Raw genomic sequence first — 115,343 nt, forward strand, 5'->3', positions numbered from 1 at the left:
TCTCTTCGACCATGCTCCACTCTTCCTCGTCTTCGATCGTATACAGCTTAAGATCGTCGCCTTCTTCCTCATAGCGGAACGCGTATACCTCGTCTTCCTCTTCGTCCGCGCCAATGAGCGGAACAACCATCATATATTTCTGATCCGAACCATCTACCTCGAATTTCATGATGACCTCGAATTCTTCTTCGTTGCCCTCTTCATCCGGAATGTATATGATTTCCGGCTCTTCGTACTGCATGTCGTCCTTTGTCATCGTTACCCTCACCTTTTCGTATTAGAATCGAGATAATTTTGCAAAATGAGCGCTGCGGCCATTTTGTCTATGACTTGCTTTCGCTTCTTGCGGCTGACGTCCGCTTCCAGGAGCGTTCGCTCGGCTGCTACCGTTGTCAGCCTTTCATCCCAAAGGTGAACTGGTATTTCTAGCTTCTGCCCAATCTGCTCGGCAAATGCGATGCAAATTTCGCCACGCGGGCCGACGGATCCATTCATATTTTTCGGTAAGCCTACTACAATCTCGGAAACCTCGTGCTCCTTGACAAGCTCCGCAAGCCGGTCCAGCTCGCCGCCGTCTCGCCGCTTCTCCACAACGGTCAGGCCTTGCGCCGTCCATCTGAACGCGTCGCTTACCGCCACGCCGATATTGCGGTCTCCATAGTCAATCCCCATTACTCTCATTCGCCGTCCGGCTCCTTACGTTACTGATTCTTGTGCTGCAAGTAAAACCGGACCAACTCTTCAATCAATTCGTCGCGTTCCTTCTTGCGGATCAAACTTCTGGCGTTGTTGTGCCGCGGTATATACGCGGGGTCTCCGGACAGCAAATACCCAACGATCTGGTTAATGGGGTTATATTCCTTCTCCAGGAGCGCTTCGTGCACCTTGAGCAGAATGTCCCCAGAAGAAGTCTCCACCCCCTCCGCCTTCACGTTAAACTTCATTGTTTGGTCCATAGAACTCATCAACAGCACCTCGCTTTCCAAAAACCATCCAAATAATTGTTGCCTAGATTTACTATATCACATTCGCCTTGCTGACAGCCAGTTCTTCCGCAACTTTGAGCGCTTCATCAAGCTTGGACACATCCTTGCCGCCTGCTTGGGCCATATCCGGACGTCCGCCGCCGTTGCCGCCGCACACGATTGCCGCTTCCTTCACGATATTCCCTGCATGGAAGCCCTTCTTCACGAGATCCGCCGATACCGCAGCAGCCAGGTTCACCTTGTCCTCGCCGGCCGCGCCCAGCACGATAACGCTGGAGCTCAGCTTCACCTTAAGCTCGTCCACGATGCCGCGAAGCGCCTCCATCGATGGCGCATTGACTCTAGCGCTGAGAATGGTGATATCGCCGACCTTAACCGACTTGGACTCCAGCGAGCTCGCCTCGATCCGGCTCAGCTTCGCTTGCAGCGATTCATTCTCGCGGGACAGCTCCTTGAGTTGGGCGTTCAAGCTGTCAATCCGCTTCGGCACGTCCGCCACATTGGATTTCAGGGAGCTTGCCGCCAGCTTCAGAAGCTCCATCTGTTCCTCATAATAAGCGTAAGCGTGCTTGCCTGTCACAGCCTCGATGCGGCGAACGCCGGAGCCGATGCCGCTCTCGCCCAACAGCTTGAACATGCCAATCTGCGAGGTATTGCGCACATGACAGCCGCCGCACAGCTCAAGGCTGTATTCGCCAACCCGCACAACGCGAACGACGTCGCCGTATTTCTCGCCGAATAGTGCCATCGCACCCATCGCTTTGGCTTCCGCCAGCGATTTGTTCGAGATGTCGACATCCGTTCCGTACCAGATTTGCTCGTTCACGCGGCGCTCGATATCCGCAAGCTCCTCCGGCGTAACGCTGCCGAAATGCGAGAAGTCGAAGCGAAGACGCTCGCTCTCCACGAGGGAGCCCGCTTGATTAACGTGATCGCCCAACACTTCTTTGAGCGCTTTATGCAGCAAGTGAGTCGCCGTATGGTTCTTAATAATCGCTTCGCGCGACGCCTTGTCGACCGATGCCTGCGCTTTCGCGCCGACAGCCGGTGTACCGGCTTCCACAACCGCATGATGGACGGTTTGTCCGTGCGGAGCTTTGGTCACATTTTTGACGCGTACAGCGAAGGTGTCGCCTGTTATAAGGCCAATATCCGCAACCTGCCCGCCGCTTTCCGCGTAGAATGGCGTCCGGTCCAGAAGCAGCATAATTTCGTCGCCTTCGTTCGCTTCCTGGGCCAGCTCGTCGCCCAGCACGATAGCGGTAATATGGGACTCTGTTATCAGATCATTATAGCCAACAAATTCGCTTTTAACCGTCAGATCAGCCAGCGGACCGCCCTGTACCTTCATGCTGGCTGTGTCGCGGCGTCCGCCGCGTCCGCGCTCGCGCTGCAGCTCCATCTCCCCGTCGAAGCCCTCGCGGTCCACAGTCAGGCCGTGTTCTGCGGCAAAGTCCTCCGTCAAGTCGAACGGGAAGCCATACGTATCGTAGAGACGGAAAGCGTCCGCGCCGGCAATCACCTTGCTGCCCGCGCCTGTTGCCGAAGCCACCACATCGGCCAGAAGCGCCAGACCCTCTGTCAGCGTCTCATGGAACCGCTCTTCTTCCGTGCGGATCACGCGCTCGATGAACTCGCGCTTCTCGACCACTTCCGGATAGTAGACGCCCATAATGTCGCCTACATCAGCTGTGAGCTCATGCAGGAACGGCCGGTCGACGCCGAGCTTCTTCCCGTAGCGCACCGCGCGGCGCAGCAGCCTGCGGATAATGTAGCCTCTGCCTTCGTTGGAAGGCATGACGCCGTCTCCTACCGAGAATACCACGGTACGAATATGGTCCGCGATCACCTTGAGCGCAACGTCATGGTCGGCGTTAACATGATACTTCACACCCGCAATCTCGCAGGTCCGATCGATGATGGGGCGGAACAGGTCGGTATCGAAGTTGGAGTCTACATCCTGCAGAATGGAAGCAAAGCGCTCCAGCCCCGCGCCGGTATCAATATTTTTGTTCGGAAGCGGCGTGTAGCTGCCGTCCTTGTTATGATTAAATTGCGAGAACACAAGATTCCATACTTCCAGGAAGCGCTCATTCTCTCCGCCCGGCCAGCATTCCGGATCGGACAGGTCGCCGTATTTGTCGCCGCGGTCATAGAAAATTTCCGTACAAGGTCCGCATGGACCTTCGCCAATATCCCAGAAATTTTCTTCCAGCTTGTAGATCCGCTCAGCCGGCAGGCCGATCTTCTCGTTCCAGAAGCGGAAAGCCTCCTCGTCCTCCGGATAGACGGTAACGGACAGACGGTTCGGGTCGAAGCCGATCCATTTCTTGTCGGTCAGGAACTCCCACGCCCAAGTAATAACTTCTTCCTTGAAATAGTCGCCAATGGAGAAGTTGCCCAGCATCTCGAAGAACGTGTGATGCCTGCGCGTCTTCCCTACGTTCTCGATATCATTGGTCCGAATGCACTTCTGGGAGTTCGCGATGCGCGGATTGTCAGGAACGACTCGTCCGTCGAAATACGGCTTGAGCGGCGCCATGCCGGCATTAATCCACAAGAGCGATGGATCGTTATGCGGGACGAGCGACGCGCTTGGCTCGATGGCATGTCCCTTCTCCTCGAAAAACTGCAGCCATTTGGATCTGATTTCACTTGCTTTCATCTTTGCGATTCCTCCTGATTGACGACGATTAGGTCCTGTAAAATTTAAAAAAGCCCCTGTCAATGACAGGGACGAAGCAATTCGCGGTACCACCCTGGTTATCGCTCGCCTGCGCGGGCAATCTCCTTGAAGGACTATAACGGGTCCAGCCGGTGAAGTTCATTCACACTCGGAATAGAGCTTTCGGCCACTCTTCGCATAAACGCTCTCTCAGCCATCGAATGCCAAGCCTGTAGCTAAGCAGCGAAGGAGCGTTCTCTCTGGATGGCGGGCAATGGCTTACTTCAATCCCTCAACGTGTTCACGCATATAGTTCAAATTATATCCATAGAGTGAAAACCTGTCAAATGATCTTCCTTCTCACGTAATAAGCGAACATATGCTGAATAATGACCTTGCACGCCGCGAATATCGGAACGGCCAGAATCATCCCGACAATGCCCGCCACTTCACCCCCAACCAGCAGCGCAAATATAATGAGCAGCGGATGCATATGCAGCGTCCTTCCCACCACCTGCGGCGAAATCACATTGCCCTCGAGTATTTGGCAGGCGGTATTGACGATAGCGACCATGACCATCATTTTGAGAGATACGGTAGAGGCAATAAGCAGAGCGGGCGCAGCCCCGAAGAACGGCCCCATATACGGGATGACGTTCGTGATGGCCACAATCCCGGCAAGCAGCAGCGCATAAGGCATCCCGATCAGCAGGTAGCCGCAATACGCCAGTATGCCCACAATAAGACAGACGAGAAATTGACCGCGAATGTAGCTTCCCAGGGCGTGATCGATATCCTTCATGAGCCGGACTGTGTTTTTGCGATGGGATTTAGGCACATAGGTGATGACGGTCCGCTCGAACACGTCGAAATCCTTCAATATATAGAAAGCCAGGAATGGAATGATGAACGTGACGAACACCGCATTCAGCACATTGCCGATATTATTGACGAAGGCGAACAGCGTTTCGGACACTCGCTTCTCCATGCCAAGCAGCGCCCTCTCTACACCGTCACGGAAGCTGTCAGGGAGAAACGATGTGTTGTTGATATCCGTCATCAGACTTTGCGCCCGAAGGCTCAGCTCCGGAATATGACGATTGAATTCCTGCAGCTGCTCGATGAACATCGGAATCATATTGACGAGCAGCACAGTAAGCGCCGCGCAGAATACGGCATAGATCAGCAGCACCGCAACCGTCCGCGGCACCTTTCTCTCATGAAGCAGCGTGACAATGGGATTGAGCACGTAAGAGATGATCATCGCGACGAGGAACGGACCAAGAACAGCTTTGATGAAATCATATATAGTAACAAGCAGCGGCTTCAGCAGCATCAGGAAATAAATTGCAATCAGTCCAAGAATCAAATAAATCAGCCATACAAAAAATCGGTTGCCCGTAAACCGCTCCATCCCTGCACCCCCACAAATGCCTAACCGAAACACCAGTTGTAATAGTATATGTACAACCTTGGGCAATCATCCTTCTCCTCCAAAAAACTTCAAGTTCAACCGGGCTAGCCCTTTGCAAAATCTAGTAGATTTTAATTAACTTCTCCTGCTATACTAATTCTAGTCTGGAGGGAAAATAAGGATGAACCGCCTGCGCACGAAGAGAAGACTATTATTCATACGTACAGGGATTTGGATGTCTATCTTATTTCTTGCCATCCAAATGGCAATAAGCCAGTACGTCAAGCTTGACACCGTTTATCATTATAGGCTTAACTACAACATGTTTTTGGACAACCAGCGTTCTATCGAGGTCGTCATTGACGAGATAGCGGACGCCATCAAGGGGAACAGCTTGCAGGACTACATCATTCTGATTGGCAACTCCGTCGCTTGGGGGACGAATGAAAGCTCTGATCATTCATTAGGAAGATACATTAACGAGCTGTCCGGAAAGCAGACCGTGTTCAATCTGTCCGCCCCTTCCATGCAGCCCGGCGATATCTATACCTTGCTGCTCATGCTGGAGCGCGCAGGCATAGCAACAGACAATCTGATCATCGGTCTCTCCTATTCCGCGTTTAACGAACGCTCCAATGGTCCTCGCGCCGTGTTTTGGCTGGGGGATTATTTGCGCGAGCTGGATAGTGAAGCCTTCCATAAGGTACGTCCGCAGCTTGTCCGTAACGGATATGAATATGTCACGGGATGGCGGTACGTTGAAACCAAATATTTGCACCAAGCACTCAGCGCGCTGCCGCTTTATCAATACCGGGATGCCATCGTAAGCCATTTGGAGCAGCAGAAGGAAGGCACCGATCTGCTAGGCGATCCGCGGCCTTGGTTCAAGAAGGCATACTCCGCCAAGCAGCTGGAGAATCCGCAATATTTGAATTTCTTCAACCCAACGCCATTCGATATGACAGAGGAGAACTGGGGCGTTTATTTTATGAATCGGATCCTGGAGCATCAGCAGGGAAAGCAAACGCTTGTATTTATGAACAGCTCCAACGGGGAGCTGTCCAAAAAAGAAATTGCACATCCCGGCTATCAGAGCAATCTGGAGCTGCTCGAAGGCTACTTCGGCCAATCCGGCGCGAATTACCTGAATTTGCAGGGTGACATTCCGTCTGAGATGTTCACGGATCATGTTCATCTAACCAAGGAAGGCAACCAGAAGCTTGCGCAGCTATTATGGCAGGCATGGATCAGCGAGGAGAACTAGTCGATGCTTTTTAATTCCATAACGTTTTTTATTTTTTTGGCCATTGTCGTAGTCCTTTATTACTCATTCCCTCGATTGCGGATGTACATTCTGGCCCTTGCGAATATAGCTTTTTATGCTTATGCCGGCGTTGGCTATTTCCTGCTGTTTGCAGCCGTTGTAACCGTCGTTTACGGGATATCCAAGGGACTTGGCGGCTCGAGAGGCAAGCTTGCGCTTGCGGGCGGACTTACGGTTGTATTGGGCAATTTATTTTTCTTCAAGTATTCCATCTTTTTATTGGAAAATATCGAGCGGTCGCTGGGAATCCAGTTCGATCTGGGCGGCACCTTTCTGGAGGACAGAATGATACTGCTGCCGATCGGCATATCCTTCTATTCCTTCCAGCTGATCGCCTACTTGGTTGACGTATACCGCAAGAAGCTTCAGCCAAGCCGTACACTTCTGGAGTTTTGGGTGTTCATCTCGCTGTTCGCACACTCGGCGGCGGGTCCGATCCTACGAGGCAACGACTTTCTGCCGCAGCTAAGACGGATCGAGCGTATCTCCTTTATCGACAGGCGCTTTAAGCTGGGCATCGCGTTTTTGCTGCTTGGCTTAACGAAGAAGCTCATTGTTGTGGAGTCTATAGCACCGTTCGTCAATGCATATTTTGGGCGCGCGGGCGAACTAACCGGCGCCGAGGCATGGACAGCCGCCTATTTGTTCGCCTTCCAAATCTACTTTGACTTCTCAGCCTACAGCGAGATGGCAGTTGGTATCGGGCTTCTGCTAGGCCTTAAGCTGGATCTGAACTTTAAGACGCCGTACTTGAGCGCCAACCCCAATGAGTTCTGGAGAAGATGGCACATTACCCTCTCCCAGTGGATTCGAGACTACATCTTCATTCCGCTTGGCGGATCCAGAGTGGCGAATTGGCGTATTTACGCCAATCTCATTGCGGCAATGACAATCTCAGGCTTATGGCACGGAGCGGCGTGGACATTTATTATTTGGGGTGTGTTTCATGGTGTATTATCTGCAATACATCGGTTGTACCGCAGACTGATTGATGGCACCAAGTTTGAACAGCTTACGAAGTTTCGCTTATACCATGTCATTGCAGTTATCGTCTTCTTCCACCTGACAGTTATCGGATGGGTATTCTTCCGCGCGGAAGGCATTCACGAGGCCATGTATATGCTTGCTCAAATGACAGCGATCCATGAGCTTCAACTGACGGAAGAAACGGAGAAGCTCTTGCTCGTCGCAGCCGCTTTGTACGGCTTGCATTTGGCAGAGTCGGTTATTGTATCCCGCTTCGGCAGGTTCATTCGGGTGTGGCGCATTCGAGTGCCGTTCGTGCTGCGAGGAGCCGTCTATACCCTTATTGCGACCGTACTGCTGGCCTACCTGTTCAGAGGAGAAAGCAGCAGCTTTATTTACTTTCAGTTCTAGCCTTGAGCGTATGCTCATGCCAAAAAGACGGCCTCTCGGCCGTCTTTCTTGTTCACGCATTTTATATGGTGTTGCGTTGTGTACCATTAATTCAAATGCACCTGCGTTGGCACTTCGTCCTCGAAGAACAGGTCGTCGAGCGAGCTCAGCGTACCGTCCTCCTCCACTTGATAAACCGACATTTTGTCACCGTTCACCGTCAGCTCAATAAAGCAGCCCCAGCAATAAAACTGATGGGAACCAATCTTCCCGATATCTTTCGAATTGCAATTCGGACATCTCATCATACTCATATCATCCATTCTCCCTATCCTCTGAAATTGGAAGCAGCGACAGGCTCCAATTCCGCTTCACTGACAGCAGGAACGATAATCGCGTCTTCCCCGAGCAATACCAAATCCGGATCACTCGGCGCCTTCAGCCATTTACGCCCTTCCATCAGATCCGAAACAAATCCGTCAGTAAGCTCATAGCCTACTATCTGTGTACCCTGTAATGGGTAAAAATAAACATCCGACAACAAACCTAATTGCTCGCCAGTTACCGTAACGACCGGCATTTCCTTCAGCCTGACGATACCGGTGTAGAATGCTCGCCTTACTTTCCTTCGGTTCATGGCGACTACGGCATCCTCTCCCGAGATCAACACGGCATCCTCGCCGCAGCTTAACACCTCGTTCCAGGACACCACCCTTGTCCGGGCAGCAAACCATTTGGCGAACTCGACGATCAGGCCCTGGAGCTTCCAATGCTCATCGAACCAGGCATCCTTGACTGTGCCGACCCGTTTTCCGGAATGGATGACGATAATAGGCAGCCCAATTAGCTGTTGCAGTTTTACCACCTGGAAGAAGCCTCCTAACCTTTGTCCCGAAGCCGATTCACAATACCGGCCACGATGGGAGCAGCGCTCTCAAGCTCTTCCAAAGTATTCCCCAAACCAAAGCTAAATCTTACAGCGGAGTTCAGGCGAGCCTTCGACAAGCCCATCGCCCGCAGCACATGCGATTTCTCAAGCGAGCCCGAGGTGCACGCCGAGCCGCTCGCCGCTGCGATCCCCGCCATATCAAGCTTCATAAGCATGGTCTCCGTATGAATGCCGATAAAGCTGAGATTCACGATATGCGGCAACGTGTTCTCGCTGTTGCCGTTCAAGATCACGCCATCGTCGGAAATCAGCTCCTTCAGCCGATCTATCCATGTTGTACGAAGCTCGTCCATAAAAAGTTGCCTTTTTTTTCGTTCGTTCACACAAATGTCAACAGCTTTGGCGAAACCGGCGATTCCGGCGACATTTTCCGTGCCGGCGCGGCGCTTGCGCTCCTGTGAGCCGCCGTGCAGCAGAGGCTCGAAGGGCGTCCCGGAGGAGATATACAAGGCGCCAACACCTTGGGGCCCATTGATCTTATGAGCGGAGAAGCTCATCAGATTCACCGGAAGCTGGGACAGCTTGTACGACATCGCTCCCAGCGTCTGTACGGCATCGACATGAAAGACGGCTCCGCTTGCTTGTACAAGCTCTCCTATAGCTTCAATGGGCTGAATCGTTCCGACTTCATTGTTGCCGTGCATAATGCTGACGACTGCAGTCTGGGGGCGAAGGACCTCGAGCACCCCTTCGGGGTGCACGAGGCCTTGTTCATCTACAGGAAGCACGGTCAGCTCGAAGCCCTCCTGCTCGGCCAGCCACTGGCAGGTGTGCAGGACGGCATGATGCTCCGCAGCCGAAGTCACGATATGGTTCCTGCCCCTCAGACGCTGCGCCCTGGCAGCTCCGATCAATGCGGCATTGTCACTCTCTGTGCCGCCTGATGTGAAGAGGAGCTCGCCCGGCTTGCAGCCAATTGCCTCTGCAATCCCATCGCGGGAGCGGCTGATATGGCCCTTGGCGGAGCGGCCAAGCGCGTGCATGCTGGAGCCGTTGCCGCCGGGCCCCTGCATCAGCTCGACCATCGTGCGAACGACCTCCGGATGCATGGGGGTTGTTGCTGCATGGTCAAAGTAATAATTCATCGCCATCATCTCTCATCTCACATCTTAAATATAGAACATATAGCTGTCCTTGGTTTCCTCTTCCTTGTAGGTAATCAAGTTCTCCAGCGTCGTGGAGTCCAGCACCTCAGCGATGCTGTCGCGAATGCGCAGCCACAGATTGCGCTTGGCCGGATCGTCCTCCTCCGTGAAATCAACCGGCGAGATCGGGCCTTCCAATATGCGAATGATGTCTCCCGATGTAATTTCCGCAGGGTTTTTGGACAATATGTAACCGCCGTAAGCACCGCGTATGCTCTTCACAAGCCCTGCGTTGCGCAGCGGCGCGACTAGCTGCTCCAAGTAATGCTCGGATAATTGGTTTCGCTCGGCAATGCTTTTTAATGAAATCGGACCGTCTCCGAATTTGACAGCTAGCTCCATCATAATCGTAAGGCCGTAGCGGCCTTTCGTCGAAATTTTCAAGAGGGCACCTCACTTATAAATCACTGTATTCCCAACATCCTTATATGTTAACATATACGCCGCTGACCGTGTGCAAAAAGGTTGACATCTTCATGAAAAAGTTTTGCGCGTATGGTACAATGAGTTCAGTTTCAAATGGAAGGGAAGATGATTGGGATGAGCAAACCGATCTCCGAAACGAGAGTCGTCGTCGGAATGTCGGGCGGCGTCGATTCTTCCGTCACCGCGCTGCTGCTGAAGCAGCAAGGCTATGACGTGATCGGCATATTTATGAAGAACTGGGACGATACCGATGAGTTCGGGCACTGCACCGCGGAAGAGGATTCCGAGGATGTGCGCCGCGTCTGCGATCAAATCGGCATCCCTTATTATACCGTCAATTTCGAGAAGCAATATTTCGATAAAGTATTTACTTATTTCCTCGACGAATACAAACGCGGCCGCACGCCGAATCCGGATGTGATGTGCAACCGTGAAATTAAGTTTGGCGACTTCCTGAACAAAGCGCTGGAGCTTGACGCCGATTTCCTGGCAACCGGCCATTACGCGAGAGTCGAACGGGATGAGAGCGGAACCACCAAGCTGCTGCGAGGCGTGGACGGTGGCAAGGATCAGACGTATTTCCTCAGCGCGCTTAATGGGGAGCAGCTAGCCAAAGCAATGTTCCCGATCGGCCATCTGCCGAAGCCTGAGGTTCGCCGCATCGCGGAGCAAGCCGGTCTTCATACCGCCAAGAAGAAGGACAGCACGGGCGTATGCTTTATCGGCGAACGCAACTTCAAGGAGTTTCTAAGCGGCTATTTGCCCGCTCGTCCAGGCGATATGGTCGATATTCGAACTGGGGAGAAGAAAGGCCGCCACGACGGCCTGATGTATTATACGCTTGGGCAGCGCCAGGGGCTTGGCATCGGCGGCTCCGGAACAGGCTCCGGCGAACCGTGGTTTGTGGCGGACAAGGATCTGGAGCGGAACATTCTGTATGTCGTGCAGGGCGAAGGCCATCCAAGCCTCTATTCGGAAAGCCTGGTAGCGACTGGCCTGAACTGGATCGTGCCCGTGCCAGGAACGGTCAAATGCACCGCCAAATTCCGTTACCGTCAGCCGGATCAAGGTGTGACGGTTACGATGAACGATGACGGCGGGGCTCTTGTTGTGTTCGATCAGCCTCAGAAGGCCGTAACGCCGGGACAAGCCGTCGTATTCTACGATGGCGACGTCTGCCTTGGCGGCGGCACAATTGATGTTGTCAACAAAGTGCCAGCCGAAGCCGCATTGTAACGCTGGCAGCAAGCAGCAGAGAAGGGCTCAATCGGAGAGTGTCACTCTTCCGTCGAGCCCTTTTTCATGCTTGTGTACACCCTCCCTCCGACCTTCCTCTGGGATCGAGCGCACAATCCTTATGCGGGTAATACGAAGATGCTGCATCTCCTCAATATGAAATTCATATTCCCCGTCATAATAAACGGATTGCCCGATGGCTGGAGGGAATTCAATCCGGGAATAGATCCACCCGCCAATCGTATCGTAGTCGTCGGTATCTATCGCTATGCCAAAAAAACCGTTCACCTCTTCAATCAGCATAAGTCCGTTGATGGAATAGGAATCATCCTCGTTCCTCACGATAGACGCGATATCGGGATCAAATTCATCCTTGATGTCGCCGACAATCTCCTCCATGATGTCCTCCAGCGTAACAAGGCCGGAGGTTCCACCGTATTCATCTATAAGTATGGCAAGCTGCGACTTTTTTTTCTGCATAAGCTTCAGCAGCGTGCTGATCGGAATGGAGTCTGGAACCGAGGTGACGGGGCGAGTTAGCTCGACGATGCTTTCCGCCGTACGGGCCGAAGCCTTGAGCAAATCCTTGATATGGACAAATCCGATGATGTTGTCCTTGTCGGGCTCACATACAGGGTACCTCGTCCGCATATATTCGATCGCTATCGTTTTGTTGTCCTGCAACGACAGACCGGCGTGCAGGCAGATCATCTCGGTGCGCGGGATCATAATTTCTTTGGCGGTTGTGTCCGAGAACTCAAAAATGTTATCAACCAGCGTCAGCTCCGTCTGATTAATATGGCCGGTCCTATGGCTTTCCTTCAGCAGGTCCCTCAGATCCTCCTCCGTATGGGCGGCCTCCTGGGCTGTGGCAGGCCATATTCCAAGCAGCCGCAGCAGCCGGGCAGCCACTCGGTCAACCAACCATACAATGGGCAACGTCAGCGTATACAGCAGTTGAAGGGGCTTTGCGGCTGCAATGGCGGTACGCTCCGCCCTGCGTCTGGCTACCGATCTTGGCACCAGCTCGCCGAGGAACAAATGAAGAAGGACGATAAAGGCAAAGACGAGCAAGAAGGCGAGCCATGCGGAGAGCCCGGCAGGCAGTCTCCCTGCAGAGGACAGCCATGGCGTCAGCTGGCGTGCAGACATAAGGGCTCCAATCCAGCCGAGGCCAATGGACGCCGCGGTTATGCCCAGCTGGCATAACGTCATATAGAGGTTCAGCCGGTCCAAAATAATGGTTGCCCGCCTGGCCTTCGTGCCACCGGCCTTCGCCAATTGCTCCAGCCGATGTATTCTTGCCATAGACAGCGCATGCTGGGCCGCTACAAAAAATCCGTTCAATCCGACAAGAAGCGCAATACATGCTAGCGATAAGCCGATCGGCATAAGTTCACCCAACGCCTCCCATGGGTTATTAGAACCATTATATTCGCGAGAGCTTACCCGTTATGCAGGATCAAGTCGATTGCAGGCGATTGTCATGAAACGTTCCCAGTTGGCGGAGCGGCTGCTTTCAATTATTTGTTATAATGCAGGCATCACTATATCCATTGGAGGCATAACCCATATGAAACGATTTATTATGATTTTGGCTGCAGCGCTGATGCTGCTGCTTCCATCCACAGCCATGGCCCACTCCAAGCTCACAAGCGCAATCCCGGCCGTTGATTCCACCATTGATGTATCGCCAGCAAGCATTGACATGGTATTTGATACGCGAATTGAGAAAATAAGCAGCTTCAAGCTGTATAACGAAGGGGGCGAGCAGCTGGAGACAGGAGACTCTGTCGTCAGCAATGATAAGATGACCGGCTCGATCCCTTCACCCCTCACCAATGGCTTGTACACCGTGAAGTGGACGATTATCGGTGCTGACGGACATGCGGTCGAAGGGGAATATTCGTTTACTGTTGACGCGCCGGCACAAGCGCCAGCACCGTCTCCTTCCCCGGTGGAATCGCCAGCCTCGACGCCTTCAGCCCAAGCACCGGCAGCCGTTTCTCCCGAGCCGACCGCTTCGGTTGAACAGGACGAGGATGCGGAGAAGGAGGATCCGCTCCAAAGCCTGGCATCCTCCCCGGCAGCGGCGCTGGGAGGAATCATCGTGGTGGCGACTGTACTCGTGCTGATGTTCCGGAGACGCAAGCCATGACCTACATCAGCGAAGCCCTGCTCTATGTTTGCTTCGCCATCCTTACTGGCTCGCTGCTGCTCCGGCTTGTGCCGGAGCGCAGCAGACCGCCTATACACGTGCCGGGCGGCTTGCTGATCGCATGCGCAGCTGCGATACCTGTATTGTCCTTCATGCCGATTCATCAGCTGGCTAGTCTATACGCGGATGAATTCGAACTAACCTATATCGAGATGCTAAGGAGCATCCTGCTTGATGTTAACGCCGGCAAGGCATGGATCTGGACCGCGCTGGGCTCCGCCGGGTTATTGGTGCTTCTGGGCGTTCGGGCGTTCCGCAGTGATAAGCATATGCCCAAGGTGGCGTTATTTGTCACGATGCTTCTTGTGATATGGCTGGGATACGCCAGCCACGCTTCCTCCTTGAGCTCCATCAAAGGGCTCGTCGTGCATAGCGCGCATTTTCTGGCATTTACCGTGTGGATCGGCATCCTGTTTGCAGCTGGCTGGTTTGGCCGCAGCGGGGACAACTGGCCGGCCTTTCTACGCTGGTTTTCGCCATTAGCTATTGTATGTGTTGTGGTGACGCTTCTGGCCGGCTTGACGCTGATGTCGATGACAACGCCCCAGTATGTAAATTCGTGGATGCTGCCATACGGCCAGGCGCTGCTGATCAAGCATCTGCTCATTGTGCCGCTGCTGCTTTTTGCCTATACGAATGGATTTCTGTATAAGGCTGTTGCGATCAAAAATCCAGATTTCAATCCATTGAAGTGGCTGCGTGTCGAAGGCTCCTTCGCCTTGCTCGTGCTAGCGGCTACCGCGTTTATGGGACAGCAGGCACCTCCGCATACGGTAAAAGAAACGCTGCAGACCACCTCGCCGTCTTCGTTCTTCACTTGGTTGTACAAGGGCGCGTTCAGCCCGGATCTCGCGCTTCGTGCAACCCTTCAGACAGAGAGCGTGCTTATGCTTGCGGCAGCTGCGCTGGTCGCTGCAGGCGCCGTCTGGTCGTACCGTCTGGATCGGCCTTGGATCGCTTGGCTGCTGGGGCTGCTTGTAACGGTGTTCGCTTATATGGGCCTCATGTTTATGATTGCTTAAAAATTCCAAGTATGGTGTAACGAATAAGCAAATTCAGAAGAGGGAGATGTTAGGTATGCCAAACGAATTTAAAGCTCTTGTTGTGAACAAGTCGGGGGATGAGTTTTCAGTCCAAATCCAATCGTTATCGCTTAACGAACTGCCCGATGGGGATGTCACGATCAAGGTGCATTACTCAAGCGTTAATTATAAGGATGGATTAGCCAGTATCCCGAACGGAAACGTGGTATCCAGCTACCCTTTTATCCCGGGCATTGACCTTGCGGGAATCGTGATGGCATCCAATGATGCCCGCTATAAAGCGGGGGATCCGGTCATTGTGACAAGCTATGAGCTAGGCGTCGCTCATTACGGGGGATTCAGCCAGTATGCCAGAGTACCCGGTGACTGGGTAATCCCGTTGCCTGATGGCTTGACCCTGCAAGAGGCCATGGTCTTGGGCACTGCTGGATTAACAGCCGCATTGTCCATTCATCAATTGGAGAAAAACGGAGTCGCACCGGATCAAGGCCCCATTGTCGTGACAGGAGCGTCTGGCGGCGTAGGAAGTATGGCTGTCTCCATGCTGGCCAAACGAAATTATGTCGTAACCGCTAGTACAGGCAAAGCGTCGGAATATGATTACTTGAGGAAGCTCGGGGCGAGCGAAGTCGTCTCGCGTGAGGAGGTTGCGCCTGAAACCATACGATCTATCGGGAAGCAGCGCTGGGCAGGCGCTGTGGACCCCGTGGGCGGCAAGACATTAGCTGCAATATTAAGCAATATGAAGTATGGAGGCTCCGTTGCTGTCAGCGGACTAACCGGGGGTGCAGAAGTGCCTACCACCGTATACCCGTTTATTCTTAGAGGCGTCAATCTGCTGGGAATCGATTCCGCTTATTGTGCTAGAGATTTAAGAATTAAGCTGTGGAACCGGATGGCGACCGACCTGAAGCCGGATGGATTAGAAGACATTCAAAATATAATTACATTGCAAGAGCTGCCCAAAGCGTTATCCGACATCCTGCAAGGAAAAGCAAAAGGAAGGACTATTGTGGACCTTTCATGACATAGAAGCCCCGAGCCCCTTCCATCATGAAGGAGCTCGGGGCTTCTATCATGCCGATACGTAGATGAACAATAGCTCTTACCTGGTCCGGCGCTGCTGGTTTTGTTTAATTTTGTCCTCCATCCCCTGCTCCGTCGCCTTATAAAACACGGCATGGGCAAGCGATTCCGGCAAATACTGCTGCTTCACATAATGGTTGGGGTAATCGTGGGGATATTTGTAGCCCTCATGCCCCAGCTGTGCGGCCCCCTTGTAGTGAGTATCCCGCAGATGAAGCGGAACCTCCAGGTTCCCGCTGCGGTCGATGGCTGCCATCGCTTGGCCAATGGCGACTGCCGTAGCATTTGATTTGGGACTCTCCACAGCGAATAATATAGCCTGGGAAATATTATATTTGGCCTCTGGCCAGCCGATTTTGTGGTAGGCGTCCATAGCGGTAACGGCTTGGACCATCGCCTGAGGGTTGGCCAGTCCAATATCCTCGCTGCAAGCAACAATAAGTCTGCGCAAGAAGGTCATAGGGTCCATACCCAGCCTCTCGACAGCGTACAGGAACCAGAACAATGCAGCGTCGCTGGAGCCTCGCACACTCTTGTGGAAGGCGGACAGCACATCATATTGCGTCGAGAGATCCGCTCGGATGGACGGCTTGCGCACGGACTCCTGGGCCACCTCAAGCGTAATGCGAACACTCCCGTCCGGCTCCGAGGGCGTAGTTACCGCTGCCAGCTCCAGCGCATTAAGGGACCGTCGTATATCTCCGCCAGACATCGCCGCGATATGGGCCAGCGCCTCTTCCTCCACTTGCAGCTTCATAAAGCCCAGACCACGTCCGGCATCCGTAATAGCCCGTCGCATCGCTTCCAGCGAATGCTTCTCCTCCAGCGCTTCCAGCTGGAACAAGGTCGATCTCGATAACAGGGCTCCATTCACATGATGGAACGGATTTTCGGTAGTGGCCCCGATAAAAATAATGATCCCCTGCTCCACAGCGGGCAGCAGCGCGTCTTGCCGGGACGTATTGAAGCGATGCACCTCGTCCAGGAACAGGATCGTTTTTTTGCCGTACAGCGTCTTGTTCGTCCGGGCCCGATCAATAACCTCCCGCACGTCCTTCACGGACGCATCCACTGCGTTCAGCTTGACGAAGTCGCCTTCCGTTCTTAGCGATATAATATGAGCAAGAGTAGTCTTGCCGCAGCCGGGAGGACCGTACAGCAAAATCGACGATACCTGATCCGCCTCAATCGCTCGCCTCAGCAGCTTGCCCTTCCCTACAATATGCTCCTGGCCAATATATTCATCCAGCGTCTGCGGCCTCATACGATCCGCCAGCAGGCGGGCGCGCGGCGCCTCCGCTTCCTCGTAGCTAAATAAGTCCATGCCGTGATTCAATCCTTTATGATGGGATGCCTTCATGATAGCACACAAGCACAGACGTTCGCCAGAATGTCTCATACGCAAGCAGCAACAAGCCGCAGAAGACATCGTCCTCTGCGGCTCGTTGCGCATACCTTTATTACAGCTTAACGCCGCCGGATTCCAGCAAATCCTTCACCACGACGCTGACCATGATCAGCCCCGCGACTGGCGGAACAAACGCGTTGCTGGAGGGCGGCTGCTGCGCCTTGCGAATTTCCGGCGCATTCTCCGGCACGATACGCTGTGTGACGTCCTCGCGCGGCTTCATCGGCTCCTCGTCGGAGAAGACGACCTTGACGCCCTTCTTGATGCCATCCTTGCGAAGCTTCGTACGCACGACGCGCGCAATGGGATCCGTGTGCGTCTTGGAAATATCCGCAACCCGGAACCTGGACGGGTCCATCTTGTTGGCGGCTCCCATGCTGGAGATAACAGGAATACCGCGCTCCAGGCATTGTTTAATGAGATGGACCTTATAAATGATCGTGTCGGACGCGTCTACGACATAATCCAGCGGATATGCGAAGAGCTGCTCATACGTCTCTTCCGTATAGAACATCCGCAGCGAGATCACATCGCATTCCGGATTGATCAGCTTGATCCGGTCTCGCATGAGATCCGCCTTGGGCTGGCCTACCGTCGTCGTCAGCGCATGGATCTGACGGTTAATATTCGTAATGTCTACAACGTCCTTGTCGATCAGAATGATGCGTCCAACGCCGGTCCTAGCCAGCGCCTCCGCCGCGATGGAGCCTACGCCGCCGATGCCGAGCACGGCGACCGTGCTCCCTTTCATCCGCTCCAGCCCTTCGGGCCCGATCGCAAGCTCCGTGCGTGAGAATTGGTGCAGCATGGCATGCCGCCTCCTTTTCGATTATTCTTTGCTTTCGGCGCCAGCTGGCGCCGCGCCTGCCGGTACCGGCTTTGGCTTCAGCACCGTGCGAATATGCAGCTGCTCCAGCTGCGACAGCTCGACCTCTGAAGGCGCGTCGCAGAGCAGGTCGGTCGCATTTGCCGTTTTCGGGAATGCGATAGTCTCCCTCAGGTTCGTGCGGCCAGCCAGCAGCATGACGAGCCGGTCGAAGCCGAACGCAATGCCGCCATGCGGAGGCGTACCGAATTCGAAGGCGTCCAGCAGGAAGCCGAACCGCTCCTGCGCTTCCTCAGGCGAGAAGCCAAGCGCCTTGAACATTTGCATTTGGACATCGCGCTTGTAGATCCGCATCGAGCCGCCGCCCACTTCATAGCCGTTCAATACCAAATCGTAGGCTTGCGCGCGGATTTGGCCTGGATCCGTGTCGAAGAAGTGCAGGTCATCGTCATTCGGACGCGTGAACGGATGATGCAGAGCAACATAACGCTTTGCTTCCTCGTCCCACTCTACCAGCGGGAAGTCAACAACCCATGCGAATTTGAACTTGGACTCGTCGATCAAGTTCAAGTCGCGGCCAAGCTTCAGTCGCAGGTTGCCCAGCACGTCAGCTACAACCTTCGGCTTGTCAGCGGAGAAGGTCAGCAGGTCGCCCTCTTCAACGCCGAGACGAGCCGTCAACGCTTCGATTTCCTCCGGCTTCAGGAACTTCACGATTGGACCGCGCCATTCGCCGTCCTTCACCGTAATCCAAGCAAGGCCTTTGCCGCCGTAGCGCGCCGCGAACGGCTGCAGGTCGTCAAGCTCCTTGCGGCTCCAGCTTGCGCAGCCCTTGGCGTTGAGCGCCTTGACCACGCCGCCGCTCGCGGCAACGCTTGCGAATACCTTCACGTCGCTGGACGATACGATGTCGGTAATATCTTCGATCTCGAGTCCGAAGCGCAGGTCCGGCTTGTCGGAGCCGTATTTGTTCATGGCATCCGCGTAAGTGATACGCTGGAACGGCAGCTCCAGCTCCACGCCTGACGTCTCGCGAAGCAGTCTAGCCGTCAGCTGTTCCATCAAGCCAAGCAGTTGATCCTGCGTCAGGAACGAAGTCTCGATGTCGATCTGTGTGAACTCAGGCTGACGATCAGCGCGAAGATCCTCATCGCGGAAGCAGCGAGCGATCTGGTAATAACGTTCAACGCCGCCCACCATCAGCAGCTGCTTGAAAATTTGCGGAGATTGCGGCAGCGCGTAGAATTCGCCTTCGTGAACGCGGCTTGGCACGAGATAGTCGCGCGCGCCCTCCGGCGTGCTTTTGGTTAGAATCGGCGTCTCTACCTCCAGGAAGCCGTTGTCGTCGAGGAAATCGCGGAAGATCTTCGCCGATTTGGAGCGAAGCAGCAGCGTTTTGTACATTTCCGGACGACGAAGGTCCAGATAACGGTATTTCAGACGAAGCGACTCGTCAACCTCTACGCCGTCCTCGATCGGGAACGGAGGCGTCTTGGCCGCGTTCATCACCTCGATCTCCGTCACGCGAATTTCGATTTCGCCAGTTGCCAGGTTTGCGTTGTACGTTTCGGGATCGCGCTCAACCACCTTGCCTGTTACCGCCAGCACATATTCGCTGCGGGCGCGGTCTGCGATCGCCAGAGCATCGCCGGAGAAGTCCGGGTTGAATACGATTTGCACGATACCGGTACGATCGCGCAGGTCGATGAAGAGTACGCCGCCCAGGTCGCGCCTGCGCTGCACCCATCCGTTAAGCGTAACGGTCTGTCCTACTTCAGCTTTTGTCAATGTTCCGCAGTTATGCGTTTTTTGCATCGTCATTTGTCTGTTCTCCTCATTTCGTGTCTATAGTATAGAAATAGAGTTCAAAGCCCCAAAGCTTACTTCAGCTCTCCTGCAAGGCTTGCGATGGGCACCATGCGCTGCTCGCCCTGAGCCATGTCCTTCAAGGCAATTTCGCCCCGCGCAAGCTCATCGTCGCCCAGAATGGCTGTGAATCTGGCGCCAAGCCGATCTGCCGACTTCAGCTGCGCCTTCATCTTGCGGCCCTGATAGTCGCGCTCCGCTCTTACCCCTTGCTTACGCAGCTCGTACACCAGCCTGGTGGCCTCCCGGTCCGCCGCGTCGCCTAAAGCAACGATATATACGTCGATCTCATGCAGGCTTGGGAGCTCCGTCTTCTGATGCTCCAACAGCAGGATCGTTCGCTCCAGCCCGAGACCGAGGCCAACTCCTGGCTGCTCCGGTCCCCCTATGTCCGACACAAGGCCGTTGTAGCGGCCGCCGCCGCCGACAGTATCAATGGCGCCAATGCCTTCCGCCTTGTATTCGAATGCCGTATGGGTGTAATAATCGAGCCCGCGCACCAGCCTTGGATTGACTTCGAATGGGATGCCCATATCCGTCAAGCTTTGCTTCACCTTGGAGAAGTGAGCTTCACACTCCTCGTCCAGACTGTCCAGAATAGATGGCGCCCCCTCGAAATGCGCCTGATCCGTCTTGCAATCAAGCACGCGAAGCGGATTGCGATCCATGCGAGATTGGCAGTCCTTGCACAGCAGCTCCCGCTTCGGCTCCAGGAATGCCAGCAGCGCCTCGCGGAACGCCGCGCGTACAGCCGGCGTACCGACGGAATTAATCTCTACCCGAACGCCCTTGAGGCCAACCTCCGTATAGAAGGTGTAGCCCAGCGCAATAACCTCCGCGTCCAGCGCAGGATCAACTGAACCAATTGCTTCTACGCCGAACTGATGGAATTGGCGGTAGCGTCCCGCCTGCGCGCGCTCATAGCGAAACATAGGGCCGATGTAATACAGCTTGCTGACATCCGGCTCCCCGAACAGCTTATTCTCGACGTAGGAGCGGACGACTCCCGCCGTGCCTTCCGGACGAAGCGTCAGGCTGCGTTCGCCGCGATCGATGAACGTATACATTTCCTTCTCCACAATATCCGTTGTTTCACCAACGCCGCGCTGGAACAATTCAGTAGCCTCGAATAGGGGAGTACGAATCTCCCTGAAATTAAATCGGCTGCATATATCGCGGGCCTTGCTCTCCACGTATTGCCATCTCTCTACAATACCGGGCAGAATGTCCTGCGTACCCGGCGACTTCTGAAATTTCATCGCTCTGCCTCCTGACACCCTCATCTCAATCTCATACAGCATCAAAAAAACTCCCGTCCGTTCAGCTATCCATAGCCGAAGGGACGAGAGTGCCTGATCTCCCGTGGTACCACCCACATTCCGAACGCTGTCACACAAGCGCTCGCTTCATGGCGGGTAACGTCCGCCAGCCGCTGATGGGCTACTCCCTGCCCTTCCTGCGGAGCGTCTAGACGCTTGCAAGAGGAAGGCCGTTTCGCCAACCGTTCTCGGGGAGGTTCTTCATTCCGCCGTTATAAGGATGCTTGCAGCCATTGGCATCCCTCTCTGCGTATCCCGTTCGGAATTACTTTGTCCCGTCATCGAATCCATATGAAAGTTAATCATAGTCATTTTACTTGGCACAGGGCTGAAAGTCAAGACAAGATGAATACACATGCAGACTTAAGCTGCCCGTATAAGGATAGAAAAAAACCTGCACCAATGTGCAGGTCCAAAGTAAAATATATTTTAAAAAAGGGGGTCGAGATTTATTATAGGCCTAACATGTTAATAGAACGTTAGGGATTGATTACAGCTATGTTACAAATTCGGAAGCGCTTTTACCGATTGGAGCCCATCCGATCCCCTGAAGGGTGCCGCCCCTCCCATTCCTCGGCCGCCTCCATATCCGTGCCCAGCTCCGTGAGCATCCTCGCCTCCCTGCGATCGGGATTCAGTAATATTCTCGAAGCTCGTTCCATTCCTTGTTCCTTCCTTGCTTGACGCATGGTTCGCATTCCTCCAACCGAGATTTCGGCCGGCGAGCAGCTCTGCTCCCCGGCTGTTATCCCTAGTGTTGGCCTTCATGCCCATCTTTAAGCGCCGCTCTCCAAAATTAACGTTACAGGCCCGTCATTGATCAGCTCAACGTCCATCATCGCTCCGAACCGTCCCGTCTCCACGCGCAGGCCATGCTCTCGGAGAGCTGCGTTAAACGCTACGTACAGCGCCTCAGCCTGCTCGGGTCTCGCCGCCGCCATAAAGTTCGGACGTCTTCCCTTGCGGCAATCGCCGTACAGCGTGAATTGGGATACCGACAAGATCGCTCCGCCCACCTCGGTTACGGAATGGTTCATTTTGCCCCATTCATCCTCAAAAATACGAAGTCCGGCCACCTTGTCCGCCATCCATCTGACATCCGCTTCCGTATCCTCATGCGTCATGCCGACGAGCAGGACGAGACCGAATGGGATCTCGCCCGTCACATTGCCGTCCACCGTAACACGGGCCGCCTTGCTTCTCTGCGCCACTACCTTCAATTCTGACTGCTCCTTTAACCGTTTCCTGTTCCAGCTGCCCCGTCTCTATTGCATAATGCGCTGAACGGAATAAATATCCTGCACCCGCTTGATCCTCTCCACAACGGAAGACAGATGATCAATATTGCGGATTAGCACTGTCATATGGATCAGCGCCATCTTGTTTTTGACGGAGCGGCCCGTTACCGCGGAGATGTTCGTCTTGCTCTCCGATACCGCCTGGAGCACCTCATTCAGCAGCCCTCTGCGGTCATGGCCGGTAATCTCGATATCGACGCTGTAGTTCGCTTCGACGGAATCCTCCCACTCCACCTCGATGACGCGCTCTGCTTCCTCCCCGTCTGCTCCGAAGGGAATATTGAGGCAGTCCATCCGATGCACGGAGACCCCTCTGCCGCGTGTAATATAACCGACAATGGAATCGCCAGGCACGGGATTGCAGCAGCGAGCGTAACGAACCAGCAGATTGTCTACGCCCTTCACCTTCACGCCGTGATTCGGCCTGCTCTTCTTGGTCGCTGATTTAATTTCCTTCTTCTCGGCCGTTAGCTCGATTTGGCTCGCTTCTTCCGCTTCCTTGCGCAGCTTCTCCGTCAGCTTTGTGCAAATCTGCGCAGCCGTGATGCCTCCAAAGCCGATAGCGGACATCATGTCCTCAATATCGTTGAACGTGAATTTGGAGGCCGCCTCCTGCAGCTTATCGTCGCTCATCCAAGCGGACGGCTCCAGACCAAGTCGCTTCAGCTCACGCTCAAGCAGCTCGCGCCCTTTGGCAACGTTCTCCTCACGCTTCTCCTTCTTGAACCATTGGCGGATTTTGCTTCGGGCATGGGAAGACTGCGCAATCTTGACCCAATCCTGGCTGGGGCCGTAAGAATGCTTCGACGTCAATATTTCCACAATGTCGCCGGTCTTGAGCTTATGATCAAGCGGAACGATCCGCCCATTCACCTTGGCGCCGATTGTCCGATTGCCAACCTCCGTATGAATCCGGTAAGCGAAATCGAGCGGAACGGAGCCGGCTGGCAGCTCGATGACCTCGCCGCTAGGGGTGAAGACAAATACCAGGTCGGCAAAAAAGTCCATTTTGAGCGATTCCATAAACTCCGCAGCGTCGCGCGTCTCATGCTGAAGCTCCAAAATTTCCCTGAACCACGACATCTTGTCTTCGAAGGTGCCGTCCGGCACAACCATGCCTTCCTTGTACGCCCAATGCGCAGCAATCCCGTATTCCGAGGTGCGGTGCATCTCCCACGTGCGGATCTGCACCTCCGTCGGCTCGCCATTAGGTCCAATCACCGTCGTGTGAAGCGATTGGTACATATTCGCCTTCGGCATGGCGATATAGTCCTTAAAGCGGCCCGGCATCGGCTTCCATAACGTATGAATGATGCCAAGCGTCGCGTAGCAATCCTTAATATTGTCTACAATAATGCGGATGGCGAGCAGATCATAAATTTCGTTGAACTGCTTGTTCCGCGTGGTCATTTTCTTATAAATGCTGTAGAGATGCTTCGGTCGGCCAGAGATGTCGCCCTCTATGCCCATCTCCTCAAGCTTCTCCCGAATGCGGGAGATGACATCGTCAATGAACTGCTCCCGCTCCGCCCGCTTCTTCTTCATCAGATTGGCGATGCGATAATACTGCTGGGGATTCAGATAGCGTAGAGCGATATCCTCCATCTCCCACTTGATGGCGGATATGCCAAGCCGATGCGCGATCGGGCAGAAGATTTCCAGCGTCTCGTAAGCGATCCGGCGCTGGGACTCCTCCGATTGAAACTTCAACGTACGCATATTGTGAAGGCGGTCGGCAAGCTTAATAAGAATGACCCGTATGTCCTGCGCCATAGCGACGAACATTTTGCGATAATTCTCGTTCTGCTGCTCCTCCTTGGATTGAAACTTAATCTTCTCGAGCTTGGTCAGTCCGTCCACCAGCATGGCGCAGGTTTCCCCGAATTTCGCGCGAACTGTCTCCAGATCGACGGTCGTATCCTCCACTACATCGTGAAGCAGAGCCGCAATAATCGACATCACGTCCATACCCATATTAACCAATATATCGGCAACGGTTACGGGATGCAGAATATACGGCTCTCCCGATTTCCGAACTTGTCCGTGATGGGCTTGCTCTGCGAAATCATAGGCTTCTCTGATGTGGATGAGCTCCTGCTCTTTCATATAGACGGATGCCTTCTCAAGTAACTGCTCTATGCCCATGAAACGTCCCTTTCCAAGCGTACGCGTATAACGCCATATTATTTCTCGAATAATCATCCCCGAGAATGATCGAGGTTTTATCATATTATGCCTTTAACTGCGTCATTACGTCAACTTCCGGCAATAGAAATCGTCTATGGATGCGCTCAAAAAAAGAAGCCGCCCTGTCGTTCGTCTACAAGGTAGACCGCGACCCTAGAGCGGCATATCATTTATTCCCTATTATTCATAAGTCATAAGCGAAAAAACATCAACGCCGTCGAGCTTCTCACGACCGCTTAAGTAAGCAAGCTCGATCAGGAACGCGGCGCCCACAACCTCGCCGCCAAGCTGGCGAATCAGGTTCATCGACGTAGCGATTGTGCCGCCGGTGGCGAGCAAATCATCCGCGATGAGCACGCGCTGCCCCGGTGCGATGGCATCCTTGTGCATAGCGAGCTGGTCCTTGCCGTACTCCAGGTCATAGCTGGCTGTAATCGTCTCGCCTGGCAGCTTGCCGCTCTTGCGAATCGGAGCAAAGCCCACGCCCAGCGCAAGGGCCAGCGGAGCGCCAACAACGAAGCCGCGGGCTTCGGGCCCTGCTACCACATCAATCTCCATATGCTGGACAGCCGCCTTCATCTCGTCGATCACCGCACGATAAGCGGGACCGTCCTTCAGCAGCGTTGTAATATCCTTGAAGCGGATGCCCGGCTGCGGGAAATCCGGAATAACGCGAATATAATCCTTGAAATTGTATGATGACTTCGACATTTATGGTCAACCCTTTCTAAAATGGACAATTTAATGAGTTTATGCGAGTGCGTGACGACTCTCATGCCGCTCCTTCGCTTCGCGGTAGCGCTCCGAGCTGGCAAGCTCTCGCCGGACAGGCGACGCCTCCGGCACATAGACTCCGCCCACCCTGCGAATAAAGCGAAGCTCCTCGAATACGTCAAGCATAAGCTGAACGGCATCCGCCGTCAAGCCAATTCCCTCCGCAATGCGCGAGGCTAGGCCTCGCTCCTGCGTCTGGCCCATTCTGCGGAGCAGCTGATACACCTGGCCGAACTGCTCCCGGCTCGGGAATTCAGCCATCCGTGGAGGCTCATAATGCAAGTCATGAAGCTGAAGCTGCGGCTTGCGCTGATTGTTCCATTCATTAATAGACAGCTCGCCTATACATTCAATCCGGCAGCCTGCAGGCATCGCAGCCAGCTTGTCGCCCATGCCGAAGCCTATGCCATCCAGCAGCCGCCGGCCGCTGCCAAGCGACAGCTTCAGATGCTTCGACTCCTTGCCAATCGCTCTTCGGTCGGCAACCTCAACCCCGGACAGCATCATTCTGGGCGACGGGTTTGCCACGCCGAACGGCTCCAGCAGCGCGAGCTGCGAGATCGTCTCCAGCGTGGCGTCCTCCAGACCGCAAACGATATCCACCTGCGACTTCGGAATCCAATCCTCGTCTTCAAGCCAATCCTCGGCCAGCTTGGACAGACGCAGCTCCAGCTGCTCCAGCTGCTTCCGGTGCAGCGTCATTCCCGCCGCGGCTTGATGTCCTCCGTAATGGTCCAGCAGCTCTTCGCATTCCGTTAAAGCGGCATGCAGGTCATAACCTTCGATGGACCGGGCCGAGCCCTTGCACATCCCGGTTTCGCTATCTATGCCTAATATGACCACAGGACGATAGTGCCGCTCCAGCAGCTTGGACGCTACTATGCCGATGACTCCGACATTCCAGCCCTCGCTGCCAAGAACGATGACGGAGGGCGGCTTCACGCCCCCTTGTTCGGCCCTGTGGAGCTTTTGTTGCCATTGCTCCTCGGCTTCCTTCACAATCGCATCGACAATCCGCTGACGCTCCTTGTTTAGCGTATCCAATTGTATCGCCGATAATATCGCTTCATCGTAATCATTTGTCGTCAGGAGAGCAACTGCCTTCTTCGCATGGTCCAGTCGTCCGGCCGCGTTAATGCGGGGTCCCATGCCGAAGGCAATGGATGTCGACACGATCCCTTCCAGCTCAATGCCGGACGCCTCCGCAAGCGCGCGAAAGCCGGTTCCCGCTTCCTTGCGAAGCTTCTCAAGCCCATAGCGCACGAGAATCCGATTCTCATCCAGCAGCGGCATCAAGTCGGCAATGGTGCCCAGACTTACAATGTCGGCATACTCCAGAGGCGGGCGGTCAAGCAGAGCCGTAGCCAGCTTGAAGGCAACTCCGACGCCTGCAAGGCCTTTGAATGGATAAGGACAGTGCTCCTGCTTCGGGTTTACGATGGCAACTGCTTCCGGGAGACGCTCCGGGGGCTCGTGATGGTCCGTTACTACGACATCAATGCCCAGCTCCGAGGCGTACGCAATCTCCTCGTAAGCGCTAATGCCGGTGTCCACGGTTACGATGAGCTTTACGCCTTCGCTTTGCGCCAATGCAATTGCGGCTTTGTTCAACCCATAACCCTCCAAGGCGCGATGAGGGATATAATAATCGAATGAAAGTCCCATGCCTCGGAATACATGAATGAGCAGCGACGTGCTGGATACCCCATCCGCGTCGTAATCGCCGTATATTCGGATTTTCTCGCCCCTGTCAGCCGCTTCCCGAATACGCTGAACGGCGGCGGTCATGCCGCTCAGCAAATAGGGGTCGTGCAGCAAGCTCGCGTCACCGTAAAGAAAGTTGCGGGCGCTGGCCTCGTCTCCATACCCGCGCTGCACAAGCAGCCGGGCAACAAGAGGAGGAAGGCTCAGCCTCTCGCTTAGAAGCTGGGCTGCTCCTTCCTCCGACTCTTTCCACTCCGCTAGAGTCCAGCGTGTCTTCCTATGAATCATCAGGCTATCTCTCCTTCCTGCTGGCCAGCTTGCTACTGCAGCAGTGTTGGCATTTGCTCCTGATTAGGGTCATGATTGGATTTGTAAGGATATCCGGGATCGTAAGGCTCCACATACACCGACACGTCGGTCAGATGGACAAAGCGATGCATAAGCAGCGTCTTGACGCGCTTGGCAATCTCTTGCCCCTCCTGCACTGTAATGCGAGGATTGACGCTGATGATGATGTCCGCCACCACGTAATGGCCTTGCTCTCTCGCCTTCAGCGATTGAACGGTCACCACACCTTCGACGCGCTGCACCACCTGCATCAATTCATGCGCGCATTCCTCACGGCTGGCATCCTTCTCATTTCTTCTTGAGCCCCGAAATAGAATGTCCAGAACGCCCCATAAGCGCGTTCTGCCCTCGGGATCTCTCTTCCCATCTCGCGGTCTGGTTGACATTTGAACCTCCTGAAAGGAATTGCGCATGCAATTCCTTACTTCGTAAGCATAGTCTCAGGTTTTGCGAATGCAAAACCTTCTTCGTAAGCATTTTTACTCCGAACTATGGTGTGGATGGGGCTGCGGCCTGCTTCGGCTTCTTCTTCTCCTTGCGCTTCAACAGGAACCATAGCGGGCTCGCGATGAAGATCGTGGAGTAAGCGCCGCTGATAAGCCCGATTAATAAAGCGAGCGAGAACAGCTTGATGGACGGGCTGCCCAGCAGGAATATACACACGGTTACAATAACAACCGTAAGGACCGTATACAAGTTCCTGGCCATAGTCTGCCAGATACTCGCATTTACGAGCTCCGACAGCTGGCTCTCACTTTTCAGTTGGGCAAAACGCATGTTTTCCCGAATTCGGTCGAAGATAACGATTTTGTCGTTAATGGAATAACCAAGCGTCGTCAGCACGGCCGCGATGAACGGCAAATCCACCTCAAGCCTGAAGATCGAGAACAGCGCGACCACAACAAAGCTGTCATACAGGATCGATATATTCGCGGCAAGGGCGAACCGCCACTCGAATCGAATCATGACGTAGATCATGATACCGAGACTCGCGATCAGAATAGCCCAGATGGTCTTAATACCCAGCTCACGCGCAATATCGGGCGATACTACATTAACCTCAGCCGAAATATCATCCCCGAACTTCGCTTTCAGAGCCTGATTGACCTTCGAGGTTTCCTCTTGCTCCAGCACGTCCGTGAAGCGGACGGATACGCGGTCGTTATTCGCGCCGCCTACTGTGGGGGACAGATCAGGGTAACCCGCCTCCGCCAGCACTTCCGTGACCTCCTGCTTCGTCACCGGCTTGCCCATGGAGATATCCATGTTGGAGCCCGCCTTGAAGTCGACGCCCAGGTTCAGTTGCATAATGATAAGCGACAGAATGCCCGCAAATGTCAAAGCTAGTGAGAATATAAAATATTTATTCCGATTCCCTACTACGTCATAACGGATTTTCGTATTATAGTTCACGAATTTCACTCTCCTTCACGCCATAGAAGCTCGGCTTCATAAACCTGTTGCTGCGCACAAGCAGAGTCATAAGGAACCGCGCGAAGAAAATATTCGTGGCGATACTAACCAGTATGCTGAAAATCATCGTCAGTGCAAAGCCCTTAATCGCGCCGTCACCGATAAAATACAGCACCGCCGCAGCAATAATGCTTGTAATGTTCGCGTCCATAATGGTGCGGAACGAGTTCTTGGAGCCGGATTTGAGCGAGGACAGCATGCTCTTGCCGCTGCGAATCTCCTCTTTGATCCGTTCAGCCGTTATGATGTTGGCGTCAACCGCCATACCGACCCCGAGTACAAAGGCCGCGATGCCAGGCAGCGTCAACGTAGCGTTCATGAGGTTCTGCACAAGCACGAGCAGCCAGGCGTACGTAATGATCGTAATGGACGCCACCAAACCTGGAATGCGGAAGATGGCAATCATAAACGCCAGTACGATAACCGAGCCAATAATGCCTGCCGTTACAGTATCCTTAAGCGACTCCATGCCAAGCTTGGCTCCTACGCTGTTGGTGTACAGCATTTCCAGCCTCAGCGGCAGCGAGCCCATATTAATTTTGTCTCGCAGATCTCTCGCTTCCTCAACAGACGCATTGCCCATCTCAATGATTGCGCTGTCGCTGTTGATAGGCTGATTCACCATAGGGCTGGAGATCAAGGTCTCGTCCAGGTAGATCGACATCGGCTGACCAACAAGCTCTGTTGTCACCTTGCCAAATTTCTCGGCGCTCTTCAGCTTCAGCGTAACAATGGGGCGGTTCAATTCGTCAAATGCGAGCCCCGCGCCGTTCTCCACAAAATCCGTTCCGTTCAGCTTAATCGTACCGTCCGGTGCCCGGAAGGTCAGATTGATCGGCTGAGACAGCAGCTTAATAATTTCATCGTCTTCGCTGTCCACGCCAGGCAGCTTGACCCGAATTCGGTCTTTGCCTTCAGGAGTAATCTCCGGCTCCACCAGACCCTTATCGTCGATACGCTTCAGCAATCCCTTAGCCGTCTCGCTCAAGCTTTCCGGTGTGACCTCCGATCCGCCTTCAAACGGTTTTGCTTGGTACAGCACCTCGAAGCCGCCCTTCAAATCGAGCCCGAGCTTGACGCCTTGCAGCAGCCAAGGGCTTGTCCCGACAATAACGCCGAAGGTCACGATTACGACCGCAAGGAAGGCAAGTATTCTCTTCCCGAACATACGTCTCAAATCCCCCTTATGATCTCAATATTCCCATTATACAGATGCTGCAAAATCGAGTCAAAAAAGAAAGAACCCCATCGTTAGAAAGGGTTCCCCTTATAAGCGCTTAGCGTCATATAGTTCATGAACTGGGTGGCCTTCAGAGATAAAATATCGTTGACCAGCTGATGCAGCTCCGGCTGGCCGGTTTTTGCGTATTTGGCGCTGACGCATTCCCAGATCTCCTTGGCTTCCACATGCTCGTAGCCTAACATTCGGAATTCCTCCGCCTTGCTGTGGCACAGCTCCTCAATCATTACGCTCAAATCTTCGTCCGCCATACCGCACCTCCTAGTGAGCATTCCGCATGATTGCTTATGTATTCTCCTTCCCCATCGCATAATCCTGCATCCTTGCCCCAAGTTTCTTGATTTGCTAGACATGCAACCGGACATGCCAAGCATAAAGTGGTAGTATCTGCATGTCCGATCTCCGGCCTGCGGGGTACCTTGAAGGAGAAGAGGTCTTCGATCATGACGAAGCAAACGTTTATCAAAGGCGCCATGATCCTGCTCGCCGCAGGCATCGTCACTCGCCTGCTTGGCTTTGTGCCGCGAATCGCATTGCCGCGTATTATTGGCGCAGAAGGCGTAGGCATTTATCAGCTTGCTTATCCATTTCTTATCGTGCTGCTGACGATTATTACAGGCGGCATTCCGCTCGCCATTGCCAAGTGGATCGCGGAAGCGGAGTCGCAGGGCGACCATAAGCGGGTGAAGCATATTTTCCGAACGGCTATGCTGCTGACTGTAGCGATTGCTTCCGTCATGACGGCTGTTATGCTGCTGTTCGCGCCGCTCATTATTAAGCATGTGCTGCCGGATTCACGCGTGTATCGCGCATTCCTCATGATGAGCCCGCTTCTGTTGATTATTGGCGTATCATCCGTTTATCGGGGGTATTTTCAAGGCAGACAGAATATGATTCCAAGCGCTGTCTCCCAGCTGGTGGAAACCGTTGTTCGCATCATTGCGTCGCTGTTCTTCTCTTACCTGTTCCTTCCCTATGGCCTGGAATGGGCCGCGGCAGGAGCCATGCTGGGGGTGGTTGTCGGAGAGATTGGCGGCCTGCTTGTCATGCTGTGGAAATACGCTCAGGACAAGTCGCGCAAGGGGCAGAAGAGCAGCGCAGCCCAGTCGGCGGCGGAAGCACAAGGAGCCGAGGAAACTGGCGAGCGCACACCCGTCCTAAGGCGGCTCCTTGGCCTGTCCATTCCCGTAACGGGCAGTAAGCTTGTGGGCTCCTTGTCCTACCTGCTTGAGTCTATATTTACCGCCCGCAGCCTTGCCGCCGCCGGCATCATGACGGGCATAGCGACAGCTCAATACGGAGCGCTGCAGGGGATGATCATTCCCCTTCTGCTCCTGCCCACGGCTTTGACTTACTCCCTTGCGGTGTCGCTTGTCCCCTCTCTGTCGGAGGCCGCCGCGAACAATGACAAGCCGCTCATTCATAAGCGTCTTCATCAATCCATGCGCATTGCGCTTGTATCAGGCGCTCCCTTTGCGGTCGTCATGGGCTTGTTCGCCGAGCCTCTCTGCCGGCTTGTCTATGATCATCCGGAGTATGCCCCCATGCTTCAGATGATGGCGCCGGTGGCACTGTTCATTTATTTGCAGGCACCGCTGCAGGCTGCCCTGCAGGCGCTCGATAAGCCGGGCACGGCGCTGTTGAATACCTTTATCGGAGCAGCGATCAAGCTGGTGCTCATTGTGCAGCTGGCCTCCGATCCGGAGCTTGGCATCTATGGCGCGATTATCGCGATTAACGTCAATATTGTGCTTGTTACCGTCCTGCACGCCATCAGTGTGCTTCGTTTCATCGGCTTCCGTATGAAAGGCCTAGATTTCCTCAAAGTAGCAGCAGCCATGATCATGATGGGAGCCGGCGCGCAATGGATGATGAAGCATTCTCCGCTGCCCGCAGAATGGATGAGCCTAATGCTGGCATGCGGCGGGGGCGTCCTTCTCTATGTGCTGCTCATGATCTGGATGCGCATTATCGACCGGTATGATCTGGCTCGCATTCCTTGGCTCGGCACCTGGTTCAAGTAATTCGCTTCTGATTGACGTCCACGAACAGCTTGCCCTTGTGATCGATGGTGCAAAGGAATACATCCTTGAAATCCATGACCCCATGCGCTTGAAGCACGTTTTTGAGCCAAAATCTTGTTTTTTCAATTTTCATCAAATTATCATCCTGCACCTTGCCATCCATAATGAGCGGAATGGGAAGAATTTCGAACCGGAAGCCCGCAGGAATCAGCTTCTCCTTGCCCTTGGGCGGGGGCGTATGGCTGGACCTCTCCACATCCACATCTGGCGCCTCCTGGTCCGATTGCTCGGACGCGCCTCCCATCGCTCTCTCCTTGGGAATAATGGACAGCTTGCCGCTCGTTTCCAGAATGGCAAACTCCACATCCGCAACGGTTGTCAGCTTATTTTCCCGCAATTGCAGCATAAGATCGTCCAGGTTGTAGCGCTGCTTCCGCATTTCCTCCCGGTTAATTTTGCCCTTGGCGATAATGACGCTTGGCTTGCCGTCCAGCAGAAGCCTCATTTTGCGGTTATACATAGAGAGCAGAGCGGTTCCCACCTGAATCGCCATCAAAATGACCATAGGCACAATGCCTTCAATGAACGGCCGCTCCACATCCTCAATGACAATGACCGCAATCTCCGCCATCATAATGGAAATGACAAAGTCAAGCACGGTAAGCTTGCCGATCTCTCGTTTTCCCATAAAACGCATGATCAGAAACACAACAATATAAATCAATGTCGTACGGATCACTAAGCTGAACATATCCAAGTGATTAGCGCCTCCTCGGGTCAATGCATGCTGGCTGCTTGAGACCGCGTCAAGCTCGTACAGCTATTCTCCCCCTCGCGTACCACAACATACGAATTCGGAAAGCGCGAATAAATGGCAAAATATTTTGAGTCAAAAAACGTAAAAACGCGCCAGGACCTGTACTATTTGTGCCAGCTTGACCATAAGGATTAATCATACGTTAATCGTTATGAAGGAGGAATAGGATGAGTTCCGTCAAACAAGCTCCCAAGCGGCCCGCCATTGCCTCGCCGCTTTTGGCTGGAGTCGCATTTTCCATCATTTGGCTCGCCGCCGGCGCCCTTCTGCTGTCCTTACTGCTGCATTTCTCCAGTATGAAAGAAAGCGAGCTCAGCTCTTATACCCTGCTTGTTCACGCGTTTTCTGCGCTTGCAGGCGGCTTCACCGCAGGCAAACGCTCGGAGCGGAAGGGCTGGTATAACGGAGGACTGCTGGGTCTCGTCTATGGCATCATTGTTATGATTGTCAGCTTTCTCGCCGCCAATGCTGCACCTTCCTGGAATAGCGCAATGATATTGGGCGCGGCTTTGCTGGCTGGAGCCTTCGGTGGCATGATCGGCGTCAATCTTCGCAAATAATGCACAAAAAAAACGACCGGCAGTATGGAGCTGCCGGTCGTTTTATGTATTATTTGTCCACTGCTGCTGCAGGGGCGGAGCTTACGATCGTATTGACCGCGCTGCGCTCGAAGGTCATCTTCGTCGTATCGTTAACGCGGATGACTACCGTGTCGTCCGTCAGCTCCACGACAGTGCCGTGAAGACCGCCGATCGTTGTAATTTTGTCGCCTTTTTTGATTTGATTAAGCATGGCAGTACGCTGTTTGGATTTCTTCTGCTGCGGTCGAATCAGCAGGAAGTAGAACACGGCGAACATAAGAACAAATGGAAGAACGATGCTCCATATGCTTTGTTCCTGGCCTGCACCTGTTGCTTCAAATAATGTCATTGTATTTCCCCCTCTCAGAATCCTTTGTCACTATTATTAAGGCCGTACGACTCGAAGAAGGCATCCCTGAAGTCCAGAAGCCGGTCCTCTCTGATCGCTTGGCGCACGTCCCTCATGAGCTGCAATAAGAAGTGCAGGTTATGATAGGTGGTTAAGCGAATGCCGAACGTCTCGTCCGCCTTCAACAGATGGCGAATGTAGGCGCGCGAATAGTTCTGGCACGTGTAGCAGCTGCAGTTGGGGTCCAGCGGTCCCAAATCCTCGGCATATTTGGCATTGCGCACGACAAGACGACCGCCGCTGGTCATCGTTGTGCCGTTCCTAGCAATTCGCGTCGGCAGCACGCAATCGAACATATCGATGCCTCGAATAGAGCCTTCCACTAATGCGTCCGGTGACCCAACGCCCATCAGATAACGCGGCTTGTCCGCCGGCAGCTCTGGAACGGTGTAATCCAGCACCTCGTACATAAGATGCTTCGGCTCGCCAACGCTCAGTCCACCAATAGCATACCCCGGGAAATCCATGGAAGTCAAATCCCTGGCGCTCTGAATACGCAAATCCTTGTGCATGCCGCCCTGCACGATCGCGAACAATGCTTGATCCTGCGGTCTGGCATGCGCCTTGAGGCAGCGCTCCGCCCAGCGGGAGGTCCGCTCCGTGGACTGCTTAATATATTCATATTCCGCCGGATAAGGCGGGCATTCGTCGAAGGCCATCATAATATCCGGTCCAAGTGCATTCTGAATCTCCATCGCAACCTCGGGAGACAGGAACAGCTTGTCTCCATTCAGATGGGAACAGAAATGAACGCCTTCCTCCGAGATCTTCCTCATCTCGCTCAGACTGAATACTTGAAAGCCGCCGCTGTCAGTCAGAATGGGACGGTCCCAGTTCATAAATTTGTGCAGGCCGCCAGCGCGCTTCACGAGCTCATGTCCCGGACGAAGGAACAGGTGATACGTATTGCTCAGAATAATGTGCGCATCCATTGCCTTCAATTCCTCGGGACTCATCGTTTTGACCGTCGCTTGCGTGCCGACAGGCATAAACGTAGGCGTCTCGATCACGCCATGCGGAGTGTGCACGCGCCCCAGCCTGGCTCCCGATTGCTTGCATTGCTTGATGAATTCATATTTGACTGCCACTGTGTCACGCTTCCAATCCTGTAAGTTTAGTCGAAAATAAACATGGCGTCGCCGAAGCTGAAGAAACGGTATCTTCTTTCGATCGCCTCGCCATAGGCCTTCATAATAAGATCCCTGTCTGCCAGCGCGCTTACAAGCATCACAAGCGTCGATTTGGGCAGATGGAAGTTCGTCAGGAGCGCATTCACAAGCTGGAACTTGTACCCCGGATAGATGAAGATCGATGTCCATCCGCTGCACGCCTCCAGCGGCTTGTCCTGGAATCTTCCCGCCAGCGTCTCCAGCGTTCGCGCCGACGTGGTGCCGACAGCCACAATGCGGCGACCGTTCCGGGAAGCCTCATTCAACAGCTCTGCGTTCCGCTCGTCCAGCTCGTAATATTCGGCATGCATCTCATGCTCCTCTACCTTATCCACAGACATCGGGCGGAAGGTGCCCAGACCAACATGCAGGGTGACATAAGCCAGCACAACACCCTTGTCTTCCAGCTCCTGCAGGAATTGCTCCGTAAAATGCAGACCGGCAGTCGGCGCCGCCGCCGAGCCTTCATGACGGGAATATACCGTCTGGTATCTCTCCCGCTCCTCCAGCCTCTCCTTAATATAAGGAGGCAGGGGCATCTCCCCTAGTCGGTCAAGCAGCTCCTGGAAGATGCCTTCGTAACGGAAGCGAATGATGCGCGAGCCCATATCGCCTTCCTCCAACACCTCGGCCTCCATTAGCGCATTGCCGGTGCCATCGTCGCCAAAGGCTATAATAGAGCCCGTCTTGAGACGTTTTGCAGGCTTCGCCAGCGCTTCCCACCGATCGTCGCCCAGCTGCTTGAGCAGCAGCAGCTCCGCCTTGGCGCCTGTATCCTTCTTCATGCCCATCAATCTTGCGGGAATGACTCTCGTATTATTGAGCACAAGCACATCGCCCGCTCGCAGCTGCTCCGCCAAATCTGTAAACACGCCGTGCTGGATTTGTCCGTTCGCCTTGTTCAGCATAAGCAATCTGGAGGACGTCCTGTCCTGCAGCGGAGTCTGGGCAATAAGCTCCTCCGGCAATTCGAAATCAAACCAATCTACATTCATCTCTTATTCATTCCTTAGCTATCGTTATGCCTTTATAATAGTATTTCAAAATATATTCATAGTCATACCCCTGCTGAGCCAAGCCCAGCGCCCCGTATTGAGACAAGCCGACGCCATGGCCATTGCCTGTCCCGCTGAATGCAAATGCCGCGTCCTTGGTAGCCGCCCGAATCTCGCCTTCGCTGTTCAACGCATACAGATAGTCTCCCGAATAGGCTGCTGATTTGCCATCAGCTCCCATGACATATAATTTGCTGGAGCTATCGCTTTTGGTGGACACTTGGCCCTCAGCCCCCTGCACGACGACCTTGCCGGTCTCCTCCACCTGGAACAACGTGCTTGGCAGCGAGCCGCCTACGCCGAGAGCGGAACGAATGCTGTCTGACGAAGGAAGTCCCAGCTTCGTGCCGTTCACCGTAAGCTCCGTCGCCCGGCCTGATACCCCCTTGGCGCTGATCGCAAGCGACTTAATGGGCGTTGTAAGCTTCGGATTCGCTCTTGCATTAACAGTCGCCAGCAGCTCTTCACCCGTGAACGGTCCGCGAACCCAGCGCATGGGATTGGACTCCATGACACGCTCCAGCTCGATTACTCTTGCTCCCTGCTGGAGCTGCGTAATGACGGGAACCGATTCTTGAATGACGGGATGGCGGCGAAGGTTTGTCCCGCTCGACGTCAACTCCAGAATTCGGCTGCCGGCTGCCGTTGTCATGCCTGTATTTCTGACCAGATCCTCCCTTATATAACCAATCTGGCCTTCTGGCGTTACAATGCGATGCCAATGATACAGGTTTGCCTCCGAAGCTTCATCGGGGCTTGGCACGGATTGGAGATAAGGAATGGCATTCCCCCATATATCCCCCGCGTCAGCCGTTCTTCCTCCCGCACTGGAAGAGAATACGGCTTCAATCACCTTGCCGTTATAAAGCGCAACCTCCCCCTTCGTCGCCTCTACGGCTTCGGTTGTGGAGGGCTTCTCCACTCCCGTTCCATAATAAGCTTGGCTGAGCGTCGTATCCACCACATGAGCGATTCCGAACCCGAAGCCCTTGTTAAGCGCATAAGAACGGGCGGCGACTGCCTGCGCCTTCAGCGCCTCCAGCGGCCATGCCGCATACATCTCCGTCGCAACGACGGAATACAGATATTGCTCGAATGGCAGCTCGTTCACGACGGCCAGCTTGCCGTTATATGCGCTTAGCTCGAAGCTGCCTCTATAGGTTCGATTGAAGCGCTCCTGCAGCTGGATCGGCGCTTCTCCGAGCGGGGACAGCCAGGCCTTCATAGTGCCCGAAGGCAGCATATACAGCTCCTGGCTGGCATTCGCGTTGGCGGTATTGCCATAATCCGGGCGAATAAGCATATAGCTGGAGCTGGTATCCACAGGCTTCAGCGATGCGCCGCTTGGCGCTTTGGCTGCGGAGGCCTGAAGCTTGGCGAGCTCCTCCTGCGTCGCTGCTCCGCCGACCATAACAGAATAAGCTGCTCCGTTCGCAGCGCCTCTTACGGCGACATAGGCGTCAAATCCCGCTGCCCCGTATGAGATAGCCGAAGCCTGCGCCGCCTGCTTGCTTCCCAGCGGCGGAGTTTCAAGGCGCAGAGGACCATGAAGCTCCGGCTTGAAGCCTTGCAGCAGAGCTGACATCGCGGTGTCGGCATGGAGGCGGGCAAGAGCAGCTGTTGCTTCTGCCGAAGATAGGTACGCCCCTTCGAACACCTGATAATGGGGGGCTCCGTTCTTAATGACGGAGGTGACCGAAGCGGTGCCTTTGGCTCCAATGACATATTGATAGACGGCCCAGGCGCTTGCGAAGCTTTTGCTCTCCATGAGCTTCACCTTGTAATCGTCAAGTCCGATTCGAACAGCTTCGCCCCCCGGAATGGACAGCCAGTCTATGACCCCTTCAGGCAGTCTGACCCCAAGCTTCATGCCTTGGGCCGATTGGAAGGTTGCCGCTGGAATCGTCTGATCGTATTTGCCCGGGAGCGACAGATACATCGCTACCCGGATATCCTGAAGCGAAGGCACCGCTGCTTGAATAGGCACAGCCGTTATGGACGTAACCAGCACAAGCAGCGCTATGACGGTAAAGGTTAATTTTCTCCCATAATGCTTCATGATTACTGGTGCACTCCTCTCTAGTTGCGCTTAGGAAGCGGCAGACCAAGATGCTGGTAGGCGCCCTCCGTCGCAATGCGGCCTCTCGGCGTCCGCTGCAGAAAGCCGATCTGCATCAAATACGGCTCGTAAACATCCTCAATGGTCTGGCTCTCTTCCCCGATCGTTGCTGCAATGGTATCCAGACCGACTGGTCTGCCGGAGAACGTGGTCATCATCGCATGGAGCATCTTATGATCAATATGGTCCAGCCCCACAGGATCCACCTGCAGCAGCTCCAGTGCAGAACGAGCAATGTCGTGAGTGATAACACCGTCGCCGCGCACCTGCGCGAAGTCGCGCACTCGCTTGAGCAGCCGGTTGGCAATTCGCGGCGTTCCTCTGGAGCGCATAGCAATTTCAGTCGCTGCCTCTCCCACTATGGACACGTCCAATATTTCGGAGGCGCGGCTTACGATGAAGGCCAGCTCGTCCACTGTATAAAATTCCAGGCGACTGACGACGCCGAACCGGTCTCGCAGCGGCGCGGACAGGAGCCCGGCGCGAGTCGTGGCGCCAATGAGCGTGAAGGGCGGTAAGTCCAGTCGCACGGAACGAGCGCTAGGCCCTTTGCCAATCATAATATCCAGGCAGAAATCCTCCATCGCGGGATAGAGCACTTCCTCCACTGTGCGGTGCAATCTATGAATCTCGTCAATAAACAGTACGTCGCCTTCCTGCAGGTTCGTAAGCAGCGCGGCAAGATCGCCCGGCCGCTCGATAGCTGGACCGGATGTTGTTCTCAGATTAACGCCCAGCTCATTGGCGATAATGTTGGACAGCGTTGTTTTGCCAAGTCCCGGAGGTCCATACAGCAGAACATGATCCAGCGCCTCCTTGCGCATCTTGGCTGCTTCGATATAGATCGTGAGGTTCTCTTTCACCTTCGACTGGCCGATGTATTCGGCAAGATAACGAGGCCGCAGGCTCAGCTCCACGGCTTGCTCGTCCATCATCAGGTTGGCGGAAATGATTCGATCGTCCATTACTAGCTGTCCTCTCCTTTCCGTTACCCTTTGAACAGCTGCTGCAGCGCTCTCTTCATCAGAGTGTCAACCGTTTCATCCGGCTTCACGCTGTCCTGCAGCCCATTCCATGCTTTGTCCAGCTCCGCAGACGTATAGCCGAGCGCCGCAAGGCCTTCGCGCGCTTCCTTCCAAGCAGTGCCAGCGCCCTGCTGGCCCCCCGTGTCTCCCGCTAGCTCCGCTGCGAAGCCCGCTGCAGCCAGCGCGCCGCCATCCGCTACAGCACCGAACAGCTTGTCCTTAAGGTCCAATATCATACGCTGGGCCGTCTTCTTCCCGATGCCTGGCAGCTTCGTCAAGAAGCCGATATTCTCCCCCTGGACGGCAGCCACAATGGCTTCCGGCTTGCCAGCGGACAATACGCCAATCGCCACGCGGGGGCCGATGCCCGACACTTCCAGCAGCTTCCGGAACAGCGTCTGCTGCTCCCGCGATTCGAAGCCGAACAGCAGGATCGCGTCCTCCCTTACATAGTGGTGGATGTAGACGGTAACCGGCCCTTCCTTGGCGGCAAATGCATAAGGGCTCGGTACGAACACACGATACCCTACATCTCTGACGTCCATAACGATATATTCCGCTTCCATATGTACGATGGGACCCTTCAAAAAATCGATCATCGTTTGGACACCTCGTTTATCTTATTGGTCAGCACGGCGGAATGGGCATGGCAGATCGCCACAGCGAGCGCGTCCGCAACGTCGTCCGGCTTCGGAATCGCGGACAGCCTCAGGAACATTTTCACCATCTCCTGCACCTGCTTCTTCTCCGCTTTGCCGTAGCCTACAACCGACTGCTTCACCTGGAGGGGCGTATACTCTGCCACTGGCAGTCCCCTCTGCGCCGCCGCCAAAATAATGACGCCTCGCGCCTGCCCAACCGCAAACGCCGTTGTTACGTTCCGATTGAAGAACAGCTTCTCCACCGCAACGGAATCCGGCTTGTACCGATCCATCAGCGCGCCGGCCGATTCGTAAATTTGCACGAGCCGCTGCTCCTGGGGCGTATGCGCCTCCGTTGTAATGGCGCCATATTGCACGGGCGTTAGCTTATGACCGTTCTTATCTATAAATCCGAAGCCCGCGATCGCAATGCCCGGGTCTATGCCTAACACTCGCAAAACGCCATCTCCCACTCTAAGATTGCCTGCCCTCCATTATAACAAAAGATGATGGATATGAGAACGAATGTTTGATCATTTGGTGAACAGATATTGCAGAGGAGCGACATATGGTGTCGCTGTTGCAGGTGAGGAGGCGGGGTGAGGCGCTATAACGACACGTGGTGTCGTTGTTGCAGCTTTGGAGCAGCTAATTTGCTTTAGAGCGACACGTGGTGTCGTTGTTGCAAGCTAGGAGGCGGGGTGAGGCGCTATAACGACACGTGGGATCGTTGTTGCAGCTTTGGAGCAGCTAATTTGCTCCAGAGCGACACGTGGTGTCTTTGTTGCAGGCGAAGTGGCAGGTTGAGGCTCTATAACGACACGTGGGATCGTTGTTGCAGCTTTGGCGCAGCTAGTTTGTTCTGGAGCGACACGTGGTGGTGTCGTTGTTGCAGGCGAGGTGGCAGGTTGAGGCGCTATAACGACATGTGGAATCGTTGTTGCAGCTTTGGAGCAGCTAATTTGCTTTAGAGCGACACGTGGTGTCGTTGTTGCAAGCTAGGAGGCGGGGTGAGGCGCTATAACGACATGTGGAATCGTTGTTGTAGGCGAGGTGGCAGGTTGAGGCGCTATAACGACACGTGGGATCGTTGTTGCAGCTTTGGAGCAGCTAGTTTGTTCTGGAGCGACACGTGGGATCGTTGTTGCAGCTTTGGAGCAGCTAGTTTGCTCCAGAGCGACACGTGGTGTCGCTTCGCAGCATTCTAACTAATAGGCTTGATTCATAGCTTTTTCGTCGCGCTCCATGGCATAGTCGCTGTAAGTGGACAGGACGCTGTTATATTCATCCATATCGCTTACTCGAATTCCGGCATTCAGCTCGTCCAGCTGCTGCTTGGGCAGGCTGCTCTCCATATACCGTATATCCAGCTGGAAGAAGGTCCGCATAACCTTCTCTTCCTTGGGGATGCCATCGAACAGGGTGAAGTTCCCTTTTCTGTCTACTCCAAAATAAGCATGGGTTTTGCAATGATCCGACAAATCCTCAATACGCTCGGTCAGCATAACGGTCCGCTCGTCCTGATCTAACGCGCTGCTCCATTCGGAATGCTCGCGAAGCAAGCTTATTACCTGATCAGGCTTAAGCGGGCCCAGCGCTTCCGTCTCTTCTCCGCATATATATACGCGGCGCAGCAGAACCGGAACCGTTTCATTTGTACTCTCCAAATAACGACTGATTGCGGAGGATGCATTAGGCTCGGCATGAGCCGTTGCTCCTGTCGCGAACAGGCAGCCGAACAGCCATAACGCAATCCCGCCCAAAGTCCAAAGTGGTTTGCGGTTACGGCGTAATCTGCGTTTTAATTGCTTCCACAAGCTGAATGCCATCATGAGGAAGACCCCTTTTTTTGCGTTTTAAGATAGTCTGCGCCATGATTACATAATTATGCAAAAAAATCGAGCTCCCCCAACACGAGGAGCCCGATTCTTGCATTTAGCTTAACAAGCGTTATACGATTAACGGTTCAGCCAAGGGCGGCTTTCGCCCGATGACTTTTTTTTCGGACGGGGTGCGATTGTACGAATTACTGCTTTTTTAGCTTTTTTACGAGGCTTGGAGGCTGTTGTTTTTGTTTTGCTGCTCCCGACCAGCTCTTCCTCGCGTTTGCCGCCGCAGCCGCAATCCTCACTGCCGCCGGTCGCGGGCGCAGGCTGATTGGACCATACCGGATAGGGATAACCGGTTGGATAGCCGCTAATGTATCCGGAGTAACCTGGTGCCGGGTACATGGCCGAATATTCATGGAAGGAGCCATGCGCCATCGGCGTTACCATGCCCGCGTTCGGGTTCGACGACAGCGGCGATACCATGCTCGCGTTCGGGTTCGACGACAGCGGCGATACCATGCCTGCATTCGGGTTCGATGACAGCGGCGTTACCATACCCGCGTTCGGATTCGACGACAGCGGCGATACCATGCCCGCGTTCGGGTTCGATGACAGCGGTGTTACCATGCCCGCATTCGGGTTCGATGACAGCGGCGATACCATGCCTTTGTGAGGTCCTTCCGACAGCGGCATGACGGAATGGCCGTAGCCCCACACCGGACCTGCTGAATATGGCATCATGCCAGGCGCTGGGTAGCCCGCAGGATACATGCCCGGGGGACAATCGTACGGATACATAGCAGGCGTGTCGCTGAGCGGACCCATGTTGGATGGAGCGCCAGCTTGGTAAGGCATAATATTCGGCGAATCCTGCATGCTCATTGCTTCTGTAGCCGGCACCTGGTACTGCTGGAACAAATCCACGCTTTCCATATAGTTCGAATGCATTGGTGTAACCTTTGTTTCGATTGGCTTCTCGATCGGCAGGGCCTTCTTCCCGGCATATGGCATCACTTTAGTAGCTGGAGCCACATTGGAGAGCGGAGCCATATTGTCCGCCATGGCCCCCATGTTGCCTACGCTAAGAGGCGAGACGTTGCCTGTTGCCATTGGCGATACGTTCGACAGCGGCGATACGTTGCCTGTTGCCATTGGCGATACGTTCGCAAGAGGCGAGACGTTGGCCTCAGATGCCGGTAATGTTTTGCCAGTTGACAGAGGTGCAACATTCGACTTTAGCGGTGAAATATCACCCGTTGCGAGCGGCGCATATTGCGGCGAGTTTGGCGTAATATCTCCTGTTGCCAGCGGAGAAACGTTAGCACCCGACAACGGCATCATTTTACCCGTTGACAGGGGCGCTATATTAGCCGAGTTTGGCGGCGTCTTGCCTGTCGACAACGGCTCGACCTTGGAAGCCAGTGGCTCCACTTTGGACGCCAGTGGCTCGACCTTGGACGCCAATGGCTCCACTTTAGACGCCAGCGGCTCGACCTTGGACGCCAATGGCTCCACTTTGGACGCCAGTGGCTCGACTTTGGACGCCAGCGGCTCCACTTTGGACGCCAGCGGCTCGACCTTGGACGCCAGCGGCTCGACCTTGGACGCCAATGGCTCCACTTTTGGCTCCGATTTTTTTTGCGCGGGCTCTACCTTTGCCGCAGGCGGCTTAGGAGCTGGCGCTGGGGGCACCGGGGACACAATTGGAGCGGTTGGCGTTTTTTCGGAAGCAAAGCCTGTGAACGTCTTGCCGATCACCGGAGCTGTAGACAGCTTGCCGACAACGCCCTGTACGCTTTGCATAAGGGAAGACGGGCTGAGGGGATGAGTTGGCGTTTTGCCTGGCACGCTCTGCGCGCCAAAAGCAGCCGGCACCTGAGCGTCAGCCTTCGGGATGTTAACAATCTCGCCGGTCAGCAGCACGTTGGGGTTTTTAAGATGCGGATTGGCATGAATCATCGTCGCCAGCGGAACGCCCCAAGCTTTGGACAGCTTCCACATCGTATCTCCCTGCTTCACGACATGCTGGTGCATAATGTCCATGCCATGCACGCCCTGATGCCCTCCGCTGCTGGAAGGAACTTTGATCTTCATGCCGATCTCCAGCACATCCGGATTTGTAATGCCCGGGTTCAATGCCAGGATCTCTTCGACTGAAACCTTGTACTTCTGGCCGATGAAGTATAAGGTATCGCCTTTTTTGACCATATGGATTTTCACTTCGCCGACAACCTCCTGTCACGTTCTGAATAACCTGGCACGGCTAATGCCTGTTATCAATCTCTACATCCTATGCAGAACATGGGCAGGTGTCGCCACTTTCCATTGAAAAAATCGCCGATGCTTGTACCTTTTCATCCCAGTTGCCCCTTAGCGATCCCTCTCATGCTGAAAAATCCTCTATCGAGGCCTTTCAGAGATGAGCCATCGTGTCATCATCTCGACCGGGCGTTCTAACGGTCAAAAAAATCCTTTTAGACTAGTCAAATTGGCCATCCAAAGTTGTAACGGACATTTTCGAATGTTAGAACGACAATGGAGGTAAAGTCGGTGCGTTTAGGAGGGCTAAGCGTCCAGTTTGACCGTTACAGGCTGGAAAGCGCTAAGCTCGAGCTCTAAGCGCATTTTTTGAGCGTTAGCGTCATGGCGTTCGAACCGCGAAATCAATTCTATAACTACAAAAAAGACCCCTCGCCATATCGGCAAAGGGCCTCCACTCATCCTAACGATATCAATTAGCCGTAAACCTTCACGCCGTCAACCGTCACCATAGCACGGAATTCCTTGAGCAGATGCGTCGTGATAGGACCGGCTTGTCCGGAGCCAATGGTGCGTCCGTCTACTTCCCGAACGGCAATGACCTCAGCAGCCGTACCGGTGAAAAACACCTCATCCGCGACATATACATCATGCAGCGTAAACGGCTCTTCCTTCAGCTTGTAGCCAAGCTTGCCGCATAGCTCCATAATCGCGCCCCGCGTTATGCCTTCCAGCGCGCCAACGTAGCAAGGCGGCGTGAACACCGTGCCGTTCTTAATAATAAAGATGTTGTCGCTGGATCCCTCCGCCACATAGCCTTGAGAGTTAAGCATAATGGCTTCGCCGACGCCGGCGAGATTCGCTTGGATTTTGACCAATATATTGTTCAAGTAATTAAGCGACTTGATCTTCGGATTAAGAGCGTCTGGAATGTTGCGGCGCTGGGACACAGATACCGACACAAGACCATTCTTGTAGGCTTCCTCCGGATAAATGGCAAGCTGCTCCACAATGATGATGACCCATGCCGAAGGGCAGCGCTTGGGATCCAATCCCAGATTGCCGGGACCGCGGGACACAACAAGACGGATATAGCCGTCACGCAGTCCATTGCGGCGAATCGTCTCCACGAGCGCATCCTGCATCTCGTCAATCGTCAGCGGAATGTCCAGCATAATGGATTTGGCGGAATCGTACAGGCGGTCCAGATGCTCCTTGCACTTAAAGATATTGCCGTCATAAATGCGAATGCCTTCAAATATGCCATCTCCGTACAGGAAGCCGTGGTCATAGACCGAAATTTTGGCGTCTTCCTTCGTCACAAAATCACCATTCAAATATATCCATTGCTGTGCCATGCTAGCTCTTACACCTCCGAAGTGTATGTCTATCTATTAGGATAACTGCTCGTAAGTAAAGCTTGGGTAACAGCCCAGCACCCGAATCTGACAGCCGATAGCTTCAATTTCCTGCAAGGCGGCGGGCAGAAGCACGGACTCCAGAGACATCTCGATTTCGATATAAAAATAATAATTGCCCAGCTTCTTCTTCGTCGGTCTCGACTCAATGCGCGACAGGTTGATGCGCCGCCACGCGAAGGCGGACAGCACCTGATGAAGCGCCCCTGGATAATCCTCCGGCAGCGTGACGAGTATGCTCGTCTTCACCCGCTCCGAGGTTCGGGCGGTATACGGCTTGTTGCCAACCAGCATGAACCGGGTATAGTTGTTGTCATGATCCGTAATTTCCGTCGCCAGCAGGTCCAGATCGTTGTTCGAAGCCGCAATACGTGTGCCGATTGCGGCAATGCCTTCACCGGGATGCTCGCGTACAATACGTACAGCCTCAGCCGTGCTGCTTACCGGCTCTGTCTCGACGCCGGGAAGATGAGCGCGCAGAAACTGCAGGCACTGAGCGATGGCAACGGGATGGCTGAGCACCTTCTTGATACGGGTAAGCTCCAGCCCACCGTCGTTGTTCAATAGCTCGGCCTTGCGTCCGATCAGGTTCTGGATGGAGGGATATACCCATTCCGCCTGCATCGGTAGATCCACCTCATGCACCAGCCAATCCATGTGCAGACTGACGGAGCCTTCAATCGTATTCTCGATGGGAATGACGCTGTAGTCGCTAATGCCATTCACAGTGGATTGGAACACGTCCGCGATCAGGCGATGGTGCTTCCACTCCACCTGATCCTCTACCGCGAACAAATGCTTGGCGGCTTCGTCCGACACAGAGCCAGCCGGCAATAATGCTATCGTCTTCATGCTCTGACTTCTCCTTTGATTCGATCCATCAGCGTGAGCCGCGCGCCGCCAGAAGCGGAGCCGTCCCACTCCTCTACCGTTGCCTCCGCCCCGCTGCTGCAAGGCGACAACCACAACGTCTCGGCTTGGATGCCTTCCTTCGCCAGCGTCGACTTCAGAAACTCCGCAAGCGCGGCTTTCTTCTCGCCGCTTGCGCCGTCCACGAACGCGATCAGCGTCGGCCCAGCTCCGCTGAGCGCCGCTCCAAGCGCGCCGTAATCCGCGGCGCGCTCCAGAATCTCCGCCATGCCAGGAATCAGCGCTGCACGATAAGGCTGGTGCAGCCGATCCTTCATCGCATGGCGGATCAGCTCCAGCTCACCGCTGGCCAGCGCCGCGACGAGCAGCGAGCTCCGGCCGACGTTGAATACCGCGTCGGCCATGGACACCGTAGAAGGCAGCGCATGGCGCGCCTTCTCCGTCGCCAGCTGGAACGCTGGAATGGCGACCAGCGTCTCCAGCCTCTCATGCGGCTCGATCCGCGCGTAATGCGCCTCCGAGCCATCCCAGGCGGATACGACAATGCCGCCGAACAGCGACGCGCCGACATTGTCGGGATGGCCTTCCAGCTCCGTAGCGATCTGGAACAGCTTGTGCTTGCTCAGCGGGCTGCCTATCAGCTCGTTTGCGGCCACCAGCGCGCCCACAATAGCGGAAGCGCTGGAGCCAAGACCTCTTGCAAGCGGAACGTCGCTGTACATGGAGATGGCAAGCTCCGGCACGCTTACTCCCGCTTCCTGGAACACAAGCTGAGCCACCTTGAACAGCAGGTTGGATTTGTCGCGAGGCAGGCTATCCATGCCGTCGCCATAGAATGCAAACGTCGTTTCTCCCGACTCCGGAATGGACATCTCAATCCAGCCGTAGAGCGACAGCGCCATGCCTAGCGTGTCGAAGCCCGGACCCAGATTGGCGGTGCTGGCGGGAACCTTTACAATGACTCTGCGATCCTTCATCCCATTAACCTTCAACACGGTAGACGCTTTTTACTTTGTGAACAACATCCAGCGATTCGAATTCGCCAATAACCTTCTGGATGGCTGCCTTGCTCGCGTCATGCGTAATAATAATAATTTCCGCCTCTGGATTGCTTGGATTCGGCTGCTGCAGCACAGACTCCAGGCTGACCTCGAAGTCCGCGAACACTTGCGTAATGCGGGCAAGCACGCCTGCGCGGTCCGCTACATGCAGCAGAAGGAAATATTTGGACGAGATCTGCTCGTCGGTTTTGAGCTTCTTCTCCTTGTACGCCACGGCGCCTTGCTTGCCATTGACGCCAAGCTTCAGGTTTTTGACGACGGCCACAAGGTCGGCCACAATCGACGTAGCTGTAGGCAGCTCGCCTGCGCCCGCGCCGTAGAACATCGTCTCGCCAACCGCTTCGCCGTACACATATACGGCATTGAAGACTCCGTTAACGGAAGCGATAGGATGCGATTGCTTCACCATCGTCGGTTGGACGCTGATGCTGATCAGATCGTCCTGACGCTCCGCGATGCCAAGCAGCTTCAGCTCGTAGCCAAGACGCTTGGCGTACAGAATATCCTCCTTGCTGACGGAAGAGATTCCCTTCGCCGACACATCCTCCAGCGCAACGTTGGAGCGGAAGCCCAGCGTTGCCAGAATCGTCATTTTGCGCGCTGCATCAAGTCCTTCGACATCGGAGGTCGGATCCGCTTCCGCGTAGCCCAGCTCCTGCGCTTCCTTCAGCACATCGCCGTACGAAGCGCCCTCTTGGCTCATCTTGGTCAGAATGTAGTTGGTTGTGCCGTTTACGATACCCATAATTTTGGTAATGCGGTCGGAGGAGAAGCCCTCCACCAGCGTACGCAGAATCGGAATACCGCCCGCCACGCTTGCCTCATACAAGACATCGCAGCGATGCTCCTGCGCCTTGGCCAAAATTTCCGGTCCGTGCAACGCCATCAGATCCTTGTTCGCCGTTACAACATGCTTGCCGAGCGACAGCGCTTCGAGAATATACTCCTTCGTTCCCGCGATTCCGCCCATCACTTCCACGATCACGTCGATTTCCGGGTGGCGGATAATTTCCCACGGGTCCTCCGTCAGCTTATCCGGCGATACCGAAATGCTGCGGGACTTGCTCTTATTCTGCACCAGTACCTTCTCAATCATGATAGGGGAGCCCACCTGGCTCTGCAAATCCTCCTGATGGCCTTCCACAATGCGCACCACGCCTGTTCCCACTGTGCCTAATCCCAATAAACCAACCTTTACCGGCTTCATATATACCCTCCGCTTACCTTCGATTTTAACCGCGCCCGATGATCGCCGCTTTCCGCACGCCGGACTGGCCCTTCAGCGCTTCAATGAGGTCCGAGGCGTCCCCTGCGACCTGCGACACATCCACTGACAGCACCACGTTGGCGTAGCCCTGCAGCGGAATGCTCTGATTCATCGTGAGCACATTCCCTTCCTTTGCGGCGATTAAGCCCAGAACGCTGGACAAGACCCCTGCCCGATGCTCCAAATCCATGGCAATCGTAACGATTCTCTCCTGCGTCATTTCGTTCAGCTCGTATATGCCATCCTTGTATTTGTAGAAGGCGCTTCGGCTTAGACCTGCCCGGTCGACGGCTTCATGCACGGTCGTCGCCTTGCCGCTCGCCAGCATCTCCTTGGCCTGAATCGTCTTCTGTAACGCTTCCGGCAAAATGTCCTCCCGAACGACATAATAGCGATCAGCCACTTTCGTCCTCCTTAAAAAGACAATTGTACACCTATAGTGGACATTATATCGAAAGCAGCGCTCTACGGCAATAGGCTTTCAAGAAAAAAGACGACTTGCGTCGTCTATTGTCTCTAATCGTAAGGGTTATAATCACTGCCTTCAAAAAATTCAAACGCAAAGTCCGCAACCTGCACCATGTCGCCGTCCTTTGCCCCAGCCTTGCGCAGCGCGTCGTCAACGCCAAGCCTGCGCATTGTGCGCGCGAATCGCATCACCGCATCGTACGAGTTGAGATTCATCCGTTTCATCATACGAGCGATGCCTTCGCTCTCCACGACAAAGATTTCGTCTTCGCGATGGATGGTGAACGTGATATCTTCCTTCTTCTCGTAGCTGTATACCTTACGCTCCTCGATTTCCTTCACTTCCTCGACCTCGGCGTTCACCGCGATCGTATCCAGCAAGTCAGCCGCTTTGTACAGCAGCTCCTGAATGCCCTGCTTGGTCAGCGAAGATATCGGCACGATCTGATGCACCCGCTCCTCGCCCAGCGCCTCCAGCTGCTCCTTGAAGAAAGCGAGCTGCTCCTCCGCCTCCGGCATATCCATCTTGTTCGCCGCAATAATCTGCGGACGCTCCGCAAGCTTCGCGTTGTACAGCCTCAGCTCCGCGTTAATCTTCTGCCAGTCGTCGAACGGATCTCTGCCCTCGGACGCCGCCATGTCGACGACATGAATGATAACCCTCGTCCGCTCCACGTGACGGAGAAACTCGTGTCCGAGCCCAACGCCTTCATGAGCACCTTCGATTAAGCCCGGCAAATCCGCCATGACAAAGCTGCGGCCGTCGCCAACTTCGACCACGCCAAGGTTGGGGGTAATCGTCGTGAAGTGATACGCTCCGATCTTCGGCTTTGCGCCAGATACGACGGACAGAAGCGTCGATTTGCCAACGCTCGGGAACCCGACAAGCCCGATATCCGCCATTACCTTCATCTCCAGCACAACCCAGCGTTCCTGGCCCTCCTCTCCGTTCTCCGAAATATAAGGAGCCGGATTGGTCGCCGTTGCGAACCGGATGTTGCCCCGACCGCCGCGTCCGCCCTTGGCAACAACTACCTGCTGGCCATGCCTGGTCATATCGGCTATAATCTCGCCGGAATCGTCATCTATGATGACTGTACCCGGTGGAATACGTACGATAGTGTCTTCCGCGCTGGCGCCGTGCATGCCCTTGACCTTCCCGCGCTCGCCGCGCTCCGCCTTGAAATGCTTCTGATAGCGGAAATCCATCAGCGTGCGCAAGCCTTCATCCACGCGGAAGATCAGATCGCCGCCGTTGCCGCCGTCTCCACCCGCAGGACCGCCGTTCTCCACATACTTCTCTCGACGGAACGATACGATGCCATCACCGCCGTCTCCGCCTTTTACAAAAATTTTCGCCTTATCGACAAACATGTCTTGCCTCCGTTCAAACCCGCATTTCCGCCTTTAGCAGCACCATAGAGCCATTGGGCTCCGTGCCTTCCAGCCGCAGGGGCGCGCCGTCCAGCTGCTGTTTCAAATTCTGATTCCAATGCTGCTCATTGATGAGCTCGCCTTCATAATAAAATGCCGCGTACAGAGCTTCCCCGTCCCTGCTTAACACCAGGCGCAGCACGGATGCTCCACCCGCCTCCGCCTTGGCGGCCAGGCGGTATGTGTTAATGGTATGTATCAGCGTCTCCGCGACAGCCTCGCTGTCCAAATCCAGCTCATTCAAATGAAGCTCTTCCTGAACCTCTACGTCGAGCTGCAGAGAGCTTGACATCGTGCGGAAGGATTGGATAAAACTGACCAATGACGGCACGCCAAGCTTGGCAACCGCGCTCTCCGCGAGCATTCTTTCTCTTATTCTCTCCACGTAGGCAATGGTCTTATCCAACTTGCCCAGTCTCATATAGCCGAACAATACCTGCAGGTCATTCATCCAATCATGACGATGGTGGTTAAGCGTGCGAATGCCTGAGCTTTGCATGGCTGCAATCGTACGAGTCAGCCTCTCCTGATGCTCTTTGCGTTCTTCACGAATCCAGAATGCGGCAACAGCGGCAATCCATACAAGGAAAATCGCGTTCAGCCACATCGTTCCGGGCCACGCCAGAACCGCGCCGCCAGGCAGCAATGCCGTTGCGGCCGCAAGCTGCTTCGCCGTCATTAAGCGTCCCATGTCCAAGAACCTGCCTTTTTCTGATTTCCTAGCTTATCCAGTATACCATGACGAAGAGCCGAGGTCATCCGCAGGATGAGAAAAACCCCGACCTAGCAATGCCGGCCGGGGCTTGTCGTTGATGGAGAAATTAAGCTTCTACTGCAGCGGCTACAGGAGCCTCAGCAACAGGGTATACGCTCACTTTCTTGCGATCGCGTCCGAGACGCTCGAACTTCACGACGCCGTCTACTTTCGCGTACAGCGTGTCGTCTTTGCCGATGCCTACGTTCGTTCCAGGGTGGATCTTCGTGCCGCGTTGGCGGAACAAGATGCTGCCTCCTGTCACAACTTGACCGTCAGCGCGCTTGGCGCCCAGGCGCTTGGATTGGGAGTCGCGTCCGTTCTTCGTGGAGCCTACGCCCTTCTTCGAAGCGAAAAGCTGAAGATTCAATTTCAACATGGTGTATTCCCTCCTTCTTAAGTTGTTGCCTTGCCTATGGGAGAGCGTTACTGCTGCTCCACATGTATGACTACGTGCTTGCCGTATGATGTAGCGATCGTCTCGAGCATAACCGCCATAGATTCCAGGAGCAGCTGCATCTTGCCGTCCGCTTCCGCGTCGGGCAGCACCGGTATGTCCGATGAGAGCCAGCCATTCTTCATCTTGGCGGGAAGCTCGAACCCCGCTAAAGTCTCAATCGCATTCACCGTGCCGACCGATACCGCCGACACGCCGGCGCAGACAATGTCTTTGCCGGGCTTCGCATATTTAGCATGTCCTACGACCGCAAATGATACGATACGCTGGTCCTCCGACCGCCTGACGAATGTAATGCTAATCATAGGAAAACCCTCTTACGCTTGGATTTTCTCGATTGTTACTTTCGTGTAAGGCTGACGATGACCTTGCTTGCGGCGGTAGTTCTTTTTGGCTTTGTATTTGTAAACAGTGATCTTTTGGCCTTTGCCGTGTTTCTCGACTTTGCCAGTAACGCTTGCGCCGGATACAACCGGAGCGCCAGTTACAAGACCGTCCTTGCCGGAAACGGCCAGAACGCGATCGAACGTTACGTTTTCGCCTTCGCCGCCGTTCAGTTTCTCGATGTAGATTACATCGCCCTCCTGAACTTTGTATTGCTTGCCGCCAGTTTCGATAATTGCGAACATTGTTGGTGCACCTCCTTGTTTTCGAAGACTCGCCTGATGAAGGTGGAAGCCATAGGCCTCGCTTGCAAACCTGATCGGAGCGGTACCATGGATATTGCCGTAAAAAAGCAACTACGGAACATACACCAAAACAGTTTATCACATCGATTGATAGAGTTCAAGTCATTGGTGAGAACTTATTTCCATTCCGCTAGTGGGCTGAGTTAACGGCTTGTCCGATCCGGCGCAGAGCTGCGACCGCATACCTTGCATACCTCGCCAAGCTGTCTGCTGACGTTATCCCGCGCTTTCTTCCGGGTCAGCTCCATCAAGCCAAGCTTCGTCCAGCCGACGATTGTGCATTTGGTGCCGTCGCGCCGGGTTTCCTCCACCATTCTAGCGTATATTTTGGAACGGCTGTCCTCCTGCTGCATGTCGATAAAATCAATAATAATGATGCCTCCGACGTCCCTGACGCGCAGCAGCCTGGAGATCAGCTCCGCTGCCTCCAGATTCGTCCGGAAGACGGTATCCTCCAGGTTATTCGTCCCGGTATATTTCCCTGTATTGACATCAATGACGGTTAACGCCTCGGTCTCCTCCCAGATCAGATACCCTCCGCTGGACATCGGCACCCGTCTGGAGAACGCTTCGTCCATCTGCTCCGACACTCTGAACTCCTGGAACAAGCCGACGGAGCCGCCCTTGTACAGCCGCAGCCGCTCCTTGAGCGCGGGCGCCATGCTCTGGAGCAGCTTCTTGGCTTCGTTGAAGACGGGGCTGCTGTCGATCCAGATCTCATCGATATCTCTTGTCAGCGTATCCCGAACAGCCCGGTGCAGCAGACCCGCCTCGCTGTGAAGCATCGCAGGCGCGCGAACCTCGGAGGCTCTCGCCGATATGGCTTCCCACAGCTCCCGCAGCATATGCACGTCCGACTCCAGCGCTGCCGCATCCTCCCCTTCAGCGGCGGTTCTCATAATAATGCCTTCTTCCTCCCGCCGCAGCCGCTCCCCGATGGATCGAAGCCTCTCCCGCTCCGCATCTCCGTTAATACGCTTGGAGACGCCAACATAATCGGCCCGAGGCATATACACCAGCCACCTGCCCGCCAGATTGAAGTGCGTCGTCACGCGCGCACCCTTGCCGCCAAGCTGATCCTTCACCACCTGCACGATAATATCCTGCCCGCTCCGAGCGAGCTCTGTCACCGAGGGCTTCTGCTTGGGCTGCTTCTCCGCATTGGGATGCAGCATGTCATCTATGTAAAGAAAGGCGTTTTTGCCCAGTCCAATATCAACGAAGGCGGCTTCCATGCCGGGAAGCACATTCATCACTCGTCCCTTGTACACATTGCCGACGAGACTTGCGCCGCCGGAACGCTCCATAAAAAACTCCACAAGCTTGCCGTCTTGCAGCACGGCTGTCTGCAAAGCGTCACCATCCACATGCATCAGCATCTGCTTCATCTTGTACGTTTCCTCCGCTCGTGTGGTTTTTCTCTATTTTAACCCAAAAGCTCGTTCACTGCACGGTGGGGATTTCGTCCAGACAAGCAGCCCTCCACAATAAGCCCCTCCGGGATAACCTGCAAGCCGGACGCGGCAGGAGCGACTATATAGATGAGATGGTAGCAGTCTCTGCTGAACAGCCTTGCTACGGATAAGACGGATTGCTTGCCGCTGACGACAAGCGGCTTGACCTTGCGCGTCATATCGGGATCAGGTGCCGGCAATTGCTCGCGGTGAGTCAGGAAGCGATAGAACAGAAACGGAATATGGCGATGATACGTCCAGTTGGAGGCCAGCAAAAACGACCCTACAATAAGCAAATTAAGCTGAAGGCCTCCGCCCTCCATCAAGAGGGGGAGGAACGCGCTGACTAGCATGGCGATGCTTAACGCGATGCTGATCCGAGCCGTAATGATCAGCATGCGATAATAGTTGAACAGGTAGCTGAGCAGAGCTTGAAGAAGCTTGCCTCCGTCCAGCGGATGAATGGGGAGCAGGTTGAACAACGCAATCATCGCGTTGGCGCCGGCTACGTATTGCCCCCAATCGCGGTCCCAGATGCCGAGCTCGCCGAACGCCCAGGCCAGCAGTCCCATCCACACGTTCTGTAGCGGCCCGGCAATAGCGACAAGCGCTTCTTCCTTGGCGCTGATCCCCCCGGAATCCTCGACCTCCGCAACGCCGCCGAACGGAAGCAGCTTCACCTCGCGAATTCGCCAGCCCAAGCCCCGGGCGACAATCACATGGCCAAGCTCATGGACCAGCACGATCATAAACAAGGTGAGCAGCTCAGCAAAATATCCCGTCATTGCCGAAGCCAGCATCACGACAACGAACAGTGGATGTATGGACCAGCGTATGCCCCGCCATTTAATCAAGCGGTATCACGTCCAGCGGATCTACATATCGATCATTTTGTTTGACGGCGAACAGAAGAAAGCTTTGATCGCCATACACCGCCGTCTGCAGGCTTCCAATCGGCTGACCGGCCTCCACCCAATCATTGACCGATACGCTGGCCGACGCCAGCTTGCCATAAATCGTGATGCGGTCATTCGCGTGCTGAATCAGCACGCTGTCCCCTTGTTCCGTTACCTGAATCACTCGGCCGGTCTCCGCTGCGAACACCGTCGCGCCTGAAGCGCCCGCGAGCTCAATGCCGTTCAACAATTCCGCGAATGTCCTTACTACAGCAGCCTCCTCGATTGGCGCAACAATCGGTGTATTGGGCTGTCCGTCCACGAGAGCCGCTCCCCCGCCCTTCTCCTCAAACAACGGGATGAAGGAGGGAGCGCCCGCGAACACATCCTTGTACCACAGGGCAACCGCATCGAGGTTCATTTCATCCGTCATTGCTTCCGTTATGAGCTGCTGGCCCTGCTTGGCCAGTGGATGGTCCAGCTCGAACAGCATCCATATGCCGCCGAACAGAGCAGCAGACACGATGAGCTTCCATGCCAGCGCCTTGCGAAGGCTGCTCCATCCGCCTCCCCGGGGAGGCTCGAAATCATCCGTATGCTGCGATTGGATATAGCCTCTTGCCCCGGAGGCTGCAAAGCTGCCGGTGTCCCAGCCCTCCCAGGGATTGGGATTGTTTTTCCACACCAGCTCGGGGTCCTGCGCGCTTCTGGGGAAGGATGGAGTAGGCGTGACTATCCGATCCTCCTCTGCCGCCGCCCGCTCGAGAGCATGCTGGCTCTCATCCGGCGGATAACCTTGATAGTGATGCTGTAGATTTCTAATCTTTTGCTGCCTGCGCAGCTTAACATCGTCGCGTATTCCCATAACCGTACCTCCCCGGCTTCGACTCGGTATTCGAAAGCTCGTCTCCTACTACATCAATATGTGGACAAGAAAACAAGTATGTCCCAGGAAGCCGGCGGGATAAGCCACAGAGTGCTCAAGCCATACAAAAAAACCCCCTCCAAGCCGCGCCTGGAGAGGGTGAAGCAACTTCTATTCCGTTTTAGTTGTCCGCCAGCTCATACACTTCCTGATGCGCCTTAATGCTGAATACGAGTCCAATGGAGGCCATATTCAGCAGCAGCGAGGTGCCGCCATAGCTGACGAAGGGCAGCGTTATGCCCGTAATCGGCATTAAGCCGATCATCATGCCGATATTCTGGAACACCTGGAACACGAACATGGAGACTATTCCAATCACCATATAAGCCGCGCGCCTGTCATGGCATTTGAACGCGATAATAATCATCCGGTAGATGAGCAGGAAATACAGCAGCAGCAGGATTGCGGAGCCCTGGAAGCCAAATTCCTCGCCGATGACGACAAAGATGGAATCAGAATAGGTATAGGGCACGAACCCGCCGTTGATCATATCGCCTTGCAAGTAGCCGTCGCCGTTCAAGCCGCCAGAGCCAATCGCGATTTGAGCGTTCTGCGATTGCCGCTTGTCATCCGCGCTCGCCTCCTCCGGATTGACAAAGGTGTTGATTCGATCGAACCAGTGACTCTTTTTTTGTTCCTCCAAGAAACCTTGAATTTCTGTATTAAACAAATTGAACAGGAACATAAAGAGGATCACACAACCAACCGCTGCCGCCAGCCCAATGGCTACATGCATATATTTGACGTTCCCGATCCATAGCATGCCAATAACGATAACCACATAGATAATGGCATTGCCAAGGTCGGGCTGGATCATAACGAGCAGAAATGGCAAAAATGCAAATGCGCCGATAATCAATATATCGTTGGAAAAATTCAGCCGCTCGCCTTGCCTCCTGCCTAGTAGATAAGCAAGTCCGATAATCAATATTATCTTTACCACTTCTGCAGGCTGGAAGGATAGCTGTCCGAAACGGAACCAGCCCTTGGCTCCATTAAGCTCCGCTCCCAGAAAGTAGACCAGGATGAGAAGAATGATACCAATCGCATAGAGCACATGCCAGCTCTTAAGCACAACCCGGTAATCAAACAACACCGCTGCAATCGCCACAAAAAAACCAAGTCCAAAAAACATCAGCTGCTTGAAATGATGATTGTGATAAATGGGATTATGCGCTGTCGCGCTGTGTATCGCAAGAACGCTCACTACCATTAAGCATAACAAAATGATAATGATGCCCCAATCCAGCTTTTTCAGTTTGTTAAGCACAAGGCATTCATCCTATTCCCAGAAACTTGCGGAACCGCTTGAACGCCCCCGCCTTCTCATCGAGCAGCATAAGTGGAACCATGTCGCCAAGAATACGTCTAGCGATGTTCCGATACGCGATTGCGGCCCGCGAAGCCGGATTCATAACGGTTGGCTCGCCATTGTTCGCAGCGGAGATCACCTTCTCGTCATCCGGCACGATGCCTAGCAGATCAATTGCCAGCACCTGGCAAATTTCGTCGATGTCGAGCATCTCGCCGCTCTTCACCATAGCATGGCGAATACGGTTGATGACGAGCTTGGACGGAATCTGTGCGCCCTCCAGCAAGCCAATCACGCGATCGGCGTCACGCACGGCCGCATTCTCTGGCGTCGTCACGACGATCGCCCGGTCCGCGCCGGCGATTGCGTTGCGGAAGCCATGCTCGATGCCTGCCGGGCAATCAATGATGACATAATCATGATCCTGCTTCAGCTCCGCAATGATGCTTTTAATTTGGTCGGGCTTCACGGAATCCTTATCCTTGGTTTGCGCGGCGGGCAGCATGTACAGCTCGTCGAAGCGCTTATCCTTGACAAGCGCCTGGCCCAGCCGGCAGCGCCCTTCCGCTACGTCAACCAGATCATAGATAATCCGGTTTTCGAGTCCCATTACGACGTCCAGGTTGCGAAGCCCGATATCCGTGTCTACCAGACATACTTTTTTGCCTAGCAGCGCCAGCGCCGTCCCAATATTGGCCGAGGTCGTCGTTTTGCCTACCCCGCCTTTGCCAGATGTTACAACGATCGCTTCTCCCATGGTCTACACTCCTTTAAACGTTATAGGATTATGCCTGATGCGGAACAGCTGCGACAGCTTGTCGATTTGCATCTGCCCTTGCTCCAAATAAGCAAATTCCATCGCGGCGTCCCCAGAGATCCATTCCTCAGGAGGCCTGCTGACGACTTCCGCGATCCGAAGCTGGGTGGGACGCATAAGCGAGGTGGCAATAACGGCGTCCTGACGGCCGTTCATACCCGCATGAGCCATACCGCGCAGCGCCCCCATTACATAAATATCGCCGGAGCATAACAATGTGCCGCCAGGATTCACATCGCCAATTAGCAGCAAATCCCCGTCATGCGTTAAGGTCTGGCCGGAACGAACAATGGCTGTAATCACCTGCAGATTCGTTGAAGCCGGATTGCTTTGCTCGGCTGGCGCTTCCGATTCCATCGAGCTGATAATCAGGTTGCCTTGCGACCGGATAATGGCTGCGATCTGCTCCTTCTGCTCATCAGTCACGCTTCTTGTCCCCAGCTTGACGTTGATATGAACAAGCGGCCCCGTAAGCAGCTGCTGATGCGTTTTCTCCAGCTTGTATTGCAGCTCCTCTAGCAGAGCCTCGAATGTACATTGATCGTCGAGAAGGAACAGCAGGCCTTCTTTGACGCCTTTTATCATGATATGTTGTTTTTCGGTCACAACCGTCCCTCCCCAACCTAATAGATTCTTGCTAGCCGCTCCGAATTCCTGCTTTTCCAATCATTTTTCTTCGCTGTCCAGCTTGCCCAGCGATTCGAACATACGTCTGATCGGTATATAGCAGGCTAGGGCGAAAGCAAGCTGGAGGAACAAGCTTGGCAATATATAGTGCAGCAATGCCCAGGCGTAGGAAGCATCGGTAATGCGGAAAACCTTGTACATGTAGAACATCGAAGTGTCGTACAGCAGGCATGCGAACCCAACGACCGTGATCGCCATCATGACGGTTGCCCGCTTGCGCTCCAGCAGCACTCCGGTTAAATAGCCGATCAGACCCATTGTAAAGAAATGGCCTCCCAGCAAATGGCCGTAATACACGATGTCCTGCAGCAGACCGAAGCCCGCTCCCAGCAGAAGCGCTTGGTGGCGGTTGCCGTATAATGCGGAGAATAGCACAAAAACAAATATAAAGTGCGGAACAATGCGATCCCCGAAGCCTGCCGGAATAATCCAGGGCATAAGCGCCCCTTCAAGCACGAATATCGCCAGCATCATAACAACGACACGATTCATAGTCATTTCGACTGCTCCTCGGTTACTGGCGGCTGTACAACGAATACCTCCGTCAAGTGGTCAAAGCTTGTGAACAGCTTGACGCTGGCTGTATAAGTAAGTCCGAAGTCTCCTACCTGCTTGGTCTCCACCGTCCCGACACGCAGACCTCTTGGATAGACGCCGCCAAGCCCCGACGTGATAACAGTGTCGCCAATCTCCATTTTGTCCGTCTCCGCGATGCGGGTCATGACAAGCCTGCCCGTCTCCTTGTTGTAGCTGCTCAGAATGCCGAAGGAATCCTTCTCCCGTCCCTCAATCGTCGCTGCTATGGAGCCGAAGGTTGGAGACTCCTCGCTGAGCTCCGTAATGGGCGTAATGGCCGACGTAAACGGCGTCACAGAGCTGACCAATCCAACAAGACCGTCCACTGTAGTAACCGCCATATTGGGCTTAATTCCGTTATTAGAGCCCAAATTAATGTTCATCGTGCGATTATTGGCGTCATTGCTCACAGATATGACTTGAGCGATTAAGTAATTGTAATTGTACATTTGCTTCTGCTGCTCCGTGAAATTCAACGCTCGCTGGAGCTCTTCGTTTTGTTTCTTCACGAAGTTGTATTCCACTTTATCCCGCGCATAAGAGGCCGCCAGCAGCCGGAGCCGCTCGTTCTCCTCATATACTTCCTTCAGCTTCCCCAAGTCCTCAAAGAAGCCCGCTATTGAACCAGCGGGCTTGTAGAACCATTGCTGCACATATCCGGAGGTGTCCTTCAGAAATTTCTCAGGCCACGTTAATTCCTTGCGATCGCTCAGCGAGAAGCCGATGATCGCGATAAACAGGATGAACCCAATCATAAGCATGAACATCCGCTTATTTCTCATGAGATTAAACAGTCCGATCACCCGCCCGTCGTCGCTTATCCATTCCAATCCATTCCCAGAAGGCCGCCTCTAGCGCTTCGATCTGACCGCGGAGCTTCTATGCTTGAACAGATGAATGTGATCCAGGGAGCGCCCTGTTCCAATAGCTACACAGTCCAGCGGATTGTCCGCCACAATAACAGGCATGCCCGTCTCGCGCTGCAGAAGCTTATCCAGATTGCGCAGCAAAGCTCCTCCTCCAGTAAGGACGATGCCCCGGTCCATAATGTCCGCGGACAGCTCCGGAGGACATTTCTCCAGCGTAACTTTTACCGCGTCTACGATCGCATTCACGGTATCCGTCAGCGCATCGGTAATTTCGTCAGAGGTAATAGGCAAGGTCTTCGGCAAGCCCGTCACCAGGTCTCGCCCGCGAATCTCCAGCGTCTCCGGCTTATCCAGCTGAAGCGCGGAGCCAATCTCCATCTTCAGCTGCTCGGCTGTTCTCTCGCCAATCATGAGATTATATAGCCGCTTAATGTACTGAATAATGGCTTCATCCATCTCATCGCCCGCTACGCGGATCGAGCGGCTTGTCACAATGCCTCCGAGTGAGATGACCGCAACCTCCGTTGTGCCGCCGCCAATGTCCACCACCATGCTGCCGGTCGGCTCCCATACAGGCAGATCCGCGCCGATCGCCGCCGCAAAAGGCTCCTCAATCGTATACGCCTCGCGTGCTCCCGCCTGCTTGGCTGCGTCCTCCACCGCTCTCTGCTCTACCGCCGTAATGCCGGACGGCACGCATACCATCACATTGGGATGGCGCGGGAACAGCGAACGCTGCTTCTGGGCGGATCGCATAAAATATTTGATCATCGTAGCTGTCGTTTCGAAATCGGCGATGACTCCGTCCTTCATCGGTCTAACCGCTCGAATATTGCCTGGCGTTCTGCCGATCATCTTCTTGGCATGCTCGCCTACCGCTTCAATTGTTTTTGTATCCGTACGCAGAGCAACCACAGACGGCTCCCTGACGACAATGCCTTTGCCTTTCACATATACAAGGGTATTCGCGGTACCCAAATCAATTCCCAAATCTTTCGAAAAGCTACCGAACATGCTCTTGCTCCCTTCTATTACGACAATCCCATTTATTATATTACAAGTGGCCTTGCTCCTTCAAACTGACAAAGCGGCCGTCACCGATAATCAGATGGTCCAGCAGCTCGATTCCAACAAGCTGTCCAGCCTCCGCAAGCCTCTTCGTCAGAGAAATGTCCTCTGGACTTGGAGCAGGATCGCCGCTGGGATGATTATGCGCGCAAATAATAGACGCGCTGCTGTATTTGATAGCCGCTCGAAACACCTCGCGCGGATGCACCAGCGATGCGTTCAGCGTCCCCATCGACAACGTTTCCCGGGCAATAATATGATTTTTTGTATTGAGAAATACACAGACGAAATGCTCTTTCTTCAGATAGCGCAGCTCTTCCATGATGTAGTCCGCGGCGTCCTTCGGCCTTCTGACCGTAATCGTATCGCCAAGCCGGCTCTTCGATATGCGCCTGCCCAGCTCGATCCCGGCGCGCAATTGCAGCGCCTTGGCGGGCCCGATTCCGGATATGGCGGTCAGCTCTTCCACGCTCATGTCCATCAGTCCGCGCAGGCTTCCGCATTGCTTCAGAATGGCTCCCGCCAAATGAACCGCCGACTGGCTCTTCGTTCCAGTTCGGAGTAAGATCGCCAGCAGCTCCGCGTGGCTTAATGCTTCTGCCCCATATCTCATCATGCGCTCTCTTGGACGTTCTTCATGGGGGACTTCACGCAATGTGTTCGATTGCATTACCATGTCCCATCCCGCCTTCTATTCATGTGAGCTAGCTTCTATTCACTGCCTTCGGCCGCACTTTTACCGCAGCGCGATCAAAAGGTCTCAACGCCGTATTGCTCCAGAAGCTCCGACAGCAAGGCCAGAGGAAGTCCGACCACGTTAAAATAACAGCCCTCAATACTTTCCACAAGCGTCGAGCCGAGCCCCTGGATGCCATAGGAGCCTGCCTTGTCCATAGGCTCGCCAGTCGCCACATACCGGCGGATGCGATCAGGAGACAGCTCCTTCATCTGCACCTGCGTTCTTCGGTAAGCGACCTTTGTCACTCCCGTATGAGGTGCGAGGCATGCCACACCTGTCAAGACATCATGCTTGCGGCCGGACAGCCTGCTCAGCATATGGCATGCCTCCTCTTCATGGGAGGGCTTGCCCAATATATGCCCGTCAATGGCCACAATCGTATCCGCCGCAATGATCAGGTCCACGTATCCGCTGCCGGCTTGCTGAAGCATCTCCGCCGCTGCCCGAGCCTTGCGCAGGCTCAGCGTTTCGACCGTCTGCTGCGGGCTCCAATCCGGAAGCACGGTTTCATCGGAATCTGTAGACAAAATATAAACCGGCAAGGAAAGGTCCAGAGTTGCGACCAGTTCCTTCCGGCGCGGCGACGATGAAGCCAGCACCAGGCGGCTTATCGGTTCAATAGCGTGTTCATTTGTCATCTGTATTCTCCTTGAATGAAGAATGAGCCTATACGTTTCCCCGTTTCCCGCTTCCTAGAGAGCTTGTCCCGCTAGACACGGCGATAGAGCCAGATCGCGACAGCCGCTCCGATAATGCTGAGCAGGCTGAGCTGGAGGTCGATCGTTAATCGGAAGCTTACTACATATAGATCGAATGCGGGAGACCAGGACGTCACAATCGGATTCGTTAGGAAAGAGATGCCTTGGACCGGCTGCAGCCATCTCGCCACCAGCGCTCCCGCGATCAGTCCAAGCAGGATAAACAAAGCGAGAATCCATCCATTTTTCTTCATGAATCTATTCCTTTCGTCACGAACTGACACCTGGCTTCTATTATACGCAGGTTCCGCTCCCTTTACAATGCGCTCGTCGTCTCAAACCATTCTTTTTGAGCCAGCACATTTTGCAGCATAGCGCTCTGCGCCTCCCATAAGCTTGTTTTGCTGATGGCTTGGTCATAAGCCAGCATGGCTTCCGCGCATGCGTCAATCGCCTCTGTCATACGGGTCAAATACGTACGGCCAGCCTGATCCGTTACGCCTTCATTCATTTGCTCCGCCAGCTTCCCCCATGCTTCATACCTTTGCTTCCAAGTCTCCATGGCCGCTGTGCCGATCTTGGACAGGGACGGCTGCTCCAGCTGGGCAATGACCAGCGTTGACCAAGTCGACACCAGTGCATTGGTTTCCTCAAAAAATAGCACAGCCGTCTCCGCATCCCCCTGGAAGGCCAGCTCTTCGGGCCTCAGGCTTAAGTCCTTTTTATAAACCTGAAGCCCAGGCAGCACCGATGTCAGCGTTGCGGCCTCGGAGGGACTGGCGGCCAGCCCGGCGTACACCAAATATTTGCCGTCAGATGCCATTGCCGCTCCAGGCAGGCCTTGGTCCGCCAGCTGCTGAAGCGCCGCATCCCGTGAGCCTGCGCTGCTGAACACGCCGTACTGCAGCAGCGTATATTGGAACTGGCCGTCCAATGCCACGGTGGATACCGGCTTGCTTTCTGGCGAATTGGCTGTTGTGTCACCTTGACCGCCCCGGTCGTCTCCACTCTCCGCTTCGGTAAGCGGCAGACTTACGATGTCATCCAGGCTAACGCCTTGTCCAGGGCCGCCTTCTACAGCCGCGTTTTCAGAGCTGCCCGGCCAGATGATGCCGCCGGTGAACAGGTTCAAGATCAAATAACCGAACAACGCTCCAGTGACGAGCGCTCCCGCTACGGACAGGAACACATTAAACCACGAAGGACCATTGCCGCTCCTGCGATAAGAGGACTCCGTATTCACCGTTTCGTGTAGTCGGGAATAGTGCTCAGAATCTGCCTGCTCCTCGGTGCTGCGCAAGGAATAGCCCTCCGCTTCCCTTTGCGGCCCCTCATACGCAAGCTCATAATCCATTCGATCCGCGCCGGCGCTTTCCTGTCGGGGGCTCGTCCCCTCCGTGTCGCGAATCAATTTTTCCAGCTCCATCAGATCATCATGGGCCTGATATTCCCAGGGACGAACCTCATCTATACCATTCGCAACGGTTGTCGGATATAAGGGGATAACGTTGCCGCTCCCCGGCTGAAATGGCTTCTTGTCATCAGTCTGAGCCTGCAGCTTGTCCCCCTGCTTGGACTCTGGCTTGGATTCTGGTTTGGGCTCAGAGGCGGGCTCTGGGTTGAACTTTGACTTGGGCTCTATCCTGGACTCTGGCTTATGTCTCAGCTTGTACTCCGGCTTGTATTCCGACTTTTGCTCCAGCTTATGATCAAGCTTGTGATCAAGCTTATGCTCCAGCTTGTCCTCTGGCTTGGATACCTGATTGCCCTTTCCGTCGAAGCGATACGTTAATCGATTGTTAGGGGCCCTGTTCATGAACATCTCTCCTCATCCTGGTCTACTACCATTCTATGAACCGGATGAGAGAGATATGACCGAATTGAGAGAGCGCATGGGCCTCATTCTAAGCACGGACATATTTCGAACGTTAGAGCAGCGATTGAGGCAGAGTATAGAGGCGAAAGCAAGCTAGTTGGTTTCAACAGCGACACGAGGAATCGTTATAGCAGCAGATGTGGCCTGTTGGCAGGCGATAATGACACGTAGAATCGTTATTGAAGCGAAAAACAAGCTAGTTGGTTCTACAGCGATACGAGGGATCGTTATAGCAGCATTTGTGGTCTGATGGCAGGCGATAATGACACGTAGAATCGTTATTGAAGCGAAAAACAAGCTAGTTGGTTCTACAGCGACACGAGGAATCGTTATACCAGCAGATGTGGGCTGTTGGCGGGCGATAACAAATAGAATTTCCGTTTTCGAATGCTCGAAAACTTATTAATTCTATTGTTGTTATTAAAATAGCGGTGCCGGGACTTAACCCCCGGCACCGCTATTCTAGTTTGCTTAACCTTTCGAGTCCCTAAGGCTGCATTTAGCCCTGCTTCAGCGAGGTCGCAAGCGCGTCCGCTACCTTCCAGATGTCGCCGGCGCCCATCGTGATGACGAGCACGCCTGGTGCGACTCTGCTCTTCAGCGCATCCAGCACTTCTTCCTTCGTCGGAATATATTCCGCTTGGGCATGGCTGTTCTTCCGAATCAGCTCGACCAGCTTGCTGGAATTCACGCCTTCGATTTGCTTCTCGCCCGCTGGAGAGTAGATATCGGTAATAATAACCTCATCCGCCTCCGAGAACGCCCGGCTGAATTGCTCGAACAAGAAATAGGTCCGAGTATAGCGCTGCGGCTGAAATACGGCAATAATCCGTTTGCCTGTCGCTTTGGCTGCGCTGATCGTGGCCTGAATCTCCGTTGGATGATGCGCGTAATCATCAATAACAAGAATGTCGTTCACTTCACCCAGCACCTGGAACCGTCGCTTCGCGCCGCGGAACGACTGTATCGCCTGCCTGATATCATCGAAGGCGAGCCCCGCTTCCAGACAAGTAATAACAGTCGCCATCGCGTTGTATACATTGTGCTGGCCTGGAACCGACAGCTCGATGGAGCCCAGCAGCACATCCTTCTTGTACATATCGAACGTCACCTTGCGGTCGCCAAGGACAATATGTTGCGCCGTATACTGGGCATCGGCATGAATGCCGTACGTCACGAGCTGAGCGATTTCCCGCTCGTTGTCATTGTCATAGATTCGGGGAAGCAGCTCCTGCACCGTCTCGTCATCGGCGCATACGATCGCTTTGCCACCATCCTTAACCTGTCTCAGGAACTGGACGTAAGCGGATTTCAGCTTCTCGAAATCGCCATCGTAATTCTCAAGATGATCCGGTTCAATATTCGTCACAATCGCGATAGTAGGATGGTATTGCAGGAACGAGCCGTCGCTCTCATCCGCTTCCGCGACCACGTATTCGCCTTTGCCTGCTTTGGCGTTGGTGCCGACGTTAACGATTTCCCCTCCGATGATATAGGTAGGATCGGCCTTGCAGGCTTCCATCACAAGCGCAATCATCGACGAGGTTGTCGTCTTCCCGTGAGCGCCCGCCACCGCGACGCCCTTGCCCGCATTCATGAGTCTCGCCAGCATCTGAGCGCGGTGAAGCACAGGAATATTCAACGCCTCGGCCGCCTTGCGCTCGACGTTGTCGCTCGTAAGCGCCGTGGAATACACGACCAGATCGGCGCCTTTCACATGCTCCGGCTGGTGACCGATGAAAATATCGGCACCCTTGGCGGCAAGCTTCTCCGTGAGCTCTTGCCGCGCGACATCGGAGCCTGTCACTTTATAACCCATCTCCAGCATGACGCGGGCGATTGCGCTCATCCCGTAACCGCCGATTCCGATGAAATGAACGTGTTCTGCCGTATTCAAAGACGGTTCACCAACCTTTTTCAGAATCCGAGTTGTACAGTAAGCGGGCACGCGCATCCGCAATCAAATAAAGCGTTCCCGTCACGACTCCAAGCTCGTTGGACCCGGTAATCTGTTGTAATGTTTGCAGCGCTTGCTTCCAATCCTTCTCCACTACCAGCTCAAACGGCCTCTCTGCCCCCATGTCTTGACGCAGCTGCTGCACGATATCAGCCAATTGCTGCACGTCCATTGCCATTCGGTAATCGGGCTCCGTTAAGATAAGCGTATCCACTATTGGTAGTATATGCTTAAACGTATCGCGATGATTCTTATTCTCCACCATCCCCATTACAACATGAAGCTTCTCGTATGTATAGGTAGATTTCAGGGTCTTCGCCAGCATCTCCGCGCCCTCCGGATTATGAGCGCCGTCCAGCAGAATACGGGGATCGCGCTGCACAAGCTCCAGCCGTCCCGGCCAGGACGCTTCCTCCATGCCCGCGCGCAGCACTTCGTCGTCCACGACAAGCGCATTGTATTGACGCAGCGTTTCCAGCGCCATAACCGCAACGGCTGCATTCGTCCGCTGATGGGCTCCAGACAGTGTAATACGAATAGGGTCGATAGAACGGAACAAGCCTTGGAAGCGGAACGTCTGCTCCTCCTCCGTCACCTCGCGGGGCTCCTCGCCGAAGTGCTCGCCGATGAGGTAGAGCGAGCTCTTCTTCTCTGCTGCGACACGCTTCAGAACGTCGATAACTTCCGGCTGCGTAGCCGCGCTGACGACAGGAACGCCCGGCTTAATGATGCCCGCTTTCTCCTCCGCTACCTTCTCCAGGGTATCGCCTAGTCGATCCATATGATCGTGTCCTATATTCGTAATAATCGACAGCACCGGGAATACGATATTCGTCACGTCGAGCCTGCCGCCCAGCCCCGTCTCCCAGACCACATAATCCGGATAGGTAACCTTGGCGTAATAGAGAATGGCCAGGGCGGTCGACACCTCGAACATCGTCGGCGAGCCCAGCTCCGTCTCAGCAATCGCCTCAACATGCGGCTGAAGCTCATTGGCCAGCGCAAGCAGCGTCTCCTCTTCGATATCCTGGCCGTTGTATTGGAAACGGTTCGTAAACTTCGTAATATATGGCGATGTAAAGGTGCCTACATCGTAGCCTGCTTTGACAAGCACGCTGGTCAAAAAGGCGCAGGTCGAGCCTTTGCCGTTGGTTCCGGCAACATGAATGAACTTCAATCTGCGATGCGGGTTGCCCAGCCGCTCCATAAGCGCCTCAATCCGGTGAAGTCCCGGTCTGATGCCGAACGGTATAAGACCGTTAATCCAGTCTACCGCGGCCTGATAGGTAGGGAGAGAACCCGTCTCTCCCGCATAAGCTTTATTTGTATCTGTCATATCCGATTACCTTTCCGCCCTTTGATGGGCTAGCCGCGAAGCTCTGCGATTCTAGCCAGCACTTTGTCCCGTTTGTCCGCATAATCGTTCATCTTCGCGCGTTCTTCCTCGATAACCTTGGCCGGAGCTTTGGCCACAAAGCCTTCGTTGGCGAGCTTCTTCTCGACACGCTCCACCTCGGACACCAGCGTCTTCAGCTCCTTCTCCAGCCTTGCGATCTCCTGCGAAATATCGATCAGGCCCGCAAGCGGCAAATACAGCTCTGCTCCCGTAATGATGGCGGTCATCGCCTTCTCCGGCGCGTTTACGTGCAGGCCGCTCTCCAGCAAGGAGGTGCCGCAGAAGCGCTTGATAAACTCCTCGTTGCGCGCTAGAATCGCTGCCTCCGCTTCTCCGGCCGGCTTGATCAAGAGCTCAACCTTCTTGCTCATGGGCACATTCACCTCGGCGCGGATGTTGCGCACGGCGCGGATCATCTCCATCAGCAGCTCCATTTCCTTGACTGCATCCGGCGCCTCCAACGACGCCTCATATACCGGCCACTCGGCAAGCGTAATCGTCTCGCCGACATGGGGCAGATGCTGCCAGATCTCTTCACTGATGAACGGCATGAAGGGATGAATGAGACGCTGCGTGCGGTCCAGCACATACGCCAACACAGATTGCGTCGCTTTCTTCGCGGCTTCGTCAGCTCCATTCAGACTGAGCTTCGAGAACTCGATATACCAGTCGCACAGATCATCCCAAATGAAGTTGTACAGCAGGCGGCCCGTTTCGCCGAATTCATAGCTGTCGATCAGACGCGTCACATCGCGCACCGTCTCGTTCAGTCGATGCAGAATCCAGCGGTCAGCGGTGCCCAGCTTCCCTGTAATATCGATATCCGCCGCGTTGAAGCCTTCCAGATTCATAAGCGCGAAGCGAGAGGCATTCCATATTTTGTTGGCAAAATTACGCGCCTGCTCCACCTTCTCGTAGCGGAAGCGAAGGTCCTGGCCCGGCGTGCTGCCCGTCGAAATCATAAAGCGCATAGCGTCCGCGCCGTATTGCTCGATGACGTCGAGCGGATCCACGCCGTTGCCGAGCGACTTGGACATCTTCTGGCCGTCCTTATCGCGCACGAGACCATGCAGGAGAACGTCCTTGAACGGCATCTCGTCTGTAAACTCCAGCGCGGTAAAGATCATGCGGGCTACCCAGAAATAAATAATATCGTAGCCCGTAACGAGCACGTCGGTTGGGTAATAACGCTTCAGATCGTCGGTCTGATCCGGCCAGCCCAGCGTTGAGAAGGGCCACAGCGCCGAGCTGAACCAGGTATCCAGCACGTCGTTGTCCTGGCGCAGATGCTCGCCTTGCATATCCTCCCGAGAGACGTGCATCTCGCCCGTCGCGTCGTCATACCAGGCCGGGATACGATGTCCCCACCATAGCTGGCGGGAGATGCACCAGTCGCGCACGTTCTCGATCCAGTTGAGATAAATTTTTTCGAAGCGATCCGGCACAAAACGAACGCCCTTGCCTGACTTCTGCGCTGCGATGGCCGCTTCCGCCAGAGGCTTCATCGCGACGAACCATTGCGTCGAAAGGTAAGGCTCCACAACGGCGCCGCTGCGCTCGCTGTGGCCAACCTGATGCACATGATCCTCGATGCGGACGCAAACGCCCTGCTCCTGCAGATCCTTCACCAGCTGCTTGCGGCACTCGAACCGGTCCATGCCTTGGTAAGGGCCGGCTTCCGCATTCATAACGCCGGATTCGTCCATGACGATGATTTGCGGCAGGCTGTGACGCTCGCCCACCTCAAAATCGTTGGGATCATGAGCGGGCGTAATCTTGACCGCACCGGAGCCGAACTCCTTCTCCACATACTCGTCGGCGATAATGGGAATTTCCCGTCCGACGACCGGAAGCACAAGCATCGAGCCAATCAGATGCTTGTAGCGCTCATCCTCCGGATGAACGGCGACTGCCGTATCGCCCAGCATCGTCTCCGGACGCGTCGTCGCAACCGTGATGTGGCCGGAGCCGTCCTTGAGCGGGTACTGGAGGTGGTACAGATGGCCGTTCAGCTCCTTGTACTCCACCTCAATATCCGACAGCGCCGTGCGCGCGGCCGGGTCCCAGTTGATAATCTTTTTGCCGCGATAGATGAGACCCTTCTCATAGAGGCGCACGAACACTTCGCGAACGGCTTTGGACAGCCCTTCGTCCAGCGTAAAGCGCTCCTTGGAATAATCCAGGGACAAGCCCATCTTCGCCCATTGATCGCGAATCGTATTGGCGTATTGGTCCTTCCATTCCCACACCTTCTCCAGGAACGCCTCTCGCCCAAGATCGTGGCGGCTGACGCCTTGCTCGCGCAGCTTCTGCTCTACCTTCGTCTGCGTCGCGATGCCAGCGTGGTCCGTTCCCGGCAGCCACAGGGCGTCATAGCCTTGCATCCGCTTGGTCCGGGTCAAAATATCCTGCAGCGTAAAATCGAGCGCGTGCCCGATATGCAGCATCCCCGTCACATTCGGCGGCGGGATTACAATCGTATAAGGCTTCGCGTCGGGACGTTTGCCCGACTCGAAGAAGCGGCCCTTCATCCAGTAGTCGTACCACTTCTGCTCCGCGGATTTGGGATCGTAGGTCGTTGGCATTGCCGTCTTCAATTGGTCATCTGACATTGGTCTCATACCTCCACAATTTCTATATGCAAGCCGGGCGGCGGCGCCGTCCCAGCGGCAAAAAGCGTCGTCAAGCCCTTCCGGGACCTGCTTGGGAGCCTGTCCCCCAACCACAAGCAGCACCATGAAAAAAAGCCTCTCGTCCTGTCATAAAGGACGAAAGGCTATGCTTCCGTGGTACCACCTTCGTTCCGCGCATGATGCTGGCGCGCGGCGCTCGAACAGATAACGGCTGCTGCCGGCTGAGTCTATCGCGCGAGGCATGCCTCCGCGGTTCAACCCAGCAACTCCGGGGCGACATGTAGGCAATAAGATCCTGCAGAACCTCTCAGCAATCCGGCTCCGCTCTCTGAAGGCTTGCTGCTTACAATTCCCCATCAAGGTTGTTGAATCACATTTACGTATAATCATACCGTTGTTGCAGGGCGGAGTCAACTCTCCTATGGGTATATAGGCGATATCTATAAGTGCGTCGAGCATGAAAGAAGGCGAAGCAGCTGAGGCCGCTTCGCCTTCTTCCTATTTAACGAGGGATATAGAGGAGCTGTCCTTCCGCGACAGCCGATTCGTGAAGGCCGTTATGCGTCAAAATCTCACGCGGGTTCATGCTGTAACGAAGCGCGATCTGCTCCAGCGTCTCTTCCCTTTGCACGATGCACATTCTGATCCTGCGGAACTCATTCTCCTCGGATTGCTTGCTGAGGAACAATCTCTTCCACTCGATCTCTTCCTCGGCCGCCTGATCGCGAATTTGCTCCTCCACTAATCTGGATTCGCTTTCCTCGGCAGCCTGCCTGGCCGCCTGCTCTCTGCGGCTGGACTGAAGAAGCGTCCTGAAGCCCAGACCCGCCTGGCCTTCCTCCTGGCCGCTCGGCCGTTTGCCGGAGAACGCAATCTGCAGCTCCTGCGGCTTGCGGATCTCTGCTTCGGGCTCATTCGGCTGCTCCTGGGACGAGATCGCCTGAGACAGCTCCCATTCGCCGGCCGGCTCCTCCGCCTGCTCCTGGGGAGCCTGCGGCTCCGCCTCAGCAGCAATGCGGGCATACGGCTCGGCGTCTGGTTCGTTCGACTCCAGGATCGACGCTTCTTGCATAGACGCCTCCTGGAAGATCTCCTCTTCCCGTTGAACCTCTACCGCCTGCGCAGCAGGAGGCTGCGCATGGGAATACAGCGAGGACAGCTGGGAGACGCCCTGCTGCGCGTTAGGCTGCGCCTGCTGCGGCGCAGCCTCCTGAGCTGTCGAGTCGCTTATATCTTCTCTCCGATTAAGCGCCGCCCAGCCGTCCTCTGCCTGCTCGCGGGAGGAGGCTGTAATCTCCCTGTCTTCTTCCTCCTCCGCAACTACTTCAGCCTCAGCCTCAGCTTCGGAATCGGCTTCAGCTTCCTCACGCTGATGACTCGCGGTGAACGACTCCTCCTGCCATTCCGCCGCCTCCTCGCGGGATGGCTCTACGCTAATGCCTCTAAGCGACAATACCCCGGTAATGTTAAGCGTTCGGGCAGACAGCAAATCCACATCGAAATTATCAATTTCGATCGAAATATCGTCGAGCCTGGAAACCCTGTTCATTGGCAGCGAAATTTCTACCGGTATCCAGTGCTCCAGCGCATATGGCCCCGCAGCCCCTTCCTGCCCTCGATAAATGCCACTGAGCAGCAGCTGTCCCTTCAATACCGCTTGATCCCCCTGATCGATGACTTGTATGCGGGGTACCAGCTCAATTTCCTCCAGCTCGTCGATCCCCGCCACATCCTCGGGCAGATGTACCCGCTCGTATACGTCAAAGCGCAATCCGTTCGTCCCATTCGACACGCCCGTTTCCTCCCTTCTCGTACTGAATGCTTGGTCTAGCTATACATTCACTACTTATCTATATGGCGGAAGGGAGGGGAGCATGACTGTCTTTTTCGCTACAGCCGTCTCATCTCGTACATGTCCTTAAGCCAGGCCGGCCAAGGAGCCTCTACAGCTGTCGTCCTGCCAGAGAGTGGATGAGGGAATACCAGTCGCTCCCCGTGCAGGGCTTGATGCTTCACCTGGCTAGGCGGTCCCCCATACAGGGCGTCTCCAAGCAGAGGATGTCCCAAATAGCTCATATGCACCCGAATTTGATGGGTTCTGCCTGTCTCAAGCTGCAACCGGACAAGAGTTGCGTTCGGCAGCTCCTGCAGCACTTCATACCGTGTCAATGCCGCTTCTCCTCCTGCCGCGACACGGCGTCTAGACCGATGATGCCGGTCTTTGGCGATCGGCGCGTCGATGACGCCCTTACGCTGCTTCAGCTTCCCCTGCACAGCGGCGACGTAACGCCGGTCTATTCTTTTCTCCCGCATCGCTTCGTCTAGAAGGAGCTGCGCCAGGTCGTTTTTGGCATAGAGCACGGGTCCTGTCGTATCATCGTCCAGACGGTGGATATGTCTGACGGGCAGTAGGTCGGACTGCTCCAGCATATGCCTGCAGGCGGCATGATCCAGCGTACCGGTCTCCCCGTCGAAGGATGGATGCACCGGCATGCCTGCCGGCTTGTTCAAGACAAGGCAATAATCATCCTCATACAGCACACCCACACCAGCAACCCTATTGTCATGCGAGAACATAGCGGCCTGCCGATACAGCTTGTCGGCCTTCGCATCAACGGGCGCAAAGGCACGCAAGCCGATCTGTTCACCGCGCCACTGGATGCCTCCCACAGAAAACAGCCTGTTGATCCACTTGCCCGGCAAGAAGGAAGAGGCCAGCAGCCACTGCCGCACGTTATGCGGGTGACTGCCGGCCTGCGGGCATTCCGGGATGGAGTCGGCTTCTGCGGCCACGGCAATACCGGGAATACCGGGATCGGCAGACAGACGATGTCCGTCAAGCAGAAGCCATTCGCCGCTTCGCGTCATATAATTCTCAAGCATCCTGTGAAGCCTCCCTTATTGTGATGCCATCACCGATATTACAGACGGCTAAGCGCCGCGTCATGCGCCGCGATGGTCTCTTCAATATCCGCTTCGCTGTGAACGGCCGATACGAACATGCCCTCGAATTGAGAAGGCGCAATGCTCACGCCAAGATCCAGCATAGCTGCGAAGTAGCTCCGGAAACGATTCAAGTCAGATGTTTTGGCCGACTCGTAATGGATAACCGTCTGCTCAGTGAAGAATGGGCATACCATCGAGCCGACCCGATTGATGGTGGACGGAATGCCATGCTTCTCCGCATTCGCCTCGAAGCCAAGCTGCAGCTTGACCGCCAGGCGCTCCAGCAGCTCATACGTATCCGGCGTCAGCAGCTTCAGCGTGGTATAGCCTGCAGCCATCGCAAGCGGATTGCCTGACAAGGTGCCTGCCTGATAGATAGGACCCACCGGGGCAATCATCTCCATAATCTCTCGCTTGCCGCCATAAGCACCCACAGGCAGGCCGCCGCCGATCACTTTGCCGAAGCAGGTCAGATCCGGCGTCACGCCGTACAGCCCTTGCGCGCAGTGGTAGCCAACACGGAAGCCCGTCATCACCTCATCGAAGATGAGCAGGCTGCCGTATTGATTCGTCAACTCGCGCAGGCCTTCCAGAAAGCCCGGCAGCGGGGGAACAACGCCCATGTTGCCAGCGACAGGCTCCACGATCACGCATGCCAGCTCTTCGCCAAACTTCTCGAATGCCAGCTTGGCGGATTCGATATCATTATAGGGCACAGTAATGGTATGGGACGCGACATGCTCGGGCACGCCCGGACTGTCCGGCAGACCCAGCGTAGCCACGCCGGAGCCCGCTTTGATCAGCAGACTGTCCGCATGGCCGTGATAGGAGCCCTCAAACTTCATGATTTTGCTTCTCTTCGTATATCCGCGAGCCAGACGCAGGGCGCTCATGGTCGCTTCCGTGCCGGAGTTGACCATGCGAACGACATCCACAGACGGCACACGCTCGCAGACAAGCTCCGCCATCAGCGTCTCCAGCTCCGTTGGCGCTCCGAAGCTCGTGCCTCTCTCCGCTGTTTTCCGGATTGCTTCTACCACCTCAGGATGAGCATGTCCCATAATAAGCGGTCCCCAAGACGCGACATAATCGATATAGACGTTGCCATCGATATCATAGACGCGGCTGCCAGCTCCTCTCTCCATATAGACGGGCGTCAATCCTACCGACTTGAACGCTCGGACAGGAGAGTTGACGCCGCCGGGGATCACCTTCTTCGCTCGGGCGAACGCTTCCGCGGAGCGGCTGTCGATTCTTTTTTTACCCTCGGCTTCCATTCGTTTCATTCTCCTCTCAGCCACTTGACCACGTCTTTGGCATGATATGTAATGATCAAATCTGCGCCTGCCCGCTTCATGCTGACCAGTGTCTCCATCACAACCGAGCGCTCGTTGATCCACCCGTTCGCAGCGGCTGCCTTCACCATTGAATACTCTGCGCTTACGTTATAAGCGACGACAGGGAGGTCGAATTGCTCCTTCAGCGTCTTCACGATATCCAAATAAGCAAGGGCCGGCTTCACCATCAGCATATCGGCTCCCTCAGCTACGTCGGACTCCGCTTCTCTGAGCGCCTCGCGCGCGTTCGCCGGATCCATCTGATACGTCTTGCGATCGCCGAATTGCGGTGCGGAATGCGCAGCGTCGCGGAACGGACCATAGAATGCAGACGCGTATTTGACCGAATAGGACATAATCGCAATATCGCTGAAGCCCGCCTGGTCCAGACCGGCCCTGATGGCATGGACGAAACCGTCCATCATATTCGACGGCGCGATAATATCCGCCCCCGCCTCGGCTTGCGACACTGCCGTGCGCACAAGCAGCTCCAGCGATTTGTCATTATCGACCACGGCAATACCGCTTGCCTCATCCTGATGCACGACGCCGCAATGTCCATGCTCGGTGAATTGGCACAGGCACGTGTCTGCAATAACAACGAGCTGAGGCGCCCAGCCCTTCACCGCGCGAATGGCCTCCTGGACAATGCCATTGGCATCATAAGCGGAGGTGCCCTGCGCATCCTTATGATCCGGCACCCCGAACAACAGAACGGCCTTAATGCCGAGCGCTTCGATTTCTCGAATTTCCGACTCCAATAAATCCATGGACAGATGGTAGACCCCAGGCATCGATGGGATTTCGCTCCGAATGCTGGTGCCATGGGTAACGAAGATTGGATATATCATATCCTCGGCAGTCAGGACCGTCTCCCGCACCATGCTGCGGAGACCTCCCGATCTGCGAAGTCGGCGATGTCTGGCAATAGGGTAGCTCATTATGTCATTCTCCTCTCTATATTGAACGCCTGGATCGCTTCCAGCAAGCTGTCGATCGTAGAAGCTTCCGCTTCAACCGCAACCTTCAATCCGGCGTCCCGTACCGTCTTGCTTGTGATCGGTCCAATGCTGGCGATTGGGATATTGGCCAGCAGCTTCACAGGATCTTCTATACCGCTTCGCTTCAATTGCTCCAGCAAGTTGATGACGGTCGAGGAGCTTGTGAAGGTCACCATATGGATACCGCCGCTCTCTAGAAACTCCAGAGCGCTCTGATCAACGGAATTGGCGAGAACAGTCTCGTATACATCAATCTCCACGGCTTCAACGCCGCGCTTCGCAAGCTCCGCCGGCAGCACCTCTCTGGCCAGGTCGCCTCGCGGCAGCAGAGCCTTCTCCCCTGCCTGAAGCTTGTCCTGGATTCGCTCCAGCAGCGAATCCGCATGGAATTTAACCGGCAGCTCCTCCACAAGCAGTCCTCGCTGCTGAAGAGCCTCCGCCGTCTTCGGTCCCACGGCCACGATACGGGCGGAATGAAACCGACGAATATCGATACCGAATTGAGCCAAGAAGCGGAAGAAATATTCAACACCGTTCACGCTCGTGAACATCAGCCATTGATAGCCCTCCGCTTCCTCCAGCCGAGCGCGGATCGCCTCCAGCGCCTCCGCCTTCACCGGCTCCTTCACCTCAATCACGGGGTACTCACAGGGCTCGCCGCCCAACGCTTCAATAGCGTCTGCAAGCTCGCTGGCCTGTGCGCGAGCTCGTGTCACCAGCACTCGCATGCCGAACAACGGCTTTTTTTCGTACCAGCGGAGCTTCTCCCGCTGCAGCACGACCTCGCCTACAATAATTACGGCGGGCGGCTGGAAATTCGCTTCCTTCACAATCGTTTCGATCGTAGCCAGCGTGCCGACAATCGTCTCCTGCTCCACTCTAGTGCCCCAGCGCACCAACGCCACCGGTGTCTCCGGCGGCTTGCCGTGCTTGATCAGCTGCTCCGCAATATAACCGATTTTGGCGACGCCCATCAGGAACAGCAGCGTCCCTGTCGCGTTCGTCACCTTGTCCCAATGTATGGAGCGGTCCAGCTTATCCGGACTTTCATGTCCCGTAATAATCGACAACGAAGAAGCGATGTCCCTATGGGTGACCGGAATGCCCGCATAAGCGGGCACAGCGATTGCGGAGGTGATGCCGGGCACAATCTCGAACTCCACCCCGTTGTCGTACAGCAGCCCTGCCTCTTCGCCAACTCTGCCGAAGATCGTAGGATCTCCGCCCTTCAGCCTTGTAACGGTTTTGCCCGCCAACGCCAAATCGACAAGCAGCTCATTAATCTCCTCCTGCTTCATCGTATGGCGGTCCGGCAGCTTGCCGACATATACCAGCTCGGCGCCTGGCTTCACATGCCGAAGCAGCCTTGGGCTTGCCAGTCGATCGTAGACGACGACGTCGGCAGCTTGCAGACATTCAAGGCCTCTTACCGTAATCAGCCCAGGATCGCCGGGTCCGGCGCCAACCAAATAAACCTTCCCCTTGTTCATGGTCAGCCTCCGATCTCCGCCAATATGCGAGCTGCTCCGCCAGCCAGCAGCGTTTCAGCCACCTGACGCCCTAATGCCTCCGGATCGCGTCCCCGCTTCGTATCCTTAAGCAGCGTGCTGCCGTCAGGCGAACCGACAATACCCGTCAGCTCCAGCAGCATGCCCTCCTCATCCTTCGACACAATCCTCGCATGCGCTCCAATCGGCACCTGACAGTCCCCGTGCAGCGTACCGAGGAAGCTGCGCTCCGCCCGTACGGCAGCCGCAGTATCCGAATCGTTGATCAGGTCGAGCAGCACTCTCATCTCTTCATCGTTTTCCCTGCATTCAATGCCCAGCGCGCCTTGCCCCACGGCAGGCACGCAAATATCCTCCGGCACCAGAGCGGATATGCGATCCTCCCAGCCCATACGGGTCAGCCCCGCTGCCGCCAGCACGACAGCATCGAAGCGTTCCGTCTCAAGCTTCCGAATGCGGGAATCGATATTGCCTCGAATTGACTCCAGCTGGAGGTCTGGCCTTACGTTCTTGAGCTGGCACGCTCTTCTTAAGCTGCTTGTGCCGACTCGCGCTCCCTCGGGCAACGACTCCAGACCGCCGCCTGTTCTCGTAATCAGACAATCCAGAGGCGTTTCCCTCTTCGGCGTCGCGCCGTTCATAAGCCCTTCCTGCAGCTCGTAAGGCATATCCTTCATGCTATGTACCGCAAGATCGATTTCGCCATCCAGCATCGCCTGCTCGATTTCTTTGACAAACAACCCTTTGCCGCCCACCTTCGACAAGGTGACGTCCAGAATGCGATCGCCCTTCGTCACAATTTTGCGAATTTCGAAAGTATAATCCCAGCCCTGGCTTTCGCTGATTCGCTTCAGCTCCTCGATCACATGACCCGTCTGCGTAAGCGCCAGAGCGCTCTGGCGCGTGCCCACCACAATGACTCGTTTTTTATTCGTTATATTGCTCATTATGTAGTCCTCCCTTTACCCGTTCCACCAAATATTCCAGCCACTTCTCCACGCTTGGCATGCTGTCGTGCCCCTCCTGTGAGCATACAGCCTGCTGGGCTGCCAAGCGGAGCACCTGCTCTCTCACATCCCGATCCAATAGCTCGGCCTGCGCCAGCCCTCTGAGCTCCTCCAGCCTCTCAAGCGCCGCTTCATACCCTTGCGCGAGCTTCTCCTCCAAATCTTGCTTCAACGCTTTGGCGAATGCCGGACTTGCTCCAGACGCCGTGACGGATACCAGCAGCCTGCCCCTGCGAATAACCGCCGGCGTAATGAAGCTGCCGCGCTCATAATCATCCGCGACATTCGCCAGCATGCCAAGCCGCTCCGCCGCCTCCGCGATTGCCGCATTAAGCGTTCGATCGCTTGTCGCCGCCACAACAAGCCATGCCCCTGTCAGATCCTCTACTGCGAATGACCTCTGAAGCCAACGGACAGATCCCCTGGCCGCAAGCTCCCGAATAGACTCCGTTGCATCGGGACTAATCAATACCACATCATCCGCCCCTGCCTCAAGCAGGCCCGCCAGCTTCCGCTGCGCCACCTTCCCGCCGCCCGCTATTACACAGCGACGGCCAGGCAATCTCAGCGCCACTGGATAATAGCCGTTCGAAGCCCTTGTTCCCATGGCTGTCATAGCCTCCTCAACCGTTGTCGTTAATGAAAGGATGACACCGAATTCGCCAGCACGCTCAGGATGAGCATCCCGAAGGCGAACATATACAGCTTGGCCAGTTGCTGGCCCGGCCTGTTGTTGATCGCTCTCTGATAGATATAGACGATATACGCGAGCAGCGACGCAAAGGAGGTAAGCACCTTCCAGTCAAGCAGGAGCATGGCTTGTCCCCCTACGATCAGCATCGTTGCAGCTACTGCAAGCGACATGGCAAGCAGCGGCACCCCGATAATGACAGCCCTGTCCGCATATCGCTCAATCATATCCAGACTGGGATACCGGCGAATGCTCTGGGTCCAGCGTTTGCTCTTGAGGCGGTGATGAAGGAACAGATACATCGCCGAGAGCAAGGCACCGATCGTCAGCGCCGCATAGGCACATAAGATTAAGCTGATATGGATAAAAAGCAATTCCCTGGTCGTCTGCCACAGCGCATAATCCCGATCCTGAGCGGGACTCGCATACAAATTAAGCGCAACGACGGCAAAGCTGATGACATTCACAAAAAACACCATATACTCTACTTTGAAAAAGCGGCTGATGATCAGCGACAACGTAACCAACAGCCAGGAAAACGCCAGCCAATACACAAATGAAGTCAGCTCAGGAAGCTCAAAATAAAAAATAAACCGGCTGATCAGAAATCCAGTCTGCAGCAGCCATACAAAAATAAGCAGCCCTGTACCGATCCGTTTCGCTCTCCGGCTTGCGCTCATAAAGTCGGAGAAATAAAACAGAAGGCTCAGGGCGTACAAATATAATATTGCGTCGTAAGTCCAATTCGCGTATCCCATAGCTCCTCCACTTCATCCGTCAGGAGATTGCCGAGCCGATCAAGGACGGGCAAATACAGGGGCTGCCGCGTTATGATGCACAAGCTCGGCAGGCTTGGGCGCTTCGGGTACCGCTTCAGATGCTGCCGCGAGCTCTTCCTTCCGCGACTGCTCCAGCTGCTCCTCCAGAGCGAACAGCTTCACGAACATGTCCATCGCTTCATCGGCGCGCTTCTCTCCGGCCATCTCTTTGATGCGAAGGATAGGATCCTGCATCATTTGGTTCACGATGCTTTTGGTCAGCTTGCGAATAACCTTCATCTGATGCTCATCCAGCTCAGGCAGCTTATTGGCCAGACTGGTCATCGTCTCTTCATGAATGTCTGCGGACTTGGTCTGCAGAGCGCGAATCAACGGCACGACGCCCAGCGTCTTGTACCATTGCTCGAATTGCTGCATTTCCCATTCGATCATCAGCTCGATCTTGGCCGCTTCTTGCTTCCTATGCTCCAGATTGCTTTGCACGATGCCCTCCAAGTCGTCGATATCGTACAGAAATACATTGTCGACCGCAGCGATCGAAGGATCCAGATCCCTAGGCACTGCAATATCAATCATGAACAGCGGCTTGGCTTTGCGCTTCTTCATCGCTTCTTTCACTTGCTCTCTGTTCAGCACATAGTTCTCCGAGCCCGTTGAGCTGATAATGATATCCGCCTCATGAAGCTTGTTGGCCGCCTCTTCCATGGAATAAGGAACGCCGTTGAACTTGTCAGCCAGCTGCGCTGCTCTTTCGAACGTCCGATTAACAACGATAACGCGCTCTGCACCGTTGGCGTACAGATGCTTGGCTGTCAGCTCGCCCGTCTCCCCAGCTCCGATAACCATAACGGTCTTCTTGTGGAATTGGCCGAAAATTTGTTTACCCAGCTCGACCGCCGCATAGCTGACGGATACTGCCGCTTCCCCGATCATCGTCTCGGAATGGGCGCGTTTGGCTAGCGTAACCGCCTGCTTGAACAGCATATTAAAGACAGTGCCTGTCGTTTTTTCACCTTGGGCAAGCAAAAATGCGTTTTTCACCTGGCCCAATATTTGCGTCTCTCCAATAACCATGGAGTCCAGTCCGCTTGTTACGCGGAACAAATGCCGAATCGCGTCAGCATCCTCGTACATATACAGATGGTTCGTAAACTGCGCGCGCGGCAGGTTGAACCACTTCTCCATAAAGCTCCGGATGTAATGGCCGCATAGATGATGACGGTCTACGACCGCGTAGAGCTCTGTTCGGTTGCAAGTGGCGACAATGACACATTCCATAATGCTCTTCGTATCCATGAGGCCTTTCAGAGCGGCCGGCAGGTCCCTGTCGGCGAACGTAAACTTCTCCCTCACTTCTACAGGAGCTGTCTTGTAGTTAAGACCAACTGCGATAATGTGCATGCGCGATCACCTGCCTCCCTCTTGTGCTAGTCCATTCCCATTGATGTTAACGACTATTATAGCATAGTTCGACATTCATATTGGGTTCATTTATGAATAATATTTGAAAATACTTTCTTCATTATGCCCTTATCATGGCAAAGAAATAACCATGGAATAAGCTCCATGGTTATCTCCGTATCATACGTTGATGAGCGGTTAGACCAGCTCGATTTGTTTCATCTTTGGTTCTTCCACTTGCAGCTCGCCCATGCCGCGCACAAGCTTCTTCGCGTGTGTCGTCTTCGGCTTCAGTACAGCCAGCATGTAGTCGATCGCGAGCTGAGGATCAACAGTTTCACCGCAGGTATAGCAGTCCAGCGCGGCAAAGCCTCTCTCAGGATACGTGTGAATCGAGAGGTGACTCTCCGACAGCAGCACGAGCACCGTTGCGCCTTGAGGTTCAAATTGTTGGGCTTGCACCGATAGTACAGTTGCGCCGCATGCCTCTGCAGCCTCCACCATGTGAGATTGCAAAAATTCAGCGCTGTTCAGCAATTCAAAATCTACACCCCAAGCATCAACAGCAACGTGTCTTCCGAAAGTTGAGTATTCCATCTTCCGGTTCCCCCTTCCTAGGAATAAAATGTTTAAAAAATTTCATCCGCTAGGACCTACGTCATTCACTTCCCGAGGGATTAATCTCTCGCAACATAACTATGTCCTGAGTGAATCCTGGTTCCTAATTTTCCGAGCAGCAACAATGTTTTCAACGAAAATAAAAATAACATCTATCCGCCATAATTGCAATAGTTTTTTTTGAAAAGCCGCGGCATCGCCGCGAACGACATTCCGTAACACTTTATGTAGCAGGGCCCTGTCCCGCAACCGAGCGTGAGAAAAAAGAGAGAAGCCGCAGCCCGCGGCTTCTCTCCTGCCTGTTATAAGCGCACTCCCGTTAAGCCTCCAGCATAAACAATCTGCGCGTAAGCTCCGCGAGCTTCTCGTCGATTGCAGCGATTTCGGCACGGTCGGACGTCTGATTGCGAAGGTCTAGAAGACCGTTCACCTCGCCCTGCACAAGGCCAATTTCCCTCTCGACCAGACGGCTGCGGAACAATCTCTCCAGCCCTCCAAGAGTGTCCTTGTGCTCGAACACAACACGTTCGGAGGAAGCCGTACTCTCCACGATCTTCTGAACGGTGCCGTTCTTATAGTGATAGATCATCGTATAATGGCTGTAAATACGGTTGACGATCGCGCTGCCCCGGTAAGCGGAGACCGCTTTGCGAAGCGCGTTCGCAAGCCTAGGTTCGACAAGACGGCATGAGAGCTCGCAAACGTAATAATCCTGCCTTCTCTCGAAGGTAAGGCGGACTTCTTCCTTCCCTGCTATGTCGTGAAGCAGAAGCTCCTGATTGCCGTTATCGAGCACCAGCACCTGCGAGCGCAGCTGCCCATCCTCCATAAGGGCAATAAAACGGGACATCTCATCGACTTTGAACTGCAGTTTGGCATTTACATACTCTGTGGCTAGCCGCTTAGCCATAAAAATCTCCTCAATTCTTTGAGACCCCATCGACTGAAATGCGATGACAGCCTTTTCAGCATTGCTTATTAATATTATACGTGATCCGCCAAACGCTGTCCTGTCGGCTAACCTTCATATTCGATCATATTTCAAGAAAAAACGGAGGAATTCACAAGGAACCCCCATCATTGCCCTGTATTCTCTGCTTTATCGAACTACTTCAGGGGCTTTCTTGGGTTTGTGCGATTGCGTTCGTGATGACGTCCCACAATTGCTCGCGTCCAAGTCCCGTCTCCGATGAAAACAAGACTACGGAATCCCGGGGATCCGCTTCAAGCGTCGTCTTGATGACTTTAATATGCTTGTCCCACTTCGACCTTGGAATTTTGTCCGCTTTGGTCGCAACGATGCATGTGGGAATGTTGTAATGCTTCAGCCAGTGATACATCAGCACATCATCCTTGGACGGCTCGTGCCGAATATCGATCACAAGCAGCTGCAGCTTGAGCGGCTCTCGCTGCTGCAGGTAGGTCTCGATCATCTCGCCGAACTTCTCCCGCTGCGTCTTGGACACCTTAGCGTAGCCGTAGCCCGGGAAATCCACCAGATACACCATGTCATTGACCCGATAATAGTTCAGTTGCTGGGTCTTGCCTGGCTGCGAGCTTGTTCTTGCCAGATTCTTGCGAAGGATCAGCTTATTAATCAAGGATGATTTCCCCACGTTGGAGCGCCCGGCCAGAGCAATCTCTGGCAAGGCGTCCTCCGGGTATTGCTGCGGACTGACCGCGCTGATAATAAATTGTGCTTCTAATATTTTCATGAAATTGTTGTACCTGCCCTCTCCTCTGTCGCAACCGGCAGCAGCGCGTGCTGCAGCACCTCGTCCATATGGCTCACCGGCACAAACGCCATCGCTTCCCGAATGCTGTCCGGAATATCGCGAAGGTCCCGCTCATTGTCCTTCGGCAGCAGCACCTTCTTAATGCCCGCACGATGGGCCGCAAGCGACTTCTCCTTCAGTCCGCCAATTGGCAGCACTCTGCCTCTGAGCGTAATCTCGCCAGTCATCGCCACTTCCCTGTTCACGAGTCGATTGGTAAGCGCCGATATGAGCGCTGTCGCCATCGTAATGCCCGCGGAAGGTCCGTCCTTCGGAATCGCGCCTTCGGGAATGTGAATATGAATATCGTTTTTCTCATGGAAGCTGGGGTCAATCGCCAGCTCCGCCGCCTTCGCGCGCGTGAAGCTGAATGCGGCCTGCGCGGACTCCTTCATGACGTCGCCCAGCTTGCCCGTCAGCGTCAGCTTGCCGCTGCCCGGCATAACGCTCACTTCTATAACCAGTGTATCCCCGCCAACCTCCGTCCAGGCGAGACCTGTGACGGCTCCGACCTGATTCTCGCTTTCGGCAAGACCGAATCTGAACTTGGGAGGCCCGATCCATTCCTTGACGCGCGCGCTGTCTACGGTAATCGGCGCTGCCGGCGTCTCAGACGGCTGAGAGGCAGTCTCTGGTTGATCCGACTCCCCGGACACCTCTGATACCAAATGCTTGGCTGCCTTGCGGCAGACGGCCGCAATCTGCTGCTCCAGGTTCCGGACGCCCGCTTCTCGGGTATACTCCCGAATGAGAAGCTGCACGGCTTCGTTCGTAACCTCAAGCTGCTCCTCCGTAAGGCCATGCTCCTTCTTCTGCTTGGGCAGCAAATATTTCTCCACAATCTTCTCTTTCTCCAGCTCCGTATAGCCCGGAATATACAGAACCTCCATCCGGTCGAGCAGCGGACGCGGAATGTTGTGAAGAGCGTTCGCGGTTGTGACGAACATGACATTCGACAGATCGAACGGCACCTCGATGTAATGATCGCTGAACGTATTGTTCTGCTCGGGATCCAGCACCTCCAGCAGCGCGGAGGAAGGGTCCCCTCTGAAGTCCGACGCCATCTTGTCGATCTCGTCCAGCAGGAACACGGGGTTCATGCTGCCCGCCGTCTTCATCCCTTGCATAATACGACCCGGCATCGCGCCGACATAGGTGCGGCGGTGGCCGCGAATTTCCGCTTCGTCCCTAACGCCGCCAAGCGAGATGCGCACGAACTTGCGGCCAAGCGACTTGGCCACGGATCGGGCCAGCGACGTCTTGCCGACGCCTGGAGGACCTACAAGGCACAATATAGGCCCTTTAAGCTTCTTGACAAGCTTCTGTACGGCCAGATACTCCAGCACACGCTCCTTCGGCTTCTCGAGGCCGTAGTGGTCCTCATTCAGAATAGCCTCGGCCTTGGCGAGCACCAGATCGTCTTCCGTTGTTTTGCTCCAAGGCAGCGTCAATAACCAATCGATATAATTGCGGATGACGCCGCCCTCTGCTGACGATGGCGGCATTTTCTCCAGGCGGTCTATTTCCTTGGTGATCTTCTCGCGCACGCTGTCCGGCACGCCGGCTTCCTCCAGCTGGCCTCTCAGCTCTTCAGCCTCGCCAGCGCGCCCCTCCTTGTCGCCAAGCTCCTTCTGGATTGCTTTCATCTGCTCGCGGAGATAATATTCCTTCTGTGTCTTCTCCATCTGCTTCTTGACCCGCTGGTTAATCTGGCGCTCCAGCTCCAGCACCTCGCGCTCGTTGTTCAGCAGGTCTAGCAGCCGCTCCAGTCTTGCCGCGACGTCAATCGTCTCCAAGATGTCCTGCTTATCCTTGATCTTAAGAGACAGATGGCTCGTAATGACGTCGGCGAGCCTGCCTGGCTCATCAATATCCGAAACCGCGGCATACGTCTCCGGCGTCACCTTCTTCGACAAGGATATATAATGCTCGAATTGATTCAAGACCGAACGCATAAGGGCGTCCACGGCCGGATCATCTGTCTCTGGCTCCGGCAGCTCCTTGGCGAGCACCTCATAATATTCTTCGTTCGCTACATAGCTCTGAACCTCTGCTCTGACGACCCCTTCGACCAGAACACGAATCGTTCCGTTCGGCAGCTTCAGCATCTGCCTCACCTTCACGATCGTTCCGACTTTATAAATATCCTCTTCCGTCGGATCTTCAATGTTCACTTCCGATTGGGAGCAGAGCAGGATCATATGGTCGTCGACCATCGCTCTCTCCAGCGCCCGCACGGATTTATCCCTGCCCACGTCCAAGTGGAGCACCATGCTGGGATACACGAGCAGCCCTCTAAGCGGAAGCAAGGGCAAACGACGACCTTTCAATTTGCCAGGTCCCATGCCAGCACCTCCATTCTTATACATCTAGCTTATTTTATCATTCTGCGGAATCGGCCTGCAAATAGGGAACGCTCGGCGTCATAAACGTGTCGGCTGAGACCGGCTTCTCCACCTGCTCCTCCGGCAGGACAGACTGCGGGAATACATGGCCGAACACTTCCTCTACGCGATCCACAGGAATCACCTGGAGGCCGTTCAGATCAGCGAATATCGCCTGCCAGTTCTCCCTAGGGATGATCACCTGCACGGCGCCTGCCTGGAATGCCGCCTCCACCTTGGCAAGCACGCCGCCGACCGGCTTCACATTGCCGTGGATGCCTACCTCACCCGTCATCGCAAGGCGGTTGTCTACCGGCACGCCCATAATGGCCGAGGCGATGGCCGTCGCCATGGCAATGCCAGCGGAGGGACCATCAATCGGCGTGCCGCCCGGAAAATTAATATGCAGGTCGTAGTCCTGCGGATTGAGCCCTTTGCGGCGAAGCACCGTCAACACGTTTTCAACGGAGCCCTTGGCCATGCTTTTCCGGCGAAGCGTTCGCGAGCCTCCGCCAAGCTCCTCCTCGTCCACCACGCCTGTAATCGTGTATTGGCCTCTGCCCTTAACCGCCTCGATCGCGCTGACCTCAATTTCCAGCAAGGTGCCCATGTTCGGTCCGTACACAGCCAGGCCGTTCACGAAGCCGATCTGCGGCTCCAGGGGCACCTTGCGGTCGGGACGCGGCGGAATCTGGCTGCTGTTAACGACCCATTCGATATCGGAGGCCGAGATATGATCCCGCTTCTCGGACAAAGCCACTCCCGCTGCGAGCTGGATCACATTAACCGCTTCCCTGCCGTTTGTTGCATATTTTTTGACGACGTCAATAGCATCCGGACAAGGTCCAAAGCCGATTTTTTTGACCGCGTTCTCGGCGACCAGCGCAATTTCATCCGCAAGGAGCGGACGGAAATACACCTCCATGCAGCGGGAGCGTATGGCAGGAGGAATTTCCTGCGGCGACCGGGTCGTCGCGCCAACAAGCCGGAAGTCCGCCGGCAAGCCATTCTGGAATATATCGTGTATGTAGAGTGGAATATTGGCATCCTCGGAATTGTAATAAGCGCTCTCCAGGAACACTTTCCGATCTTCAAGAACCTTTAATAATTTATTCATCTGCACAGGATGCAATTCCCCGATTTCGTCAATAAACAAAATTCCCCCATGAGCCTTCGTCACCGCTCCAGGCTTGGGCTGAGGAATGCCTGCAACGCCCATTGCGCCTGCCCCTTGATAGATGGGGTCATGCACGGAGCCGATCAACGGATCTGCAATGCCACGCTCATCGAATCGCGCGGTAGTCGCGTCGATCTCCGTAAACTTCGCTTCCGGCAGAAAGGGTGAGGACGGGTTTTTTTTGGCTTCCTCCAGCACAACGCGAGCGGCCGCTGTCTTGCCTACCCCCGGCGGTCCGTAGATAATAACATGCTGAGGATTGGCGCTGCACAGAGCCGCTTTAAGCGCGCGCAGACCGTCTCGCTGTCCGATAATGTCCCCCATCGTCTGCGGCCGCGTTTTCTCCGCCAGAGGCTTCGTGAGCGACACGGAGCGCAGCTTTCTCAGCTTATCCATCTCTTTCTTAGACTCTCGGTCTACCGCAGAACGGTTCGTCTTCTGATTGCGCAGCAAATTCCAGAAATAGAGACCGATAACAACCGCAAAAAACACCTGCACCAACATTAATACGAGACTTAAATTCATGACCCACCCGCTCCTTTACAAATATCCGTATTCCGTCAGTATTGCCTCATGCCAATCGGAATAATCGCCATTTTTTCTGAAAATACCATTTTCAACAAGGCGGACATGCACCGCGCAGGAACAATTAGACGGAACGACTCGGACAATCTCCCTTCCATACGAGTCGAAGCTGAATAGGATAACACTATCAAGCTTGTAAAGGGGGGAATGCAGCCATGCAGCATGAGCTACTGAAAGGACTGATCGGTCTCGCGATCGCCAGCGTTGACACGGGCACAGAGTTTCTGAAGAGCCAGCTACGGGCTCAGCTCGAGAAGCTCGAGGTGGAGGAAGAATGGATAGAAGAGGCGGAGACGCAAGCGGGAGGCTTGATGGAGAAGCTGAAATCCATGCTTCCGTCCGAGGGAGCATGATGACGACATCCTGTATAAGCAGATGTCAGTCTGGCAGGCAGCTATAACAACAGCACTGTAGTGCCGGAAGCAAAATGCCCCGCTCTCCCTTCGGCAGCAAGCACTGTAACGAAGGCAGGGCGGGGCATTTTGAGAAAAGTATACTATGCGTGCATGGGATTGTGTTCCTTGCGGCCCGGAATCTCTCCCGTCTCCTCGAACACTCTGACAATTTCGTCGATCTCTTTCTTGAGCTCGTTCAGAAGCTCGGCCTCCGGCACCTTGCGAATCATCTCCCCGTAACGGAACAGCATGCCTTCGCCTCTCGCACCCGCGATCCCGATATCCGCCTCGCGCGCTTCTCCAGGGCCATTAACGGCGCAGCCAAGCACCGACACCTTGATAGGCACCTTAATCTTGGCGATGTATTCCTCCACCTCATTGGCAATGGAGAACAAATCAATATCCAGACGTCCGCAGGTCGGGCAAGAAATTAATGTCGCCGCGTTGGTAATCAGGCCAAATGTCTTCAGCAGCTCTCTGGCCACCTTCACCTCTTCTACGGGATCCGCGCTTAAGCTGATTCGTACCGTATTGCCGATGCCGAGAGCAAGCAAAGCGCCGATGCCAGCCGAGCTCTTGATTGTGCCGGAATGGAGCGTGCCCGCCTCCGTAATGCCCAGATGCAACGGGTACTTGATCTTCTCGGCTGCCATGCTGTACGCCGCGATAGCCATTGGCACATCGGACGCCTTCAGCGAAACGATGATGTCATGGAAGTCCAGGTCCTCCAGAATGCCGATATGGAACAAGGCGCTTTCCACCATCGCTTCAGGAGTCGGGTAACCGTATTTCTCCAGCAAGTGGTTCTCCAGCGAGCCGGCGTTAACGCCGATTCGAATCGGAATGCCTCTCTCCTTGCAGGCTTTAACGACAGCCTCTACCTTCTCGCGGCGGCCAATGTTGCCGGGGTTGATCCGAACCTTGTCGATGCCGTTCTCGATGGCCATAAGTGCCAGCCTGTAATCGAAATGAATGTCCGCCACTAGCGGTATATGAATGCGCTTCTTAATTTCCTTTATCGCTTCGGCCGCCTCTTTGTTGTTTACGGTTACGCGCACGATTTGGCAGCCCGCTTCCTCGAGCCGGAGAATCTCCGCAACCGTCGCCTCCACATCCGCAGTCTTCGTTGTGCACATGCTTTGAATAATCACTTCATTGCTGCCGCCAATCGTCAACTCGCCGACCTTGACCGCAACGGTATCTTGGCGCAAATACATAATCGATCTCTCCCACCCTAGCTAATAAGCCCTATATACGTCATGATACTGAATCGGCAGACGAAAGTCCACCCCATAGCCTCGCTCGTGCGGCGGACTATGGGGTGGACTCAGACACGCCTTAGGCGCTTTCTTCTTTTTTCTTGCCTTTTTTGGCTGTCAGCTCCGGCATGATTTTGTCCTGTACCGACTTCTCGGTAATCAGGCAAGTATTCACGTCGTCGCGCGATGGCACCTCGTACATCACTTCCAGCATGATGCCTTCGATGATGGCGCGAAGTCCGCGAGCGCCGGTGTTGCGCTTAATGGCTTCCTTCGCAATGGCGTCAAGCGCCGCCGGCTCGAAGTCCAGCTTCACGTTGTCCATCTCAAGCAGCTTCTGGTATTGCTTCACAAGCGCGTTCTTCGGCTCGGACAGAATACGCACCAGCGCCGGCTCATCAAGCGGCTCCAGTGTAGAGATAACGGGAAGACGTCCCACGAACTCCGGAATCAAGCCGAACTTGAGCAGGTCCTCCGGAAGCACCATGGACAAATATTCGCCCGGCTTCAGATCCTTCTGGGCTTCGCCGCCCGAGCTGAATCCGATGACCTTCTTGCCGATCCGGCGTTTGATCAGCTGCTCCAGCCCGTCGAAGGCACCGCCGCAGATGAACAAAATATTGGTTGTGTCGATCTGGATAAACTCCTGATGCGGATGCTTGCGGCCGCCCTGAGGAGGTACAGAAGCAACCGTTCCCTCCAAAATTTTCAGCAGCGCCTGCTGAACGCCTTCGCCGGAGACATCGCGCGTAATGGACGGATTCTCGGACTTGCGGGCTACCTTATCGATTTCGTCGATATAGATAATGCCGCGCTCTGCCTTCTCCACGTCGTAGTCAGCCGCTTGAATCAGCTTCAGCAGGATGTTCTCGACATCCTCGCCCACATAACCCGCTTCGGTCAGGGACGTTGCGTCTGCGATTGCGAATGGCACGTTCAAGATTTTGGCCATCGTCTGAGCAAGAAGCGTCTTGCCGGAGCCTGTTGGGCCAAGCAGCAAAATATTGGATTTCTGAAGCTCAACGTCTTCGATCTTGCTGCCGGAATTAATCCGTTTGTAGTGGTTGTACACGGCTACGGACAGCGATTTCTTCGCTGATTCCTGGCCGATGACGTACGAATCCAATATGCCGCGAATATCCTTCGGCTTCGGAATATCCTTCAGATCCAGCTCTTCTTCGTTGCCAAGCTCCTCTTCTACGATTTCCGTGCAAAGCTCAATGCACTCATCGCATATATAGACGCCAGGACCGGCTACCAGCTTGCGAACCTGATCCTGCGATTTGCCGCAGAACGAGCATTTCAATTGGCCTTTCTCGTCGTTAAATTTAAACATGCGCTCACCCCTTCATTTAAGTCGTTACACAAGGCCCGGTGAAGTGATAACCTTGTCGATCAAGCCATAAGAGAGCGCCTCTTCCGCACTCATAAAATAATCGCGGTCGGTGTCGCGGTCGATCTTCTCATACGGCTGCCCCGTACGGTCCACATAGATCTCGTTCAGCTTCCGCTTCGTCTTCAGAATCCAATCCGCATGAATTTTAATATCGGTTGCCTGCCCGCGAACCCCGCCAAGCGGCTGATGGATCATAACCTCAGCATTCGGAAGCGCAAACCGCTTGCCCTTCGCGCCTGCCGTCAGCAGAAGCGATCCCATGCTGGCTGCCATGCCCATGCAGATTGTGGATACGTCCGGCTTGATGTACTGCATTGTATCGAATATCCCCATGCCCGCGGTTACAGAGCCGCCAGGGGAATTGATATAGAGATGGATATCCTTCTCCGGATCGTCGGCCGCCAAGAACAGCAGCTGAGCGATAACAGAGTTCGCGACATCGTCATCAATCGCGCTTCCGAGGAAAATAATACGATCCTTCAGCAATCGGGAGTAAATGTCATAGGACCGTTCTCCTCGATTTGTCTGCTCGACTACGATAGGTACCAGATTCATGCGACCAACCTCTTTTCCATTGTGGGAATGTATGTTGCCACTTCATTGTAACACGTACGGTTATGTCTGTCATATGTCTACTAACAGCGTATGCGACAGCGGTCTTGCTATATGTATGCGGAACCTCCGCGGGGTCTTGCAGCCAAGCCATATGTAGGGTCAAAATAAGGCACGTATCGTAAACGCGCCTTATCCTGAGGTGTTGCCTATTCTTCTATGCCGGATAGGACCGGAGCTGTATTAAGCGGTTTTGCTGTTGTCCAGCAAGAACTTAATCGTCTTGCGCAGCAAAATATCCTCTTGCAGATTGCTAATGTTGCCGTTTTTCTCGAAAATGCTGCGAAGCTCTTCAGCAGGACGGTTGTACTGCTTGGACAGCTTCTCCAGCTCCTCGTTCACATCTTCGTCAGAAGCCTCGAAGCCTTCAGCCTTGGCGATTGCTTCCAGAACCAGGTTGTTGCGCACGCGCTTCTCAGCGTCAGCACGCATCTGGCCGCGAAGCACCTCTTCGCTTTGTCCGGAGAACTGGAAGTACAGGTCCAGGCTCATGCCTTGCATCTTCAAACGGTTCTCGAAGTCCTTCACCATGTAGTCGGTTTCGGTATCGATCATCGCAGACGGAATTTCAACCTCAGCAGCGGCAGTTGCCTTGTCGACAACAGCTACCTCGCGAGCTTGCTCCGCTTCCTTCTCCTTGCGTTCTTTGAGCTTCTCAGCCAGATCCTGCTTGTATTCCTCCAGCGTGTCGAACTCGCTGACGTCCTTAGCGAACTCGTCGTCAAGGGCAGGAAGCGATTTGCGCTTCAGCTCATGCAGCTTCACCTTGAAGACGGCAGGCTTGCCGGCCAGGTGCTCTGCATGGTAGCTCTCAGGGAATTGCACTTCCACGTCCTTGAAGTCGCCAAGCTGCATACCTACCACTTGATCCTCAAAGCCTGGAATGAACGAACCGGAGCCGAGCTCCAAGGAATAACGCTCAGCAAAGCCGCCTTCGAACTGTTCGCCGTCTACATAGCCGTCGAAGTCGATAACTGCCGTATCGCCATTCTCGGCAGCGCCCTCTTCCACAACTGCAAGCTCAGCGTGACGGGATTGCAGACGCTCAAGCTCAGCTTGAATTTCCTCTTCGGATACAGCAGCCTCTGTCGCTTCGATCTCCAGGCCTTTGTATTCGCCAAGGGTCACTTCAGGCTTCACTGTAACCTTCGCCACGAATTTGAAGGCTTGGCCCTTCGCGAATTGCGTCACGTCAATCTCCGGACGGTCAACAGGCTCGATCTCGTTCTCTTTAACCGCTGCCGTGTAGGCTTCCGGAAGAAGAATGTCGATAGCGTCCTGATACAGGCTCTCCACGCCGAAGCGGGATTCGAAGATGCCCCGCGGTACTTTGCCTTTGCGGAAGCCCGGAACGTTAACCTTCGCGGATACTTTCTTAAAGGCTTGATCCAGTGCTGTCGCGACTTTGTCCGCGCCGACCTCCACATCGATAGAAACGATGTTCTTGTCTATTTTTTCCCAAGTAGCTTTCATTTTATGCCTTCCCCTCCAAAAATGCGCTTATCCACACATGTTTTCACGTTACATAAACCATTCCATTATAAACAAGTTGGACAAGCATTTCAAGGCTCGCTTTGGCCGCCGCCCGTTTGCAGGAGCATAGCGACGCTGCGCAGCGTTCTGCAGGCTTGTTCATATCGGAATCTCATACTGTCGGTAATGCCGTAGGTTTCACGAATATCGTCATCATTCGCCGAACCATACACGGTCAGATGAAGCGTCAGATGAAGCGCCGCCGCGAAGCAATCCACCGTCTCCTCGCTTTCATCCAGCATCCACCTGTAGGCGGAAGTGCCATATAGAAACTGCAGGCTTTCCTTCCAAAGCTCCCGGGCGAAATGAGGCAGCGTCGGGTCGTCCACCTCGGCGACAGACTCCGTCCGCTCCTGGATTCGACCGATCGGCTCGGGGAACCCCTCCATGCTCAGCGGCGTCTGCTCGATATCCAGCGTCACCCGCTCGTCCAGCCTATCCAGATCAATCGTGCCCGCCACGCCTCGTCTTCGCAGGCACTGGAGCGCCTTGAACTGCACGATAGGATGCACCGTCGTGCCTTCCAGCCATTCCACGATCAAATCCGATACGCCGTCGTCCTCTATGTATGCCGCTCTCTCCAGCGCAAGCAGCTGCTGGTCCATCATGGGATGATGCTGCATGATATACATGACCTGGCTGATATACGCCTCGTCCTGGTTGGGCGGCCTCAGCAGCTGCTCCCGCAGCGCCGTTTCATCGTCAGAGCCGTCAGCCGGCTCTGCTTCCGCTTCATCTCCGCCCGGGAACGCCATATCGAGCCACCCCAGCAGGCTTTCCCATTCCTCGTAATGCCGCTTCTCCTGCCCTTGGCATTGGAGCAGAAAGCGCAGCAGGTTTTTGGCTTCGCGATATTGCTCTGCCTCCAGCATACGGGTCAGCTGAATCTGATACTGGTCCAGCATGCTGGGAAATAAATAAACATTGTCCTTGCCCTCGGCTTGAGGGTCACCGGGTTGTTGAGGAGTTGTAATAGTCTCACCGCCTTCGTGGTACTCCCGCCAAAATCGTCATTCGGGCAGCTGCCCTAATCTTGCGAACGATTATACCACGTGCCGGCTCCAGAAAAAAATATCGATTCTCCAATGCCTTTTTTTCAAAAAATGCTTGCATGACCTTGGTATGTCATGCTATAGTATCAATTACGCGTCCCAGTAGCTCAGTTGGATAGAGCACTCGCCTTCTAAGCGAGTTGTCGGGGGTTCGAATCCCTCCTGGGACGCCATAATATCATTTCCCTTACCTATGAACAGGCCGCCAAGCAGAGCAGAATGCTCCGCGAGGCGGTCTTTTTGCGTGTTATGGCCCCGGCACCAGCAGCATGAATCGCTGCTGGGACGGTGTCTCGCTGCCGCCCTTCGGCTCCGTGCTGAGCGCGATATGATCCGCGTAGGGCAGCAAATCGGTTTTCATGTGCAAATATCCCGCTCCGCCTGCAAACTTCACGATGCCTAAGGAATACCTGCGAGCGCCCTGAATGGCCCACGCCTGATAATCCTCCCCATCTTGTCGTGCGAGCGGGTCCAGCAGCAGAAACGCTTCCCTGCTGTCTCCGCTTAGCCAGAGATAGCCCTCCCGCGCTTCTCCTTGAGGAGCAATGCGGTAGCGGGACGTGTCTGACGCCCTTACCAATTGCAGCGCGGCAGGCTCCTGGCTCTCTACATAAGAGAGCAGATGCTCGTCTGAAGCAGACGTGAGCCGGTCCTGCGACATCAGCATCGCAACGAGTATTACGGCTGCGACAGCGGCAGAGCCGGCAAGGAGGCTTCTTCCCAGCCAGCGGCCCGCCCCCTTAAGCCGGACCCTCCGCCTAAGCGAAGCGCGGCGGCTGGGAGTCAGCTCGTAAGCTTCGGGAGCTCCGTCGTTCTTTCCCGTGGTCGGGCTGAGGAGCTGCCCCCACTCCTCGCGCAGCGCTTGGCAGCTGGCACATTCAGCCGCATGCAAGTGCAGCGCTGTCCGCCTGACGGTGTCGGCATGGCCTATCAGGGCGTCGATCCAATCCTGCTCAGTGAAGCCAGCCTCGCATGTCGTCTTGGCAGCTTCCAACTCTACTTTATCCCTGCTCATCCGCCTCCTTCCTCCCTTCCGAAGCCCTCAGCAGCCCAGCCTCGCCTCGTCAGCGATTTGCGAAGATTGTGAATGCCGTATCTGATCCACGACTTGACCGTGCCGAGCGGCACCTCCCACTCCTCTGCCAGCTCCCTATGTGTCCGATGGCGGTAATAAGCGGTTACGAGTGCATTACGCTGCTGCTCCGGTAGCTCCTCCAGCGCATCTCTGACAGCACGCCGCTCCATTGACACCAGCGTCTTCTCTTCCGGTCCCGGTTCGACCTGGAACCGCTCCGCTTCTTCCGCGTCGTGCACGACAACGGTCCGGCTGAGCTTTCTCATTCTGTCCATGCAGCGGCTCTTCGTCATCACGGCCATCCAGGCGTCTACAGAGCCCCTGTCAGGACTATACTGCCGTCCCTTGCGGATCGCCTCCAGGAAGATATCATGGCAGACATCCTCCGCCTCCATTCGGTCGCCGAGCAGTCTGCACGCAATACGCATGACAAGCGGTACGTAATGGCTGTAGAAGCGGTCGAAGGCCTCGCTGGAGCCCTCGCACATGTCGCGAAGCACGGCTGCCATCGCTGCGTTGTCCTGGCAGCCGTTCCAATGGGCATTCTCTCGATTTTGACGCACCCCGCATTCCCTCCCGAGTAGTCGAAAGTTATGTTTAATTCTTTTTTTATCAAAAAATGAACCGTTTGAAAACTCCCAAATAAATTTTAAAAAAGCGTAAATCCAACAGCCCTGTTGGATCGTAATCCGAATGAAAGGGCGCCCACAGCGCCTGCCAAAATTTCAAATCGGAGGTTGAATGCCATGCGCAAAGCATGCCGCCAGGCTTCGATCCTGGCACTTGTTATCGCTGTATTGACATTAGGGGGACTAGGGCTGTCGCCGCAAAGCGCGGAGGCCGCGAACACGCTGGAGCTGTTCACGCCGTATACCGCTGTTGACGCCGCGCCGGGAGAATCGATCTCCTACAGCATTGAACTGATGAACCGGGGGGAAGCAACCGTCAAAGCCGATATCAGCTTTCAGAACACGCCTGACGGCTGGTCCTATGAACTGACGGCGGGAGGCAGGGTGGTCAAGCAGCTGGCCGTCAAGCCAGAGAGCTCGGAAACGCTCAGCCTGAGATTGGATGTGCCGCTTCAGGTCGATAAGGGAGAATACAGCTTCACTGTGAACGCAGGCGGCGCCCAGCTCCCGCTTCGTGTGTTCGTTGCGGAGAAGGGCTCCTATACCTCGAAGCTGGAGGTCGAGCAGCCTAACATCGAGGGGCACGCGGACTCCAGCTTCACCTTCTCTGCCAAGCTTTCGAATCAAACTGCGGAAGAGCAGACCTATGCGCTTGCCGCATCGGTCGACAACGGTTGGGAGGCGCGCTTCACCTCCGGCGGGAATGGCGTCACGTCCGTAACCGTCGAGCCAAACGCTTCCCAGACGTTGTCCATTGAGCTCCTGCCCCCGGATCAGGCCAAGGCCGGCACCTACAGCGTTCCGATTATGGCCGCCAACAGCTCCACCAAAGCGGAGACGACGCTGGAGGCCGTTATTACCGGCACCTACGGCATCGCGCTGAGCACCGCTGACGATCGGCTGAATGCTGCAGTGAAGGCGGGAGGCAGCCGTTCGCTTCAGCTGGTTGTCAAAAACACCGGCACCGTCAAGCTGGAGGATGTGAGCTTGAACGCGCAGACGCCCGCTGAATGGGACGTCACCTTCGAGCCCAAAACCATCCGTTCGCTGGAGCCAGGCACAGAAGCAAGCGTTCAGGCCGTGATTCAAGCCTCCGAGCAGGCTTTGCCTGGCGATTACGCGCTGAACCTGTCGGCCGGCACCGCTCAGAAATCTGCGGACGCCGCCATCCGAGTTGCGGTGAAATCATCTACGCTGTGGGGCTGGATCGGGATTCTGATCATTGCCGCTGTAGCCGCTGGTATCTACGGCCTATTCCACAAATACGGGAGGCGTTGATCGTGGAGCAGCGCACCTATACAGAAGCCGCCGTCGAGCTGACGGGACTAACCAAAGCGTACGGCAGCCATCTAGCGGTCAACAAGCTGGACCTTACGATTCGCAAGGGTGAAGTATTCGGCTTGCTGGGACCGAACGGCGCGGGCAAAACCACAACGATTCTAATGATGCTGGGACTAACCGAGCCGACAGCCGGTACTGTGCGCGTGCTGGGTCTCGACCCGGCTCGAAGCGCGCTGGACATTAAACGCCGGATCGGCTATATGCCGGACGACCTTGGCTTCTACGAGGATCGGACCGCAATAGACAATTTGATGTACACAGCGGGGTTGAACGGCTTCTCCAGGCAAGCAGCCCAGCAGAACGCATTGGAGCTGTTGGAGCGTGTCGGCTTGTCTGGAAGCGGCAGGAAGAAGGTTGGCGCATTCTCCAGAGGGATGCGCCAGAGACTGGGACTAGCAGACGTGCTGATCAAACGTCCCGAGATGATCATTCTGGATGAGCCAACGCTCGGCATAGACCCCAAAGGCGTGCAGGAGCTGCTGGAGCTCATTACGACCCTCAGCAGGGAAGACGGCCTCACTGTGCTGCTCTCATCGCATCATCTGCAGCAAGTGCAGCAAATTTGCGATCGGGTCGGCTTGTTTGTCGGAGGGAGACTGGTCGCATGCGGCGGACTGGAGCAGCTCTCGGGCATGCTGGAGGAGGAGCACGCCGTTGTCATCGAGCTGGAGTTTGGGAATCCAAGCGAGCGCCTGAAGCCCGCCTTGCTGGCTATCCCTGGCGTTAGGGACATGAGGGAAATCGCCATGCTGCCGGACGGTCGTTTCAGGGCGGAGCTGCAATGCGACACCGACGTGACAGCCGCCGCGGCGCGAACGGCTTCCTCGGAAGCAGAGCTGTATGCCATTCATAGACGAACGTATAGTCTGGACGATGTGTATCGTCGTTTTTTTGAAGGAGGTGACACACATGCCGTTTAACGGCTTACGCGCTAGGCTGTCGGAAAGATTCTCTCTCCGCAAGGGCGGTGAATCGTCCGCCGCCGCTTTCTGGGTCATGGTGCGCAAGGAATTCGGAGATCACGTTCGAAGCTGGCGATTTGTCATTCTGATGGGCATTATTTTGCTGGCCTGCATCGGCTCTGTCTACTCAGCGGTTACCGCGCTCCGAAGCGGAGCCAACGAGGATACAAGCATGGCGTTCCTGCAAATCTTCACCTTGTCGGATGGAACCTTGCCTAACTTTATCGCGTTTGTCACGTTTCTCGGTCCGCTCATGGGCATCGCTCTCGGCTTTGACGCCGTGAACGCGGAACGCAGCAGAGGCACACTTAGCCGTCTGATCTCCCAGCCCATTTACCGGGACGATCTGCTGAAGGCGAAATTTGTGTCCACGCTGCTCGTCATTACGGTCGCTATATTCGCGCTTGGGCTGCTTGTTATGGGGCTTGGCCTTATTGTAATCGGCTATCCGCCGACGCCGGAGCAATTTCTGCGGGTGCTGCTCTTTCTGATCACGTCCGTTGTCTATATCGGCTTCTGGCTCAATCTGTCCATCCTGTTTTCGGTCCGATTCCGGCAGGCGACCACCTCGGCGCTTGCGGGCCTCGCGATTTGGATATTTTTCACCGTATTCTATGGCATGCTCCTGAACCTCGTCGCCAAAGGCGCCGCTCCGTCGGAAAATGCGGGCGCAGAAGCTGTGATGCGCTATCAGGAGCTTATTCTATCGCTCAACAGACTGTCCCCGTCCGAGCTGTTCAATGAGGCCAACACCACTCTTCTTATGCCTAGCGTGCGGTCTCTCGGACCGCTGACCATGGAGCAAGTGGTGGGCGCTCTGCCTTCACCGCTGCCCCTTGGCCAGAGTCTGCTGCTTGTCTGGCCGCAGCTTACGGGTATGCTGTCCGCCACGATGATCTGCTTCGGCCTGTCCTATCTGCTCTTCATGCGTCAGGAGATCCGTTCGCGCTCTTGATTTCGCCTAAGCCGGCCCTACTGGGGCCGGCTGCTCTTTTAGACCCCTCCAACCTTATCCACCGCCGCCCCGGCGATTCGGACCGCCGATTATATCGTGTATAACCAATAACTGCATAATATTGGACCACATTCTTCATACTAATCCCAAATCGAACCAGACTAGGGGTGGTCATCCATGTGTCTCATGTGTCCGGATCAAATGGGCAGCTCAACTCCGAGCAGTACACCTGTGCAAGGAACAGCTCAGCCGGAGACCAAGGGATATGAGGCGGACGCTGGCACGCCCAAGCAGCCGATATCGGATGTATTGGGGGATAATATCAGCCAGCTGGAAGCTATCTTCTCCAGAAACGCTGATATCGTATTCCGGCATTGGAGCTACGGCCCGGAGCTCCAGCATTCGGCATGCTCCGTCTATTATGAAACCCTGATGCAAGGCGAAATTATCAATTATATGAAAAGCTCCTTGCAGGATCTTGTCGCTCACGAGGTCGGCCCCGCTACGACGATTACGCCGGAGAATGTCATTTCCTTCTTCGAGCATCAAGGGGTTTCCGAGAAAAAGGCCGATCTGCTGGATGACCTGCATCAAGCTGTGTTTCATATATCTTCGGGCAACTTTGTTATTTTCTTCAATGAATGGAACAAGGCTCTGGTCTATCAATCGCTGACCATGGAGTCGCGGCAGGTATCAGAGCCCACCAATGAATCCGTTATTCAGGGACCTCGGGAAAGCACCGTTGAGAACCTGCAAAAAAATGTAGGGCTTCTCCGCATGCGTCTCAAGACGCCGGATTTCAAAACCGTAGCGTTGTATGCGGGGGGGAAAACTCAAACACGGATTATTTACGGCTATGTGGAGGGCGCCGCGGATCCCGAAATGCTGAAGGAATTCGAGAAGAGAATCCAAAAAGCAGCCGAGATGGAAATATTGGAGACCTCCTACATTGAGCAGCTAATTGAGGATTCAACCTGGTCTCCCTTCCCGCAGCATCGTTATACGGAACGTCCCGATACGGCAGTAGCGGCCATGTTGGATGGCAAGATCGCCGTGCTTACACAAGGGACGGGAAGCATTCTATTATGTCCGGGAATGTTCCCGGAATTTTTCCAATCAAGCGAAGATTATTATCAGAGAACCGTGTACTCCAGCATGATCCGCTTCCTGCGCATCATTGCGTTTTTACTGGCGTTGACGCTTCCCAGCATCTATATCGCCTTATCCACCTTCCACTCCGAGCTCATCCCGACCGTCTTGCTGCTTGCGGTCATTGATACGAGAGAAGGCATACCGTTTCCCGCTTTCTTCGAAGCGTTAATTATGGAGTTTTTCTTCGAGCTCCTGCGGGAAGCAGGCGTACGGCTGCCTAAGCCCGTTGGGTCAGCCGTCAGCATCGTTGGGGCTCTCGTCGTAGGCGAAGCGGCAATCAATGCCGGAATCGCGTCACCGATTATGGTTATTATCGTTGCGCTCACCGGCATCGCATCGTTTTCGATTCCTCAATACAACATTGCGATCGCTTTGCGGATCTTAAAGTTTCCGCTTATGCTTTCCGCATCCATCATGGGGGGCTTCGGCATCATGATTGTGTTTATCCTCATCTTGCTGCATCTTTGCAAGCTGCGTTCGCTTGGACAGCCTTATTTGACGCCTATTGCTCCGCTTCGGGCAAGCCTGCTTCGGGATGTCTTCATAAGGGCTCCATTGAAATCACTGCTTCAATCACCGCGCAAGCATTCGCCTAAAAACTAGCGGCCGCTTGCAACCATAATGAATCGGAAAGAATGATGGGATGATGTTTAAAAAAAGGATGACCCTCGTTTTATTGTGCGCCGCCCTGCTCTTCCTGCCCGGGTGCTGGAATAAAAGAGAGCTGGATCACTACGGATTTGTAATGGCGATTGCGATCGACCAGGGCAAAAACAAACAGTTGGAATTGACCACGCAGATGTACCGCCCAGTCACCGGGCAAAATGGGGGCGGAGGAGGCTCACAGAGCCCCACGGCGAACCTGCTGGTCAAAACAACGGACGATTCCCTATTCGAAGCGATCCGTGATATTCCTATCCATCTCGGCAGGAAGGCTACCTGGAGCCATATGCGCGTGATCATCATTGGCGAGAAGCTGGCGAAGTCGACCGACGTCGGCAAGCTGATCGATTTTTTTTACCGGGATCATGAACCCAGACATACGATCTCCCTTATGATTGCCAAAGGACGCGCGGATCGTATATTGGAAATCGAGCCGGAGATCGAGCAGACCATCGGGCAGCAGCTCTTGCTCACCAAACAGGTATCCTACAAAAACTCCGCCAAATCGATGGATACGACGCTGCTCAAATTCGCTCTGCAGATGGGCAGTCCGAATAACGATGCGGCTATCACCTATATTTACAAGGACAGTATGGACGAATTGAATACAGCAGGTTTGGCACTTCTGAAGAAGGGCAAGATGATCAACATCCTGCCTTCCAAAAAAGTGGAAGGGCTTGTCATGCTGCGGAATGAATTTAAGTCCGGCATTGTAGAAATCCCCTGCCAGGAGAAGCTTCAGACAGAATCATTTGAGGTGCTTGGCCTGAATACCAGGATAAAGCCCAAGCTTGAGGGAGACAAGGTGAGCGTACTTGTAAAAGCCTCGGTAGAAGGAGTCATCGGAGAACTGAAATGCACAGAGATCAAAACAAGACAGGATGAGGAAGACTATATCCTCAAAATTGAAAAGGAAATCCAACATCAGATGCTCTCGACCATCCAAGTGCTTCAGGCTAATAAAACGGATATCATCGATATCGGCAATTCGATCGCAAAGTGGCATCCCAAAGCATGGAAAGGCATGAAGGACTCTTGGGAGGATCAATTTGCCGGGATCCCTTTCGATATTCAGGTCGACGTCAGGCTCATAACGACCGGCACCGCGATTGGAAAGCCGGCTGTTTCGGGGGATAGCAAATAGCGAGAGGAGAACGGCATATGGTAGAACGCGTCATCGTGCTGCTGGCCGCATACGGCTCTATATTTGTGTACGACAGGTCTTTGTGGCAAAGCGAGTCAAGCAGGGCGGAGAAGGCGGCATACATCATTCTTATGATGGTATCGCTGTATTTCGCCGTCGACTATGCACTGGCTTTCCCATTTGACTTTCCTGGCATTTACGAGCTGGCCGATCTCGTGTTCACAGACATGGCCCGTACGATAGACAAGTGGCTGACCTTGCCCAATCAGTGACGAACAGCGATAGGAGGTGAATCCATATGGAGCAGCAGGAAGTAGTCAGCCCTATGCAAATGGGTGTGTTATTCTATACCTTTATGACGGGCTCTTCTATTATCAATATCCCTTCCCCGCTAATCGGCAAAGCGGATAACAGCGCCTGGCTTTCCCTGATCATCTCCGGAGCAGTCGGCATGGCACTTCTAGCCTGTATGCTCTATCTGCACGGCCGTTTCCCGAGATTGAGCTATGTGGAATACAGCCGCAAGCTGATCGGCACGTGGCCGACGCTTGTCATCGCTGTCCTGCCTCTTTCTTGTTTGCTGCATATGCTGTCAGCGATTGTACTCGATATCAGCTTGTTTATGCAGAGTGCCATGCTCAGAGAAACGCCAACCTACTCCTTCACATCTCTGATCTTTATGGTTGCGGCATTGACCGTTCGGGCAGGGCTTGAGGTTATGGCGCGGATGTTTACCATGATCATGACTCTGGTCGTTATATTTGTCAGCGCCGTGCTCTTGCTGGCGATTGAGGATTACAGTCCCGGGCATCTTGTCCCGCTCATGCCAGAGGGCGTGCTGCCCGTGCTGAAAGGCGCTTTTTTTTCGTACGGGTTCCCTTATGCTGAGTTGTTTCTGTTCGCAATGCTGCTGCAATTCGTTCATAAAACGGCTAACAGCGAGCTTAAACGCAAGATGATTCTGGCGTTGCTGTTGAATATAACCACTCTGTGTGTATCCATCGTTTGCACGATCATGTTATTCGGACCGCTCGCCGGCATCAAGAAGTATTCCCTGTACGAGCTTGCCCGCACGGTGGAGGTGCAGGAAATCATCACGAGGATCGAGTCCGTTATCGGAATATCTCTCATAGCAGGCTCCTATATGAAGGCGACTATTACCTTGTACGTGCTGAGCCTGTTCATAACGCATCTCTTCAAGCTCCAGAATTATCGAATGATCGTGACGCCTATCGCGCTGATCGCCTTTCTCCATACGCTGGTGGGGTTCAAATCCGATATGCAGTGGGTGGAGATGGTGTCGATCGTTCATCCGTTATGGGTCACATTTGCCTTTACCGCCCCTCTGCTGCTCGTAACAGCCGTGGCCGCCATTCGAAGGCGTGTAAGATAGCGCTTATACATCATGATTTCCACAGCCAACAGACCCATCGTCATGTCGACGATGGGTCTGTTCTCTCTCGCTTATTCCTTTGTTTCCGACAGACAGCGAGTGATCTCATCCCCCGCCAGCTCGATCACACGAGCTCCGAATGCCTGCCAGCTGCTGTGAGCCTCGTCTTCGTTGAGGGAGCCGCTCGTCAGGCTCCGGAACGCCTGGTGCATATTATTATCGAACCAGTCTGCCTCTCTGTCCGCGTCGTTACGGAGCACCTCATGCAGCACTAGCGCTGCGCCGCCATTTGAATAATAAGCCAGAACGACCGGTGCGTTGTGATCGTCCGTCCGAACCTCCACCTCCGCGCAAGGCATACCGTCTCTGCTCACCACACCTCTCACGCGCGCTTCCAATGGCTTCATTCGCCACACCCGCCTTTCCCTATAAGATCCCCATGGATTCGATGTGCCGCTTGGTTTCTCCAGTGCCGCACTCATACAGCTGCTTGTAAATGAGGCTTACAATTTCGTCAGAAGCAGCGTTTATCGTCTCGTCTCCGCTAGTGCCGTACGGCGTGTGCGCGAAGTGCGCGACCTCCGCTTCATCCATAGAGGCCAGCTCCTCGAACAGCTCGCGCAGCCGGGCAACCTCCTCGTCATTCGCGTATATCGCCAGCTCATAGGCTGCCGCCTCGGGATCCTCCAATATTTGACCGGCTTGAACGGAAACAAAAAATTGCTTTCTTCCGCCGTGCCCTTCCCATTCATCCTGCTGATGCATCTGCGCTCATTCCTTTCTTCCTTCCTGGAAGTGGCTTTCAGCTGTTGTCGCCTCCTCTAGCATCCCCCGTTGGACAGACATTTTATGCCTTTTTTCAGCATATAACTGTTACTATCGCTATTGGAGTCCAGCATAGAGAGGAATGAGATGGATGTGCGGAATTACCGGCTGGATTGATTGGAACAGTGACCTAACCAAGGAAAGCGTCAATCTGGAAAAGATGACCGACACCCTTGCCCCGCGCGGCCCCGACGCCGCAGGCACCTGGATATCGGCTCATTGCGCGCTTGGCCATCGACGGCTGTCGGTTATGGACCCGGAGAACGGTGCCCAGCCTATGATTCGGTATACTGGGGATGACAAATACGTTGTCGTCTACAATGGAGAGCTGTACAACGCTCCCGAGCTGAAGAAGGAGCTGGAGAGCAGGGGACGTTCCTTCACAACAACCTGCGACACCGAGGTGCTGCTGGTCGCATTTATGGAATGGGGACGCGCATGCGTTGAGCGCTTTAACGGTATTTTCGCGTTTGCGATATGGGATGTAACGGCGCAGGAGCTGTTCCTCGCGCGTGATCGACTTGGCGTCAAGCCGCTGTTCTTCCGGAGAAGAGACGGCTTGTTTATTTTCGGCTCCGAGCCCAAATGCATTCTGGAGCATTCCGCGGTCAAAGCGGAGGTGGGAGCCGAGGGCCTTGCCGAAATATTCGTTATTGGCCCCGCTCGCACGCCGGGACACGGCGTATACAAGGATATTGAGGAGCTGCGGCCAGGCAAGTGTATGGTTGTGAACCAGGCGGGCGCAAAAACCATCACGTACTGGCAGCTGCGGAGCTCGGAGCACACACATAATGTAGAGGAAACCGCCGAGCATGTCGGCGCCTTGCTCAAGGATACGGTGGAGCGGCAGCTTATCTCCGATGTGCCCGTATGCACGCTGCTGTCCGGCGGACTGGACTCCAGCGCGCTGACGACGCTTGCCGTGAACTATTATGCGGCGAATGGTCAGGGCAACGTGCACACGTATTCCGTTGATTACCGCGACAACGACAAGCATTTCCAGGCGCACGCGTTCCAGCCGAACAGCGACGCTCCGTGGATCGAGCGCATGACGAAGCATCTGGGTACCGTGCATCACCCCATTCAGTTCGATACGCCAGAGCTGGCGGCCGCTCTCCATGACGCAACACTGGCGCGCGATTTGCCGGGCATGGCCGATGTCGACGCTTCCCTGCTGCTCTTTTGCCACGAGATCAAGAAGGGCGCGACCGTCGCGATCTCTGGCGAAGCGGCGGACGAAATATTCGGCGGCTACCCCTGGTTCCACCGGGAGGAGGCGCTGAGCGCCGATACCTTCCCATGGTCGCTCGCCACAACGATGAGGGCGGGATTGCTGTCTCCCGACATCGCGGAGTGGATTAAGCCGGAGCAATATATCGGAGATCGGTATGCGGATGCCGTAGCCGAGGTGCCTCAGCTTGACGGCGAGGACGAGGTAAGGCGGCGGATGCGGCGAATGTCTTATTTGAACATTACCCGCTTTATGCCAACGCTTCTGGATCGCAAGGACCGGATGAGCATGGCGGCTGGACTTGAGGTTCGGGTGCCATTCTGCGACCATCGACTCGTGGAATATGTGTTCAACATTCCATGGGAAATCAAAACAGCGGGCGACCGGGAGAAGGGCATTTTGCGCAAATCGCTGCAGGGCGTGCTGCCGGACGACGTATTATGGAGGAAGAAGAGTCCCTACCCGAAGACGCATAACCCGAACTATCTGACCGCGGTCAAAGGTTTGCTGCTAGATGTACTCAACGACCCGTCCTCCCCGCTCCTGCCCCTCATTAACGTGAAGAAGGTTCGGGAGCTTGCGGAATCCGATTCAGCGAAATCCAATCTGCCTTGGTTCGGACAGCTGATGTCGGGTCCCCAGCTGTTCGCCTATTTGTACCAGGTCAATTTGTGGCTGAAGACGTATAAGGTTTCCATCGGTTAGAGAAAGGTTAGTATATGGAGAAATAAGAGGCTGGCGCATGCGGCAATCCGCTTGCACCAGCCTCTTCTCCTGCTCGGCGACTAATCCTCCAGCTTGGCGAGCAGCGCCTTCAGCGCCTCGCCGCGATGGCTGATGGCGCCCTTCTCCTCCTTGCTCAGCTCCGCCATGCCCCGTCCCAGAGCGGGCACCCAGAATAACGGGTCGTAGCCGAAGCCCCCGTCTCCATGGGGCTGATCGGTTATAACGCCGTCGACCGTGCCCTCCGCTTCCACGAACGTTCCCGTCTCGGGATCGTAAAGCGCCAGAGCGCATACGAATTGAGCGCGGCTAAGGGGCTTCGAGCCGTCGACCGGCATCCCCATACCGCTTAATGCCTCCATGCGATCTTCAGCCTCGCAGCCCAACGCCTTGAGCTCCGCCACAAGCTTCGCATTGTTGTCAGCGTCTGAAGCGCCTTCGCCCGCGTAGCGCGCGGAGTAGACGCCCGGCGCGCCGCCAAGCGCCTCCACCCGAAGGCCGGAATCGTCCGCCAGCGCAAGGACGCCAAGCGCGTCTCCCGTCGCCTTGGCTTTGATTCGCGCGTTCTCCGCGAAGGTTGTCCCCGTCTCCGGAATATCCGGGATGGCGGGATAGTCATGCAGGCTTTGCACACCCTTGCCCAGCTTCTCCAGAGCGTAAGCAAACTCTTTGACCTTACCGCTGTTTTTGGTTGCGACGACAATAACGGACCCCTCCGATAGCAAGTGCCGGGACATCGCTCTACCTCCCGATGCGGTCCGCGAGCTCGCCGAGCGCTTCACGCTGCTTCTGGATCAATTCCTCAATGCCGGCCTCGGCAAGCGCAAGCAGCTGATTCATCTCTTCCCGCGAGAACGGCGCCTCTTCGCCGGTGCCTTGCACCTCTACGAATTTGCCTTCTCCCGTCATGACGACGTTCATGTCGACCTTCGCCTTGGAATCCTCTTCATAATTCAGATCAAGCAGCGCTTTCTCCTGAATGACCCCAACGCTGACGGAAGCCAGAAAATCACGGATAGGATACTTTTGGAACGAGACCGTCTTGCCGATATGAGCTACAGCCAGCGCCAGCGCGACAAAAGCTCCTGTAATGGAGGTTGTGCGTGTGCCGCCGTCTGCCTGAATAACGTCGCAATCAAGCGTAATCGTACGCTCGCCCAGCGCGCCAAGATCTACGACGGAGCGCAGCGCCCTGCCGATCAGACGCTGAATTTCCATCGTCCGGCCCGTCAGCTTGCCCCGCGCCGCTTCACGCTGATTGCGGGAGTGGGTCGCGCGCGGCAGCATCGCATATTCCGCGTTAATCCATCCCTTGCCCTGGCCCTTCATGAACGGAGGGACACGGTCCTCCACGCTGGCGGTGCAGATGACTTTGGTATCTCCCACCTCGATTAGAACCGAGCCTTCCGCATGCTTGTTTACGTTTGTCGTTATTTGAACCGGCCGAAGCTGATTCGGCTCGCGACTGTCATTTCTCATTTTGATGGCCTCCTGAGCATATCTTCCATTTTGAACCTCTCCTATTTTAACAAAGTCAAGACGGGAATGCACATCGCCGATACGACACCCGCAAAAAAAGAACGAACCGGACTAATGCCCGATTCGTTCGCTTTATGCTTAGGACTTCAGCGCGTTGAGATGATGGGGTCTCGTCGCCGGCTGCGTCTCGCTGTACGTGTTGTTCGCGTCGTCCACCAAATCCGTTTCGCCGTTGATGCTGATTTGTACAGAGGTTGCGCCCGTATTCTCGGTCAGCGACAACACGATGGCCTGCAGCATTTCCGCCGGAACCGGCAGACCGGATTCATAAGCCTCGTCCTTCAGATCGATCTTGACAAGCCCTTCATCCAGCAGCTCCAGGCTTTCGACCTCCACATTGGGAAGAATCACGCTGGTCAGCTTCTTGGCATCCAGCGGCCCTTGAATCAGCTGCTCCATCGCCGCGTGCTCCTTGGAATCCGAACGATCGATCAAGCGCGTAACCGGCACATAATATTCTTCATGATTTAAGGATTGAGCGGAGAAATAGAGCACCACCGACGAAGAATTAGCGGGATTCACCCCTTCGGCTCTCTCCAGGTTGATGCCGATTTTGCGGGTAAGCTCGCCTTGGATCGGGAACGCCGCTTGCGGCATTTCCTCCAGCAGCTGGCCTTCGACGGAGAGCTCTACACCTTCGATGCCTGGCATGGCCGTCAGCGTCCAGGTGATCGACTCTACGATATCCCGCTCGTCCTGCGCGTTATAATCAAGGAAAGCACCCGACAGGTTGACCTTCGCGACTTTGCGCTCCTGATCATAGGTATAGCCGATGACCTGCGTGCCTTGCGGAATCATGGCCCTGAAGTCCTCCGGAATAAGCGCGGCGTAAGCTCCATTGTCCACCATAACCTCGAGCGCCTTCTGGGCAGCCGTCTCCTTCTCGCCAAGCGTGACCGGCACAGCGATTGGAGCCAGATAGCCGTTGCTGTCCTGCAGATACACCGTCATTCTGGATGGCTCTTGGCCGTCCGGCAAAGCCTGTCCGGTTGGATCGCTGTTCATGTCCCCGGTTTCCTCTACCTGCGGCGGATCGATCGTTTTGCTAGTTTGCTGAGAGAACAGTCCGCATCCCGCGGTTATAACGGGCAGCGCCAGAAGCGCGACGTACGCGGAGCGGCGAATCCATTTTTTTTGAATCATGATGATAATTCCTCCCCAATCGATTTTGGCCTGTCGGCTTTGTACAACTCCTCATTTGTAGTAATATGTATACGAGCCCTTCCCTGTTTTAGACCAGTTTTGTCCAAAAATCTCGAGGGGGAAATGATATGAGCAACCTGCCTGAAAAATATAGCCTGAACAGCGAAAAAGTCGCAGCGGCTACCAAAGAATGGCTCGTCAAACGAGGTGTAACCAACGAAGCGATCGCGGAGCTGGTCTACTTCCTGCAGAAGGATTATTACCCGGAGCTCACGCCGGAGGAATGTATTATCCACGTCGAGGCAGTCCTGTCCAAGCGAGAGGTGCAGAACGCTGTCCTGACAGGCATTCAGCTGGATCTGCTGGCGGAGGAAGGCAAGCTGATGGCGCCTCTGCAGGACATGATCAAATACGACGAGGGGTTATACGGCTGCGACGAAATATTGGCGCTGTCCATCGTCAACGTATACGGCAGCATCGGCTTCACCAACTTCGGCTATGTCGATAAGCTGAAGCCCGGCATACTCGTACGTCTAAACGCCAAATCCGACAAAGAGATTCACACCTTCCTCGACGACATCGTCGGCGCCATCGCGGCATCCGCAGCGAGCCGAATCGCGCACCGCAAGCAGGCGGAGCGCGAAGGCGTCACAACGCCGCCGCTGGACTAATCCAGCCAGTCCCCGGACTGGCTGGCGGGCGACGCTGGCGGCACAACGCAATGAAGCCTCGCGGATTATCCGCGAGGCTTCATTGTTCATCAAAGATCCACTTTACATGTGTGTTCAAAAAGTCCCGTTTTCAGCACAAGATTTATGTTTTCGTTGCAAACCTCTTTAATTAAGCCGTCTGCTCTTCCTCTACCTTTGCTTTCCCCTTTGGCTTCTCTTTTGTCTCTGGCTTCGTCTCACCAGATTGCTGCAGCAGCGGCTTGTTTGGCAAATAATGAAGCGACCGAACGAATCGAATCGTTTTGGTCTTCGCGCGCATGACGATGGACTCCGTCTCCGCTCTCTCATCCGGGAAGTAGCGCACCCCGCCCAGGAATTCGCCCGGTGTGACGCCGGTAGCCGCGAATATAACATCCTCTGTGCCAACCATGTCATCCATTGTCAGTACGCGGTAAGGGTCCTCGATGCCCATCTCGATGCAGCGCGCATACTCCTTGCCATCCGCTGGCATCAATCTCCCTTGGATACCGCCTCCTAGACACTTAAGCGCTGCGGCTGCCAATACGCCCTCCGGCGCGCCGCCGGAGCCAACGTACAGGTCTATGCCCGCTTCGGGGAATGCCGGCGCCATCGCTCCCGCTACATCGCCGTCCGATAGGAATTTGATCCGAACGCCTACCTTGCGCAGCGACTTAATAATCGAATCGTGGCGCGTGCGGTCGAGAATCATAACCGTTAGATCCGCAACCTTTTTCCCCAGTGCGTCTGCCGCTTTGGCCAGGGTTGTTTCGATTGGGTCCGTAATAGACAGCTTGCCTACCAGCGCAGGACCATATGCCAGCTTCTCCATATACATGTCCGGTGCGTGAAGCAGCTGGCCCTTGCCTGCCACAGCGATGACAGACAAAGCGTTGTTCAGCCCCTTCGCCACGATCTCTGTTCCTTCCAGTGGATCAACCGCAACGTCAACCTCAGGGCCCTGCATGCTTCCCACCTGCTCGCCAATGTACAGCATAGGGGCCTCATCCATCTCGCCTTCCCCAATGACGACCGTTCCGCGTATCGATACGGAATCGAACATCGCACGCATAGCCGATGTTGCTGCTCCGTCTGCGCTATTTTTGTCGCCGCGACCCATCCACGGCGCCGATGCCAATGCCGCCAGCTCCGTTACCCTTACAATCTCCAAAGCAAGCTCTCTCTCCATCCCGCTCTCTCCTTTGTTGTGGCGATTCATATGCCCGCATTAAATATACGTTCTATATTTCTTATTTAATATGTAACATATACTTCAATATGACGCAATATATATTTTCATTTTTCATTAAATCATCATTTTAGCTAAACAAGATCATTTAGACGTTCCTGGCACGTCTATTTGCTCCAAACCCCGACTCCCTGCACATTTAGACGTTTCTGGCACGTCTATTAGCTCCAAACCCCCGCTCCCTGCACATTTAGACGTTCCTGACACGTCTATTTGCTCCAACCCTGCGCTCCCTGCACATTTAGACGTTCCTGGCACGTCTATTTGCCCCAAACCCCCGCTCCCTGCACATTTAGACGTTCCTGGCACGTCTACTTACTCCAAACCCCCGCTCCCTGCACATTTAGACGTTTCTGGCACGTCTATTAGCTCCAAACCCCCGCTCCCTGCACATTTAGACGTTTCTGGCACGTCTATTAGCTCCAAACCCCCGCTCCCTGCACATTTAGACGTTTCTGGCACGTCTATTTGCTCCAAACCCCCGCTCCCTGCACATTTAGACGTTTCTGGCACGTCTATTTGCTCCAAACCCCCGCTCCCTGCACATTTAGACGTTTCTGGCACGTCCCCACCCCCAACTCGCCCCCACCCCCAGCTCAAATCAAAGTTCCTCGCACGCCTCCCCCACTCCCGCCGCAAACAAAACGAAACTAAACAAACTGCCCTGCCGCCACAAAAAAGCCAACCAGAGCTGCGTGCCTCCCCTCAAAAAGGAGAGGCCGCAGCTCTGCTTGGCTGTCAGCAATTTATTATATTATGGTGTATCGCCGCTCCCGATGCGGCAGCCAACCGTCACGATCCCGTAAGGTCTCGTGGTCAGCATGGCGCTGCCCGCTGCAGTCCCGGCCTGAAGCATCTCTCCGGAGCGCTGCTCCAGAATATCGCTCTCATATGCTTCCACCGTGCCCTCGGGAAGCTGTACCTCCAGCTCCTGAGAGCTTCCTCCCATATTGAACCAGCGAAGCATCAGGTCGCCGGACTCCTCGGCCAGCTTCATCGAGGAGAAGGCCAGCGTCTCGCCTGACCACGCCAGAGCAGCTCCCGTCGGCTGAAGCTCCCCGCCATGAATGCCCGTCGGCTGAAGCTTCCATTCCGTCTGCAGCTGGTAAGCCTTCGCATAAGCCTGGAAGCGGCCGCGTTCCCCATCATGAGGCAGCAGCTGCATAACAAAACGATGCTCGCCCAGGCACTGCGCTTCTGGCGTCGGGAAGACGCCCCAATCACCAAGCTCGCCAACCGCCCGCAGCAAAGTAACGGCAGCGGTGTTGCGCCCATCGCGAAGCAGCTCGTATTCGTTCAGCCCAAGGTTCGCTATGGTCAGGCCAGCGTTCTGCTCGCAAACATCCACAAAGGCCTGCTGATGCTGGCAATTGCTTGGATTGCGCCACTCTGACGAAGGCTCATTATCGCGGCGTGCCGCTTCGAACACAGAGTCTGCATAATGGTGAGCAGCATCCAGATCCGTCGGAAACAAGGCGCGGATACGATGATCCTTAGCCTCATTACGAAGCACCACCTCTACGCTGACGCCCCGAGCGCCGCGCTCCAGACTGACAAGCGCTTTAATCTTGAGGGGTACAAACGCTTCCCCGGTTCTGGCGCCTAGTCTCTCCGGATAATAGACGGCTTCCCGCTTCTCGCGTTCGAATACAGCGTCACCCTCCGCAGGCACTAGCAGCTCATGCTCAATCTCCACCGCAGCGCGGAAAACGGTGTTCTCCGCAATCCGGATCACAGCCTTCTTCCCTTTAGTGGTAATGGCTTGCTCACCGTCTGGCTGACGATACATATATTCATTGCCAATATCGCCGGTATCCTCGAACACAAGAAGATCGCGATAGGTCCTGCCGCTCGCTTTGTCCTCCAGCATGAAGCTGCCATCCTCAGCAATCTCAATTCGAATACGGCCATTGTCGAGCACCTTCTCCCCTATCAGGAGAGAGCTCTGATTGTCGGCGAGAGCTTCTCCCTCGGCAGCGCCCTCACCCTGCGCCCATGCGTAGGTACGCCAGCCCAGCGCTGGAACGGAGACCGCCTGGAAGGTCAGCTTCACTCGCCGGCACATATAGGGCTGCCGGAATCGATCGTCCGGCAGGTCATAGCCGAATTGCAGGCCAAGATCCTCCACCTCGCATGCCACCGGCTCACCCCGTTCATTGCGTAACACTCTGTTCCCAAGAAGTATACTCTCCATGCGCGCATTCATCTCCGGCAGGGTTAAGCCATCCCGGTAATAAATACGGCTCACATCGAGCTCTACAGAGACGACGCCCGTTCTCTCCCACCCGCTGGTGTTGAATACGGCAACAGGAAGCGCATCCCTGCCGTACGCCGCGAACACCTCTGTATCAATGCTGGAGACGATCGTCTGCAGGCTGTCATCCACAATGGTCTCCGCTACATGGCGGCTCTTATCGAAGCGGGTAATCATCTCGCGATGCACCTCATCCACGCTGCAGCCGCAGATGCTGTCATGGGGATGATTCTGCATCAGCGTCTTCCATGCGTATACGAACAAATGATGCGGGTATGGCTTGCCCAGCATATGCGCCATGGCAGCAAGCGGCTCCGCCGTTCGCTCCAGAAGCGCCTGCCCAAGCTGGTTCAGCTGCTTCAGGTATACCCGTGCGGATGCTGTGTTCACCAGCGTGGACCATCCATCGGTGCGCTGGCTGCGCAGCTCTCCCCGTACGATGGACAGCTCCCCGGACAATGAAGCTCTTACCTTGTCCAGATAAGACTCGAAGCTGGAATGAAGAAACTCGATATCCGGATGCAGCTTTTTGGCTGTTTCGATGGCGAGCGGTAAATCCGTCTGTATAGGCTGATGATCACAGCCGTTCATGTAGAGCAGCTCGCCCGTCGAGGCATATTTCTCGGCATCGGCCAGCTTGCGAGCCCAATATTCGCGCGCTTCCTCCTCATCCACCGGCACTTCGTTGCCATTGCTGTACCAGTTCGCGAACAGGATGCCCAGCACCTGCGAGCCGTCCGGCCCCTCCCAGATGAGCTCCGAGAAGGAGGACTCGTATTCGGAGTCCGCCACTGTATTGTTAAAGCCCGTAGGCTTCACGCCCCGACCAAAAAAGGCGTTGTCGATACCCGCCTGCCTCATAAGCTGAGGCGTCTGTCCCATAATGCCGAATGTGTCCGGGAAGTAGCCGATCTTGGCAGCTTGGCCATATGCCTTGGCGTCCCTATGCCCAATCTGCATATTGCGCACATTGGCTTCAGAGCTGGTTAGGAAGGCATCCTGCAAAATATACCAAGGCCCAATCACGATGCGCCCCTCGCGGATCAGCGCTTCAAGCTCCTCCTTGCGGTCTGGCCGTATCTGCAAATAATCCTCCAGAATGATGGTCTGGCCATCCAGGAAAAAGCTCCGGTACCCGGCATCTCTGGCCATTGTATCCAGCAGAGTGTCCATTAACGCGATCAGTCTGACATGATGCTTCTCGTAAGGCAGATACCACTCCCGATCCCAGTGGGTATGGGAAATAATATGAGCCGTTTTGGTTGGTGCCATCACATTCACTTCCTCTTCTATTGCGTCTGTCTATTGCTGTTGAATGGTGACTTCCTCCGGCCGATATACGGCCGTAACCGCACCTGCTGCATCCACAGCGAACATGACGGAGCGCTCCTTCTCCAGCTGGAAGGCGTACACCGCTCCTGTATGCGGGTCCTCCACGCGCACATTGGCATCGAAGCCGCATTCCGAAACGAACAGGAGCAACGAGCCGCCGCCAAAACGCAGCTTGCGTCCATAGACGCCGGGCAGCTCTCCGCCCTCCAGCCATAAGAGCTCCCTATTGACGCCGGAAGTCTCCAGCGCGTAACGGTACAGCGTCTCCACTGCCTCCGCACGCTCGTTCAGCTCCACTGGCAGCGGACACCATAGCAGCCGGCCTTGTCCCAGTGCGGTCTCCACGATATCATCTCCTGCCGAGCTTGCGCCAGCGGGTGCCTCCTTAAGCGTCTCTGCAATGCGCCGGGCCGCGAAGGAGACGTCCACCGCCAGCTTCTCCGGAGATAGCGGCAGCCAGAGCCTTTCCTCGCGCCGCACATTGTCCTGCCTTAAGCCGCCAAGCAGCTCTGGCAGCCGCTCCTCACTCCGCCAATAAGGGTCCAGACTGATTGGACCCGTCCACAGCAGCGTCGCGCCGGTCTTCGATACAATGTCCGTTAGCTTAGCAAACGCTTCGGTATCAAAGTTATGAGGACTCGGCACAATGATCAGCTTGGCTGGTCGCGTCCGCAGATCATCCAGATGGTATTCGCTGACGCCTCGAACCGGCGTCTTCAGGCGATAGCCCAGCACGCGGGTCGCCATTGCCGTCGCATCGAACGCCAGCTTCCGATTGGAGAAGTCATTGGAGTACGGGAAGACAACTGCCGTCTCCTCCGCCTCTCGGTCCCCGAACAAATTTTGAATCTGCTCCATGAATGCTCCGAAAAGGTAGGAGACATCCGCCTCCGGCTTTTCGGTGCCATCCGCCCTTAAGGCGCCGATATGAGATTCATTGGCGTTGTCCATATAGAAATTGGTGTTCCATATCCACTGAATCGCTCCAGCGCCTCCTGCGGCGAATGCGTACGTATATTTGCGCTCCAGAATGCTGAGCAGCTCCTCC

Annotated in this window: 106 protein-coding genes and 1 tRNA gene (2 of these 107 only partly in view); 19 read left to right on the forward strand and 88 right to left on the reverse strand. The window is 54.9% G+C overall.

What is annotated here, in order from left to right; genetic code table 11:
• The 5 genes from AB1S56_RS16270 to AB1S56_RS16290 all read right to left on the reverse strand — a co-directional run.
• On the reverse strand, window positions 1-256 hold the 5' portion of the coding sequence (locus AB1S56_RS16270; RefSeq protein ID WP_340869531.1) for a DUF1292 domain-containing protein. Its footprint begins 41 nt before the window's first position; only the first 256 of its 297 coding nucleotides appear in the window; the start codon lies at window positions 254-256; the stop codon falls past the left edge of the window.
• A gap of 8 nt (window positions 257-264) precedes the next feature.
• Window positions 265-681 (reverse strand): Holliday junction resolvase RuvX, encoded by a 417-nt coding sequence (gene ruvX, locus AB1S56_RS16275; protein WP_340869530.1) that lies wholly within the window; start codon window positions 679-681, stop codon window positions 265-267.
• Between the two features lie 20 nt (window positions 682-701).
• Window positions 702-965, reverse strand: a complete 264-nt coding sequence (locus AB1S56_RS16280) for an IreB family regulatory phosphoprotein (RefSeq protein WP_119601942.1) — start codon at window positions 963-965, stop codon at window positions 702-704.
• 52 nt (window positions 966-1,017) lie between these two features.
• The gene (alaS, locus tag AB1S56_RS16285; protein ID WP_340869527.1) at window positions 1,018-3,651 is read right to left on the reverse strand and encodes an alanine--tRNA ligase; all 2,634 of its coding nucleotides are present in this window, start codon (window positions 3,649-3,651) and stop codon (window positions 1,018-1,020) included.
• A 343-nt stretch (window positions 3,652-3,994) separates the two neighbouring features.
• Complete coding sequence (locus AB1S56_RS16290; protein ID WP_340869526.1) at window positions 3,995-5,065, reverse strand: AI-2E family transporter; 1,071 nt, start codon at window positions 5,063-5,065, stop codon at window positions 3,995-3,997.
• A 235-nt stretch (window positions 5,066-5,300) separates the two neighbouring features.
• Here AB1S56_RS16290 and AB1S56_RS16295 point away from each other — a divergent pair, with 235 nt between their 5' ends.
• Both AB1S56_RS16295 and AB1S56_RS16300 read left to right on the forward strand, forming a co-directional pair.
• Window positions 5,301-6,329 (forward strand): hypothetical protein, encoded by a 1,029-nt coding sequence (locus tag AB1S56_RS16295; RefSeq protein WP_340869525.1) that lies wholly within the window; start codon window positions 5,301-5,303, stop codon window positions 6,327-6,329.
• A 3-nt stretch (window positions 6,330-6,332) separates the two neighbouring features.
• Window positions 6,333-7,766, forward strand: coding sequence for an MBOAT family O-acyltransferase (locus AB1S56_RS16300; protein WP_340869524.1), 1,434 nt, complete (start codon window positions 6,333-6,335; stop codon window positions 7,764-7,766).
• 86 nt (window positions 7,767-7,852) lie between these two features.
• Here the strand turns inward: AB1S56_RS16300 and AB1S56_RS16305 are convergent, their stop codons facing one another.
• The 4 genes from AB1S56_RS16305 to AB1S56_RS16320 are packed head-to-tail and all read right to left on the reverse strand — an operon-like array spanning window position 7,853 to window position 10,223.
• Window positions 7,853-8,053, reverse strand: a complete 201-nt coding sequence (locus AB1S56_RS16305; protein ID WP_340869589.1) for a hypothetical protein — start codon at window positions 8,051-8,053, stop codon at window positions 7,853-7,855.
• 20 nt (window positions 8,054-8,073) lie between these two features.
• Window positions 8,074-8,610 (reverse strand): PRC-barrel domain-containing protein, encoded by a 537-nt coding sequence (locus tag AB1S56_RS16310; RefSeq protein WP_340869522.1) that lies wholly within the window; start codon window positions 8,608-8,610, stop codon window positions 8,074-8,076.
• A gap of 14 nt (window positions 8,611-8,624) precedes the next feature.
• Window positions 8,625-9,779, reverse strand: a complete 1,155-nt coding sequence (locus tag AB1S56_RS16315) for a cysteine desulfurase family protein (RefSeq protein WP_340869520.1) — start codon at window positions 9,777-9,779, stop codon at window positions 8,625-8,627.
• 24 nt (window positions 9,780-9,803) lie between these two features.
• On the reverse strand, window positions 9,804-10,223 hold the full coding sequence (locus tag AB1S56_RS16320; protein ID WP_340869518.1) for an Rrf2 family transcriptional regulator: 420 nt from the start codon (window positions 10,221-10,223) through the stop codon (window positions 9,804-9,806).
• A 156-nt stretch (window positions 10,224-10,379) separates the two neighbouring features.
• Here AB1S56_RS16320 and mnmA point away from each other — a divergent pair, with 156 nt between their 5' ends.
• Complete coding sequence (mnmA, locus tag AB1S56_RS16325; RefSeq protein ID WP_340869517.1) at window positions 10,380-11,501, forward strand: tRNA 2-thiouridine(34) synthase MnmA; 1,122 nt, start codon at window positions 10,380-10,382, stop codon at window positions 11,499-11,501.
• Between the two features lie 27 nt (window positions 11,502-11,528).
• On the opposite strand, the gene AB1S56_RS16330 is transcribed toward mnmA, so the two are convergent.
• Window positions 11,529-12,893: a hemolysin family protein gene (locus tag AB1S56_RS16330; RefSeq protein ID WP_340869515.1), complete on the reverse strand. Its 1,365-nt coding sequence runs from the start codon at window positions 12,891-12,893 to the stop codon at window positions 11,529-11,531.
• A gap of 181 nt (window positions 12,894-13,074) precedes the next feature.
• On the opposite strand from AB1S56_RS16330, the gene AB1S56_RS16335 reads away from it, so the two are divergent.
• The 3 genes from AB1S56_RS16335 to AB1S56_RS16345 are packed head-to-tail and all read left to right on the forward strand — an operon-like array spanning window position 13,075 to window position 15,789.
• Window positions 13,075-13,659, forward strand: a complete 585-nt coding sequence (locus tag AB1S56_RS16335; protein ID WP_340869514.1) for a copper resistance protein CopC — start codon at window positions 13,075-13,077, stop codon at window positions 13,657-13,659.
• Window positions 13,656-14,741 carry a CopD family protein gene (locus tag AB1S56_RS16340; protein WP_340869512.1) on the forward strand — a complete coding sequence of 362 codons (1,086 nt, stop codon included), beginning with the start codon at window positions 13,656-13,658 and terminating at the stop codon, window positions 14,739-14,741. Before AB1S56_RS16335 ends, AB1S56_RS16340 begins: the two co-directional genes overlap by 4 nt.
• A gap of 55 nt (window positions 14,742-14,796) precedes the next feature.
• Window positions 14,797-15,789, forward strand: a complete 993-nt coding sequence (locus tag AB1S56_RS16345) for an acryloyl-CoA reductase (protein ID WP_340869511.1) — start codon at window positions 14,797-14,799, stop codon at window positions 15,787-15,789.
• Between the two features lie 78 nt (window positions 15,790-15,867).
• On the opposite strand, the gene AB1S56_RS16350 is transcribed toward AB1S56_RS16345, so the two are convergent.
• The 13 genes from AB1S56_RS16350 to AB1S56_RS16410 form a co-directional block, all read right to left on the reverse strand.
• Entirely contained in the window at window positions 15,868-17,172 is a 1,305-nt protein-coding gene (locus tag AB1S56_RS16350; RefSeq protein ID WP_340869510.1) for a replication-associated recombination protein A, read from the reverse strand.
• A gap of 136 nt (window positions 17,173-17,308) precedes the next feature.
• Window positions 17,309-18,064 carry a tRNA threonylcarbamoyladenosine dehydratase gene (locus tag AB1S56_RS16355; protein WP_340869509.1) on the reverse strand — a complete coding sequence of 252 codons (756 nt, stop codon included), beginning with the start codon at window positions 18,062-18,064 and terminating at the stop codon, window positions 17,309-17,311.
• A 21-nt stretch (window positions 18,065-18,085) separates the two neighbouring features.
• Complete coding sequence (gene aspS, locus AB1S56_RS16360; RefSeq protein WP_340869587.1) at window positions 18,086-19,897, reverse strand: aspartate--tRNA ligase; 1,812 nt, start codon at window positions 19,895-19,897, stop codon at window positions 18,086-18,088.
• A gap of 65 nt (window positions 19,898-19,962) precedes the next feature.
• A complete protein-coding gene (gene hisS / locus AB1S56_RS16365; RefSeq protein ID WP_340869508.1) occupies window positions 19,963-21,207 on the reverse strand; it encodes a histidine--tRNA ligase in 1,245 nt (414 codons plus the stop codon).
• Window positions 21,208-21,788: 581 nt separating this feature from the next.
• On the reverse strand, window positions 21,789-21,956 hold the full coding sequence (locus AB1S56_RS16370) for a hypothetical protein (RefSeq protein WP_340869507.1): 168 nt from the start codon (window positions 21,954-21,956) through the stop codon (window positions 21,789-21,791).
• An 87-nt stretch (window positions 21,957-22,043) separates the two neighbouring features.
• The gene (dtd, locus tag AB1S56_RS16375) at window positions 22,044-22,487 is read right to left on the reverse strand and encodes a D-aminoacyl-tRNA deacylase (RefSeq protein WP_340869506.1); all 444 of its coding nucleotides are present in this window, start codon (window positions 22,485-22,487) and stop codon (window positions 22,044-22,046) included.
• A gap of 45 nt (window positions 22,488-22,532) precedes the next feature.
• The gene (locus AB1S56_RS16380; protein WP_340869504.1) at window positions 22,533-24,710 is read right to left on the reverse strand and encodes a bifunctional (p)ppGpp synthetase/guanosine-3',5'-bis(diphosphate) 3'-pyrophosphohydrolase; all 2,178 of its coding nucleotides are present in this window, start codon (window positions 24,708-24,710) and stop codon (window positions 22,533-22,535) included.
• 222 nt (window positions 24,711-24,932) lie between these two features.
• The gene (locus AB1S56_RS16385) at window positions 24,933-25,463 is read right to left on the reverse strand and encodes an adenine phosphoribosyltransferase (RefSeq protein WP_340869502.1); all 531 of its coding nucleotides are present in this window, start codon (window positions 25,461-25,463) and stop codon (window positions 24,933-24,935) included.
• 39 nt (window positions 25,464-25,502) lie between these two features.
• Window positions 25,503-27,518: a single-stranded-DNA-specific exonuclease RecJ gene (gene recJ / locus AB1S56_RS16390; protein WP_340869501.1), complete on the reverse strand. Its 2,016-nt coding sequence runs from the start codon at window positions 27,516-27,518 to the stop codon at window positions 25,503-25,505.
• A gap of 32 nt (window positions 27,519-27,550) precedes the next feature.
• Window positions 27,551-27,964: a cation transporter dimerization domain-containing protein gene (locus tag AB1S56_RS16395; protein ID WP_340869500.1), complete on the reverse strand. Its 414-nt coding sequence runs from the start codon at window positions 27,962-27,964 to the stop codon at window positions 27,551-27,553.
• Between the two features lie 103 nt (window positions 27,965-28,067).
• Complete coding sequence (gene secF / locus AB1S56_RS16400; protein ID WP_340869499.1) at window positions 28,068-28,991, reverse strand: protein translocase subunit SecF; 924 nt, start codon at window positions 28,989-28,991, stop codon at window positions 28,068-28,070.
• On the reverse strand, window positions 28,981-30,219 hold the full coding sequence (gene secD, locus AB1S56_RS16405; RefSeq protein ID WP_340869497.1) for a protein translocase subunit SecD: 1,239 nt from the start codon (window positions 30,217-30,219) through the stop codon (window positions 28,981-28,983). The genes secF and secD overlap by 11 nt, the downstream gene beginning before the upstream one ends.
• A gap of 83 nt (window positions 30,220-30,302) precedes the next feature.
• Window positions 30,303-30,542 (reverse strand): post-transcriptional regulator, encoded by a 240-nt coding sequence (locus tag AB1S56_RS16410; protein WP_340869496.1) that lies wholly within the window; start codon window positions 30,540-30,542, stop codon window positions 30,303-30,305.
• A 192-nt stretch (window positions 30,543-30,734) separates the two neighbouring features.
• Here AB1S56_RS16410 and spoVB point away from each other — a divergent pair, with 192 nt between their 5' ends.
• On the forward strand, window positions 30,735-32,315 hold the full coding sequence (gene spoVB, locus AB1S56_RS16415; protein WP_340869495.1) for a stage V sporulation protein B: 1,581 nt from the start codon (window positions 30,735-30,737) through the stop codon (window positions 32,313-32,315).
• Here spoVB and AB1S56_RS16420 read toward each other — a convergent pair.
• Window positions 32,308-33,066 carry a DUF421 domain-containing protein gene (locus AB1S56_RS16420; RefSeq protein WP_340869586.1) on the reverse strand — a complete coding sequence of 253 codons (759 nt, stop codon included), beginning with the start codon at window positions 33,064-33,066 and terminating at the stop codon, window positions 32,308-32,310. The genes spoVB and AB1S56_RS16420 overlap by 8 nt on opposite strands.
• Window positions 33,067-33,299: 233 nt before the next feature.
• On the opposite strand from AB1S56_RS16420, the gene AB1S56_RS16425 reads away from it, so the two are divergent.
• A complete protein-coding gene (locus AB1S56_RS16425) occupies window positions 33,300-33,692 on the forward strand; it encodes a TIGR04086 family membrane protein (protein WP_340869493.1) in 393 nt (130 codons plus the stop codon).
• Between the two features lie 49 nt (window positions 33,693-33,741).
• Here the strand turns inward: AB1S56_RS16425 and yajC are convergent, their stop codons facing one another.
• From yajC to lonB, 49 genes are all read right to left on the reverse strand, one after another.
• Window positions 33,742-34,062: a preprotein translocase subunit YajC gene (gene yajC, locus AB1S56_RS16430; protein ID WP_340869492.1), complete on the reverse strand. Its 321-nt coding sequence runs from the start codon at window positions 34,060-34,062 to the stop codon at window positions 33,742-33,744.
• A 14-nt stretch (window positions 34,063-34,076) separates the two neighbouring features.
• Window positions 34,077-35,210, reverse strand: a complete 1,134-nt coding sequence (gene tgt / locus AB1S56_RS16435; RefSeq protein ID WP_340869490.1) for a tRNA guanosine(34) transglycosylase Tgt — start codon at window positions 35,208-35,210, stop codon at window positions 34,077-34,079.
• Between the two features lie 26 nt (window positions 35,211-35,236).
• Window positions 35,237-36,286 (reverse strand): tRNA preQ1(34) S-adenosylmethionine ribosyltransferase-isomerase QueA, encoded by a 1,050-nt coding sequence (queA, locus tag AB1S56_RS16440; protein ID WP_340869488.1) that lies wholly within the window; start codon window positions 36,284-36,286, stop codon window positions 35,237-35,239.
• Window positions 36,287-36,293: 7 nt separating this feature from the next.
• A complete protein-coding gene (locus AB1S56_RS16445) occupies window positions 36,294-38,405 on the reverse strand; it encodes a SpoIID/LytB domain-containing protein (RefSeq protein ID WP_340869485.1) in 2,112 nt (703 codons plus the stop codon).
• A gap of 20 nt (window positions 38,406-38,425) precedes the next feature.
• Window positions 38,426-39,430, reverse strand: coding sequence for a Holliday junction branch migration DNA helicase RuvB (gene ruvB / locus AB1S56_RS16450; RefSeq protein WP_340869484.1), 1,005 nt, complete (start codon window positions 39,428-39,430; stop codon window positions 38,426-38,428).
• A 23-nt stretch (window positions 39,431-39,453) separates the two neighbouring features.
• On the reverse strand, window positions 39,454-40,089 hold the full coding sequence (gene ruvA / locus AB1S56_RS16455) for a Holliday junction branch migration protein RuvA (RefSeq protein ID WP_340869482.1): 636 nt from the start codon (window positions 40,087-40,089) through the stop codon (window positions 39,454-39,456).
• Window positions 40,086-40,589, reverse strand: a complete 504-nt coding sequence (gene ruvC, locus AB1S56_RS16460) for a crossover junction endodeoxyribonuclease RuvC (RefSeq protein WP_340869480.1) — start codon at window positions 40,587-40,589, stop codon at window positions 40,086-40,088. The genes ruvA and ruvC overlap by 4 nt, the downstream gene beginning before the upstream one ends.
• Before the next feature lie 750 nt (window positions 40,590-41,339).
• Window positions 41,340-41,963 (reverse strand): BofC C-terminal domain-containing protein, encoded by a 624-nt coding sequence (locus AB1S56_RS16465; protein ID WP_340869479.1) that lies wholly within the window; start codon window positions 41,961-41,963, stop codon window positions 41,340-41,342.
• Window positions 41,964-42,089: 126 nt separating this feature from the next.
• Entirely contained in the window at window positions 42,090-44,180 is a 2,091-nt protein-coding gene (locus tag AB1S56_RS16470; protein ID WP_340869478.1) for a LysM peptidoglycan-binding domain-containing protein, read from the reverse strand.
• Window positions 44,181-44,695: 515 nt separating this feature from the next.
• Complete coding sequence (gene ilvE / locus AB1S56_RS16475; protein WP_340869476.1) at window positions 44,696-45,577, reverse strand: branched-chain-amino-acid transaminase; 882 nt, start codon at window positions 45,575-45,577, stop codon at window positions 44,696-44,698.
• Between the two features lie 36 nt (window positions 45,578-45,613).
• Window positions 45,614-46,489 (reverse strand): prephenate dehydratase, encoded by an 876-nt coding sequence (gene pheA / locus AB1S56_RS16480; RefSeq protein WP_340869474.1) that lies wholly within the window; start codon window positions 46,487-46,489, stop codon window positions 45,614-45,616.
• Window positions 46,486-47,484 (reverse strand): homoserine kinase, encoded by a 999-nt coding sequence (thrB, locus tag AB1S56_RS16485; protein ID WP_340869472.1) that lies wholly within the window; start codon window positions 47,482-47,484, stop codon window positions 46,486-46,488. Before thrB ends, pheA begins: the two co-directional genes overlap by 4 nt.
• 4 nt (window positions 47,485-47,488) lie before the next feature.
• Complete coding sequence (locus AB1S56_RS16490) at window positions 47,489-48,775, reverse strand: homoserine dehydrogenase (RefSeq protein ID WP_340869469.1); 1,287 nt, start codon at window positions 48,773-48,775, stop codon at window positions 47,489-47,491.
• Window positions 48,776-48,800: 25 nt separating this feature from the next.
• Window positions 48,801-49,238 carry an ACT domain-containing protein gene (locus AB1S56_RS16495; protein WP_340869467.1) on the reverse strand — a complete coding sequence of 146 codons (438 nt, stop codon included), beginning with the start codon at window positions 49,236-49,238 and terminating at the stop codon, window positions 48,801-48,803.
• 113 nt (window positions 49,239-49,351) lie between these two features.
• On the reverse strand, window positions 49,352-50,677 hold the full coding sequence (gene obgE / locus AB1S56_RS16500) for a GTPase ObgE (RefSeq protein ID WP_340869466.1): 1,326 nt from the start codon (window positions 50,675-50,677) through the stop codon (window positions 49,352-49,354).
• A 13-nt stretch (window positions 50,678-50,690) separates the two neighbouring features.
• Window positions 50,691-51,428 (reverse strand): Spo0B domain-containing protein, encoded by a 738-nt coding sequence (locus AB1S56_RS16505; RefSeq protein ID WP_340869465.1) that lies wholly within the window; start codon window positions 51,426-51,428, stop codon window positions 50,691-50,693.
• 130 nt (window positions 51,429-51,558) lie between these two features.
• Complete coding sequence (gene rpmA, locus AB1S56_RS16510; RefSeq protein WP_340869464.1) at window positions 51,559-51,870, reverse strand: 50S ribosomal protein L27; 312 nt, start codon at window positions 51,868-51,870, stop codon at window positions 51,559-51,561.
• 47 nt (window positions 51,871-51,917) lie between these two features.
• Window positions 51,918-52,253, reverse strand: a complete 336-nt coding sequence (locus AB1S56_RS16515) for a ribosomal-processing cysteine protease Prp (protein ID WP_340869462.1) — start codon at window positions 52,251-52,253, stop codon at window positions 51,918-51,920.
• 12 nt (window positions 52,254-52,265) lie between these two features.
• A complete protein-coding gene (gene rplU, locus AB1S56_RS16520) occupies window positions 52,266-52,577 on the reverse strand; it encodes a 50S ribosomal protein L21 (RefSeq protein ID WP_340869460.1) in 312 nt (103 codons plus the stop codon).
• Window positions 52,578-52,780: 203 nt separating this feature from the next.
• The gene (locus tag AB1S56_RS16525) at window positions 52,781-54,025 is read right to left on the reverse strand and encodes an Rne/Rng family ribonuclease (RefSeq protein WP_340869458.1); all 1,245 of its coding nucleotides are present in this window, start codon (window positions 54,023-54,025) and stop codon (window positions 52,781-52,783) included.
• Window positions 54,026-54,063: 38 nt separating this feature from the next.
• Window positions 54,064-54,945 carry a M50 family metallopeptidase gene (locus tag AB1S56_RS16530; RefSeq protein ID WP_340869457.1) on the reverse strand — a complete coding sequence of 294 codons (882 nt, stop codon included), beginning with the start codon at window positions 54,943-54,945 and terminating at the stop codon, window positions 54,064-54,066.
• Window positions 54,938-55,852, reverse strand: a complete 915-nt coding sequence (locus AB1S56_RS16535) for a M23 family metallopeptidase (protein WP_340869455.1) — start codon at window positions 55,850-55,852, stop codon at window positions 54,938-54,940. Before AB1S56_RS16535 ends, AB1S56_RS16530 begins: the two co-directional genes overlap by 8 nt.
• A 181-nt stretch (window positions 55,853-56,033) precedes the next feature.
• A complete protein-coding gene (locus AB1S56_RS16540; RefSeq protein WP_340869453.1) occupies window positions 56,034-57,182 on the reverse strand; it encodes an FtsW/RodA/SpoVE family cell cycle protein in 1,149 nt (382 codons plus the stop codon).
• Between the two features lie 7 nt (window positions 57,183-57,189).
• Complete coding sequence (gene minD / locus AB1S56_RS16545; RefSeq protein ID WP_340869452.1) at window positions 57,190-57,981, reverse strand: septum site-determining protein MinD; 792 nt, start codon at window positions 57,979-57,981, stop codon at window positions 57,190-57,192.
• A gap of 3 nt (window positions 57,982-57,984) precedes the next feature.
• Window positions 57,985-58,626, reverse strand: a complete 642-nt coding sequence (gene minC / locus AB1S56_RS16550) for a septum site-determining protein MinC (protein ID WP_340869584.1) — start codon at window positions 58,624-58,626, stop codon at window positions 57,985-57,987.
• Window positions 58,627-58,707: 81 nt separating this feature from the next.
• Entirely contained in the window at window positions 58,708-59,226 is a 519-nt protein-coding gene (mreD, locus tag AB1S56_RS16555; RefSeq protein ID WP_340869450.1) for a rod shape-determining protein MreD, read from the reverse strand.
• Window positions 59,223-60,086: a rod shape-determining protein MreC gene (gene mreC, locus AB1S56_RS16560; protein ID WP_367903371.1), complete on the reverse strand. Its 864-nt coding sequence runs from the start codon at window positions 60,084-60,086 to the stop codon at window positions 59,223-59,225. Before mreC ends, mreD begins: the two co-directional genes overlap by 4 nt.
• 69 nt (window positions 60,087-60,155) lie before the next feature.
• Entirely contained in the window at window positions 60,156-61,187 is a 1,032-nt protein-coding gene (locus AB1S56_RS16565; RefSeq protein WP_340869446.1) for a rod shape-determining protein, read from the reverse strand.
• A gap of 40 nt (window positions 61,188-61,227) precedes the next feature.
• Complete coding sequence (radC, locus tag AB1S56_RS16570) at window positions 61,228-61,911, reverse strand: DNA repair protein RadC (protein ID WP_340869583.1); 684 nt, start codon at window positions 61,909-61,911, stop codon at window positions 61,228-61,230.
• An 80-nt stretch (window positions 61,912-61,991) separates the two neighbouring features.
• Window positions 61,992-62,618 carry a Maf family protein gene (locus AB1S56_RS16575; RefSeq protein WP_340869445.1) on the reverse strand — a complete coding sequence of 209 codons (627 nt, stop codon included), beginning with the start codon at window positions 62,616-62,618 and terminating at the stop codon, window positions 61,992-61,994.
• A 71-nt stretch (window positions 62,619-62,689) separates the two neighbouring features.
• Window positions 62,690-62,932, reverse strand: coding sequence for a DUF4321 domain-containing protein (locus AB1S56_RS16580; RefSeq protein WP_340869444.1), 243 nt, complete (start codon window positions 62,930-62,932; stop codon window positions 62,690-62,692).
• Between the two features lie 62 nt (window positions 62,933-62,994).
• On the reverse strand, window positions 62,995-64,494 hold the full coding sequence (locus AB1S56_RS16585) for a hypothetical protein (protein WP_340869443.1): 1,500 nt from the start codon (window positions 64,492-64,494) through the stop codon (window positions 62,995-62,997).
• Window positions 64,495-65,053: 559 nt separating this feature from the next.
• Window positions 65,054-66,451: a UDP-N-acetylmuramate--L-alanine ligase gene (gene murC, locus AB1S56_RS16590; RefSeq protein ID WP_340869442.1), complete on the reverse strand. Its 1,398-nt coding sequence runs from the start codon at window positions 66,449-66,451 to the stop codon at window positions 65,054-65,056.
• Window positions 66,452-66,458: 7 nt separating this feature from the next.
• On the reverse strand, window positions 66,459-67,847 hold the full coding sequence (locus tag AB1S56_RS16595) for a folylpolyglutamate synthase/dihydrofolate synthase family protein (protein ID WP_340869441.1): 1,389 nt from the start codon (window positions 67,845-67,847) through the stop codon (window positions 66,459-66,461).
• A gap of 29 nt (window positions 67,848-67,876) precedes the next feature.
• The gene (locus AB1S56_RS16600) at window positions 67,877-70,519 is read right to left on the reverse strand and encodes a valine--tRNA ligase (RefSeq protein WP_340869439.1); all 2,643 of its coding nucleotides are present in this window, start codon (window positions 70,517-70,519) and stop codon (window positions 67,877-67,879) included.
• 523 nt (window positions 70,520-71,042) lie between these two features.
• The gene (locus AB1S56_RS16605; RefSeq protein WP_340869436.1) at window positions 71,043-72,332 is read right to left on the reverse strand and encodes a LysM peptidoglycan-binding domain-containing protein; all 1,290 of its coding nucleotides are present in this window, start codon (window positions 72,330-72,332) and stop codon (window positions 71,043-71,045) included.
• Window positions 72,333-72,430: 98 nt separating this feature from the next.
• Entirely contained in the window at window positions 72,431-73,423 is a 993-nt protein-coding gene (locus tag AB1S56_RS16610) for an RluA family pseudouridine synthase (protein WP_340869434.1), read from the reverse strand.
• A gap of 38 nt (window positions 73,424-73,461) precedes the next feature.
• Complete coding sequence (gene hemL, locus AB1S56_RS16615) at window positions 73,462-74,763, reverse strand: glutamate-1-semialdehyde 2,1-aminomutase (protein ID WP_340869431.1); 1,302 nt, start codon at window positions 74,761-74,763, stop codon at window positions 73,462-73,464.
• Window positions 74,764-74,768: 5 nt separating this feature from the next.
• A complete protein-coding gene (gene hemB / locus AB1S56_RS16620) occupies window positions 74,769-75,764 on the reverse strand; it encodes a porphobilinogen synthase (protein ID WP_340869430.1) in 996 nt (331 codons plus the stop codon).
• Window positions 75,764-77,314 carry a uroporphyrinogen-III C-methyltransferase gene (gene cobA, locus AB1S56_RS16625; protein ID WP_340869428.1) on the reverse strand — a complete coding sequence of 517 codons (1,551 nt, stop codon included), beginning with the start codon at window positions 77,312-77,314 and terminating at the stop codon, window positions 75,764-75,766. The genes hemB and cobA overlap by 1 nt, the downstream gene beginning before the upstream one ends.
• Window positions 77,315-77,316: 2 nt before the next feature.
• Window positions 77,317-78,279, reverse strand: coding sequence for a hydroxymethylbilane synthase (gene hemC / locus AB1S56_RS16630; RefSeq protein WP_340869427.1), 963 nt, complete (start codon window positions 78,277-78,279; stop codon window positions 77,317-77,319).
• Window positions 78,260-78,946, reverse strand: coding sequence for a bifunctional precorrin-2 dehydrogenase/sirohydrochlorin ferrochelatase (locus AB1S56_RS16635; RefSeq protein WP_340869426.1), 687 nt, complete (start codon window positions 78,944-78,946; stop codon window positions 78,260-78,262). The genes hemC and AB1S56_RS16635 overlap by 20 nt, the downstream gene beginning before the upstream one ends.
• Window positions 78,947-78,975: 29 nt before the next feature.
• On the reverse strand, window positions 78,976-79,788 hold the full coding sequence (ccsA, locus tag AB1S56_RS16640; protein WP_340869425.1) for a cytochrome c biogenesis protein CcsA: 813 nt from the start codon (window positions 79,786-79,788) through the stop codon (window positions 78,976-78,978).
• A gap of 39 nt (window positions 79,789-79,827) precedes the next feature.
• Complete coding sequence (gene hemA / locus AB1S56_RS16645; RefSeq protein ID WP_340869424.1) at window positions 79,828-81,210, reverse strand: glutamyl-tRNA reductase; 1,383 nt, start codon at window positions 81,208-81,210, stop codon at window positions 79,828-79,830.
• 198 nt (window positions 81,211-81,408) lie between these two features.
• Window positions 81,409-81,807, reverse strand: a complete 399-nt coding sequence (speD, locus tag AB1S56_RS16650; RefSeq protein ID WP_340869422.1) for an adenosylmethionine decarboxylase — start codon at window positions 81,805-81,807, stop codon at window positions 81,409-81,411.
• A 340-nt stretch (window positions 81,808-82,147) separates the two neighbouring features.
• Window positions 82,148-82,738 carry a non-ribosomal peptide synthetase module gene (locus AB1S56_RS16655; protein WP_340869421.1) on the reverse strand — a complete coding sequence of 197 codons (591 nt, stop codon included), beginning with the start codon at window positions 82,736-82,738 and terminating at the stop codon, window positions 82,148-82,150.
• A 202-nt stretch (window positions 82,739-82,940) separates the two neighbouring features.
• Entirely contained in the window at window positions 82,941-83,543 is a 603-nt protein-coding gene (yihA, locus tag AB1S56_RS16660; RefSeq protein WP_340869418.1) for a ribosome biogenesis GTP-binding protein YihA/YsxC, read from the reverse strand.
• The gene (gene lon, locus AB1S56_RS16665; protein WP_340869416.1) at window positions 83,540-85,948 is read right to left on the reverse strand and encodes an endopeptidase La; all 2,409 of its coding nucleotides are present in this window, start codon (window positions 85,946-85,948) and stop codon (window positions 83,540-83,542) included. The genes yihA and lon overlap by 4 nt, the downstream gene beginning before the upstream one ends.
• Window positions 85,949-85,985: 37 nt before the next feature.
• Entirely contained in the window at window positions 85,986-87,689 is a 1,704-nt protein-coding gene (gene lonB / locus AB1S56_RS16670; protein ID WP_340869413.1) for an ATP-dependent protease LonB, read from the reverse strand.
• A 215-nt stretch (window positions 87,690-87,904) separates the two neighbouring features.
• Between lonB and AB1S56_RS16675 the strand changes: the two genes are divergently transcribed.
• The gene (locus AB1S56_RS16675; protein WP_340869411.1) at window positions 87,905-88,102 is read left to right on the forward strand and encodes a hypothetical protein; all 198 of its coding nucleotides are present in this window, start codon (window positions 87,905-87,907) and stop codon (window positions 88,100-88,102) included.
• Between the two features lie 143 nt (window positions 88,103-88,245).
• Here AB1S56_RS16675 and ispG read toward each other — a convergent pair whose 3' ends face one another.
• From ispG to AB1S56_RS16700, 5 genes are all read right to left on the reverse strand, one after another.
• Complete coding sequence (gene ispG / locus AB1S56_RS16680; protein WP_340869408.1) at window positions 88,246-89,361, reverse strand: flavodoxin-dependent (E)-4-hydroxy-3-methylbut-2-enyl-diphosphate synthase; 1,116 nt, start codon at window positions 89,359-89,361, stop codon at window positions 88,246-88,248.
• 121 nt (window positions 89,362-89,482) lie between these two features.
• Window positions 89,483-90,739, reverse strand: coding sequence for an ATP-dependent protease ATP-binding subunit ClpX (clpX, locus tag AB1S56_RS16685; RefSeq protein WP_340869406.1), 1,257 nt, complete (start codon window positions 90,737-90,739; stop codon window positions 89,483-89,485).
• A 24-nt stretch (window positions 90,740-90,763) separates the two neighbouring features.
• Window positions 90,764-91,354: an ATP-dependent Clp endopeptidase proteolytic subunit ClpP gene (gene clpP / locus AB1S56_RS16690; protein ID WP_340869405.1), complete on the reverse strand. Its 591-nt coding sequence runs from the start codon at window positions 91,352-91,354 to the stop codon at window positions 90,764-90,766.
• Window positions 91,355-91,594: 240 nt separating this feature from the next.
• Window positions 91,595-92,884 carry a trigger factor gene (gene tig / locus AB1S56_RS16695; protein WP_340869403.1) on the reverse strand — a complete coding sequence of 430 codons (1,290 nt, stop codon included), beginning with the start codon at window positions 92,882-92,884 and terminating at the stop codon, window positions 91,595-91,597.
• An 89-nt stretch (window positions 92,885-92,973) separates the two neighbouring features.
• Window positions 92,974-93,849 (reverse strand): hypothetical protein, encoded by an 876-nt coding sequence (locus AB1S56_RS16700; RefSeq protein WP_340869400.1) that lies wholly within the window; start codon window positions 93,847-93,849, stop codon window positions 92,974-92,976.
• A gap of 243 nt (window positions 93,850-94,092) precedes the next feature.
• Between AB1S56_RS16700 and AB1S56_RS16705 the strand changes: the two genes are divergently transcribed.
• A tRNA-Arg gene (locus AB1S56_RS16705) sits at window positions 94,093-94,169 on the forward strand.
• A 74-nt stretch (window positions 94,170-94,243) separates the two neighbouring features.
• Here AB1S56_RS16705 and AB1S56_RS16710 read toward each other — a convergent pair.
• Entirely contained in the window at window positions 94,244-95,011 is a 768-nt protein-coding gene (locus AB1S56_RS16710; RefSeq protein WP_340869398.1) for an anti-sigma factor, read from the reverse strand.
• Window positions 95,008-95,634, reverse strand: a complete 627-nt coding sequence (locus tag AB1S56_RS16715) for a sigma-70 family RNA polymerase sigma factor (protein ID WP_340869396.1) — start codon at window positions 95,632-95,634, stop codon at window positions 95,008-95,010. Before AB1S56_RS16715 ends, AB1S56_RS16710 begins: the two co-directional genes overlap by 4 nt.
• Before the next feature lie 183 nt (window positions 95,635-95,817).
• Here AB1S56_RS16715 and AB1S56_RS16720 point away from each other — a divergent pair, with 183 nt between their 5' ends.
• The 7 genes from AB1S56_RS16720 (at window position 95,818) to AB1S56_RS16750 (ending at window position 103,310) form a co-directional block, all read left to right on the forward strand.
• Window positions 95,818-96,978, forward strand: a complete 1,161-nt coding sequence (locus AB1S56_RS16720) for an NEW3 domain-containing protein (protein WP_340869393.1) — start codon at window positions 95,818-95,820, stop codon at window positions 96,976-96,978.
• 2 nt (window positions 96,979-96,980) lie between these two features.
• A complete protein-coding gene (locus AB1S56_RS16725; RefSeq protein WP_340869390.1) occupies window positions 96,981-97,961 on the forward strand; it encodes an ABC transporter ATP-binding protein in 981 nt (326 codons plus the stop codon).
• Window positions 97,951-98,958: an ABC transporter permease subunit gene (locus AB1S56_RS16730; protein ID WP_340869389.1), complete on the forward strand. Its 1,008-nt coding sequence runs from the start codon at window positions 97,951-97,953 to the stop codon at window positions 98,956-98,958. The genes AB1S56_RS16725 and AB1S56_RS16730 overlap by 11 nt, the downstream gene beginning before the upstream one ends.
• A gap of 231 nt (window positions 98,959-99,189) precedes the next feature.
• Entirely contained in the window at window positions 99,190-100,713 is a 1,524-nt protein-coding gene (locus tag AB1S56_RS16735) for a spore germination protein (protein ID WP_340869388.1), read from the forward strand.
• A gap of 40 nt (window positions 100,714-100,753) precedes the next feature.
• Window positions 100,754-101,917, forward strand: coding sequence for a Ger(x)C family spore germination protein (locus AB1S56_RS16740; RefSeq protein WP_340869386.1), 1,164 nt, complete (start codon window positions 100,754-100,756; stop codon window positions 101,915-101,917).
• Between the two features lie 17 nt (window positions 101,918-101,934).
• On the forward strand, window positions 101,935-102,189 hold the full coding sequence (locus tag AB1S56_RS16745; RefSeq protein ID WP_340869384.1) for a hypothetical protein: 255 nt from the start codon (window positions 101,935-101,937) through the stop codon (window positions 102,187-102,189).
• A gap of 26 nt (window positions 102,190-102,215) precedes the next feature.
• A complete protein-coding gene (locus AB1S56_RS16750) occupies window positions 102,216-103,310 on the forward strand; it encodes an endospore germination permease (protein WP_340869382.1) in 1,095 nt (364 codons plus the stop codon).
• A 71-nt stretch (window positions 103,311-103,381) separates the two neighbouring features.
• On the opposite strand, the gene AB1S56_RS16755 is transcribed toward AB1S56_RS16750, so the two are convergent.
• Together AB1S56_RS16755 and AB1S56_RS16760 are read right to left on the reverse strand one after the other, a co-directional pair.
• Entirely contained in the window at window positions 103,382-103,717 is a 336-nt protein-coding gene (locus AB1S56_RS16755) for a hypothetical protein (RefSeq protein WP_340869380.1), read from the reverse strand.
• 19 nt (window positions 103,718-103,736) lie between these two features.
• Window positions 103,737-104,075 (reverse strand): hypothetical protein, encoded by a 339-nt coding sequence (locus tag AB1S56_RS16760; protein WP_340869377.1) that lies wholly within the window; start codon window positions 104,073-104,075, stop codon window positions 103,737-103,739.
• A gap of 151 nt (window positions 104,076-104,226) precedes the next feature.
• Between AB1S56_RS16760 and asnB the strand changes: the two genes are divergently transcribed.
• Complete coding sequence (gene asnB / locus AB1S56_RS16765; protein ID WP_340869375.1) at window positions 104,227-106,071, forward strand: asparagine synthase (glutamine-hydrolyzing); 1,845 nt, start codon at window positions 104,227-104,229, stop codon at window positions 106,069-106,071.
• Between the two features lie 80 nt (window positions 106,072-106,151).
• On the opposite strand, the gene AB1S56_RS16770 is transcribed toward asnB, so the two are convergent.
• From AB1S56_RS16770 to AB1S56_RS16780, 3 genes are all read right to left on the reverse strand, one after another.
• On the reverse strand, window positions 106,152-106,826 hold the full coding sequence (locus tag AB1S56_RS16770; RefSeq protein ID WP_340869373.1) for a non-canonical purine NTP pyrophosphatase: 675 nt from the start codon (window positions 106,824-106,826) through the stop codon (window positions 106,152-106,154).
• A 4-nt stretch (window positions 106,827-106,830) separates the two neighbouring features.
• Window positions 106,831-107,568, reverse strand: coding sequence for a ribonuclease PH (gene rph, locus AB1S56_RS16775; RefSeq protein WP_340869372.1), 738 nt, complete (start codon window positions 107,566-107,568; stop codon window positions 106,831-106,833).
• Between the two features lie 138 nt (window positions 107,569-107,706).
• A complete protein-coding gene (locus tag AB1S56_RS16780) occupies window positions 107,707-108,771 on the reverse strand; it encodes a GerMN domain-containing protein (RefSeq protein WP_340869370.1) in 1,065 nt (354 codons plus the stop codon).
• Window positions 108,772-108,899: 128 nt separating this feature from the next.
• Between AB1S56_RS16780 and AB1S56_RS16785 the strand changes: the two genes are divergently transcribed.
• A complete protein-coding gene (locus AB1S56_RS16785) occupies window positions 108,900-109,442 on the forward strand; it encodes a phosphatidylglycerophosphatase A (RefSeq protein ID WP_340869369.1) in 543 nt (180 codons plus the stop codon).
• 169 nt (window positions 109,443-109,611) lie between these two features.
• Here the strand turns inward: AB1S56_RS16785 and glpX are convergent, their stop codons facing one another.
• From glpX to AB1S56_RS16800, 3 genes are all read right to left on the reverse strand, one after another.
• The gene (gene glpX / locus AB1S56_RS16790; protein ID WP_340869368.1) at window positions 109,612-110,649 is read right to left on the reverse strand and encodes a class II fructose-bisphosphatase; all 1,038 of its coding nucleotides are present in this window, start codon (window positions 110,647-110,649) and stop codon (window positions 109,612-109,614) included.
• 814 nt (window positions 110,650-111,463) lie between these two features.
• Entirely contained in the window at window positions 111,464-114,235 is a 2,772-nt protein-coding gene (locus tag AB1S56_RS16795; RefSeq protein WP_340868030.1) for an alpha-mannosidase, read from the reverse strand.
• Window positions 114,236-114,265: 30 nt separating this feature from the next.
• Window positions 114,266-115,343: the end of a beta-galactosidase gene (locus tag AB1S56_RS16800; protein WP_340868031.1), read on the reverse strand. It continues 2,054 nt past the right edge of the window; the window shows 1,078 of its 3,132 coding nt (coding positions 2,055-3,132); the start codon falls outside the window, past its right edge; its stop codon occupies window positions 114,266-114,268.

It is taken from the genome of Paenibacillus sp. PL2-23, from assembly GCF_040834005.1.
In the GTDB taxonomy this organism is placed as follows: Bacteria; Bacillota; Bacilli; order Paenibacillales; family Paenibacillaceae; genus Pristimantibacillus.

Bases quoted from the DNA above. Each gene is read 5' to 3' on its own strand.
- ruvX (WP_340869530.1), bottom strand. From the start codon at position 681: ATGAGAGTAATGGGGATTGACTATGGAGACCGCAATATCGGCGTGGCG.
- AB1S56_RS16280 (WP_119601942.1), bottom strand. From the start codon at position 965: ATGAGTTCTATGGACCAAACAATGAAGTTTAACGTGAAGGCGGAGGGG.
- alaS (WP_340869527.1), bottom strand. From the start codon at position 3,651: ATGAAAGCAAGTGAAATCAGATCCAAATGGCTGCAGTTTTTCGAGGAG.
- AB1S56_RS16290 (WP_340869526.1), bottom strand. From the start codon at position 5,065: ATGGAGCGGTTTACGGGCAACCGATTTTTTGTATGGCTGATTTATTTG.
- AB1S56_RS16295 (WP_340869525.1), top strand. From the start codon at position 5,301: ATGTCTATCTTATTTCTTGCCATCCAAATGGCAATAAGCCAGTACGTC.
- AB1S56_RS16300 (WP_340869524.1), top strand. From the start codon at position 6,333: ATGCTTTTTAATTCCATAACGTTTTTTATTTTTTTGGCCATTGTCGTA.
- AB1S56_RS16305 (WP_340869589.1), bottom strand. From the start codon at position 8,053: ATGATGAGATGTCCGAATTGCAATTCGAAAGATATCGGGAAGATTGGT.
- AB1S56_RS16315 (WP_340869520.1), bottom strand. From the start codon at position 9,779: ATGAATTATTACTTTGACCATGCAGCAACAACCCCCATGCATCCGGAG.
- mnmA (WP_340869517.1), top strand. From the start codon at position 10,380: ATGAGCAAACCGATCTCCGAAACGAGAGTCGTCGTCGGAATGTCGGGC.
- AB1S56_RS16330 (WP_340869515.1), bottom strand. From the start codon at position 12,893: ATGCCGATCGGCTTATCGCTAGCATGTATTGCGCTTCTTGTCGGATTG.
- AB1S56_RS16335 (WP_340869514.1), top strand. From the start codon at position 13,075: ATGAAACGATTTATTATGATTTTGGCTGCAGCGCTGATGCTGCTGCTT.
- AB1S56_RS16340 (WP_340869512.1), top strand. From the start codon at position 13,656: ATGACCTACATCAGCGAAGCCCTGCTCTATGTTTGCTTCGCCATCCTT.
- AB1S56_RS16345 (WP_340869511.1), top strand. From the start codon at position 14,797: ATGCCAAACGAATTTAAAGCTCTTGTTGTGAACAAGTCGGGGGATGAG.
- AB1S56_RS16350 (WP_340869510.1), bottom strand. From the start codon at position 17,172: ATGGACTTATTTAGCTACGAGGAAGCGGAGGCGCCGCGCGCCCGCCTG.
- AB1S56_RS16355 (WP_340869509.1), bottom strand. From the start codon at position 18,064: ATGCTGCACCAATTCTCACGCACGGAGCTTGCGATCGGGCCCGAAGGG.
- aspS (WP_340869587.1), bottom strand. From the start codon at position 19,897: ATGCAAAAAACGCATAACTGCGGAACATTGACAAAAGCTGAAGTAGGA.
- hisS (WP_340869508.1), bottom strand. From the start codon at position 21,207: ATGAAATTTCAGAAGTCGCCGGGTACGCAGGACATTCTGCCCGGTATT.
- AB1S56_RS16370 (WP_340869507.1), bottom strand. From the start codon at position 21,956: ATGCGTCAAGCAAGGAAGGAACAAGGAATGGAACGAGCTTCGAGAATA.
- AB1S56_RS16380 (WP_340869504.1), bottom strand. From the start codon at position 24,710: ATGGGCATAGAGCAGTTACTTGAGAAGGCATCCGTCTATATGAAAGAG.
- AB1S56_RS16385 (WP_340869502.1), bottom strand. From the start codon at position 25,463: ATGTCGAAGTCATCATACAATTTCAAGGATTATATTCGCGTTATTCCG.
- recJ (WP_340869501.1), bottom strand. From the start codon at position 27,518: ATGATTCATAGGAAGACACGCTGGACTCTAGCGGAGTGGAAAGAGTCG.
- AB1S56_RS16395 (WP_340869500.1), bottom strand. From the start codon at position 27,964: ATGTCAACCAGACCGCGAGATGGGAAGAGAGATCCCGAGGGCAGAACG.
- secD (WP_340869497.1), bottom strand. From the start codon at position 30,219: ATGTTCGGGAAGAGAATACTTGCCTTCCTTGCGGTCGTAATCGTGACC.
- AB1S56_RS16410 (WP_340869496.1), bottom strand. From the start codon at position 30,542: ATGGCGGACGAAGATTTGAGCGTAATGATTGAGGAGCTGTGCCACAGC.
- spoVB (WP_340869495.1), top strand. From the start codon at position 30,735: ATGACGAAGCAAACGTTTATCAAAGGCGCCATGATCCTGCTCGCCGCA.
- AB1S56_RS16420 (WP_340869586.1), bottom strand. From the start codon at position 33,066: ATGTTCAGCTTAGTGATCCGTACGACATTGATTTATATTGTTGTGTTT.
- AB1S56_RS16425 (WP_340869493.1), top strand. From the start codon at position 33,300: ATGAGTTCCGTCAAACAAGCTCCCAAGCGGCCCGCCATTGCCTCGCCG.
- yajC (WP_340869492.1), bottom strand. From the start codon at position 34,062: ATGACATTATTTGAAGCAACAGGTGCAGGCCAGGAACAAAGCATATGG.
- queA (WP_340869488.1), bottom strand. From the start codon at position 36,286: ATGAATGTAGATTGGTTTGATTTCGAATTGCCGGAGGAGCTTATTGCC.
- AB1S56_RS16445 (WP_340869485.1), bottom strand. From the start codon at position 38,405: ATGAAGCATTATGGGAGAAAATTAACCTTTACCGTCATAGCGCTGCTT.
- ruvB (WP_340869484.1), bottom strand. From the start codon at position 39,430: ATGGACGATCGAATCATTTCCGCCAACCTGATGATGGACGAGCAAGCC.
- ruvA (WP_340869482.1), bottom strand. From the start codon at position 40,089: ATGATCGATTTTTTGAAGGGTCCCATCGTACATATGGAAGCGGAATAT.
- AB1S56_RS16465 (WP_340869479.1), bottom strand. From the start codon at position 41,963: ATGATGGCATTCAGCTTGTGGAAGCAATTAAAACGCAGATTACGCCGT.
- ilvE (WP_340869476.1), bottom strand. From the start codon at position 45,577: ATGGCACAGCAATGGATATATTTGAATGGTGATTTTGTGACGAAGGAA.
- pheA (WP_340869474.1), bottom strand. From the start codon at position 46,489: ATGAAGACGATAGCATTATTGCCGGCTGGCTCTGTGTCGGACGAAGCC.
- thrB (WP_340869472.1), bottom strand. From the start codon at position 47,484: ATGAAGGATCGCAGAGTCATTGTAAAGGTTCCCGCCAGCACCGCCAAT.
- AB1S56_RS16490 (WP_340869469.1), bottom strand. From the start codon at position 48,775: ATGAAGCCGGTAAAGGTTGGTTTATTGGGATTAGGCACAGTGGGAACA.
- obgE (WP_340869466.1), bottom strand. From the start codon at position 50,677: ATGTTTGTCGATAAGGCGAAAATTTTTGTAAAAGGCGGAGACGGCGGT.
- AB1S56_RS16505 (WP_340869465.1), bottom strand. From the start codon at position 51,428: ATGGGACGCTTAATGACGGCGAAGCAGCTTGCGGCCGCAACGGCATTG.
- rpmA (WP_340869464.1), bottom strand. From the start codon at position 51,870: ATGTTGAAATTGAATCTTCAGCTTTTCGCTTCGAAGAAGGGCGTAGGC.
- AB1S56_RS16515 (WP_340869462.1), bottom strand. From the start codon at position 52,253: ATGATTAGCATTACATTCGTCAGGCGGTCGGAGGACCAGCGTATCGTA.
- rplU (WP_340869460.1), bottom strand. From the start codon at position 52,577: ATGTTCGCAATTATCGAAACTGGCGGCAAGCAATACAAAGTTCAGGAG.
- AB1S56_RS16525 (WP_340869458.1), bottom strand. From the start codon at position 54,025: ATGAAGCAGATGCTGATGCATGTGGATGGTGACGCTTTGCAGACAGCC.
- AB1S56_RS16535 (WP_340869455.1), bottom strand. From the start codon at position 55,852: ATGGGAATACGCGACGATGTTAAGCTGCGCAGGCAGCAAAAGATTAGA.
- minD (WP_340869452.1), bottom strand. From the start codon at position 57,981: ATGGGAGAAGCGATCGTTGTAACATCTGGCAAAGGCGGGGTAGGCAAA.
- minC (WP_340869584.1), bottom strand. From the start codon at position 58,626: ATGATAAAAGGCGTCAAAGAAGGCCTGCTGTTCCTTCTCGACGATCAA.
- mreD (WP_340869450.1), bottom strand. From the start codon at position 59,226: ATGACTATGAATCGTGTCGTTGTTATGATGCTGGCGATATTCGTGCTT.
- mreC (WP_367903371.1), bottom strand. From the start codon at position 60,086: ATGAGAAATAAGCGGATGTTCATGCTTATGATTGGGTTCATCCTGTTT.
- AB1S56_RS16565 (WP_340869446.1), bottom strand. From the start codon at position 61,187: ATGTTCGGTAGCTTTTCGAAAGATTTGGGAATTGATTTGGGTACCGCG.
- radC (WP_340869583.1), bottom strand. From the start codon at position 61,911: ATGCAATCGAACACATTGCGTGAAGTCCCCCATGAAGAACGTCCAAGA.
- AB1S56_RS16575 (WP_340869445.1), bottom strand. From the start codon at position 62,618: ATGACAAATGAACACGCTATTGAACCGATAAGCCGCCTGGTGCTGGCT.
- AB1S56_RS16580 (WP_340869444.1), bottom strand. From the start codon at position 62,932: ATGAAGAAAAATGGATGGATTCTCGCTTTGTTTATCCTGCTTGGACTG.
- AB1S56_RS16585 (WP_340869443.1), bottom strand. From the start codon at position 64,494: ATGAACAGGGCCCCTAACAATCGATTAACGTATCGCTTCGACGGAAAG.
- AB1S56_RS16595 (WP_340869441.1), bottom strand. From the start codon at position 67,847: ATGACAGATACAAATAAAGCTTATGCGGGAGAGACGGGTTCTCTCCCT.
- AB1S56_RS16600 (WP_340869439.1), bottom strand. From the start codon at position 70,519: ATGTCAGATGACCAATTGAAGACGGCAATGCCAACGACCTACGATCCC.
- AB1S56_RS16610 (WP_340869434.1), bottom strand. From the start codon at position 73,423: ATGCTTGAGAATTATATGACGCGAAGCGGCGAATGGCTTCTGCTTGAC.
- hemL (WP_340869431.1), bottom strand. From the start codon at position 74,763: ATGGAAGCCGAGGGTAAAAAAAGAATCGACAGCCGCTCCGCGGAAGCG.
- hemB (WP_340869430.1), bottom strand. From the start codon at position 75,764: ATGAGCTACCCTATTGCCAGACATCGCCGACTTCGCAGATCGGGAGGT.
- cobA (WP_340869428.1), bottom strand. From the start codon at position 77,314: ATGAACAAGGGGAAGGTTTATTTGGTTGGCGCCGGACCCGGCGATCCT.
- hemC (WP_340869427.1), bottom strand. From the start codon at position 78,279: ATGAGCAATATAACGAATAAAAAACGAGTCATTGTGGTGGGCACGCGC.
- AB1S56_RS16635 (WP_340869426.1), bottom strand. From the start codon at position 78,946: ATGGGAACAAGGGCTTCGAACGGCTATTATCCAGTGGCGCTGAGATTG.
- ccsA (WP_340869425.1), bottom strand. From the start codon at position 79,788: ATGGGATACGCGAATTGGACTTACGACGCAATATTATATTTGTACGCC.
- hemA (WP_340869424.1), bottom strand. From the start codon at position 81,210: ATGCACATTATCGCAGTTGGTCTTAACTACAAGACAGCTCCTGTAGAA.
- speD (WP_340869422.1), bottom strand. From the start codon at position 81,807: ATGGAATACTCAACTTTCGGAAGACACGTTGCTGTTGATGCTTGGGGT.
- AB1S56_RS16655 (WP_340869421.1), bottom strand. From the start codon at position 82,738: ATGGCTAAGCGGCTAGCCACAGAGTATGTAAATGCCAAACTGCAGTTC.
- yihA (WP_340869418.1), bottom strand. From the start codon at position 83,543: ATGAAAATATTAGAAGCACAATTTATTATCAGCGCGGTCAGTCCGCAG.
- lon (WP_340869416.1), bottom strand. From the start codon at position 85,948: ATGGGACCTGGCAAATTGAAAGGTCGTCGTTTGCCCTTGCTTCCGCTT.
- lonB (WP_340869413.1), bottom strand. From the start codon at position 87,689: ATGAATTTAAGTCTCGTATTAATGTTGGTGCAGGTGTTTTTTGCGGTT.
- AB1S56_RS16675 (WP_340869411.1), top strand. From the start codon at position 87,905: ATGCAGCATGAGCTACTGAAAGGACTGATCGGTCTCGCGATCGCCAGC.
- ispG (WP_340869408.1), bottom strand. From the start codon at position 89,361: ATGTATTTGCGCCAAGATACCGTTGCGGTCAAGGTCGGCGAGTTGACG.
- clpX (WP_340869406.1), bottom strand. From the start codon at position 90,739: ATGTTTAAATTTAACGACGAGAAAGGCCAATTGAAATGCTCGTTCTGC.
- clpP (WP_340869405.1), bottom strand. From the start codon at position 91,354: ATGAATCTGGTACCTATCGTAGTCGAGCAGACAAATCGAGGAGAACGG.
- tig (WP_340869403.1), bottom strand. From the start codon at position 92,884: ATGAAAGCTACTTGGGAAAAAATAGACAAGAACATCGTTTCTATCGAT.
- AB1S56_RS16700 (WP_340869400.1), bottom strand. From the start codon at position 93,849: ATGCTGGACCAGTATCAGATTCAGCTGACCCGTATGCTGGAGGCAGAG.
- AB1S56_RS16710 (WP_340869398.1), bottom strand. From the start codon at position 95,011: ATGAGCAGGGATAAAGTAGAGTTGGAAGCTGCCAAGACGACATGCGAG.
- AB1S56_RS16720 (WP_340869393.1), top strand. From the start codon at position 95,818: ATGCGCAAAGCATGCCGCCAGGCTTCGATCCTGGCACTTGTTATCGCT.
- AB1S56_RS16730 (WP_340869389.1), top strand. From the start codon at position 97,951: ATGCCGTTTAACGGCTTACGCGCTAGGCTGTCGGAAAGATTCTCTCTC.
- AB1S56_RS16740 (WP_340869386.1), top strand. From the start codon at position 100,754: ATGATGTTTAAAAAAAGGATGACCCTCGTTTTATTGTGCGCCGCCCTG.
- AB1S56_RS16745 (WP_340869384.1), top strand. From the start codon at position 101,935: ATGGTAGAACGCGTCATCGTGCTGCTGGCCGCATACGGCTCTATATTT.
- AB1S56_RS16750 (WP_340869382.1), top strand. From the start codon at position 102,216: ATGGAGCAGCAGGAAGTAGTCAGCCCTATGCAAATGGGTGTGTTATTC.
- AB1S56_RS16755 (WP_340869380.1), bottom strand. From the start codon at position 103,717: ATGAAGCCATTGGAAGCGCGCGTGAGAGGTGTGGTGAGCAGAGACGGT.
- AB1S56_RS16760 (WP_340869377.1), bottom strand. From the start codon at position 104,075: ATGCATCAGCAGGATGAATGGGAAGGGCACGGCGGAAGAAAGCAATTT.
- asnB (WP_340869375.1), top strand. From the start codon at position 104,227: ATGTGCGGAATTACCGGCTGGATTGATTGGAACAGTGACCTAACCAAG.
- AB1S56_RS16770 (WP_340869373.1), bottom strand. From the start codon at position 106,826: ATGTCCCGGCACTTGCTATCGGAGGGGTCCGTTATTGTCGTCGCAACC.
- rph (WP_340869372.1), bottom strand. From the start codon at position 107,568: ATGAGAAATGACAGTCGCGAGCCGAATCAGCTTCGGCCGGTTCAAATA.
- AB1S56_RS16780 (WP_340869370.1), bottom strand. From the start codon at position 108,771: ATGATTCAAAAAAAATGGATTCGCCGCTCCGCGTACGTCGCGCTTCTG.
- AB1S56_RS16785 (WP_340869369.1), top strand. From the start codon at position 108,900: ATGAGCAACCTGCCTGAAAAATATAGCCTGAACAGCGAAAAAGTCGCA.
- glpX (WP_340869368.1), bottom strand. From the start codon at position 110,649: ATGGAGAGAGAGCTTGCTTTGGAGATTGTAAGGGTAACGGAGCTGGCG.
- AB1S56_RS16795 (WP_340868030.1), bottom strand. From the start codon at position 114,235: ATGGCACCAACCAAAACGGCTCATATTATTTCCCATACCCACTGGGAT.